107 protein-coding genes and 1 other RNA gene (1 of these 108 running past the window's edge) are annotated in these 115,343 nt (G+C 52.8%); 42 read left to right on the top strand and 66 right to left on the bottom strand.

From position 1 onward, the window contains the following. Positions 1-16: 16 nt before the first annotated feature. Positions 17-1,222 (bottom strand): PDZ domain-containing protein, encoded by a 1,206-nt coding sequence (locus IPK01_01880; GenBank protein MBK7932249.1) that lies wholly within the window; start codon positions 1,220-1,222, stop codon positions 17-19. A 283-nt stretch (positions 1,223-1,505) separates the two neighbouring features. Between IPK01_01880 and IPK01_01875 the strand changes: the two genes are divergently transcribed. Continuing rightward, positions 1,506-2,477 carry an SDR family NAD(P)-dependent oxidoreductase gene (locus tag IPK01_01875; GenBank protein MBK7932248.1) on the top strand — a complete coding sequence of 324 codons (972 nt, stop codon included), beginning with the start codon at positions 1,506-1,508 and terminating at the stop codon, positions 2,475-2,477. 500 nt (positions 2,478-2,977) lie between these two features. Here IPK01_01875 and IPK01_01870 read toward each other — a convergent pair whose 3' ends face one another. Further along, positions 2,978-3,487 (bottom strand): hypothetical protein, encoded by a 510-nt coding sequence (locus IPK01_01870; protein ID MBK7932247.1) that lies wholly within the window; start codon positions 3,485-3,487, stop codon positions 2,978-2,980. A gap of 8 nt (positions 3,488-3,495) precedes the next feature. Continuing rightward, positions 3,496-3,984, bottom strand: coding sequence for a demethoxyubiquinone hydroxylase family protein (locus tag IPK01_01865; protein MBK7932246.1), 489 nt, complete (start codon positions 3,982-3,984; stop codon positions 3,496-3,498). A gap of 209 nt (positions 3,985-4,193) precedes the next feature. Here IPK01_01865 and IPK01_01860 point away from each other — a divergent pair, with 209 nt between their 5' ends. Beyond that, entirely contained in the window at positions 4,194-4,586 is a 393-nt protein-coding gene (locus IPK01_01860) for a transcriptional repressor (protein MBK7932245.1), read from the top strand. Positions 4,587-4,645: 59 nt separating this feature from the next. Continuing rightward, the gene (gene katG / locus IPK01_01855) at positions 4,646-6,853 is read left to right on the top strand and encodes a catalase/peroxidase HPI (protein MBK7932244.1); all 2,208 of its coding nucleotides are present in this window, start codon (positions 4,646-4,648) and stop codon (positions 6,851-6,853) included. Positions 6,854-6,908: 55 nt separating this feature from the next. On the opposite strand, the gene IPK01_01850 is transcribed toward katG, so the two are convergent. The 14 genes from IPK01_01850 to IPK01_01785 all read right to left on the bottom strand — a co-directional run bounded on the left by IPK01_01850 (position 6,909) and on the right by IPK01_01785 (position 15,002). Then, positions 6,909-7,316, bottom strand: a complete 408-nt coding sequence (locus IPK01_01850; GenBank protein MBK7932243.1) for a DUF1801 domain-containing protein — start codon at positions 7,314-7,316, stop codon at positions 6,909-6,911. Positions 7,317-7,337: 21 nt separating this feature from the next. Next, complete coding sequence (locus tag IPK01_01845; protein MBK7932242.1) at positions 7,338-7,904, bottom strand: DUF4256 domain-containing protein; 567 nt, start codon at positions 7,902-7,904, stop codon at positions 7,338-7,340. Positions 7,905-7,913: 9 nt separating this feature from the next. Further along, positions 7,914-8,360 (bottom strand): SRPBCC domain-containing protein, encoded by a 447-nt coding sequence (locus IPK01_01840; GenBank protein MBK7932241.1) that lies wholly within the window; start codon positions 8,358-8,360, stop codon positions 7,914-7,916. 13 nt (positions 8,361-8,373) lie between these two features. Next, the gene (locus IPK01_01835; GenBank protein MBK7932240.1) at positions 8,374-8,745 is read right to left on the bottom strand and encodes a DoxX family protein; all 372 of its coding nucleotides are present in this window, start codon (positions 8,743-8,745) and stop codon (positions 8,374-8,376) included. 81 nt (positions 8,746-8,826) lie between these two features. Next, a complete protein-coding gene (locus IPK01_01830) occupies positions 8,827-9,657 on the bottom strand; it encodes an alpha/beta hydrolase (GenBank protein ID MBK7932239.1) in 831 nt (276 codons plus the stop codon). A gap of 174 nt (positions 9,658-9,831) precedes the next feature. Continuing rightward, positions 9,832-10,425, bottom strand: coding sequence for a dihydrofolate reductase family protein (locus IPK01_01825; protein MBK7932238.1), 594 nt, complete (start codon positions 10,423-10,425; stop codon positions 9,832-9,834). Positions 10,426-10,452: 27 nt separating this feature from the next. Next, entirely contained in the window at positions 10,453-11,517 is a 1,065-nt protein-coding gene (locus tag IPK01_01820; GenBank protein ID MBK7932237.1) for a WG repeat-containing protein, read from the bottom strand. Between the two features lie 16 nt (positions 11,518-11,533). After that, on the bottom strand, positions 11,534-11,971 hold the full coding sequence (locus IPK01_01815) for a DUF1801 domain-containing protein (protein MBK7932236.1): 438 nt from the start codon (positions 11,969-11,971) through the stop codon (positions 11,534-11,536). A gap of 88 nt (positions 11,972-12,059) precedes the next feature. Then, on the bottom strand, positions 12,060-12,548 hold the full coding sequence (locus tag IPK01_01810; protein ID MBK7932235.1) for an SRPBCC domain-containing protein: 489 nt from the start codon (positions 12,546-12,548) through the stop codon (positions 12,060-12,062). A gap of 1 nt (position 12,549) precedes the next feature. Further along, on the bottom strand, positions 12,550-13,044 hold the full coding sequence (locus IPK01_01805; GenBank protein MBK7932234.1) for an SRPBCC family protein: 495 nt from the start codon (positions 13,042-13,044) through the stop codon (positions 12,550-12,552). Continuing rightward, positions 13,041-13,376, bottom strand: coding sequence for a winged helix-turn-helix transcriptional regulator (locus IPK01_01800; protein ID MBK7932233.1), 336 nt, complete (start codon positions 13,374-13,376; stop codon positions 13,041-13,043). Before IPK01_01800 ends, IPK01_01805 begins: the two co-directional genes overlap by 4 nt. A gap of 100 nt (positions 13,377-13,476) precedes the next feature. Then, positions 13,477-13,884 carry a hypothetical protein gene (locus IPK01_01795; GenBank protein MBK7932232.1) on the bottom strand — a complete coding sequence of 136 codons (408 nt, stop codon included), beginning with the start codon at positions 13,882-13,884 and terminating at the stop codon, positions 13,477-13,479. 12 nt (positions 13,885-13,896) lie between these two features. Continuing rightward, complete coding sequence (locus IPK01_01790) at positions 13,897-14,313, bottom strand: nuclear transport factor 2 family protein (protein MBK7932231.1); 417 nt, start codon at positions 14,311-14,313, stop codon at positions 13,897-13,899. A gap of 50 nt (positions 14,314-14,363) precedes the next feature. Next, complete coding sequence (locus IPK01_01785) at positions 14,364-15,002, bottom strand: hypothetical protein (GenBank protein ID MBK7932230.1); 639 nt, start codon at positions 15,000-15,002, stop codon at positions 14,364-14,366. Positions 15,003-15,310: 308 nt separating this feature from the next. Between IPK01_01785 and IPK01_01780 the strand changes: the two genes are divergently transcribed. Continuing rightward, on the top strand, positions 15,311-16,249 hold the full coding sequence (locus IPK01_01780) for a hypothetical protein (GenBank protein MBK7932229.1): 939 nt from the start codon (positions 15,311-15,313) through the stop codon (positions 16,247-16,249). Positions 16,250-16,462: 213 nt separating this feature from the next. On the opposite strand, the gene IPK01_01775 is transcribed toward IPK01_01780, so the two are convergent. From IPK01_01775 to nth, 3 genes are read right to left on the bottom strand one after another with little or no spacing between them, the layout of a single operon-like run. Beyond that, positions 16,463-17,800 carry a tetratricopeptide repeat protein gene (locus IPK01_01775; protein MBK7932228.1) on the bottom strand — a complete coding sequence of 446 codons (1,338 nt, stop codon included), beginning with the start codon at positions 17,798-17,800 and terminating at the stop codon, positions 16,463-16,465. Positions 17,801-17,802: 2 nt separating this feature from the next. Next, positions 17,803-18,909, bottom strand: a complete 1,107-nt coding sequence (mqnE, locus tag IPK01_01770) for an aminofutalosine synthase MqnE (protein ID MBK7932227.1) — start codon at positions 18,907-18,909, stop codon at positions 17,803-17,805. Between the two features lie 25 nt (positions 18,910-18,934). Next, positions 18,935-19,576: an endonuclease III gene (gene nth / locus IPK01_01765; protein MBK7932226.1), complete on the bottom strand. Its 642-nt coding sequence runs from the start codon at positions 19,574-19,576 to the stop codon at positions 18,935-18,937. 112 nt (positions 19,577-19,688) lie between these two features. On the opposite strand from nth, the gene IPK01_01760 reads away from it, so the two are divergent. Continuing rightward, a complete protein-coding gene (locus IPK01_01760) occupies positions 19,689-20,501 on the top strand; it encodes a hypothetical protein (protein MBK7932225.1) in 813 nt (270 codons plus the stop codon). A 32-nt stretch (positions 20,502-20,533) separates the two neighbouring features. On the opposite strand, the gene IPK01_01755 is transcribed toward IPK01_01760, so the two are convergent. Then, positions 20,534-21,343, bottom strand: coding sequence for a 1-acyl-sn-glycerol-3-phosphate acyltransferase (locus IPK01_01755; protein ID MBK7932224.1), 810 nt, complete (start codon positions 21,341-21,343; stop codon positions 20,534-20,536). A gap of 88 nt (positions 21,344-21,431) precedes the next feature. On the opposite strand from IPK01_01755, the gene IPK01_01750 reads away from it, so the two are divergent. The 4 genes from IPK01_01750 to IPK01_01735 all read left to right on the top strand — a co-directional run bounded on the left by IPK01_01750 (position 21,432) and on the right by IPK01_01735 (position 30,199). Continuing rightward, positions 21,432-23,849 (top strand): hypothetical protein, encoded by a 2,418-nt coding sequence (locus IPK01_01750; protein MBK7932223.1) that lies wholly within the window; start codon positions 21,432-21,434, stop codon positions 23,847-23,849. A gap of 35 nt (positions 23,850-23,884) precedes the next feature. Beyond that, on the top strand, positions 23,885-26,212 hold the full coding sequence (locus IPK01_01745) for a SpoIID/LytB domain-containing protein (protein ID MBK7932222.1): 2,328 nt from the start codon (positions 23,885-23,887) through the stop codon (positions 26,210-26,212). A gap of 150 nt (positions 26,213-26,362) precedes the next feature. Next, positions 26,363-29,332, top strand: coding sequence for a diguanylate cyclase (locus tag IPK01_01740; GenBank protein ID MBK7932221.1), 2,970 nt, complete (start codon positions 26,363-26,365; stop codon positions 29,330-29,332). 45 nt (positions 29,333-29,377) lie between these two features. Further along, on the top strand, positions 29,378-30,199 hold the full coding sequence (locus tag IPK01_01735; GenBank protein MBK7932220.1) for a type II restriction endonuclease: 822 nt from the start codon (positions 29,378-29,380) through the stop codon (positions 30,197-30,199). An 82-nt stretch (positions 30,200-30,281) separates the two neighbouring features. Here IPK01_01735 and IPK01_01730 read toward each other — a convergent pair whose 3' ends face one another. Genes IPK01_01730 through IPK01_01715 form a run of 4 tightly spaced genes read right to left on the bottom strand, consistent with a single transcriptional unit; the run spans position 30,282 to position 34,529 of the window. Further along, on the bottom strand, positions 30,282-30,707 hold the full coding sequence (locus IPK01_01730) for an OsmC family protein (protein MBK7932219.1): 426 nt from the start codon (positions 30,705-30,707) through the stop codon (positions 30,282-30,284). Positions 30,708-30,751: 44 nt separating this feature from the next. Then, entirely contained in the window at positions 30,752-31,423 is a 672-nt protein-coding gene (locus IPK01_01725) for a hypothetical protein (protein MBK7932218.1), read from the bottom strand. A 24-nt stretch (positions 31,424-31,447) separates the two neighbouring features. Continuing rightward, positions 31,448-33,781 (bottom strand): GH92 family glycosyl hydrolase, encoded by a 2,334-nt coding sequence (locus IPK01_01720; GenBank protein ID MBK7932217.1) that lies wholly within the window; start codon positions 33,779-33,781, stop codon positions 31,448-31,450. A 55-nt stretch (positions 33,782-33,836) separates the two neighbouring features. Further along, positions 33,837-34,529, bottom strand: coding sequence for a lysoplasmalogenase (locus IPK01_01715; GenBank protein ID MBK7932216.1), 693 nt, complete (start codon positions 34,527-34,529; stop codon positions 33,837-33,839). A 70-nt stretch (positions 34,530-34,599) separates the two neighbouring features. On the opposite strand from IPK01_01715, the gene miaA reads away from it, so the two are divergent. The 5 genes from miaA to IPK01_01690 all read left to right on the top strand — a co-directional run bounded on the left by miaA (position 34,600) and on the right by IPK01_01690 (position 38,166). After that, positions 34,600-35,535 carry a tRNA (adenosine(37)-N6)-dimethylallyltransferase MiaA gene (gene miaA / locus IPK01_01710; protein MBK7932215.1) on the top strand — a complete coding sequence of 312 codons (936 nt, stop codon included), beginning with the start codon at positions 34,600-34,602 and terminating at the stop codon, positions 35,533-35,535. A 94-nt stretch (positions 35,536-35,629) separates the two neighbouring features. Further along, a complete protein-coding gene (hfq, locus tag IPK01_01705; GenBank protein ID MBK7932214.1) occupies positions 35,630-35,869 on the top strand; it encodes an RNA chaperone Hfq in 240 nt (79 codons plus the stop codon). Further along, the gene (locus tag IPK01_01700; protein ID MBK7932213.1) at positions 35,869-36,495 is read left to right on the top strand and encodes a dTMP kinase; all 627 of its coding nucleotides are present in this window, start codon (positions 35,869-35,871) and stop codon (positions 36,493-36,495) included. Before hfq ends, IPK01_01700 begins: the two co-directional genes overlap by 1 nt. Before the next feature lie 164 nt (positions 36,496-36,659). Then, positions 36,660-37,697 carry a hypothetical protein gene (locus IPK01_01695; protein ID MBK7932212.1) on the top strand — a complete coding sequence of 346 codons (1,038 nt, stop codon included), beginning with the start codon at positions 36,660-36,662 and terminating at the stop codon, positions 37,695-37,697. Positions 37,698-37,728: 31 nt separating this feature from the next. Continuing rightward, complete coding sequence (locus tag IPK01_01690; protein ID MBK7932211.1) at positions 37,729-38,166, top strand: DUF2752 domain-containing protein; 438 nt, start codon at positions 37,729-37,731, stop codon at positions 38,164-38,166. 89 nt (positions 38,167-38,255) lie between these two features. Here IPK01_01690 and ispG read toward each other — a convergent pair whose 3' ends face one another. The 10 genes from ispG to IPK01_01640 all read right to left on the bottom strand — a co-directional run bounded on the left by ispG (position 38,256) and on the right by IPK01_01640 (position 50,320). Beyond that, the gene (ispG, locus tag IPK01_01685) at positions 38,256-39,365 is read right to left on the bottom strand and encodes a flavodoxin-dependent (E)-4-hydroxy-3-methylbut-2-enyl-diphosphate synthase (GenBank protein MBK7932210.1); all 1,110 of its coding nucleotides are present in this window, start codon (positions 39,363-39,365) and stop codon (positions 38,256-38,258) included. A 4-nt stretch (positions 39,366-39,369) separates the two neighbouring features. Next, positions 39,370-40,797 (bottom strand): RIP metalloprotease RseP, encoded by a 1,428-nt coding sequence (gene rseP, locus IPK01_01680; GenBank protein ID MBK7932209.1) that lies wholly within the window; start codon positions 40,795-40,797, stop codon positions 39,370-39,372. A gap of 60 nt (positions 40,798-40,857) precedes the next feature. Beyond that, positions 40,858-42,030, bottom strand: a complete 1,173-nt coding sequence (locus IPK01_01675) for a 1-deoxy-D-xylulose-5-phosphate reductoisomerase (protein MBK7932208.1) — start codon at positions 42,028-42,030, stop codon at positions 40,858-40,860. Between the two features lie 84 nt (positions 42,031-42,114). Next, positions 42,115-42,711: a DUF1572 family protein gene (locus IPK01_01670; GenBank protein ID MBK7932207.1), complete on the bottom strand. Its 597-nt coding sequence runs from the start codon at positions 42,709-42,711 to the stop codon at positions 42,115-42,117. Further along, positions 42,708-44,390 carry a sulfate permease gene (sulP, locus tag IPK01_01665; protein ID MBK7932206.1) on the bottom strand — a complete coding sequence of 561 codons (1,683 nt, stop codon included), beginning with the start codon at positions 44,388-44,390 and terminating at the stop codon, positions 42,708-42,710. The genes IPK01_01670 and sulP overlap by 4 nt, the downstream gene beginning before the upstream one ends. A 19-nt stretch (positions 44,391-44,409) precedes the next feature. Beyond that, on the bottom strand, positions 44,410-45,756 hold the full coding sequence (gene hisS / locus IPK01_01660; GenBank protein MBK7932205.1) for a histidine--tRNA ligase: 1,347 nt from the start codon (positions 45,754-45,756) through the stop codon (positions 44,410-44,412). Positions 45,757-45,854: 98 nt separating this feature from the next. Continuing rightward, positions 45,855-46,367, bottom strand: coding sequence for a gamma carbonic anhydrase family protein (locus tag IPK01_01655; GenBank protein MBK7932204.1), 513 nt, complete (start codon positions 46,365-46,367; stop codon positions 45,855-45,857). Next, positions 46,364-48,100 carry a murein biosynthesis integral membrane protein MurJ gene (gene murJ, locus IPK01_01650; GenBank protein ID MBK7932203.1) on the bottom strand — a complete coding sequence of 579 codons (1,737 nt, stop codon included), beginning with the start codon at positions 48,098-48,100 and terminating at the stop codon, positions 46,364-46,366. Before murJ ends, IPK01_01655 begins: the two co-directional genes overlap by 4 nt. A 91-nt stretch (positions 48,101-48,191) precedes the next feature. Continuing rightward, positions 48,192-49,574 (bottom strand): D-alanyl-D-alanine carboxypeptidase, encoded by a 1,383-nt coding sequence (locus IPK01_01645; GenBank protein ID MBK7932202.1) that lies wholly within the window; start codon positions 49,572-49,574, stop codon positions 48,192-48,194. 350 nt (positions 49,575-49,924) lie between these two features. After that, the gene (locus IPK01_01640; protein MBK7932201.1) at positions 49,925-50,320 is read right to left on the bottom strand and encodes a hypothetical protein; all 396 of its coding nucleotides are present in this window, start codon (positions 50,318-50,320) and stop codon (positions 49,925-49,927) included. A 185-nt stretch (positions 50,321-50,505) separates the two neighbouring features. Between IPK01_01640 and IPK01_01635 the strand changes: the two genes are divergently transcribed. Then, positions 50,506-50,808 carry a transposase gene (locus tag IPK01_01635; GenBank protein ID MBK7932200.1) on the top strand — a complete coding sequence of 101 codons (303 nt, stop codon included), beginning with the start codon at positions 50,506-50,508 and terminating at the stop codon, positions 50,806-50,808. 505 nt (positions 50,809-51,313) lie between these two features. Here IPK01_01635 and IPK01_01630 read toward each other — a convergent pair. The 4 genes from IPK01_01630 to sppA all read right to left on the bottom strand — a co-directional run bounded on the left by IPK01_01630 (position 51,314) and on the right by sppA (position 56,387). After that, entirely contained in the window at positions 51,314-51,934 is a 621-nt protein-coding gene (locus IPK01_01630; protein MBK7932199.1) for a hypothetical protein, read from the bottom strand. Between the two features lie 73 nt (positions 51,935-52,007). Further along, the gene (locus IPK01_01625) at positions 52,008-52,463 is read right to left on the bottom strand and encodes a hypothetical protein (GenBank protein ID MBK7932198.1); all 456 of its coding nucleotides are present in this window, start codon (positions 52,461-52,463) and stop codon (positions 52,008-52,010) included. Positions 52,464-53,100: 637 nt separating this feature from the next. After that, entirely contained in the window at positions 53,101-53,943 is an 843-nt protein-coding gene (locus IPK01_01620) for a hypothetical protein (protein MBK7932197.1), read from the bottom strand. Between the two features lie 827 nt (positions 53,944-54,770). Further along, on the bottom strand, positions 54,771-56,387 hold the full coding sequence (gene sppA / locus IPK01_01615; GenBank protein ID MBK7932196.1) for a signal peptide peptidase SppA: 1,617 nt from the start codon (positions 56,385-56,387) through the stop codon (positions 54,771-54,773). Between the two features lie 338 nt (positions 56,388-56,725). Here sppA and IPK01_01610 point away from each other — a divergent pair, with 338 nt between their 5' ends. The 8 genes from IPK01_01610 (at position 56,726) to IPK01_01575 (ending at position 69,030) form a co-directional block, all read left to right on the top strand. After that, positions 56,726-58,135, top strand: a complete 1,410-nt coding sequence (locus tag IPK01_01610) for a sigma-54-dependent Fis family transcriptional regulator (protein MBK7932195.1) — start codon at positions 56,726-56,728, stop codon at positions 58,133-58,135. A gap of 256 nt (positions 58,136-58,391) precedes the next feature. Then, positions 58,392-62,330, top strand: a complete 3,939-nt coding sequence (locus tag IPK01_01605; protein MBK7932194.1) for a carboxypeptidase regulatory-like domain-containing protein — start codon at positions 58,392-58,394, stop codon at positions 62,328-62,330. 96 nt (positions 62,331-62,426) lie between these two features. Continuing rightward, positions 62,427-63,563: a hypothetical protein gene (locus IPK01_01600; GenBank protein ID MBK7932193.1), complete on the top strand. Its 1,137-nt coding sequence runs from the start codon at positions 62,427-62,429 to the stop codon at positions 63,561-63,563. Next, complete coding sequence (locus tag IPK01_01595; GenBank protein MBK7932192.1) at positions 63,560-64,645, top strand: DUF4129 domain-containing protein; 1,086 nt, start codon at positions 63,560-63,562, stop codon at positions 64,643-64,645. The genes IPK01_01600 and IPK01_01595 overlap by 4 nt, the downstream gene beginning before the upstream one ends. A gap of 13 nt (positions 64,646-64,658) precedes the next feature. Continuing rightward, complete coding sequence (locus IPK01_01590; GenBank protein MBK7932191.1) at positions 64,659-65,996, top strand: DUF4350 domain-containing protein; 1,338 nt, start codon at positions 64,659-64,661, stop codon at positions 65,994-65,996. A gap of 14 nt (positions 65,997-66,010) precedes the next feature. After that, positions 66,011-66,763: a sulfite exporter TauE/SafE family protein gene (locus IPK01_01585; protein MBK7932190.1), complete on the top strand. Its 753-nt coding sequence runs from the start codon at positions 66,011-66,013 to the stop codon at positions 66,761-66,763. A 3-nt stretch (positions 66,764-66,766) separates the two neighbouring features. Further along, positions 66,767-67,720 carry a MoxR family ATPase gene (locus tag IPK01_01580; GenBank protein ID MBK7932189.1) on the top strand — a complete coding sequence of 318 codons (954 nt, stop codon included), beginning with the start codon at positions 66,767-66,769 and terminating at the stop codon, positions 67,718-67,720. Next, on the top strand, positions 67,717-69,030 hold the full coding sequence (locus IPK01_01575; protein ID MBK7932188.1) for an ankyrin repeat domain-containing protein: 1,314 nt from the start codon (positions 67,717-67,719) through the stop codon (positions 69,028-69,030). Before IPK01_01580 ends, IPK01_01575 begins: the two co-directional genes overlap by 4 nt. On the opposite strand, the gene IPK01_01570 is transcribed toward IPK01_01575, so the two are convergent. The 18 genes from IPK01_01570 to IPK01_01485 all read right to left on the bottom strand — a co-directional run bounded on the left by IPK01_01570 (position 69,010) and on the right by IPK01_01485 (position 87,198). Continuing rightward, entirely contained in the window at positions 69,010-70,515 is a 1,506-nt protein-coding gene (locus IPK01_01570; GenBank protein ID MBK7932187.1) for a protein kinase, read from the bottom strand. The genes IPK01_01575 and IPK01_01570 overlap by 21 nt on opposite strands. Before the next feature lie 233 nt (positions 70,516-70,748). Then, complete coding sequence (locus tag IPK01_01565) at positions 70,749-71,063, bottom strand: ATP synthase F0 subunit C (GenBank protein MBK7932186.1); 315 nt, start codon at positions 71,061-71,063, stop codon at positions 70,749-70,751. 241 nt (positions 71,064-71,304) lie between these two features. Continuing rightward, positions 71,305-72,201: a F0F1 ATP synthase subunit A gene (atpB, locus tag IPK01_01560; protein MBK7932185.1), complete on the bottom strand. Its 897-nt coding sequence runs from the start codon at positions 72,199-72,201 to the stop codon at positions 71,305-71,307. Positions 72,202-72,203: 2 nt separating this feature from the next. After that, positions 72,204-72,620 carry an ATP synthase subunit I gene (locus tag IPK01_01555; GenBank protein ID MBK7932184.1) on the bottom strand — a complete coding sequence of 139 codons (417 nt, stop codon included), beginning with the start codon at positions 72,618-72,620 and terminating at the stop codon, positions 72,204-72,206. A gap of 99 nt (positions 72,621-72,719) precedes the next feature. Then, positions 72,720-73,115 (bottom strand): AtpZ/AtpI family protein, encoded by a 396-nt coding sequence (locus IPK01_01550; protein MBK7932183.1) that lies wholly within the window; start codon positions 73,113-73,115, stop codon positions 72,720-72,722. 222 nt (positions 73,116-73,337) lie between these two features. Continuing rightward, entirely contained in the window at positions 73,338-74,564 is a 1,227-nt protein-coding gene (locus IPK01_01545) for a glycosyltransferase (protein MBK7932182.1), read from the bottom strand. Continuing rightward, a complete protein-coding gene (locus IPK01_01540; GenBank protein MBK7932181.1) occupies positions 74,561-75,880 on the bottom strand; it encodes a 3-deoxy-D-manno-octulosonic acid transferase in 1,320 nt (439 codons plus the stop codon). Before IPK01_01540 ends, IPK01_01545 begins: the two co-directional genes overlap by 4 nt. 78 nt (positions 75,881-75,958) lie before the next feature. Continuing rightward, on the bottom strand, positions 75,959-76,522 hold the full coding sequence (gene efp, locus IPK01_01535) for an elongation factor P (protein MBK7932180.1): 564 nt from the start codon (positions 76,520-76,522) through the stop codon (positions 75,959-75,961). Between the two features lie 82 nt (positions 76,523-76,604). Continuing rightward, positions 76,605-77,000: a hypothetical protein gene (locus IPK01_01530; protein MBK7932179.1), complete on the bottom strand. Its 396-nt coding sequence runs from the start codon at positions 76,998-77,000 to the stop codon at positions 76,605-76,607. 651 nt (positions 77,001-77,651) lie between these two features. Next, on the bottom strand, positions 77,652-78,158 hold the full coding sequence (locus IPK01_01525; protein ID MBK7932178.1) for a tetratricopeptide repeat protein: 507 nt from the start codon (positions 78,156-78,158) through the stop codon (positions 77,652-77,654). A 75-nt stretch (positions 78,159-78,233) separates the two neighbouring features. Then, the gene (locus tag IPK01_01520) at positions 78,234-80,168 is read right to left on the bottom strand and encodes a PEP/pyruvate-binding domain-containing protein (protein ID MBK7932177.1); all 1,935 of its coding nucleotides are present in this window, start codon (positions 80,166-80,168) and stop codon (positions 78,234-78,236) included. Between the two features lie 184 nt (positions 80,169-80,352). Continuing rightward, positions 80,353-81,024, bottom strand: a complete 672-nt coding sequence (gene can / locus IPK01_01515) for a carbonate dehydratase (GenBank protein MBK7932176.1) — start codon at positions 81,022-81,024, stop codon at positions 80,353-80,355. Positions 81,025-81,046: 22 nt separating this feature from the next. Continuing rightward, a complete protein-coding gene (locus IPK01_01510; GenBank protein ID MBK7932175.1) occupies positions 81,047-82,303 on the bottom strand; it encodes a glycosyltransferase family 1 protein in 1,257 nt (418 codons plus the stop codon). Then, entirely contained in the window at positions 82,303-82,500 is a 198-nt protein-coding gene (locus IPK01_01505; GenBank protein ID MBK7932174.1) for a hypothetical protein, read from the bottom strand. Before IPK01_01505 ends, IPK01_01510 begins: the two co-directional genes overlap by 1 nt. A gap of 1 nt (position 82,501) precedes the next feature. After that, a complete protein-coding gene (locus IPK01_01500) occupies positions 82,502-83,515 on the bottom strand; it encodes a DUF4349 domain-containing protein (GenBank protein MBK7932173.1) in 1,014 nt (337 codons plus the stop codon). Positions 83,516-83,559: 44 nt separating this feature from the next. Further along, positions 83,560-84,186 carry a DUF4126 domain-containing protein gene (locus IPK01_01495; GenBank protein MBK7932172.1) on the bottom strand — a complete coding sequence of 209 codons (627 nt, stop codon included), beginning with the start codon at positions 84,184-84,186 and terminating at the stop codon, positions 83,560-83,562. A 95-nt stretch (positions 84,187-84,281) separates the two neighbouring features. Continuing rightward, positions 84,282-85,640 carry a sigma-54-dependent Fis family transcriptional regulator gene (locus IPK01_01490; GenBank protein MBK7932171.1) on the bottom strand — a complete coding sequence of 453 codons (1,359 nt, stop codon included), beginning with the start codon at positions 85,638-85,640 and terminating at the stop codon, positions 84,282-84,284. A gap of 46 nt (positions 85,641-85,686) precedes the next feature. Further along, entirely contained in the window at positions 85,687-87,198 is a 1,512-nt protein-coding gene (locus tag IPK01_01485; protein MBK7932170.1) for a HAMP domain-containing protein, read from the bottom strand. Between the two features lie 171 nt (positions 87,199-87,369). Between IPK01_01485 and IPK01_01480 the strand changes: the two genes are divergently transcribed. From IPK01_01480 to IPK01_01455, 6 genes are all read left to right on the top strand, one after another. After that, on the top strand, positions 87,370-89,049 hold the full coding sequence (locus tag IPK01_01480) for a hypothetical protein (protein MBK7932169.1): 1,680 nt from the start codon (positions 87,370-87,372) through the stop codon (positions 89,047-89,049). Positions 89,050-89,355: 306 nt separating this feature from the next. Beyond that, positions 89,356-90,693, top strand: a complete 1,338-nt coding sequence (locus IPK01_01475; GenBank protein ID MBK7932168.1) for a hypothetical protein — start codon at positions 89,356-89,358, stop codon at positions 90,691-90,693. Positions 90,694-90,783: 90 nt separating this feature from the next. Further along, positions 90,784-91,515: a ribonuclease III gene (rnc, locus tag IPK01_01470; protein ID MBK7932167.1), complete on the top strand. Its 732-nt coding sequence runs from the start codon at positions 90,784-90,786 to the stop codon at positions 91,513-91,515. Positions 91,516-91,539: 24 nt separating this feature from the next. Beyond that, complete coding sequence (lepB, locus tag IPK01_01465; protein MBK7932166.1) at positions 91,540-92,373, top strand: signal peptidase I; 834 nt, start codon at positions 91,540-91,542, stop codon at positions 92,371-92,373. Between the two features lie 132 nt (positions 92,374-92,505). Then, entirely contained in the window at positions 92,506-93,414 is a 909-nt protein-coding gene (locus tag IPK01_01460) for a pseudouridine-5'-phosphate glycosidase (protein MBK7932165.1), read from the top strand. After that, positions 93,398-93,853, top strand: a complete 456-nt coding sequence (locus tag IPK01_01455; GenBank protein MBK7932164.1) for a GNAT family N-acetyltransferase — start codon at positions 93,398-93,400, stop codon at positions 93,851-93,853. The genes IPK01_01460 and IPK01_01455 overlap by 17 nt, the downstream gene beginning before the upstream one ends. Positions 93,854-93,857: 4 nt before the next feature. On the opposite strand, the gene IPK01_01450 is transcribed toward IPK01_01455, so the two are convergent. Both IPK01_01450 and ruvC read right to left on the bottom strand, forming a co-directional pair. Further along, positions 93,858-94,628 carry a hypothetical protein gene (locus tag IPK01_01450; GenBank protein MBK7932163.1) on the bottom strand — a complete coding sequence of 257 codons (771 nt, stop codon included), beginning with the start codon at positions 94,626-94,628 and terminating at the stop codon, positions 93,858-93,860. Between the two features lie 25 nt (positions 94,629-94,653). Then, on the bottom strand, positions 94,654-95,163 hold the full coding sequence (gene ruvC, locus IPK01_01445; protein ID MBK7932162.1) for a crossover junction endodeoxyribonuclease RuvC: 510 nt from the start codon (positions 95,161-95,163) through the stop codon (positions 94,654-94,656). 288 nt (positions 95,164-95,451) lie between these two features. On the opposite strand from ruvC, the gene IPK01_01440 reads away from it, so the two are divergent. The 13 genes from IPK01_01440 to trmB all read left to right on the top strand — a co-directional run bounded on the left by IPK01_01440 (position 95,452) and on the right by trmB (position 109,129). Beyond that, positions 95,452-96,369: a hypothetical protein gene (locus IPK01_01440; GenBank protein ID MBK7932161.1), complete on the top strand. Its 918-nt coding sequence runs from the start codon at positions 95,452-95,454 to the stop codon at positions 96,367-96,369. Between the two features lie 79 nt (positions 96,370-96,448). After that, on the top strand, positions 96,449-97,777 hold the full coding sequence (gene fahA, locus IPK01_01435; GenBank protein MBK7932160.1) for a fumarylacetoacetase: 1,329 nt from the start codon (positions 96,449-96,451) through the stop codon (positions 97,775-97,777). A gap of 101 nt (positions 97,778-97,878) precedes the next feature. Beyond that, a complete protein-coding gene (fdhD, locus tag IPK01_01430; GenBank protein MBK7932159.1) occupies positions 97,879-98,748 on the top strand; it encodes a formate dehydrogenase accessory sulfurtransferase FdhD in 870 nt (289 codons plus the stop codon). A gap of 27 nt (positions 98,749-98,775) precedes the next feature. After that, positions 98,776-101,055 (top strand): FdhF/YdeP family oxidoreductase, encoded by a 2,280-nt coding sequence (locus tag IPK01_01425; GenBank protein ID MBK7932158.1) that lies wholly within the window; start codon positions 98,776-98,778, stop codon positions 101,053-101,055. Between the two features lie 107 nt (positions 101,056-101,162). After that, positions 101,163-102,548 (top strand): amidophosphoribosyltransferase, encoded by a 1,386-nt coding sequence (locus tag IPK01_01420; GenBank protein ID MBK7932157.1) that lies wholly within the window; start codon positions 101,163-101,165, stop codon positions 102,546-102,548. A 158-nt stretch (positions 102,549-102,706) separates the two neighbouring features. Next, complete coding sequence (locus IPK01_01415) at positions 102,707-103,432, top strand: lipid-binding SYLF domain-containing protein (protein MBK7932156.1); 726 nt, start codon at positions 102,707-102,709, stop codon at positions 103,430-103,432. A gap of 135 nt (positions 103,433-103,567) precedes the next feature. Beyond that, positions 103,568-103,941, top strand: a transfer-messenger RNA (tmRNA) gene (gene ssrA, locus IPK01_01410). An 83-nt stretch (positions 103,942-104,024) separates the two neighbouring features. Further along, complete coding sequence (locus IPK01_01405) at positions 104,025-105,215, top strand: hypothetical protein (protein MBK7932155.1); 1,191 nt, start codon at positions 104,025-104,027, stop codon at positions 105,213-105,215. 79 nt (positions 105,216-105,294) lie between these two features. Continuing rightward, positions 105,295-106,191 carry a glutamate racemase gene (locus tag IPK01_01400; protein ID MBK7932154.1) on the top strand — a complete coding sequence of 299 codons (897 nt, stop codon included), beginning with the start codon at positions 105,295-105,297 and terminating at the stop codon, positions 106,189-106,191. Between the two features lie 77 nt (positions 106,192-106,268). Continuing rightward, complete coding sequence (gene rph, locus IPK01_01395; GenBank protein MBK7932153.1) at positions 106,269-106,991, top strand: ribonuclease PH; 723 nt, start codon at positions 106,269-106,271, stop codon at positions 106,989-106,991. Positions 106,992-106,994: 3 nt separating this feature from the next. Further along, complete coding sequence (gene fabG, locus IPK01_01390; GenBank protein ID MBK7932152.1) at positions 106,995-107,750, top strand: 3-oxoacyl-[acyl-carrier-protein] reductase; 756 nt, start codon at positions 106,995-106,997, stop codon at positions 107,748-107,750. Positions 107,751-107,755: 5 nt separating this feature from the next. Further along, complete coding sequence (locus tag IPK01_01385; GenBank protein MBK7932151.1) at positions 107,756-108,496, top strand: rhomboid family intramembrane serine protease; 741 nt, start codon at positions 107,756-107,758, stop codon at positions 108,494-108,496. A gap of 3 nt (positions 108,497-108,499) precedes the next feature. Further along, on the top strand, positions 108,500-109,129 hold the full coding sequence (gene trmB, locus IPK01_01380; protein ID MBK7932150.1) for a tRNA (guanosine(46)-N7)-methyltransferase TrmB: 630 nt from the start codon (positions 108,500-108,502) through the stop codon (positions 109,127-109,129). 72 nt (positions 109,130-109,201) lie between these two features. On the opposite strand, the gene def is transcribed toward trmB, so the two are convergent. The 7 genes in view from def to IPK01_01345 are tightly spaced (at most 58 nt apart) and all read right to left on the bottom strand, a layout consistent with a single transcriptional unit that may run on beyond the window. After that, on the bottom strand, positions 109,202-109,693 hold the full coding sequence (gene def / locus IPK01_01375) for a peptide deformylase (GenBank protein MBK7932149.1): 492 nt from the start codon (positions 109,691-109,693) through the stop codon (positions 109,202-109,204). A 2-nt stretch (positions 109,694-109,695) separates the two neighbouring features. Then, positions 109,696-109,893, bottom strand: a complete 198-nt coding sequence (locus IPK01_01370) for a hypothetical protein (GenBank protein ID MBK7932148.1) — start codon at positions 109,891-109,893, stop codon at positions 109,696-109,698. Positions 109,894-109,901: 8 nt separating this feature from the next. Further along, positions 109,902-111,419 (bottom strand): glycosyltransferase family 39 protein, encoded by a 1,518-nt coding sequence (locus IPK01_01365; protein ID MBK7932147.1) that lies wholly within the window; start codon positions 111,417-111,419, stop codon positions 109,902-109,904. 16 nt (positions 111,420-111,435) lie between these two features. Continuing rightward, positions 111,436-112,752: an FAD-dependent oxidoreductase gene (locus IPK01_01360; protein ID MBK7932146.1), complete on the bottom strand. Its 1,317-nt coding sequence runs from the start codon at positions 112,750-112,752 to the stop codon at positions 111,436-111,438. A gap of 4 nt (positions 112,753-112,756) precedes the next feature. Beyond that, positions 112,757-113,707, bottom strand: coding sequence for a class I SAM-dependent methyltransferase (locus IPK01_01355; GenBank protein MBK7932145.1), 951 nt, complete (start codon positions 113,705-113,707; stop codon positions 112,757-112,759). Then, positions 113,688-114,656 carry a polysaccharide deacetylase family protein gene (locus IPK01_01350; GenBank protein ID MBK7932144.1) on the bottom strand — a complete coding sequence of 323 codons (969 nt, stop codon included), beginning with the start codon at positions 114,654-114,656 and terminating at the stop codon, positions 113,688-113,690. The genes IPK01_01355 and IPK01_01350 overlap by 20 nt, the downstream gene beginning before the upstream one ends. A gap of 58 nt (positions 114,657-114,714) precedes the next feature. Next, a protein-coding gene (locus IPK01_01345; protein MBK7932143.1) for an NAD(P)/FAD-dependent oxidoreductase crosses the window boundary here: on the bottom strand, positions 114,715-115,343 show its 3' portion. The gene runs 850 nt beyond the window's last position; the window shows 629 of its 1,479 coding nt (coding positions 851-1,479); the start codon falls outside the window, past its right edge; its stop codon occupies positions 114,715-114,717.

The raw sequence follows: 115,343 nt of genomic DNA, 5'->3' as shown, positions 1-115,343 counted from the left end.
CTCGGTGGGTAAGAGCTTACTTTTTGACCATTCGCACTTTTTCGTCCTTCCATTCGTAAACAAATAGTTTTCCGGCATCCTCAGGTGAGATCGAACCACCTAACATCTGGATTGCTCTAGCTAGTACAGGATCATGGCCGTTTGCAAGATCCTCAGCGGTTGGAATAACCCTCTCATCGGGAATGACACCAACTTTTTCGAGGCTTTTCCCGTCTGACATGATCACATCCGCGTTCGTGATGCTCGCTCCGTAAGCTATAGAATCATTCGACATGGTGCCTGTGAAATCAACTGACTGCATCACAGAGCCGGCGGAAACGTCTCCGACTACCTTTCCGCGACCTTCGAGTTGAACGAGCCGCGCGAAGATCTCTGATGCAGAGGCTGAGTCAGCATCGGTTAAAACGACAAGTCGCCCCGTAAAAGTGGAGCCTGATGGCTTACTCTTTTGAGGGTCCATCTTCTTCCGTCCCTTCAATTCAGCAATTGTCAGTTCCTTGTCGAACATAAAGCCCGCAAGTCGTTCAAGGGCTAAAACGTAACCTCCACCATTTCCTCTAAGATCGAGTATTACGCTAGTCGAGGATTTGACTCTGTCCATCAGTGAGTCGATCGAATTGGGATTTAATCCAAATGAGGGCATCTTCCATATCGTGACGCTCCCGATATTCGCGAACAGGTTCAAGTCAAATTCAGTGCCCGAGGAGTAGTACAGTTCAGATAATTGCCCGCCGGCTCGAGCCCCACGGTTTGTGAATAATTTTGACTCGATCTGCAGGTCCCGCGGCTGAGTCCCGCCGGGGCTTAAGACTGATAATCTCAATGCTTTTTGTTTATTTAGCGTGTTGTAGTAATAATTCATCTTCCACAGATCAGTCCGATTTACCGGGTGGCCCTCGATAGTGAGTATCTGATCGCCAACCTTCAGACCCTTTTTCTCGGCATCGCTCTTCGGCTTAACCGTCAGAACAAAGCACTTGTCACCGATCATTCGATCACGCCAGCCATAATCAACATCCAAATTTGTCAGAGGAGGTTGAAAAAAAAGATGAGAATCATTAAAGTCAAGCAATACCTGTGCGATTACGGCGAACCCTTGTCCTAGCGTCTGCACCTGCTTCAATCGCTCTTTTGCGAGACCAAATCTAACGTCAAGATCGATACCGTGGAATGCTGGATCGTAATAATCCCTTTTTATGGCTCCCTGCAAGGTCTGAAGCATCGTAACTAGACGCTCGCGCTCGATAGAGGCTATTTTTTGCTGACCAATTGCATTCGATGAAAAAAGGGTAATCGAGAGACCAAAAACTAAGCAGATCGAACCGCGAACGGCCAAATAGTGAAGAATATTCATCGCAACTCCTAATACAGATCTGGAAGAACGAGTAGTGGCGACATAGTGGCTATACGTGGATAACCGTTTTGCTAGTCGTCTTCGAAAGTGCTATTTTCCATTTTATCACACAATTTAACGACCAAAAGGCTTACCAAGCTTGGCGAACTTAATGTCAAACCAATCAGTACTCATCACCGGCGGTGCCGGATTTATCGGGTCGCATCTTGTTGACCGGCTGATCGCGGAAGGGGCGCGGCAAATCACGGTCATCGACGATCTCAACGATTTCTATTCGCCCGAGATAAAGCGGGCTAACATAGCGATGCATTTGGGCAGCGAGGTCTACCGATTTGTTGAGGCTGATATTCGCGACGTTTCCGCACTCGAAACAGTTTTCAATGAAAGCGAATTTGACTGCATCGTTCACCTTGCCGCACGGGCAGGCGTCAGGCCGAGTCTGAGCCAGCCGCGATTGTATTACGAGACAAACGTCACCGGAACGCTGAATCTGCTCGAGATGGCACGGGTTCATGGCGTCAAACAATTCGTCAACGCCTCATCCTCGAGCGTTTACGGCATCAACAGCCACATGCCGTTTTCCGAAGAAGACCGCATCCAGCAGCCGATCTCACCATATGCGGCGACCAAGGCTGCGGGTGAGCTGCTCTGCCATACATACTCGCACCTGCACGACATTCGCACGGTCTGCTTACGCTTCTTCACCGTTTACGGTGCCCGCCAACGGCCCGATCTGGCGATACATAAATTCACAAAGATGATCTCCGAAGGCATGCCCATTCCCGTCTTTGGCGACGGCACGACGCGGCGTGATTATACGTACATCGACGACATAATACAGGGCGTTCGTGCCTCGATCGATTACGACGCATCGATGCACGAAGTGTTCAACCTCGGCGAATCGCAGACCGTCGAACTCAGGGAATTGATCGCCCTGCTCGAACAATGTCTCGACATGAGCGCTGTCATCGACCGCCAGCCGATGCAGCCTGGCGATGTGCCCATTACCTACGCCGATATCTCAAAGGCCCGCAAGCTGCTCAATTACAATCCGGCCACAACGATCGTCGACGGAATACCGAAGTTCGTCGAGTGGTATAGATCATCCGGAATGACGGTTTGAGTCCTGCCGTGGAAAGCGGGACAAGGTTTCCGGCATGTCACGGCTAAACTTTAGAATACATGAGACTTAAGGCAAAATGCATCCGTTTCGTGTCCCGCCCTGTCCCGCTGTTGTCCCGCTCATTTGCCGTGGTTAGCGGGACAAATAACTATATGTATTTGCAACAATTACAGCAATCCGCGGCCGCTGTCCCGCACTTTTTTGAAAAAAACATACGACAATGTCTTACAGCGAGGCGTTAAGCAGAAACACTGAGCTCGTTGAGTGCGTGGCTGCGTCAAAACTTATCTTGCCTGTTCTCTATTTCGAATTTCAAAGAACTTACGGCTATCGCCCGATTTTATTTCCGATCTTATCATAAAAGTGCAGTGATGTAAACAGATTGCATATGTGCAACACGGGAACGGGTACACGGTGATCGTGGATGTGCCCAGACCAAATCAGGGATAAGCACGATCGGTAACAGCATTATCTGCCGCGAATTCGCGGCGTCACGCCTCTTACTTTATCCATTGTGCAGTACGGGCCGCCTCGTCGATCTTCTTTGCGAGTTCGCTGAGGCCGGGCGGATAGGGTTTGTGGTCGCCTTTCGTCGAACATCCCAAATTGTGGACAACAGTTTTGGTCTGGCCATTCTGTCTGAGCGAGATCGCGATCGTGCTCATATCGGTGGCAAATGACGGACAATTGTTTTGATCGTAATTGTCGTTCAGCTCAAGAAATCCGACTGCGTTGAATTCCGTGATCAAACGGTCGATCTCGTTTCCGCTGATCTTTCCGGCTGCCTTCCCGAGGGTTTTGGTATGCTTTCGGCCATCGAATGTGACGTTACCGTCGGCGTCGATCGTCAGCTCATAGACCGGACATGTGCCGTAACAGGCATTTCGCACGAGCGTGATGGCAAGGTCGTCGCCTCGAACCGCGGTCCGCTTTTTCAGTCCGGGGATAGTTCCGGAGCAGCCCGACAGACCGATGACCAACAACAAGATCGTTATTGCGGTAATCTTCATGGATCAACTCAACTCCATCTAAAGACCCGTTTCATGACCGGCAGCAGCCGATGGCCGGCGACGGTTTCGCGGAAGAATTCTTCGTGTTCGACCTCAACGCGAGCCATGTCCAACAGGTCTTCGACGCAATCGTCCATGCCGAGTTCAGTCGCAAATTTAGCTGCGTCCTCGTACTCGACCGAATTTTGACTCTCTAGCCGCCCGGCGAAATACATCGGCATGAACCAGCCCGAGAGAAAACAGGTCGCCCCAAGCGCGCGGCCGATCGTCCAGAATAACTTCTCTCGAAAGGCTCTAGGCCCGGCATCGAGCTTTGCCAGCCACTCGCCGACACGCCGGCGGTGGTCCCATTCCTCAGCTTCGATCTCTTTGATTCGTTCTTTTTCGGGAGAATCCTTAAGCGATCTCCAGTGGCCGCGATAGGCATAGGCGGCCGCGACCTCGCCGGCGTGGGCGTTTTGGAGGATGCGGACGAGGTTGTGACGGGCGGTACTCATTTCTATGAATTGTAACCGAATATAGGAAAAAGAGGCACTTTGCGAGTCCGGATGGCGAGCCTTTTGCCCTGGCGGTCGTGAACGTTAAACCGGTGATAACGTCGACCTTTTAGCTGCTTGCAAATATAACTCTTCGAGGCCGTGTCTCCGCTTGACAAGTTTTATAATTAGAATCATTCTAATAGCGAATAAAGTCATACGAGTAAAAAATGAACGAGATCGAGAGTTTAGGATTGACCAAACAGCGCCTGGCGGTCCTTCAGGTAATACGCGATTCGTATTCGCACCTGACGGCCAATGAGGTGTTTGAAGACGCTCGGCGTCTGCTTCCGGGTATTTCGTTTGCTATGGTTTACAATTCACTTCGCTATCTCAAGGACGAGGGGCTTATTGGTGAGGTCCGATTCGGTACTGACGCCGCTCGATATGACAGAAACCTCTCACGGCACGACCATGCGAGCTGCAATAAATGTGGAAAGCTCGTTGATCTCGATCTGCGCATTCCGAACGCGTTGATCAAGAAGGCCGCTGAGCTTTCGAGGTTCAGTACCGGTTCAATAGAACTTACGCTGCACGGTTTGTGTCCCGATTGTGCTGAATAGAATGTTAAAACGTTAGTTTTTGGAAATAATATAAAAGAAAAATAGGGGAGACCATCAAAATGGAAAATACAGAAGACCAAAATAGTGGCGAAGCATTAGAAATCAACGATTCGAGCCGATGCCCTTTCACGGGCGGAGCGATCAATTTTACGACCAGCACCAAGCGGTCTAACCGCGATTGGTGGCCGAATGCATTGGATCTCAAGATCCTGCGTCAAAATTCCGAGCTTGCGGACCCGATGGGCGATGGATTTAATTACGCTGAAGAGTTCAAGTCGCTTGACCTCAATGCCGTGATGGATGACCTTAAGGCACTGATGACCGATTCGCAGGATTGGTGGCCGGCCGATTACGGACACTATGGGCCTTTCATGATCCGTATGGCATGGCATGCTGCCGGTACGTATCGTGTATCTGACGGCCGCGGAGGAGCCGGACAGGGCGAACAGCGTTTTGCACCGACCAATAGCTGGCCCGACAACGGAAACCTCGACAAAGCGCGACGTTTGCTCTGGCCGATCAAACAAAAGTACGGCCGCAAACTCTCGTGGGCAGATCTTTTCGTCCTAGCAGGTAATGCGGCTCTTGAGTCGATGGGCTTCAAAACATTCGGCTTTGGCGGAGGACGTGCTGACGTCTGGCAGCCGCAGGAAGATGTCTATTGGGGTTCTGAAGGCGAATGGCTCGGCAACAAGCGTTACAGCGGCGAACGCGACCTCGAGAATCCGCTCGCTGCGGTTCAGATGGGACTGATCTACGTCAATCCCGAAGGCCCTGACGGCAATCCTGACCCGCTTCTCTCTGCACGCGACATACGTGAAACATTTGCCCGTATGGCAATGGACGACGAAGAGACAGTTGCCCTGACGGCCGGCGGTCATACGTTTGGTAAGGCTCACGGTGCAGGTGATGCTGCTAACGTCGGAATCGAACCGGAAGGCGGTGCTATCGAAGCTCAAGGCTTTGGCTGGTTGAGTACGTACGGTTCGGGCAAAGGCGCCGACACGATCACGAGCGGCATCGAAGGCGCCTGGACGCCGACGCCGATCACGTGGGACAACAGCTATTGGGAAACGCTTTTCGGCAACGAGTGGGAACTGACCAAGAGCCCTGCCGGTGCTAATCAGTGGCGACCGGTCGGTGTCGAACCGAACGTTCCCGACGCCGCAGACCCGAACAAAAAGCACCTGCCGATGATGACGACCGCCGACATGGCGATGCGTATGGACCCGGCGTATGAAAAGATCTCACGTAGATTTATGGAAAATCCGCAGGAATTCGCGGATGCATTTGCACGAGCGTGGTTCAAGCTGACGCACCGCGATATGGGCCCAAAGGCGCGCTATCTCGGACCGCTCGTTCCCGCCGAAGATCTGATCTGGCAGGATCCTGTTCCAGCCGGCACGCGTATCGACGCCGGAGACGAAGCCGCTCTCAAGGCGAAGATACTGGCATCCGGATTGACGGTCTCGCAGCTCGTCTCGACCGCTTGGGCGTCGGCATCGACGTTCCGCGGCAGCGACAATCGCGGCGGAGCAAACGGTGCACGTATTCGCCTGTCGCCGCAGAAGTTCTGGGAAGTGAACAATCCGGTACAGCTCGACCATGTGCTTGGCGTGTTGGGCGGCATTCAGGCTGAGTTCAACGCGAGCGGTAAAACGGTCTCGATGGCCGATCTGATCGTTCTCGGCGGATGTGCTGCGGTCGAAAAAGCGGCCAAGGACGCCGGACACGACATTTCGGTGCCGTTCACATCAGGACGCGGCGATGCGACGCAAGAGCAGACCGAGGTCGACTCGTTCAAATACCTCGAACCGCAAGCTGACGGTTTCCGCAATTACAAGAAGGGCCTCCACAAGACGCCCGCAGAGGAATTGCTGGTCGACAAGGCACAGCTTCTCGGCCTGACGGCTCCTGAAATGACCGTACTTCTTGGCGGCCTCCGCGTTCTTGGTGCAAATTGGGACGGCTCGAACCACGGTGTATTCACATCGCGTCCGGGCACATTGACGAACGATTTCTTCACCAATCTGCTCGACATGAGTACTAAGTGGGAACCGTCCGGCGAAGCCTACGAAGGACGCGACCGCAAGAACGGCGATCTGAAATGGACCGGTACCCGCGTCGATCTCGTCTTCGGCTCGAACTCAGAACTGCGTGCCCTGGCTGAGGTCTATGCTTGTGCCGACGGCGGCGACAAATTTGTCAAAGATTTTGTCGCGGCGTGGAACAAGGTGATGAACGCCGATCGCTTCGATCTGGCGTAAACTCGATGAGTATCGATCGCAAAGGCGGCCCGGAAACGAGCCGCCTTTTTTCGCTTCAGGAACCGGCTTTGACGGACGATTCGATCATACCTTTAAGAACATCGATATCAATATCCGCGAGCTTATTGATATAGAGGCAGCCGACGCCCGTCTTGTGTTTGCCTAGTTTTTCGAGTGCGGCAGCATGTTCTTTGATGCCGACACTGATGTAAAGAGAAAGATTTGCTTTACGCGGAGAGAAACCGATCCGAAGCCAGTCGACCTCGCGGCCGGTCTTGGGACTCTTATATCGTTTAATTCCAAAACCGACGATCGAACTGCTCCATAAAACAGGATCTTCGCCCGATGCCTGTTTCATCATTTCCATGATCACGAAGCTGTCTTTGCGCTTTTGTTCGTCGGGAATTGCATTGAGAAAATCCTCGACGCTCGCCGTCGTCGGTTTTGTCTTTATTTCAGCCAGTTTGCCTTTCTTTTCAGCCATTTACACCCTCAGTGAGCCGCGAAATCCGCGTGCCGCGTAATAAGATTCAGCGCCGTTATGATAGATGAAAACGCGTCCGTAACGCCAGTCGCCGAAGATCGCTCCGCCGAGCTCGCGGATGTCCGATGGCGTTTCGATCCAACTGGAGGTTTTGGTATCGAAACGTCCCAGCTTTTGCAGCTCTATGTATTCTTTTTCGTTTAAGAGCTTAATGCCCATTTCGGCGGCCCTTTCGAGTGAGCTGCTTTCGGGTTTATGTTCTTTGCGCGATTCCCAGGCGGCGCGATCGTAACACAGACTCCGGCGGCCTTTGGGGCTTTCCGGTGAGCAATCGCAGAAGATAAACTCGCCCGTTGCTTTGTCATAACCGACTACGTCCGGTTCGCCGCCGGTCCGTTCCATCTCACTTAGCGACCATAGTTTTGCGGTGTCGGATTCCAACTTCGCCTGCACTTTTGCCCATTCAAGGCCTTTGTGGCGGTCCATGTTTTTTTCGAAGCGCGTTTTTAGTTCGCTGAGCAGCTCTTCGCGGTCGGCGGGTAACAGCTCGTTTCTATTGGTCTTCATATTAAAGAATTAACCTTCGCTCGCGAGGACGGCCTCGAGCCGGTCGAGATTTTCAATGTTGGCATTTTCGAGAAAAGAACGCATACTCGTTACGAACGCGGCGTTCTCAAATTCCTGTCGCCAGTCTAGTCGAGTTCCGCCGTCATGCTCGGTGAGCGTGATCGTCAGGTTGTATCGCGGCAATACAACGTGCTCGATCACGATCCTTCTTTCGGGATCGATCTCGCGGAAGACGCTTTCGTTGTGGTAATCACGGCCGTCCGGGCCGTGCATCACGAAGATCCAACGCCCGTCGGGCTTGAACTCGCACAGCTCGAACGTATTGGTAAAACCGGCCGGCCCCCACCACCGGGCAAGTTTGTCGGGCTGCTCAAAAGCCGCGAAGATCGCTCGCGGACTTGCTGAAAATAAACGCTCCGTGTGAATGACACCATTCTTTTCTGATTTGGGATCCATTTTTTGTTCCACTTCACACAAGCTTTCTGCCCGCTGGCCTAAAATACCACGAAACCACGGTCAGAATCATCAACAGCACCGACGGAAAGATCTCGCCAAACGGATCGCCCATCGTGACGTGCGAAACGAGAGCTCCGGTCGTGACGAAGAAAAACCCCGCATACGCCCATTCCTTTACAAGAGGTAATTTTGGAGCAAGTATCGCTAAAACGCCCAATATCTTCCAGATGCCGAGAATCGTAAGAAGGTACGACGGATATCCCAAGCGGGCGACGTTCTCGACACCTTCGGGAATTCTCATCAACTGCACGACCGCACTCGATGTCATTCCCAACGCGAGCCAGATCGTCGCGATCCAATAGATGATCTTATGTGCTTTTGTCATTGTAGGTATTTTAATTGCGAGGACAGAAAAAGAACAATACGTAAACATCCGCATCGCCGATCTCGAAAGCGCGTATCAGGTCTATTGCTTTTCGGGTTTCGCATTGAGAAAGTCGTTGATCATTGGGACGATCGTCGTCATCCGGTCCATTAGGGTGACATGGGTTGTGTTGGGTAATATGGCGAGTCTTGATTCGGCACGCGGCCGCATGTCGCCATGGATATTGCCGCCGCCTTTGAGGCGGTACAGTTCGGCGATGTGTTCGAACCGTACGCCGTCGGCGTCGCCGTGGATGTAGAAAAACGGGGCTTTGGTCGCCTTGAGAAGGCCTGCTCCAAAGTCGTATGGTTTCGAAGCCATCGCGGCGATGCGCCCCACGAATTGCGGAAATTCGTTCGGCGTCGGGCTCAGTTTCTTGTACTCGGCCTCCATAGGCGATCCCTTGACGACTTCGGCCGTGAGTCCCGCGAGCGCATCGACGCCTTCTTTGACCCAGCCGTCGCGGCGGAACACGGCAGAAATGCTGACAACCTTGCGCACTTTTTCCGGATGGCGGATCGCACACTGAATCGCGACGCCCCCGCCCAAGCTGTAACCGATGATGTCCGCCCGCCCGATCTTGAGATGCTCGAGCAACTCGGAGACATCGTCGGATATGTTTTCGAAAGTAATGTCGCGTTTGATGTCGGCCGTGCGCCCGTGGCCCTGCATTTCGACGGCGATCACTTTCCGCGTTTTGGCGAGTTCGCCGATCCAATCATTCCAGTCACCCGAGATCGCCATGAACGCCCCATGCAGCAGCACCACAGGCTCACCGCTGCCGTGGATCTCGTAATACATCTTGAGTCCGTTAACTGGCGCGTAGCCCGTAGTTGGTTTCTGCTGCCCTAATACAACACCGGACAAAAGCATAATTATAAAGAAACCTGTTAACTTCATATTTATCTCCAATCAAAGAATTCACCACGGAGTCACAGAGGACACTGAGAATGCAATTAATAATTCATTTGGCAATATTCAACCTATTCACCAAAAAAGGCCCTTCCCACAAACTCTGTGCCCTCCGTGCCTCTGTGGTGAATCCTCTTAATCTTCCTTTATCTGGGGAGCCCCGGTTTTTACGTCGCCGTCGCGTTCGTATGTGATGCAGATGTTGCCGTTTGGCGAGATCAGGCTTTCGGTTACCTTGAAGGACGCTGGGATCGTGCCGTCCTGGAAGAGGCGTTTTCCCTCGCCGAGCGTGATCGGCATTATCATTAGCTCCAACTCATCGACCAGGTCGTTTTTGAAAAGCGTCTGAAGCAGGTCTGCACTTCCGAATACGTACAGATCGGGCCCGTCTGTTTGTTTGAGTTCGCGTACCTTTTCCGCGAGGTCGCCGCCCAAAAAGACCGTCGGCTGCCAATCGCTCGACGTGCGCGTGTTCGAGGCGACGTACTTCGTCGCGGTCATCACATGCGGCCAGAAATGCGAGTGCGTCGGCCAATACGGCTCCCACATGTCAAACGTCTTCCGCCCCAACAGCAGATCGACCTCTTTTCCCAGCCGCCTCTGTATCACGGTCCCGGCTTCCTCGTCCGTATATCCGAAAAACCACCCTTCATACTTAAACCCGTCCTCCGGGCTCGACTGTATGACACCATCGATCGTCATGAATTCTGCTGCAATTATCTTTCTCATATTCTCCTTTCAAATGCTGTCAACGTGCTATGGCTTGCTCTGCTTCTGAGGTTGCCAAATATACTTTCCGGTACGATCGATATATCCGTGCCTTCCATCGTTCGTGACGACATATGCTAGTCCACCAGCAAAGCTTTCCACGGAATGAAGACGTCGAGGCTTGATAACCATCCTTCCTTGCTTATCTATAAAACCGATTTTTCCGTTGTCCTCCACCCATGCAAGGCCTTCGGAGAAATGGTCCGTATACTTATACCTAGCAGGAATGACTAGCCTTCCTTTCTTATTGATGTAACCGAATTTTGATCCGACCCGCCAACGTGACAGACCTTCTGAAAAGCTTCCAGAAACGATGGAACAATCTCCTTTTGCGTCATTCTTGAACTTTGGAATTAAAACTGTCTTTCCAGTCTTGTCTATATAGCCGCATTTACCATTTATTTTTCCATCCGCCCACCCTTCAGAGAATGCACTTAGATCGTCGAAAATTGCTGGAATGACATATCGCCCAGTTTTGTCGATACACCCATATTTCGCATCGAGTCCGGAACTGGAACACGAAAGCCCTTCGGTGAAGTGGTAACCATAGGCAAAGAAGGGTTCAATCACCATCTTTCCCGTTTTGTCTATAAATCCTTTCTTGTAATCGATCTCAACGAGAGCCAGCCCTTCGCGAAAGCCCTCGAAATTTTCCGCAATGCCTCGCAGTTCTCCATACTGTGGTTCAATTACGAATTTGCCAGTTTTGTCGATGAATCCCCACTTACCGTAAAACCCATATTCGTCTCCGCCGACCTGAACCCGAGCTAGCCCCTCTGAAAAATCTCTCGCTTTGCTGAATTGCGGAGGAATAACCATATTTCCCTTCTCATCGACATAGCCCCACTTGTTATTGATCTCTACGCGCGCAAGACCCTCCGAAAAATCCCCGGCGACGTCAAATTGCAACGGAATCACAATTTTGCCCTGTCTATTTATGAAACCCGCCTTGCCCGGCTTGTACACTGGGAATCGGGTCGGCTGAGCTACGACGGAAAAGGATTCCAAAAGCAGAGCTAGAAAAAACATTGCTTTTATTGATAATTGAATCATCGTTTACGCTCGTGTCTCACCTCGCCTTTTTATCCCTATTCTCAAACCCAAATCGTATTGCCCTTTCGAGAACATCGGTGTTTATATCTTTTAGAGTTTTGAATCGGATGCAATACCCGGTCACGGTCGCTTTGCCTAGGTCTTTGCCGTATGTTTCGGCCAGGTATTTCTTGTCTTCGATGCCGAGGATATAGACGGAGATCCCGGTTTTGTTTGGGCTCAGGCCGATCTGATAGAACTCGCGGATCGTCCCGTCGGCGTATTTGTGGTCGCGAGACCCGTACCCGATGTCCGGATTAGAAACGACCTTGCCTTCGGCGTTCTTGCCATCGAGAAACCACAATTTACATCCCGGATCTACTCGCGAAATGAGTTGATGCAACTGCTCGATCTCACTGCGTTTTGGTTCCGGGTGACCCGCAATAAACTGTTTGATGTGTTCTTGTACGTCCATATAAAAATAAAGATCGTTTAGCCACGAATGGCACGAATGGCACGAATTTTTTTATTAGTGATATTCGTGTAATTCGTGGCTAAAACTCTTAGCTCTCCTTCAATGTTACGAGCAGTTCTTCCAGATTTTGCAGCTGCGCTTTTGTTCCTTCGACAAAGCCGAATTCGATCATGCGCTCAAGCCGTTCGAGCGATTTGTTGTAGATAGAAACGTGAACCGTCGTCTTTCCGTCTTGTTCGCTGAAATTCAGGTCCCAATCGGAGCCCGGTAATTCCACATTCTCGTCGGCGTCGGCGAATGTATTGAAGAGCTTGAAATTCGTCTTAGGCGTGATCGAAGTATATTTCTGCAAGACCCAACGCTCGACGCCTTCGGGGCTTACCATTGCGTAAAATCTCTTGCCGCCAACGGCAAAGTCCATGACCTTTGTTCGTGATGCGAAAGGTTTCGGGGCCCACCACTGGTCGAGCAGTTCCGCGTTTGTATATGCGTTCCAGACGAGCGACAGCTCGGCATTAAACTCTTTGGTTATCGTGACCGTTTTCGTTTCTTTGTTGACTATAAAATCCATTTCCATGTTAGATCTCCTCCGCCAGCACTTCGTCGAGCCGCGTGTAGCTTGTCTCCATGCCGTCTGTCATACCGGTTGCGAGGGCTGCATCGCGGTCGGCCTGTGACGCATACTTGATCGTGGTCGCGACGTTCGTGATTCCGTCGATCTCGTCGAAAGTGACGGTGATGATCGACGGTTCGCCGCCCATCGAGATGCCCATGTTGCCCGGATCGAAAGCTTGCGTATGCACGATCTTGGCGTGCGGAACTACCTCCAAAACCTCGCCGGTGAATCCGAACTCCATGCCGTCTTCGTCATTGCGCCAACGCCATTGATACTCGCCGCCGACACGCATATCCATCTCGCAGACAGGCATCGACCAATTAGGCGGACCTGTACACCAACGACGCAATAGATCCGGTTCCATGTACGCCCGCCACACTAATATGGCGGGAGCGTCGAAGCTCCGTTTGACGAGCACCTCGGTTTCTGACGGCAGGCTTGCTTCGGCTGGTTTCATATCTTTCGCTCCTGTTTCTCTTGTTGTTTCAGCTCGGCAAGCAACGTATCGAGCTGCTCGTACCGCGTTTCCCAGATCTTTCTATATTGCTCTAACCACTCGTCGATCTCTTTCATTTTGCTGATCTCCAGTTGGTAATAGATCTCCCGCCCCTCTCGCGACTGTTTGATAACCTCGCACTCCGCCAAAATGCGTAGATGTTTAGAAACTGCCTGCCGCGAGGTGTCAAAATGCTCCGCAATAGCATTCGGCGTCATCGCCTGCAACGCGATCAACGCAATGATCGCCCGCCTCGTCGGATCAGCTATGGCCTGGAAAATATCTCGTTTCATGACTTCGAAGAAGAGTATGCAACCAAACGGTTGCATATGTCAAATGCAACCGAATGGTTTCGTAAGTTTTAAGGAGGAAATTAGATGCGGAATTTACAGTTTATTGATTCGTGGTTACGAGCCGGCCGCCCACGATCGCCATCGGCAGCAGCATCGCCGTAAAGATGACGTGATACCAAATTGGAACATGCTGCCACGACATGACTGCCTTTGCGATGCCCATGAGTAAAAGCAGAATGCCGACGAACAGCGGAGCTCGTGAGTTTTCACCGGCGATCAGTGCAGCGAGAGATCCGGCCATTACCGAGACTATTGAACCGGTCACGATATGCGTGAGCAGCATGGTCGTGTCGGCTGTGAACTGCCCACCATTCTTGATCGCCTCTTCGAACGCCTTTTGATGAACGCCGAACGCCGGCCAGATCGCCGAAAGCCCTTTTTCGCTGACGAACCATACCATGATCCAGGAAATAAATCCACCAATAACTCCGAAAACAATTCGTAACATAGAGGCCTCCTTCTAATCCCCGACTCCGGCCCATTCCAGAGCCTGTTGTTCATCGAAGAACGTGCGAAACTCGATGACCTTTCCGTAGCGGAATGTGAATACGTCGCCGGTGCGGCCTTCGAGCCAGTCGGTTTGGTCTTTGAGTCTTACGTGAACGTGGGCCGAGACTACGATCTTGTCGCCCAAGACGGTGAACTGTGCGGGTTCGCAGGTGCCTTCGGCCCAAGTCGAGCGGCCAGCGGTGACGTGCTCCTTTACCGCTTCGATACCGTGAAATTCTCCAGCCATCGGTGACCCCTCAAATTCGATACGCACGATCTGCGGGTCAAAATCCTTGACGAACCCGTCGGTGTCGTTCCGGTTGAGCGCGGCGTAGGCTTGTTTTAGAACGTCGATCTCGGCTGCACGCTGCGGTGTAAGATCGTTCATACGCAGTTGATAGATTCCTGTGTCACTCACGGGTTTACCGGAATCGAGATCTATCGGTACGCCGATGCCGGCGGGGTTCCGCAGTATTCCTTTTCGGTGGTGCCGAGGAGTTTGTGATTTACGTCGAAAGAATAGCGGCGGACCGAACTTAGTTTTCCGCCATTCCTGCAAATGCGCGTTTCGTTGGTTGCCGCACCGATATCAAGAAACCAAACGCGGGCAGTCGCGAGTTGCTTGGCATCGCTCGTATACTTGCCGCCGGCAAGTGCGTATGAGTAAACCATTCCGGTTTTCTCGTTGATGACCAGACGCAGCTTGTCAGCTTTGAGTGCAGCTTTGTATGGTGCATGTTTTGACTCAATATCGCCGGTCAGCTTTTTCTGGCCGACGTCACACCAATTCTCCTTGATCTCTTTTATGGTTCCTTTCCAGTGGATCCTGGGAAAGCCATATGTGGCCTCCATGACGTACTCCTGAACCTGAGTATCAGGCGAGATGCCGCTTGCGATCATCTTATCGTAATATTCGATACAGCGGTCAAACATCACCGGCAACGGGTTCGGTTCCTGAGTATTGATCGCCCAGCCCTTGAATCTACTGTAATTTACGTCATCCTCAATAGATTGGGCGCGAGCGGTGGAGGTCAAAGAAACGATCGCCAGTGCGAAGCAAAGAATAATGATCCTCATCGTAGATCTCCTTTCCGTCGAAAATTTGTTTCGCAAGTATATCTCTGCCCCGCAACGGAATCAATAACTTTTTGCGTCAGAGGATGGAGCTGAAGCAGGTTAAATTGATGCGATTTGAGAATAATACACCATTTTTACCGTTTCGCAGGCCCCTTTATGCGCTTCGTGAGGCACTTTGAGGGCTTCGTGAGCGAGTTGCAGTACTTCGCGTTAGTCTTTCCGGGTCGCGCAAGCGATCGATAACCAACGGCGAGCTTTGAAGCCTAATCAATGAGCCTTTCATCGAGATGCCGTGGTAATATCGGGCCATGAAGATATTACTCCTAATAGCCTTTCTTTGTATTACGTGTTGCGGCCAAACCCGCAAGTCTCCCGACCAAACACAAGGAGCGACAGTTAACTACGAAAAGGTCGAGCTCTGTCAGCTGCAAGACGATCCGGGAGCCTACAATCAAAGGCTTATCGAGATCACAGCTTTTGCCTCTCACGGGTTTGAGGATTCATCGATCTATGATCCGGCATGCCCGCGTCCGTTGGGCATTTGGATGGAGTTCGGCGGCGTCAACCGTACGGGCACAATGTATTGCTGCGGGGAAAGTGATGTGCGCAAGGCGCCTGAATCACTGACGGTTGAGGGAATCGAAACCTCACTGAAAGAAGACAAAGAGTTTAAGAAATTTGACGAGTTACTTCACGTCGGCGGCGGCAGGAACGTACACGCCACACTTCGTGGAAGGTTCTTTTCGGGAACGAAAGAAAAGTTTCCAGGCGGTGAGCATTGGGTTGGGTATGGCCATTTCGGAATGTTCAGCCTATTCGTGATCCAAGAAGTCGTTTCTGTCGATCCGCATGACCTTGCCGAACTTGACTATGCGTCGAGCGTCGAGAGTCCAGACCTCGACAAAGAGGGTTGTGGAAGCATGGGCTACCTTGATACCGATAAAGCCCCTCGTCTGATCGAACTACAGACGCAGGCAGATAGAGGAAGCGATACATGGCGCTACGACCAGCCCGAGCGCGTTGCAGTCGAGTCCTTGGCGAAATCTGCGAATGTTTCGTTGGGCGGAATTCGTCTGAAAGAAATCAAAAAGACAGCGTACAGAGCAATTTATTACTGGCAGCCAAAGGGTAAGCGGGGCGTGCGTTACATGGTTGTCGTGAATCGCCCGTATTGGCTATCGTTCCGCGCAAAGGAGCGCGCACGAACGATCTGGGCTGCGGCTCAGATATACAGTATTTGCTCGTAACTAAGGGTCCGCGGTGCGGTTGCCGGAACTTCGCACCCACACTTCACTAAACTCAAAACTGGACGACAAACTTACACTGCGGCGACACGGTTGTAGACGGTATTTCGTTCGACGGCTTCGAAGCCCGCTCGTTCGATCATTTCGATGATCTCTTGTTTGGTCATCTTTACTTCGCCGCCGGATTCGACCGAGTAACGGTGGCTTTGCCGAATATCAATTGGCCTTGACTCCCAGGCCTTGGAGTTGAGCTTGTGCCTGCTTGTTGTTTGGGTCGAGCTTTAGTACCTTGCGAAATTCGGCGATCGCCTCGACCTTCTTGCCTAGCTCGACGAACATCATTCCGCGAACGAAATAGAGAGCGGCCTCGGTCGGGTTGAGTTTGACCCCGGCCTGGTGATCGGAGTTCGACGCCTTCATGTCGCCTTTCATCCCGTGAGCGTAACCACGAAATGCGTAACAGGGTGCGGCATCGGCTTTCAACCGCAGGCACTCTTTCAGGGTCTTGATCGCGCCATCGTAGTCCTTTTGAGAAAGCTGTCGTCTGCCCTCGGCGGCGAACGATTCTGCAGTCGGCTGCTCGGACCGAGGTGTTGTCGGTTGAGTGGCCACCGCGGCCGGGGCAAGCTTGGCAAGCTTTGTCTTTGCGGTGTAGTTATTGGGTTCAAGCGTGAGCGCCGCTCGGTAATCGGCGACAGCTTTTGCCCGCTCGCCTTTCTCTTCAAAGAGCCCGGCTCGACTTGTGTAAGTATAGGCGCTTGGTTCGAGCGTAATTACCTTTGTGTAGTCCGCGATGGCCGCTTCGACATCGCGCCTTGGATTGAAGAATGGTGATGCATGAACGGTCGCCCTAAGCGCGTATGCTCCGACATGTTCGGGGTTGAGCTTTATTGCAGAAGTGAAGTCAGCGATGGCCCGATCGTTCATTTGTTCGAGCGAATAGGTGTTGCCACGTTGGTAATAGGCCTCAGCCAACTCTCGGGTATTTCCGTTTTTCGACAGGATCTCGATAGCACGGTCATATTCAGGCCTGAGCGACGCGTAACCGCTGCCCATGAAAGATCGCCGCAAGGTCGTTTTCGCCACCAGAGCCTCGCCTTTTTTGGGATCGAGCTCAAGGGCCTTATCAAAGTCTGTAAAGGCAGCCTCGCTCGCTTCTTTCCGTATGGTCTTGGCGGCTGCTTCATCCTTGAGATATGTGTTTCTCGCCTTTTTGTCGTAGATCAATCCGCGCCGGTAAAAAACGTCACCGCTGCGGGGCGAACTCGCGACGGCCTTGTTCGCATCGGCGATCGCCAGATCAAAATCGCCTTTGCTCGCATAGACACCGGCACGAATGGTGAGTGCTTCCACAGACTTAGGATTCTTGCGAAGGCATTCCTCCGCTTTCGCAAGAGCCTGCGAATAGTCTTTAGACTTTACGGCCGCCGCCGTTGCCCGCTCAACCTCGACTACACATTGGAGCTTGCTCTGCGCGGTTACTAAACCAGCAACAAATAAAACAACCGAAAACAGAACAACCAGCCTGATTGCATTCACCTTAAAAAGCCTCATATCTACGCTCCAACCTTCTCTACTCGATTGTAAACGGTGTCTCTTTCCACGGCTTCGAAGCCCGCTCGTTCGATCATGTCGATGATCTCTTGCTTGGTCATTTTTACTTCGCCGCCGGACTCGACCGAGTAGGCGTGGGTTAGTTCGCCGCCGTCGGTGATGGTGCCGTCGAGGTCGTTGGCGCCGAAGTGGAGGGCGGTCTGGGCGGTGGCTTTGCCGAGCATGACCCAGTAGGCCTTGATGTGGTCGAAGTTGTCGAGCATCAGGCGTGAGACGGCGATGGTCTTGAGATTGTCGATCGCGTCGGGGCCGGGAAGCGTGTCGAGGGCCGATCCCGGCGGGTAGAATGCGAGCGGGATAAAGCATTGGAATCCGCCGGTTTTGTCCTGCTGCTCGCGGAGGCGGACAAGGTGGTCGATTCGGTCTTCGATGGTCTCGATGTGGCCATAGAGCATCGTGGCGTTGGTCTTGAGGCCGGCGGCGTGGACCTTGCCGGCGAGTTCGAGCCAGCGGTCGGCGTCGCATTTGTGATCGCAGATCCTGCTGCGCGTCGGTTCGGCGAAGATCTCTGCTCCTCCGCCGGGGCACGAATCCATTCCGGCCGCGTGGAGTTTGTTGATCACGTCTTCGTCCGACATTTTGTAAAACCGCGCAAAGAAATCGAGCTCGACCATCGTCAGGGCCTTGAGATGAAGCTTTGGGAACTCGCGTTTGAGCGATGAGAAAAGATCGGTGTAGTACTCGAAGGGGAGCTTGCTGTTCAGGCCGCCGACGATGTGCAGCTCGGTGGCACCTTCGTTGACCGCCTCGCGGGCGATCTCGATACCTTCTTCGATCGAATGAGTATAGGCGTCGTCCTGCCGTGCACGGCGATAAAACCCGCAAAATTTGCAATCGGCGACGCAGATATTCGTATGGTTGAAATGGCGGTTGACGTTGTAATACGTCGTCAGGCCGTGCTTTTTCCGCCGCACGGTGTCCGCAAGTTTGCCGAGAGCGTTGAGGTCGGTCGTGCTGTAGAGAGCCATTCCTTCGTCAAACGTCAGCCGTTCGCCGTCCTCGACCTTGAACGCGATGTCTATTAAATTTTTATCAAATGAGAACTGCATAATGTTTTTGATATTCTAACAGATTCTATTCGTCTTTCCGCGACGGACAGATGTCGGCGAGGACACATTCAGTGCATTTTGGTTTTTTGGCGTTGCAAACGCGGCGGCCGTGCCAGGTGATCCATTGGCCGAATTGGATCCAGTCTTTTTTGGGGACGAGTTCTATAAGTTCACGCTCGATCTTGTCCGCGGTTTTCTGCTCTGAAATGCCAAGCAGTCCCGACAGGCGAATGTTGTGCGTATCGACGACGATGCCGGCCGCGATGCCGAGCGCGTCGCCAAGGACGACGTTTGCGGTCTTGCGTCCAATGCCGGGCAAAGTGAGCAGTTCTTCCATTGTTTCGGGCACTTTTCCGCCGAAATCCTCGATCAGCTTTTGGCTCACGGCCCGAATGCTCTTCGCTTTTTGCCGGAAAAATCCCGACGCGTAAATATCCTTTTCGAGTTCCTCGACCGGAACGGCCAGATAATCCGCCGGCCCGCGGTATTTACGAAACAGCTCGGGCGTGATCTTGTTGACATTCACATCAGTATTCTGTGCGGCGAGGATAGACGCGATCATCAGCTCGAACGGCGTACCGTAATCAAGTTCGACATGGACGTCAGGATAGAGTTTCTTAAGCCGCTTCGCGATCTCAGCGACGCGGCCTTTTTTGTCGTCGATCATCCGGTTATTATACGACAATCCGCGCCGCCGATTTCGACCTAGGCTGGTCATGGTTGTCAACTTTTTTCACGCGGCCTGCATCTATTGGTTAGCAATTGTGGATAATGGGGAAATGATGAAAAGAACTGCGGTCATTGGTTTGCTGGTTTTGTGTATGTCTTGGGCGGCGTTCGGCCAAGTTCCGGTCGGGATCGTGAAAAAAGATCTGCCGCAGGCGGAGATCGACCGGATAATCAAGAAATTCACTACCAACGAAGGGCTGTTTCGTCGAGCTCTGAACATTTACGCATTCAAGCGATTTGCGACGATACAGACGATCGGCATGGGCGGGCAGATCACCGGCACCTACAAACGCGATTCGTATCTGACCTTTAGCGAAGCCGGCGACCGATTCGAAAAGATCCTGTTCTTTCCGATGTCCTCTCTCAAGGAGATAAGCGTTTCCAAGGAAGATATCGACAATCTAGGCGGCATCGATCCGTTCGCGATCGAGCCGAGGCTTGTCGATCAATACAAATTCGATTACCTCGGCAAAGAACGTATCGACGAACTCGACCTGTATGTTTTTGATGTCGGGCCAAAAGTCATGCCGGATGCCAAAAAGGGTGTCGCTAAGTTTTTCCAGGGCCGCGTTTGGGTCGATGACGAAGGGCTGATGATCGTCAAAACACAGGGAAAGGCCGTGCCCGAGGGCAAACAGCGGTTTCCGATCATCGAGACGATCCGCGAAAATGTCGACGACAGATTTTATTTCCCGACGTATTCGAGTTCGGACGATACGCTCGTTTTTCCAAATGGACAGGTCGTCAAGATGAAGGTCCGCGTCCGCTATTCGGACTACACCATCGGAAAGACCGATGTCATTATCCTCGACGACGACGATCCGCGGGCCAAACCGCAGCCGACTCCGAGCCCGAAACCGTAAACCATAGACAGGAGACTAGAGAATTCAGATCGCTAGTCTCTTGTATCTTGTCTCCCATAGTCATTCGACAGTTCGGATGCGATCGCCTCTCGCGTCTGCAGCAATACATCCATAAGATCTGCGTCAGGGTCGAGGCCGGCGGTCTCGATCGGAGGGAGCAGGACCATTTCGATCTCGCCTGCGTACGCAACGCCCGTGCGTTTGCCCATCATCCAATCGGTATTCTTTATCGCGACCGGAATGATCGGCGAACCGGTCTGAAAGGCGAGGTGGAAGGCTCCTTTCTTGAACGGCAGCAGTTCGCCCGGCATAGCTCGCGTACCTTCGACAAACACGCCGAACGAATAGCCGTCGTCCATCACCTGGCGTGCCTTTTCCATCGAACGAATAGCCCGTTCCGGATTCGAACGGTCGACTGCGATGATATTCACAAAGCTCATTCCTTGGCCAAAGATCGGGACCTTTAGCAGTTCCTTCTTCGCAACCAAACCCATCTTCGGGCCGGCATAAAAGAACAGCGTCGCAGTATCGAGATAGGATCGGTGATTTGACGCGAAAACGTATGAACGGTTCGGGTCGACATTTTCGACGCCTTTAACAGTCACCGTTGCCCCGCAGGTTCTCAGCCAAGTGCGAGCACCCCATTTGCACAGTGGGAAAAGCCACATTCTGCGGTCTATCAATGACAAAAAGATCATTGCCGGCATCGCTATCAGCAAGATCATCGATCCGGCGACCAGCCAGCTCCACCAATACCTAATTTTTCCGCTAAGGCGCGATTTGTTATGCTCTTTGACAGGAAAGGTCAGTTTTATGTTTTCGTGGCTGGCTGATTCTGCCATAGATAATTTGGCCGCTAAGACGCGGAGTCGCAGAGTCCGGAACACTAAGATTATGAGCAATTTACTTCGGATTAGAAAATCAAATCTTATGAAAATCTCATTTGTTTTTTATGCGTCTCTGCGTATCTGCGGTTTATTGCTCATTAGCGGAATTGCGATCGCGGCTCAGGTGCCGTCGCCGCGGTCAGTGCTCGGGTTCAATCCGACCGACGACAAGACGATCGCCGATTGGGGACAGATCACGGATTATTTTGCGAAGCTCGACAAGGCGAGCAAGAATGTCACCGTCAAGGAGATCGGCAAGTCGACGAACGGCAAGCCGCTGATCGTGGCGTTCATCTCGTCGGCGAAGAACATCAAGGATCTGGAAAAATACCGTCAGATCTCTGCAAAACTTGCCGATCCGCGAACCGTTTCGAGCGACGCCGAACTTGCCGATCTCGTCAAAAACGGCAAGACGATCGTGTCGATCTCGTGTTCGATCCACTCGACCGAGATCGTTGCCTCGCAGATGTCGATGAACCTCGCATACGAACTCGCGACCGGAACGGACGTTGAGACCAAAGAGATCCTCGACAACACGATACTGCTCCTCATTCCTTCGTCGAACCCTGACGGTATCGACATCGTCGCCAATTGGTATCGCAAGACGCTCGGGACCAAGAGCGAAGGTACATCGCCGCCCAAGCTTTATCATCATTACGCAGGACACGATAACAACCGCGACTGGTTCATGCTCAACCTCGTCGAGACGCAGGCGATAACAAAACTGTATTGGCGCGAGTGGTTTCCGCAGTTTGTCTATGACGTTCATCAGCAGGGCCAAAACTCATCGCGGTTCACGATACCTCCGTTCTTTGATCCGCCGAATCCGCGCATTTCGCCGTCTATTCTCCGGGAAGTCGGTCTCGTCGGATATAAAATGGCGGCTGATCTGCAGGCGAAAGGTGTGGCGGGCGTGGCGACAAATTCGGCATACGATACGTGGTGGCACGGCGGTTTCCGGTCAGCGCCGTATTTTCACAATTCGATCGGTATCCTGTCCGAGGCCGCAAGTGCGGGACTGATGTCGCCGGTGACGATCAAAAAAGAAGATCTGGCTCGCAGCCGAAATACCCGCGGGCTCCCCAATTTGCTTGAGACGGCGACCAATTATCCCGACGCGTGGGAAGGCGGGCTGTGGCGGCCTGCTGATATCGCGAATATCGAGATGACGGCGTCGCGGAGCTTATTGTCGCTCGCGGCGAAGTTCCGTCCGCGATATCTGCGCAATTTCTACGAATACGGCAAGGCCAATTTGGTAAAACAGGCGGACGAGCCGCAGGCATTCATTGTCGGTGCCGGCCAGCCCAATCACGAGGCTGTCGCCCGCTTTATCGAGATCCTGATGGCGCAGGGCGTCGAGGTCCATCAGATGACCCAGGAACTGTGGGTCAAAATGGAGCCAAAGGCCGAATTCCACGAAATGCCGCTCGGCGGCTATGTCGTATTTGTAAATCAGCCGCAAAAGAACAACATCCTCAGCCTGTTTGAGCGACAGGTATATCCGCATCGTCTGCTGCCGAATGGCGACGCCGAACCGCCGTATGATGTCGCCGGTTGGACGCTGCCGCTGCAGATGGGCGTCGAGACGGACGCCGCGTGGGACATCCGCGATCTTGAAAAGGACAAAGCAACGCTCAAGCGTGTAGAAACTGCCAATTTCGTAAGGGCACACTTGGGCATTGATCAGTCCGCTACGCCTTTCAAAGGCGCCAAATATCCGCTTCGATCAGTTCCAAAGATCGCACTTTACCGAGGGTCTACCAGTTCAATGGACGAGGGCTGGACGAGGCTTGTTTTCGATACATTCCGCATTGGCTACCGTAGGTTGTCGGATACTGATTTGCGCTCAGGAAATTTCGTTTGCGAACGCAACGTCACGCCGGGTCCCGGAATCGATTGTGACGCCGTGGTATTGCCTGCCGACAGCGAAAATACGATCGTCAAAGGCCTTAGTGCCGACAGATATCCGGCCGAATTTGCCGGCGGTATCGGCGAAGAGGGCGTCGAGAATCTCAAAAAATACGTCGCAAACGGCGGCAAGCTGATCTGTTTTGACGATTCGTGCGAGATGGTGATCAAGCGGTTCGGCCTGCCGATCCGCAACGTTCTTGCGGGCCTCAAACGCAGCGACTTTTACAACCCCGGCTCGATCGTCGCTCTCGATGTCGACACGCGCCAGGATCTCGCAAAAGGGCTGAAAAAGATGACGCCGGCATATTTTAATTCGAGTTCGGCATTCGACATCGCCGCCGATGCACGGGTAAAGGTGATCGCCCGCTACGCCGCTAAAGACGCTCTTCTCTCCGGCTGGATGCTCGGCGAAAAATTCCTGAGCGGCAAAGCCGCCCTCGTCGAAACCAACTACGGCAAAGGCAAGATCATATTGTTTGGATTCCGACCGCAGCATCGCGGCCAAAGCTGGGCGACCTTCCCATTCATCTTCAACGCTCTCGAAAAATGATCGGCGAACATCATCATTTCTGTTATTATTGAAAAATGAAAATACGTCGTTTTATCTTCATACTTTCCGCATTTATCCTTACAGTTCCGCAAACATTCGCAGAGACCGAGCCCGAATATTACCGTCTTCCGGCTGAACCGCTGATCCGTATCGGCCTGTCGACCAACGCGGGGTCGGTGTCAATCACGACGACGGATTCGTCGCTCGTTTCGGTGAGCCCGGATGAACAGATCAAGCTGCTGGCGACGAATAAGGTGACGGTTTCGGCGAGAGCCTATCGGGCGCCGGAGATCGAGAATTACCGCATCGAATTTCAGGATCTGCCGACGCAGAACGAAGCGGCAACGCTTGCCAGAGAGATCCGCGATGCGACCGGCGAGACGGCGTTTGCGAGTATCGACACCGCGACAAATACATGGAAAGTGTGGGTCGGTTCGATCAAAGATTCGATCATCGAGGCCGACGAATTGAAGGCGAGATTAGCCGAAAAGGGCTTTGACGATGCGGTGACGGTAACTGAGAAGAAGGCCGTTGTTTCGCAGGATGCGATCGCTTTGACGCAGCAGTTAAGGTCGGGCGGGCCGTCCGAGGTGCGGAGCCTGACCCAAAAAACAGGATCATCGAACCCAACAGCTACTGGTTATGTCGACCCGAATCTTCGCGAAGTGATCGTCAATGGCCCGAGCGAAATGGCGAAATATTCATCGCTCAAATCGGTCGCTTTCGGCTCACTGAACGAACGAGCCAATCCCGTGCGGCTGAACGGCAAGGCATATCGCGGCAAGATCGAAGTTTTTGTGAACGCCCGCGGCTCGCTAACGGTCGTCAACGTCGTTCCGCTCGAGGATTATCTGCTCGGCGTTGTCCCGGCAGAACTTGGATTACCGCAGCTCGAAGCGCAAAAGGCACAGGCCGTCGCTGCACGAACATACGCAGTCGCAAATATCGGCACATTCGGCAAGCAGGGGTTTGATATGGTCCCGACAGTCTCATCGCAGGTCTACAAAGGCGTTTCGATCGAGAACCGAATGGGAACAATGGCCGTCCAGCAGACACGCGGAATGGTAGCGACGTATAACGGCAAACCGATCATGGCCTACTATACATCGACCTGCGGCGGACGAACGGAGAGCAGCGAGAATATCTTCGATCACGCCGAGCCTTATCTTGTCGGCGTCGAATGCTCGCTCGAGGGGCGGCGGCATTTTGAGCCGTTCCTGATCAAAACCTCACGCATGCCGGCAAAACTCCGCGACGAGGGCAATCTCGAACTCGTTCGCCTGATGTCGTTGTTTGCATCAAATGGTTTTCAGCTTTCGACCGGACAGATGACCGACGAATGGTTTGAGGACGTGCCGACCGAGAGTGAAATGTCCAATTGGCTCAACAACCTCGCCGGTAAATTCGGCAGGCCGTATCCAAATGTAAGTCGTGAAACGGCCAAGCCATTCGAACTGGCACGTGTCCTGGCGGGCTTTATTTACTCGCCGGGCTATACGGATACGATGATGAGCGAATCGGACATCGCATATCAGCTCGCATTTGACGATGCCGCCGAGATCCCCCGAGAACGCCGGGCCGACATGGCGATATTGCTCCGTGATGGTTATTTTTCGATCCATCCCGACCTAACGTTAAAGCCGAACCGGCCGTTTACCCGGGCGAAAATGCTGCGGCTTATACGCCAGATCTATACCAAGAAAAAGTGGATGCCCGAGATGATGATCGGTACGACCAAACCGGCCGCCGACGGCAAACTCGTTCTAAGGTCCGGAAAAGGTGAAAAGCCGTTTGCGATCCGCCCCGACGTTTTCCTGTTTCGCGAGTTCGGGTCTGAGATGTATCCTGTGCGTGAGACAGCGCTCGTCGGCGGCGAAGAGGTCAAATATCAGCTGGACGCCCTTGGGCTTGTAAAATACCTCGAGATCAAACCAAGCATTACTCCGACGACCGCCGAGAATATGTCTCCGTTCGTTTTTTGGAATAAATCTGCGTCGGCAGGCGAGGTTCAGTCGCGACTGTCGCGATATGTTCGGGGCATCGGCACACTCTACGATGTCAACGTGAAAAAGGTCGGCTATTCGCGCCGACCGATCGAGCTGGAGATCATCGGTTCGAACGGCACAAAAACGCTCAAAGGCGGAAGGATCCGCTCGGCTTTGCGTTTACCGGAACAGCTCTTCGTTATGAACAAGCGATATTCAGGCAGCACAGTCGCCGGCTATACATTCACCGGCCGCGGTTGGGGACACGGCGTCGGCATGTGCCAATACGGAGCCTTCGGCCTCGCCAAAATGGGCGTCCAATACGACGAGATCATCAAACACTATTATTCAGGTGTTGACCTGACGAAAGCGTATTAAGGTCGGCAAATTCCCTTTAATTTCTATAAGATAATGATTGACTATCTGCGTTAATCATTGTTTAATATTAAGAGCGTTTCTATAACGCAGCCGCTCGATTTCCTTTCACCTTCGTAGCAATCGATCCGTCTCTTTGATCTTCGCCCGCCAATGAAACTCCTAATAGGACTTTGCCTGCTAATTTGCCTTGCCGCGAGTATGGCTGTCGGACAGTATCGTTTTGATACGTGGACGACGGACAACGGCTTGCCGCAGAACGGTGTACGGCAGGTTGCTCAGACGCCGGAAGGGTATCTGTGGTTTACGACGTTCGACGGGCTGGTTCGTTTTGACGGTGTTAAATTTACGACATTCAACAAGAGCAACACCAAAGGGATCATTAATAATCGATTCACGGGTATGTTTGTCGATGATGACGGCACGATCTACGCCACGACCATGGACGATGGTGTTCTGTCGGTCTTTCGCAATGGCGAATTCACGTCTTACGATTCGGACATGGTTCCGGGCCGCTATGTCGATTGGTTCGAAAAGGACAGCGACGGGAACGTAAAATTCCTTAGCGAAGACGACGACCGCAAAGGGCGATCCTGGTACCGGCTGGTCGATGGGAAGTTCGAATATCTCGGAAAGCTAGAGGCGGCAAATAGCGGCCGTGTGATACAGGGTAAATTGGGGACGGTCTGGACGGTGAATCAAAACGGCGTGACCGAGAGCCGAGACGGCCGCGAGAGTTTTGTTCCGCTTGATCTCAAGACCCTAACTGCTCACATCAACGCATTCGAGGACAGCACCGGAGCACTATGGCTCAGCGAACAGCGTGTATATCGCATCAAAGACGGAAAGTTGCGCGTGTTTAGCGACGGCGATGGCCTTACATCCGCGTCCTATTATCACTCATTTTGGGAAGAAAATGACGGAAGCGTTTGGTTCGCAAGCGGCGGCAATTCCGCGATCAGTATCGGGCTCGTTCAGGTCAGGGACGAAACGGTAACGATCTGGGGAGCCGAACATGGCCTGACGAGTACGATGATCAGTAATGCGTTCGTCGATCGAGAAGGAACGCCTTGGCTCGCGACCGACCGCGGGTTGGCACGTCGACGCAGGCAGATCATACAGGGATATTCAAAAGCAGACGGGATCGATCATCACGAGATCTATCCGATGCTCCGGGCAAAAGACGGAACCATCTGGATCGGTTCGGTAAACGGTCTGACGACCTACCGGGACGGAAAGTTCGAAGCGCAGACCTTGCGATCGGCGGCAGGGGCGGACAAGAACTCGCAATGGCCGAGTGGTCGTGCATTTGTCCAGTCACTCTGGGAAGCGCCAAACGGAAAATTGTGGGTCGGATTGAGCGGCGGCCTTTTTCTTGTCGAAAACGGCGTGGCGACCAAACTCCAGGGCGACGCGTATTTTATGGCGATCCAGAACGATCGAGAGGGAAATGTCTGGGTGGCAACGACACGCGGACTTTTCCGATACGTAGATGAAAAGCTTGTAGAAAAGTTCTCGACGGACAACGGCCTGCCTAACGAAAGCATGACGACCGTCTTTCAGGATTCGAAAGGGAATCTGTGGTTCGGTTGCTACGGCGGACTAAGCCGCTATGAGAACGGCAAGTTCATCAATTATTCGACAAAGGAAGGGCTTGCCGGCAACTACGTTCGAACCATTTACGAGGATAACGACGGCACGTTGTGGATCGGCACCTATGATCAGGGAATGAGCCGTTTCAAGGACGGCAGCTTCTTTAATTACGGTGAGCACAACGGGCTTTACAACAGCGGCGTATTTGCCATTCGCGAAGACGAGGCGAACAATTTTTGGATAAGTTCGAACCGCGGCATCTATCGTGTCAGCCGCCGCGAGCTGAACGACCTTGCCGATGGGCGGATCGGCAAGATCAACAGCATTGGCTACGGAAAAGAGGACGGTATGCTATCGACCGAATGCAACGGCGGCCGCCAGCCGGCAAGCCTCGTAGACGAGAAAGGCCGATTCTGGTTTCCGACGCAGGATGGCGTTGCGATCGTCGACCCGAAAGCCGAGACGAGCAATCCGCATCCGCCGACCGTCGTAATCGAAAATATCGTTGCTGACCACCAAAAGATCGATCTTAAAGATGGTGCATCGATCGAGCTCGGCCTTAAGGATCTCGAGATACAATACACCGGGATCAGCTTGATAAAGTCCAGTCAGATCAAGTTCCAGTACAAGCTGGAAGGACACGATGAGGAGTGGATCGATGCGGGGACACGCCGAACGGCTTATTATTCATATCTGCCGCCGGGCAGCTACACCTTTCGGGTCAAGGCTGCCAATAGCGATGGCGTCTGGAACGACGCCGGAGCCACCGTCAAAATCGAGCTCAAACCGTTCTTTTACCAAACGTGGTTCTTTGTGATGCTGTGCATTCTCGGGTTTTCGATCGTATTGCTCATCATCTGGAAAGTTAGCGTCCATCAATTGGAACAGCGAGAAAAGCGGCTGACGCGTCTCGTCGCCGAGCGAACGCGCGAACTTGCTGAGGCGAATGAGAATCTGCACGCTCTCGCAAATTCGGACGGGCTGACCAAGATCGGCAACCGCCGCCGGTTTGAAACTTTCCTGGCGGATGAGTGGCATCGAGCGGTTCGATTCAAGACCGAGATCTCGCTGATCATGATCGATATTGACCATTTCAAACGGTTCAATGACCTTTACGGCCACCAGGCAGGCGACGATTGCCTGCAAAAGGTAGCCGAGGCATTTGCCGAAACGATCAAGCGGCCGACCGACCTCGTTGCGAGGTTCGGCGGCGAAGAGTTTGCCTTGGTGTTGGGCGGCACCAGTTCTGCCGGAGCCAGGCTGATCGCCGAACAGGTCGCCGAGAATGTACGGCAGATGAAGATCGTTCACAACGGATCGGACACGAGTCCGTTCCTTACGGTCAGCATCGGCATCGCGACTGCATTTCCGGATCTGGACATGTCCGAGATCGACCTCGTCCGTAATGCCGACCGAGCACTTTATAAAGCCAAAGCAAATGGCAGAAACTGTATCTTTTTCCACGACCACATGACTCACGGCCCGTTGAATGCGGACGTGCTCTCGCAAGATCATTTCTTGATCGATTGAACCGCCGCTATTGCGCCGAAGATTTCCGTCGTATAATCGCATTTAATGTGGTCCCGACGTCTGTTATATCTTGTTCTGCTTTGCGCGGCATTGGCTGCGGGTTTGCCGGCACTCGCGCAAAAAACGCAAGCTGACAAGGTCGAGCTTGGATCCAACACCGCTAAGAACGGATTCAAGAACGAAGACGAGATCCGCGACAAGTTCAATAACTGGAAAACAGACGACGAGGCAAAGATCTGGCTCGGAGCGATGAATTACAAGCTTGCCGAGATCGAATCGGTGACGGCGACCAAACCGCATGGCGAAAAGGCAGATGTCGAGGTCCTGATAAAAACCAAAGCGGGCGAAAAGCGAGAGGGAATCTCAATAAAACTTGTCAGCAGTCCGCAAGGGTTCAATCAGATCGACAAACGCTGGCTCTCGCACTACGTAAAGATGTGGAGGATCCCGGCAGATGTTGAAGCAGCTCTCAAATTATTCGTCGGCGAGACGCCGCCGGATCGTCCATCGAAAGACCCTAAGCGGATGTATCTCAATGAACTCGATGCGGCGACGCAAAAGGCCGTGACCGATTTTTTCACCGCCAACAAAGAAATGATCGTTTCGGATCTTTTCTCCGGCGAAGGTATTCATTCCGCCGGCTGGATGATGGTTGCCCTGAAATCGTCGGCAACGCCGCGTTGGGTACTCAGACGCGACGACTATGTTACTAAGTTCTTTGGAGACGGCAAGGTCGAGCTCACACGCAACGGCAACCTCAAGATCGGCCGCATTACCGTCCAACGCAAAGGCGGCGACGGCGGCCGTGAATCGGCGAAAATGCTGCAGTTCAAAATAAATCCGGCGTTGCTGTTCGAGGGAAAATGAGATTTTCAAAAAGCCAGATCACCGGAGCGTGTTTCGTGCTCGCGATGATCCTGGCTCTTGTTCTGTTGCGTTTGTACGATTTCTAGCTTTCTAGCTTGGCGTCCATTGTTATCTCTGCGTTAAAGAGCTTTGAGATCGGACAGCCGGCCTTGGCATTTGCCGCCGCCGTCTGAAATGCGTCGTTGTCGGCACCTGGGATCTTGGCTGTTACTTCAAGATGGATCTTAGTGATCGCAAATCCCGAATCGAGTTTCTCGAGACGCACGGCCGCAGTCGTATTTATGCTGTCAGCAGTCAATCCGGCCGCACCTAATTGCCCTGACAATGCCATCGAGAAACAGCCTGCATGAGCCGCCGCGATCAGCTCCTCAGGATTTGTCCCGATACCGTCCTCAAACCTCGTGCTGAACGAATACTGCGTATCTTTCAACACACCGCTCTCCGTCGAGATTGTCCCGCCGCCTTCCTTGATGCTGCCATTCCACTCTGCCGATGCTTTTCTTAACATAGTTCTCTCCTTGAATTCGATTGGTTTTACTGAGTCTACCACGACTACGGCTTTGTTGGATCAACGATCGTAACAGTAAGATCCGAAAAGGCGATCGTCACCGCATCGCCGGAATAGAGGCCCACAACACCGTTCTTGAACGCGAATGTATTCTTCACCGAATCGACTAGATTGTCATTGATGTACAGTTCAGTGACAGGTCCCTTGTCCCTGATCTCAAGAGTATTCTGTGCCTTTCCTGTTTTGATGAACGGGGATACCTTCCACGGAACCAAGGTCTTCTCGTCACCGGGAATGTGATGAACGACCCGATATTTTTGGGTGACCGTATTGATCACAAAGGCATAGCCTTGCTGCAGCGGCGTTATGTCGCTGTGAAATACGATGCCGTAGCCAAGCGATGAGCGTGCGGCCTGAAGATTTCGAAGAGTAACACGAGCCTTTCCTCCAATTGTGATGTATCCCTCGGGCGCCGCGAGTACATAGTAGTATCCTTTTCGTTTCGAACCCATAAAAAGTTCGCCGTTAACAAATTTGGTATTTCCTATCTGGGAATTCGGAAAAACCAATTCCGACAGCTCTATCTTTTCGATGGTCTCTTTCGGCGGCACAGGTTTTCCGATAATGACTACGTTTCGCGGCGTCGGCCTTGGCTCAGGATCCTGAGCTGATAACGAGGTCGTCTCAAAAGCAATTGCGACACAGATCAACAGCAAAATTCTAGATCTAAATTTTCATATTCAATGCTTATCCTCCATTTGGAACACCAATATCCCGCCGGCGGCGATCTCATTGTAGGTGATGTAGCGACGGTCTATCGGTTTGCCGTTCAGTGTGACGCTCTTGACGTAGACATTTTTGTCAGATTGATTGCGGGCGACGATAGTTAGTTTCTTTCCGTTTTCCAGACTGATGACCGCAGTTTTAACTACCGGACTTCCGAGCGAATATTGTCCCGAGCCGGGAGCGACGGGATAAAATCCGAGCGCCGAGAACAGATACCACGCCGACATTTGCCCACAGTCGTCGTTGCCGCCGAGGCCGTCGGGTTGGGGCTTATACTGGTGTTTGAGGATCATCCGGACGCGTTCCTGAGTCTTCCAAGGGGCGTCGGTCCATTTGTAAAGATAGGCGGCGTGATGAGCGGGTTCGTTGCCGTGGACATAGTTGCCGATGATGCCTTCGCGGGTGATGTCTTCGGTGTCGGCGAAGAACTCGTCAGGCAGGTGCATCGTGAAAAGCTCGTCGAGATGTTCGGTGAACTTCTGCTTGCCGCCGCGCATATCGATCATCGACGCTGGATCGTGCGGCACATAAAGGCTGTAATTCCAAGCATTTCCCTCGATAAATCCCTGATCGTGTGTCGAAAGCACGTCAAATTTCTCGCGAAACTTGCCATCACTCAGCCGCGGCCGCATAAAGCCGCTCGATCTGTCATAGACATTGCGCCAATTCTCGCTGCGTTTGATGAATTCGTTGTAGATCACGGTCTTGCCGAGCTTTTTCGCCGCCTGAGCGATCGCCCAATCGTCGTACGCGTATTCGAGCGTTTTCGAAACTGACGAAGAGTTTTTGTCTTCAGGCACATATCCGAGCTTCATGTAGTATTCGAGGCCATCGTAGTATTTTGTCTTGGCGGTCTGCACGGACGCATCCAATGCTTTGTTCGCCTCGACGCCGGTCAGATTGCCGGTTACGATCGCATCGGCGACGACCGAAACGCTGTGATAGCCGATCATGCACCAATTCTCGTTTGCATAATGCGACCAAACAGGCAGCATTTTGTGCACGCTCTGATCATAATGAGCCTGCATCGACCGGACCATGTCGCGATTGCGGGCCGGCTGGATGATATTGAGCAGCGGATGCAACGCGCGATAGGTATCCCAAAGCGAAAACGTCGTGTAGTTGGTAAAATCTGCTTGGAGGTTCGATCGTTTCGCCCTCGCCGATGATCGAACCTGTGCCTGATGAATGTTTTGGTCGAGTCCTTTGTACTGCCCGTCCGCGTCCATATAAACAGTCGGCGAAAGCAAAGCATGATACAGAGCCGTATAGAAATTCACCATCTCGCCGCGATCGAGTGTTGTCACTTCGACCTTTGAGAGTTCCTTGTTCCAAGCGGCCTGAGCCTCGCGTTTTGTTCGCACGAAATCCCAATGCGGGACCTCGACCTTCATATTCTCGACCGCACCTTCCGTCGAAACTGGCGAGATCGCAAATTTGACCTGTATCTTCTCGCCCGCTTTCGCGTCAAAATCGAAATGGGCACGCAATTGCTTGCCGGCCATTTCAGGAAAGTTTTTCGTTTGGTCGAATTTGCGCCAAAATCCTTTGTAGTCCTGCTTGTCAAACTCTTTGAATCCGTATGATTTGAACGGTTTCGAAAACTCCATCGCGAAATAAACGGTTCGCGTCCGTGCCCAGCCGTTGGTCTGACGATAGCCGACGATGGTGTGATCGTTCTCGACGCGGGCAAACGTCCACACATTCTTGTCCGCGTAATCATAGATCCCGTGCATCATATCGAGGATGATGTGAGCATCGTCGGACGCGTTTGGGAATGTGTATTGATGCATCCCGACACGCGTCGTCGCGGTCATTTCGGCGAGGATGTTGTCGTCCTCGAGCAGCACCTTGTAATAGCCGGCCTCGGCTGTCTCGTTGGCGTGCGAGAACGCCGATCGAAAGCCGCTCTCCGGATCGCCTTTGGTTCCGGGTTCTAATTGCAGCGGCCCGTCGGTTGGCATCACAAGAAAATCACCGAGGTCCGAGTGTCCCGTTCCGCTAAAATGCGTGTGCGAAAATCCGACGATCTCACGGTCGTCGTATTGATAGCCCGCACAGTATTTGTATGTGTCTTTGTTGTATTTCCCGCCGACATTATGCGGCTGCTGGTCGGTATCAGGCGACAATTGTACCGACCCAAACGGCACCGTCGCTCCGGGATATGTGTGCCCCATCTTCTGCGTGCCGATCAGTGGATTGACATATTGGAAATAGTCGTTCGCACGCTGCGCCGGAACGACAAGATACAAAAAAGTGGTGATTACGACAAGCGAAAATGCTTTCATTTGCAATGCTCCGGAACAACGAGAACTAGGGTTCGATCGAAATAACGATACAGCATTATCCATGCGAGAGCACGGAAATCGCAAGCATGATCTGAGCGGCATAATAGAGAGGCAGCCCCCACGCTTTGTTGACGATGCCTCGCTCGACGAATCGATCGCGGGCAACCGAAATGTCAGATGCGGCAAAAGTGACAGCTCCGATTGCAGGCAGCCAAAAACTATCGCCCGACTTTGCTCCAATTGCCGGCAGCCACGTACTGTCGCCGGAACTTGCCCCGATCGCAAGAGATGTCATCATAACGATCGCCGCGAGATATGCAGGCACAGCAAATCTGTAAAACGACTCAAGATGCGGCCACAACCAACTGAGCAGGATGGCAGCAACTACCGTCATAAATAGCAGCCCGATCACTAACCGTAAACCGTCGATCGGCAGCAATACAAACGCCGCCCCAAATGCTAGGTGAGCGAGAAAGAAGGCGCCGATCCCGCCGAGCAGCATCGAACTTTGCAATGAAAGGAGCATTATGTCGCCGGCCCAGCTCAGGATAAGCGCTATCAGTATCAGGCGTCCGTAGTTCGACTCGAACGCACCGTTGACCGCTGCGATCGTAACAAATGCAGAGCTCGCCGCTATCTTTGAGGCAATTCTAAGTACCTGATGTCTCCGCCATTCGGCAAAAACGCACGTGAGGGCACCCAATATACAAAAAGCACCGAGAAAGATGTTGAGGTTGTTACCGATCATTTTCGAGCTGTGTTCCCAGAGCGATCGGAAACACAAAGGTGAAGCCAATGATATTATATTTAGTTCTGATATGAGAGCTTCGGCTAACAGATCGATCTATTGTATCGCCGGGCCGACGGCGTCGGGCAAGACCGCGCTTGGGGTTGAGCTGGCACTAAAGGTCGGCGGCGAGGTCATCAATTGCGATTCGGTGCAGATCTACAAGGGAATTCAGATCGCGACTGCCAAGCCGAGCGAAGTGGAAAAACGCGGTGTACCGCATCATCTGATCGATTATGTCGATCCGAATATAAACTACACGGCCGCCGATTGGGCGTCCGATGCGGCGGCGAAAATTGAGGAGATCGAGGCACGCGGGAACATGCCGATCCTCGTCGGCGGAACCGGCTTTTATCTGCGCACATTGCGCCAGCCGTTGTTTGACAGCCCGAAAACTGACCATACGCTGCGAAAGCGTTTGCAGGCCATCAGCTCGACGAAGGGCGCCGAATATCTGCACAAAATGCTGACGCGGCTTGATCCCGAGGCTGCGGCGAAGATAACCGTCCGCGATTATGTTCGATCGACACGCGCACTCGAAGTTTTTTTCCAAACGGGAACTCGTATTTCCGAAATCCAACCAAACCGAGCCGAACCGCCGGAATTTGCGTCGCGAATTCGGTTATTTGTACTTGATCCTCCGCGTGATGTTCTCTACGAAAAGATAAACGCCCGCACCGAAGAGCATTTTGCCGCCGGACTCGTTGACGAAGTGAAACAATTACGGGCGGCACACGTTAAAGACGATACGAACGCACTCGGCGCACACGCATATCGACGAGTTTGTCAGTACCTTCGAGGCGAGCGAACGCTTGAATCGGCGATCGAAAAGTCGAAACAGGATGTTCGCAATTACGCCAAGAGGCAGCTCACCTGGTTCCGCCGCGAGCCTGACGCAGTATGGCTCGATGGTTTTGGCGGCGATGACGACGTATTTCAGGCGTTGGTTGAAGCGATCAGTGCCTGAAAACTGAAATACTTGTCGATACAGGGAAATTTGATATAATCGAGCCCACTTGTGCAATTCTCCCGTTTGTTTGTAATTGAGAAGAGGAAACGAAATGGAAAAGCAGGCTGCCCAAAATATTCAGGACGCGTTTTTGAATTCGGCTCGTCGCGAGAGAGTTTCGGTCGTTATTCACCTACTGCACGGATCGACACTTTCCGGCAGGATCAAAAGTTTCGATAAGTTTTCGGTGCTTCTCGATGTCGGCGGCCCCGACGTTTTGATATTCAAACACGGCATTTCGTCGATCTCACAGGAGCGGCGGCCAAGTGCGCCAGAGCATCACGCATCTTGATCGGTAAATTCATTACGTTTGAGGGCATTGACGGCAGCGGCAAATCAACGCAATTGCGATTACTTGCCGATGATTTGCGCGCCCGCGGCCTCGATGCAATAACCACCCGCGAGCCCGGCGGAACCGAACTCGGACGACAACTTCGGGCAGCATTTCTTGAAACGCACGAAAAGGTCGCACCGATGGCCGAGCTGCTTGCATTCGCCGCCGACCGTGCACAACACGTTGAGTTTTTGATCAAACCGGCTCTCGCCGAAGGCAAGATCGTAATTTCGGACCGCTATGCGGACGCGACATTTGCCTATCAAGGTGCGGGCCGTGGTTTTCCGCAGGACAAGGTCGATCAGGTCATCGAACTCGCGACCGGCGGCCTTAAGCCCGACCTGACGCTTTTCTTTGATATTCCGGTTGCAATTGCGGTTGAGAGAATGAGCAACCGCGACGAATCAGAGGCGAAAGCAAATCGGATGGATGCGGAAACGGCAGAGTTTTACACGCGTGTCCGCGAGGCATATCTAACCATCGCATCGGCCGAACCTGAGAGATTTATCGTTGTCGATGCGAGCGGGTCGATCGAGGAAATCCAAGCGAATGTGGCGAGTGTAGTTTCCAAACTTCTTATATGAATTACCACTAGCTTTAGCTAACGGAAGAGATTCGACCGTTTTTGGGCTTTAGCCAAATGGATAAATTGAAGACTTCTTTAGTGCTTCGGCTAAAAGAAATTTGGCTAAAGCCCGAATCCGTCTGCGAGAAAACCTCCAGCTAAAGCTGGAGGCAACTTATTTCAATGTTCAAAAAGCTGATCGGAAACAATCAGGTCAAGGATATTCTGCGGCGGTTCGTGGCCCACGGCCGCGTGCCGAATTCGCTGATGTTCGCTGGCGACGAGGGCGTCGGCAAGCGTCAATTCGCACTCGAACTAGCCAAAGCACTTGTCTGCACCGACCCGCCTGACGGCCAGGCTTGCGAGGTTTGCCCGGCTTGTCTCCGAGCCGATAATTTCAAATTCCCCAAATCCGATGATAAGGACGCTCACAAACGGGTCATCTGGAGCGATCATCCCGATATCGGCACCATAATCGCGTACAACCGCAATATCCTGGTCGATGCGATCCGGTATATCGAATCTGAAGCGAATTTCCAGCCGTACGAAGCGAGATCGCGGTTCTTTATCATCGACGACGCCGACAAAATGAACGACGCGGCTTCGAACGCACTGCTCAAAACTCTCGAAGAACCGCCGGCAACATCGCATATATTTTTGATCACGTCACGTCCGGACAGTTTGCTGCCGACGATCCGTTCGCGGTGTCAGACGCTTCGCTTTGCACCAGTGGCCACGGACGAGATCGAACATTATTTGATCGACGAACGAGCATTCACACATGACGAGGCCAAGCTCTCGGCCCGCCTTGCTCGCGGCAGTATCGGCCGGGCGGTAACGATCGATGTCGAGAAATTCAAGGCTCGTCGTGAAAAGATGCTCTCGGTCGTCCTCAATGTCATCGAAACCGGCGATGTTGCCGCTCTGCTCCGAATCTCTGAGGAGATGAACGACGCCAAGAACAAAGAGAATTTTGAAGAAAATCTCGACATTCTCCAATCGCTCGTTCACGACATCTGGACGATCAAGGTCAGCGGCGATGCCGCTCGGATCGTAAACACCGACCTCGCCGCCGAACTAACGAATCTCGCCGCCGAGAGCGGACGTAATGATCTGCCGTCATGGCTCACGTCGATCGAAACGATACGGCAAAACTTCATCGTTAATATCAACCGCAAAGTTGCGACCGACGCCCTGTTTGTTTCGATGGCCGGCGTTTGAAATTTTCGGCCGCCGTTCTACAATTGTCTTTATGCAAGTCGAATCGCAAATTCCGCAGGTTAACTTACCAAGCTCATTGCGTCTGACTGCGGCGGCGGGCGTTGCTGCACTTGCGGCGGGTTCTGCATTTGTTGCTTATTTCGACCCATCGAAAGCCAATTTTCTGCCGGTATGTCCGTTGTTTGCGTTGACTGGTTTGGCTTGTCCCGGCTGCGGATTGACCAGGTCGTTTCACGCATTATTCCACGGCGACATAATTACGGCGGTCGACTTTAACATGCTGACGCCATTTTGGGCACTGATATTTGCCTACACAGCAGTAGCTCTCACAATGATGGCCGTTCGCGGAAAGGGATTGCCGATGTGGCCAACAAATCCGCGATTTATCACAATATTCGGAGTTGTCCTGCTAACGTTCGGCGTCTTGCGCAATATTCCCGCTTACCCATTCACGATACTATTTCCATAAGTTTAATCTGCCGCAATAATGCACAAAGGCCGCAAAATAAGAAGGGGTTTCCTATTTGCGGCTTTTGTGCCTTTTTGAGGCAACTATTCTTAGGTGATTTGGACGAACGGATTTGCTTCGGCAATGGATTTGGCGGTCGAGCCTTCTTTGCGGAGCTGCTCGACCTCTTTGACAAATTCTTCAACGATATCTGCTCCCGCGACGCGGCGCATCGGGACGCCGTCTTTGAAGATCATGCCGACGTTGCGGCCAAATGTGATGCCGAGCTGGCTGTCGTGAGCTTCGCCGGGTCCGTTGACGGCGCAGCCCATTATTGAGAGGTGTAGCGGTTCCTCGACGTGTGCGAGCCGGCGTTCGACCTCGGTGACGATCTCGACGAAATTATCTATATCTAGCCGTCCGCAGGTAGGGCACGCAACGACAGTGACGCCGCGTTTTCTCAGTTCCAGCGACTTCAAGATCTCCCAGCCGACGCGAACCTCTTCGTGCGGTTCAGCGGCAAGGCTGACGCGGATAGTGTCGCCGATCCCTTCGTGCAGCAGAATCCCGAGCCCGATCGCCGATTTGATCGTTCCGCCAAACGGCGTTCCGGCCTCGGTCACGCCGAGATGCAGCGGATAATCGACCTTCGCGGCCATCAGACGATATGCCTCGACCATGCGGTTAACGTCGGACGCTTTGAGCGAGATGATCGTGTTTGAAAAGCCAAGATCTTCGAGAATGCGAACGTGCCGCATGCCCGATTCGACCATTGCTTCCGGCGTTGCCGAACCGTATTTTTTGAGCAGGTCCTTTTCGAGCGAACCGCCGTTGACGCCGATGCGGATCGGCACCTTTTGAACCTCGGCAGCACGAACGACCTCGCGGACGCGGTCGATATGTCCGATGTTGCCCGGATTGATCCGCAACTTGTCGATGCCGGCATCGAGCGCTTTGAGTGCGAGCTTATAGTGAAAATGGATGTCCGCGACGATCGGCACATTGGTGCGTTTGCGGATCTCATACATCGCCGCCGCCGCGTCGTCGTCAGGTACGGCGATACGGACGATCTCGCAGCCGGCCGTCACCATTTCTTCGATCTGCCGGATCGTTGCGTCAACGTCCGTCGTATCGGTCTTGGTCATCGACTGTACGACCACCGGCGCACCGCCGCCGATCTGAACGTCTCTGACCATCACTGGTCTTGTAATTCTGGCCATAAAACTACTTGGTCTGTTCGACCGCCGGCTTGTCAGTTGATCCGCCAAACCTCGCTGCTATACGCGAGAAATCAAGGAAAAAGACAAACACCATCAACAATAAAATAACGGCAAGTCCCGTCAATTGGATGCGTTCACGTGCGACCATCGACAGCGTGCGGCCGAACCACGACATGATCTTGTCGATGCCGAGCACCATGATCTGTCCGCCGTCGAGCATCGGCACAGGCAGCAAGTTAAAGATGCCGAGGCTAAGGCTGATCGCCGTCAGAATGAGGAAAAAGCCCTCTATGCCCATCAGCCGCGTCGCTTCGGCCGACTGCTGGATGATCCCGACAGGGCCGCCGATGCCCGAGTCTTTGACCGACCGGTTGCCCGAAAATACCTGTCCGAGAACGGCTCCGGTCGCCTTTAGATTCTCCCAGTTTGAGGTGTACGCAAATTCGATGGCTGAGCCGATCGACGCTTTTTCGAGCGGAAGGTCAGGCCGCTGAAATCCGAAACCGAGCCGCTCGGTGCCGTCATCGAGCTTTCGCACTTGAGTGTTGAGCGTCAGATATTGTCCGCCGCGTTCGACTACCAACTGGATCGGAAGCGCCTTGTTCTTATCGACCGTCGTTTTGGTTTGCTGAATGTTCTTTGCCTGTTCGCCGTTGACCGACACGATGCGGTCGCCCAATTGCAGTCCTGCCTCGGCTGCGGGCGTGTTCGGGGCGACTTCGCCGACCATTACCGGTACGACGCCCTGATCCGCCTCGGCGTCGATCAAGCCTGCGTTTTGTCCGGCAAAGACCTCTTCCTTGCGCGGCGTGATCTGCAGCGGCACACGCTGGCTATTGCGTTCCACGACCATATCGAGCGTGCGGTCGGGATTGATGCCGGCCTCGACCGTGATGTTTCGCCAAGTCGGATTCTCGACGCCGTTAAATGAAACGATTCGGTCGCCGACCTGCAATCCTGCCTTGGCACCTGCACCATCGGCCCTGACGGACGCGATGACCGGAGCCGGCACTGCCGGAATTCCCTGTATCATCGCCATCCCGAACGGGATCGACAACGCCAGCACAATATTCATGAACGGCCCGCCGAGCATCACGAAAAACTTCTGCCAACGCGGACGCAGCTCATAAAGCTCAGATTCCGGCACCTTTTCGATCGTCTCGTCGTCTTTGCCTTCGAGCGGCCCGGTCGCATCGTCGCCGTAGAGTTTTACAAATGCTCCGAGAGGGATCGCACTGATGCGATAGTCCGTATGACCGACCTTAAATCCCCAGACCCTCGGCCCGAGGCCAAAGAACGAGAACGCCTCGACACGCATTCCAAACATCTTGGCAATAATAAAATGGCCAAATTCGTGAATATTGATCGCGATGCCCAAGACGAGCAAGGGAATGATGACGTAGTAAAATGCTGTCGATAAAATACTTTCCATAGATCAATGCAGTTGGATTCGTGCCCCGATGCGGGCGTTGTAATTAAAGTAAGCGGCTGGTCAAACAGCCGACGCCGTCCTGCTTAGTTTCATTATAGCGCGTGAACGTGCCCATTTGTCAGTTTCGAGAACGTTGTCGATGCTCTCGACCGGCACCGCCGTGTGGACGTTCATTACGCTGCGGTTTATCTCGGCGATCTCGCTAAGGCTTATTTTGCCGTCGAGAAATGCCTGGACGGAAACTTCATTTGCTGCATTCAAAACCGCCGGCATCGTGCCGCCGGTCCGTAATGCATCGTAAGCGAGCTGCAGGCACGGAAAGCGATCGAGGTCAGGTTCCTCAAAATCCAGCCTCCGCAGTTCCGCAAGGTTGAGGAGCGGTGTCGAATTTTCCATTCGCTCAGGATATGTCAACGCGTATTGAATGGCGTGCCGCATGTCGGTAACGCCCATCTGAGCGATCATCGAGCCATCGACCATCTCGACCATCGAATGAACGATCGATTGAGGATGCACGATCACTGATATCTGATCTGCCTCAAAGCCAAACAGCCATTTCGCCTCGATCACCTCAAGGCCTTTGTTCATCAGCGTCGCCGAATCGATCGAGATCTTATCGCCCATTTTCCAGTTTGGATGGTTTAAGGCCTCTTCGCGAGTGGCATTCTCGATCTCGGCTTTTGATTTTGTTCGGAACGGGCCGCCCGATGCCGTCAAAATCAGCCGCCGAACCTCACTGTTGGTTTCGCCGCGAAGACATTGATGGATCGCGTTGTGTTCGCTGTCTACGGGCAATATCTCGGCACCGGACTTTGTCGCAGCCGCGGTCATCAGTTCTCCCGCCATAACGAGTGTTTCTTTATTGGCGAGTGCGACCCGCTTTCCGGCCTCGATGGCACGCAATGTCGGGACAAAACCGACCGCACCGACGGTTGCGGACACGACCGTGTCAGCCTCTGGGTGCGTCGCGACGGCGGTCAAACCAGCGGAATTAAGCTCGATCCTTGGTGTTTTTGCTCCCAGCGAGTGGAGTTCGCGTTCGAGCGTCTCGGCGCAGGACTGGTCGTCACACGAGACCAACTCAGGCCGAACCTCAGCGATCTGACGTGCGAATCTCGCCATATTTCGCCCCGCGGCCATCGCCACGACGCGGATGTCGCCGAGATGTTCGATCACTTTTAGTGTGTTACAGCCGATCGAGCCGGTCGAGCCAAGAATGGAGATCGATTTCATAAGAAGAGCCAGCCACAGATTATAGCAGATAAACGCGGAACGGAATGAACCGATCCGGAGAGCATCTTGTAATTCGCGACGAGACTACTGATTGGATTCGGAAAATTCGAACGGGGCTTCCAGTCGGTCAGTTTTGGCCTCGCCGGCGGCTTGTTTATTGGCGAGAAACCGATTGAAATCGGCCGAGCGGTTTTTCGGTACGCTCAACGTTTTCCAATCGGCCGATCGAAAATGCTTGGCGAGCAAGACGATCTGTCCGACGTGATATGCGTAATGCGTGAGTTGGCGGTTGATGGCCTCGACGACTGTGTGCGGTTCGCCGCGTATCGTGACCGTGCGGGAAAAGTCTTCTGCCGTGAGCGGCTCGATACTATTAAAAAGGACCTGCCAGCCATTTTCCCAAAACTGCATCAACGATTCACGCGTGTCGCCGATCAATTCGAACTCGGTATCGCGCTTGCGAAAATCCTTTTCGCCGTCGGTCGTAAGAAAATCTGTCCAACGAGAACGCAGATTTCCGGCGACGTGCTTGACGATCAATGCGATCGAATTCGCCTCGACATCGATCAACGCAAAAAACTCTTCGTCCGAGACCTGTTCTACGGCGCGCTCGGCCATTTTCTTATAGTTACGAAACGAAGAAAGAGCGTCGGTGTGATAATTTTCAATTATTTCTCTCATCGTGTTCTATCAATATCAGTCGAATCCAAATGTGCTTTGGCGAGGTCGAGTGCGGCGAAAATATCGGCTGCAAAGTGCTTCCTTCCTACCTTGTCGACAAATCCGCTCTTTCGCATAACTCGAAAAACGCTGCGAGAAACTGCCGAGAAAATGAGGATCTGGCCGTTTTCGTGAGCTTCGCTGACAAGCTCCTCGAGAACGTGAACGCCGCTGGCGTCTATCGTTGGGACCTGCCGCATCCTGAGTATCAGCACTTTTGGTTTGGTGGCGACCACGCGGATCGACTCTTTGAACTGCCGCACCGCGCCAAAGAACAGCGAACCATAGATCTCAAATACCTCGACGCCTGGCGGTATCTCGATGCCGGTCATGTCGCGGGTCTGAAATTCTTCATCTTCTTTCAGATTATCCGTTATCACGTCGACGTGTGTTTCGGTGGACATTTTCTGCAGGAACAGGAATGCCGCGAGCAAAATTCCGACCTGTATCGCGACCGTTAGTTCGATAAAGACCGTCAACAGAAACGTTGCGAGCAGCACCGCCACATCGCCGCGAGGGCTCTTGAGCAGGTGCGAGAATTCGCGCCATTCGCTCATGTTATATGCAACGACGATCAGGATCGCCGCGAGCGTCGCCATCGGTATCATCGCCGCCCATTTGCCGATAAACAGCAGCACCAGCAGCAAAAATACGCAGTGAATGATCGCCGAGAACGGCGTCGTGCCGCCGCTTTTAATGTTGGTCGCGGTACGGGCGATCGCCCCGGTCGCAGGAATGCCGCCAAACATAACTGACACGATATTGCCCGTTCCCTGGGCTATCAATTCCATATTCGAGCGGTGCCGCGTTCCGGTCATGCCGTCAGCCACGACGGCCGCGAGCAGCGATTCGAGACCCGCAAGTATCGCGATCGTGATCGCCGGCGAGAACATCTGCTGCACCAGCGGCCACGTGACGACTGGGAACTGCGGCGAGGGCAAGGTGTTCGGCACTTCGCCAAAACGTGACGCGATCGTATCGACCGGTATCTGAAAATATTGAACGGCAAACGTGGCCGCTAATATCGCGACCAGCGGCCCGGGTATCTTATGCGTCAACTTGGGCCACGCGACGATTATCAGCAGCGAGGCCGCACCGACCGCGAGCGTGTACGGATCGATCGATCCGAGATGTCTAACGTATTCGATCCATTTCTCGGTGAAATCCGCCGGCACCTTTTCGAGCCTGAGGCCGAGAAAGTCGCTGACCTGCGACGAAAAGATGATCAGCGCGATGCCCGATGTAAATCCGATGACGACCGGATACGGAACGAATTTGAGAAAGGCGCCCATTCGGGCGAGCCCCATTATTATGAGCAGGATTCCGGCGATCAGCGTCGCGACGACAAGTCCGTCGTAGCCGTACTTCTGGACGATGCCGTACACGATGACGATGAACGCGCCGGTCGGGCCGCTGATCTGTGCACGCGAGCCGCCCAGTACTGCGATCACAAAGCCCGCAAATATCGCCGTATAAAGCCCTTGTTCGGGTTTCACGCCCGATGCTATCGCCAGTGCGATCGACAGCGGCAATGCGACGACGCCGACCGTCAATCCGCCCAACAGGTCACCCCGAAACTGCTTTAGTGTATAGCCCTCGCGAAGGACGGTCAGCAGTTTGGGTTCGAGTTTGCGGTGCATTTTCTATTGTTGTTGGCAGCTATTCAGTGAAGGAACTGCGGATGGCGTTGCCGATCTCCTTGATCGGCAGCTTCGTTTCGTCGCCCGAGGTCATGTTCTTGAGCTTCACATTTCCGCTCGACTTTTCTTCGTCGCCTAAAACACATACGAACGGCACGTCGATCGAATCTGCGTATTTGAACTGCTTGCCGAGCTTGTCGGCCTCAGGATAGACCGTTACCCGCAGGCCCTGTTTTCTAAGGTCGGCGGCGAGTTTGAGCGAATCGGCAATCGACTCTTCATTCCAGATCGTGACCATCACGTCCGCCGATCTTGACGCGGCGATCTCGGGCGGGAACATATTCTTTTCGTCCATCACGACCAAGATCCGCTCAAGCCCGAGGGAAAATCCGCACGCCGGTATCTGCTCTTTGCCGAACATGCCGATCAGCCCGTCATAACGCCCGCCGCCGCCTAGGCTTCCGGCGAGGTCCGGCACCGTGATCTCCATGATCGCTCCGGTGTAATACGAAAGGCCGCGAGCGAGGCTCGGGTCGATGAGGATCGGTGCTTTGTCAGCAAATTTCAGAATTTGGCCGAGTTCGGACAAAGTTTCGTTGCTGACGATATTGATCAGATTGGCGACTATCGTGCGGTTGATGTCTTTTTCCTGATTCAATATCTCCTGCGTTTTTGCAAAGATCTGCATCAGCATCGCTGCCGAATCTTCGGCGATGCCGCGGGTCGCAAGCTCTGCCGCTACGCCTTCGGCGCCGATCTTGTCCATTTTGTCGATGGCAACAAGCGCGTCGGTGTGGAGTTCGTCGGGCACTCCGGCGGTGTCGAGAATGTCGGTCAAGACCTGACGGTGATTGAGCCGGATCGTAAAATCCGTAAAGCCGAGCCGCCGCAATATTTCGCTGACCGCCGACAAGACCTCGGCCTCGACCACCATCGACTCAGAACCGATCGCGTCCACATCACATTGGTAAAACTCACGAAAGCGCCCGCGTGCAGGCCTATCTGCCCGCCAAACCGGCTGTATCTGATAGCGTTTGAAGAATTTGGGCAGCTCGTTCTTGTTGTTCGCGACGACGCGAGCCAATGGAACTGTCAGATCGTATCTCAAAGCCAGGTCGGCGAGCCCTGATTCTCCGCCGCTGACATCAAGCTTTTCGCCGCGTTTCAAAATGCGAAATACGAGCTGATTGCCTTCGTCGCCGTATTTGCCCATCAGTGTTTCGAGGTTTTCGAACGCCGGCGTTTCGAGCGGCTCAAAGCCGTAGCTCGCGTACACCTCTTTGATCACGCCGATCACATAGTCGCGTTTACGGACATCGGCGGGCAAAAAATCGCGTGTGCCGCGGGCTGGTTTAGTACTTGCCATAAGAAATTAAACAGGATGGCCAGGATAAGCAGGATAAAAGATCGACTGATCCTGTCCATCCTGTATATCCTGTTTTAATTTTACCTGAAATTCAAATTCTACGTTGTCGTGACGTAATGCTGCTTTAGTTCGACGTAGTTTCGCCAGGACGTGTCGAGATATGCGATCTCGGCCTCGGTCAGGTCGCGTTTGACGCGGGCCGGCGAACCGATCGCGAGCACTCGCGGCGGAATTATCGTTCCCGGCGAGACGAGCGAACCTGCACCGATGATCGACTGCTCGCCGATGCGGGCATGGTCCATAATGGTCGCGCTCATGCCGATCAGGCATTGGCGTTCGACGTGGCAGCCGTGCAGCGTCACGCGATGGCCCACGGTCACCTCGTCTTCGACAATGGTCGGGCCAAAATCGGAGCTGACGTGGATCATCGTCATATCTTGAATATTGGTCCTCGCACCGATGCGAATGTAGCTGACATCGCCGCGGACCACGCTACCGTACCAAATACTCGCGTCCGCACCGATCTCGACATCGCCGATGATCACGGCATCCTCGGCGACAAATACGGACTCGTGAACCTTTGGTTCGATCGAATTGAATGTCCTGATCATCTCCCTAATTTCCTCCGCAGCATTCCAAACGCCTGCTCGAGTTCGGTCACCCGCAGCAATTTGGCGACTATCACAAACGCGATCCCGCCGAGCCCGATCGGTACAAAAGCCTCGGCCAGACGCAGCGGCAATCCGGCGACGCCAAATTGCCCGACCATAAAGTGGTAGCTAAAATAACAGACCACCGACAACACGGCCGACGCCGCCGTGATCTTCGCGAACGAGAAAAAGATATCGCGGCCGTTGAGCCGTTTGATGCGCCTACGCAATATCAATGCGAGCGCCAGAAAATTGACGATCGCGACGATCGACGTTGCCAGTGCAACACCGACGTGGCCGTAGCCGTGCGGCGTTTCGGGCGTCACGCCGTAGTGCGACAGCCATTCCCGAAGCCCGTAGCTGCCGATGAAATTGACGGCGATCGAGCCCAATGCAATGAGCATCGGCGTTTTGGCGTCATCAAGCGCGTAGAACGCGGGCGATAAGATCTTGATCGCGGCATAGCCTGTCAGGCCGATCGAATAGCCGGCAAGAGCCGCGGCGGTCATGGTCGTCGCGGTCTCGTCAAATTTGCCGCGTTCGTAGATCAGCCGGATTATCGGTTCGCCGAGCACGATCAGGCCGCAGGCGGACGGCAGCGTCATTAGGAAAACGAGGTTCATCGACGACGAGATCGTATCTCGCAGATCTTTGATCTTGCCTTCGCTCGCGAGGCGTGACATTACCGGAATCGCTGCGGTTCCGACCGCGACGCCGAATACACCGATCGGCAACTGCATCAGCCGGAATCCGAAATTGAGCCACCCTTGCGCGCCTTCGATATTTGAGACAAAGTACGTGTTTATCAGTACGTTGACCTGTACCGCCGAGGTTCCGATTATCGCCGGTGCCATCAGTGCCGCAACCTTTTTAATGCCCGGATCGATCAAGCTCAGCACCGGCGAAAAACGGAAACCGACCTTGAACAGCGACGGTATCTGCATAAAGAACTGCGCACCGCCTCCGATAAGTGTGCCGATCGACATACCGATAATTGCCCATTGTGCTGAGGATTCGGGAATAGCATTCTCATCGCCCGCATTCAGCCAGCCGCCGCCGCTCAGCCAGTATGCGAGCCCCAAACCAAAAGCGATCGAAACGATATTGAACACAGTTGATGCCGACGCCGGAATGCCGAAAACGCCCTTGGTATTGAGCACGCCCATCGCCACCGCCGCGAGTGCGACAAGCAGGATGAACGGGAACATTATCTGCGTCAGCGTCGTCGCAAGTGCTGCTTTTTCGGGTGAAAAGCCATCCGCAACAAGATCGACGAACTGCCGCGAAAAGATGATCCCAACGATGCACACCACGCTCAATATCACGGCCAGCAGGTTGAGTACCAGGCTTGCCAAACGCCACGCCTCTTTCTCGCCTTTGTTTACCTGATAATCCGTGAAAACTTTGACGAACGCGACCGACAAGGCGCCTTCGGCAAACAGATCGCGGAGTACATTCGGTATTCGAAACGCCACCACATAAGCGTCCATCAAAAAGCCCGCACCGAAATAACGCGCAAATATCATTTCGCGCACCAACCCCAAAACGCGCGAGAACATGACCGCAATTGAAACGATCCCCGCCGAACGTGCGACGCTCGTTTGCTTGGTCACAGGCTCAGCGATCGCCTCGGGCTCGGCCAGCATTTCCGGCGATTCCTCGGGCTCAATTTGTTCGGTCTCGTTTGTCGCCATTTAAGATACGGATTATCGCATGCACCATTGAATAAAAAAAGGGAGCAAATTCCATGCTCCCTTTTTGAAATGATTGGATTCGCTCTGACCGTTAATACGACTGGCCGCGAGGATTTACGATTCGCGTTCTGGCGAGCAGTACGTCGAGCGAAGTCGGCTGGTAGCCGATCGATTGGGCCCCGCCGAACTGCCCTTGGACGAGCGATACGAAACTGTTCTGGAACGCCCGGAATCTCGGTACGCTGCCGCGTTGGTTGAATATCACGAACAGCAGTTTGCCGTTACGCGTGTTGATCTCGCCCGACAGGGCACTGACGCCGGCGTCGGTGTTGGGGAGTGTGCCGGTCTTGCCGACGACGCTGCCCGGAGCAAAATCAGAATCGAACCGTCCGGCGAGCGTGCCGTTGTCGATGCCGGCGACCGGCATGACGTCGACAAACGTCATCTTGTATCGGCTGAGGTCGTTTCTGAGAGCACGAAGCAGCTTCATCATTGCGTTCGGCGTCACTCTGTTAAAGCCGAGGCCGCTCGAGGTCGCCAGCGAAAATTCGTTCGGAGCAATGCCGGCATTTTGCTGTACGACACGCGAGACCGCAAAAGGCCCGCCCAGCATTTCGCCGAGGCGTTCGCTCAGAAAATTGTTCGAGTAGCACATCATCGCTTTGATGATCTCGCGCAGCGGTGCCGACTCATGCGTGAACAGCAGCTGCAGATTGCTCGGTATCGGCTGGACGTAGGTCGCTCCGGAAAAATAAACGCTCGGAACGCCGCTAACCTGGCCGTATTTGCCTGAATACGAAAGATAGTTGAGCCAGACCCGCGTCGCTCCCGCACTGCGTTTCGACGCATCAAGCGTGCCCGATAATAATTTTGCCGAATTTAGCGACGAACCGCTGTAATTCATGGCGAAATTGTCCGTCACGATCAGGTCGCCCATTACGGTGCGGATGCCCAGCCGGTTCAGCTCGTTGGCAACTGCGACGGCGTGCTCAAATCCGAAGATCGGATCCTTGCCCGATACGTAAACGTTGCCGTTCAGCGTGCCGGTATTTCGGTCGATCGCACCGTCGGTATAGACCATTGTCTGAAAACGGAACTCGGGGCCGAATGTCTTAAGAACCGCGTACGTCGTCGCCACCTTTACGTTCGATGCCGGATTGAACAAAAGTCCCGAGTTAGTTTCGAGTACGATCTTGCCGTCGAGAGTCTCGACGATAACGCCGGAGTAACCCGGAATTTCGACAGCCGCAAGGGCCGGGAACATCGTCCGGACGGCATTGGACGAGGGAACGCCTGCCATCGTCGAACCGCCGGTCTTTTTTACAAGCGGTGTCGAGCTCGGGTACGGCGTCGGCGTCGTATTGCGGACCTTGATGTCCTGTAGGAACGGTGCCGGCTGGGCGATTCCGGCGGCGGCCGTTACTAAGACGGCGATGCATAACCCAATGGCTTTTGTTGTGATAGATCTGAACATTGATGATTTCTTTGTTGAAAGGCAGGCTTTCGCGGCACATGAAAGCGAAGCTGACGCTAGTATAGCACAATTTGCCCGAGATCTATCAATTTTTAGTTGTGCGTTGTTCATAGGGCCAAAAACTGCAGGTCGCAAACATTGGATGGCTGGTTTCGGTCAAGAGATGCAAGCATTATTACAGCTTATGCCATCTATCCGAATTAGTTATACGATAATTGTGAGGAAAAGGGAAGAGTTTTTTTCGCAAGATCGCGTGCGGAAACGCGAGTGTGAACGAGCGTGCCAACACGGTCGTTGATCAAAGACCGCTCGGCGGAATCTCAAGATAATTTCTGACCACTGACCACTGTTCATCGTGCTCCGCGCCCGATCACAGTTGTCGAATCGAGATCGAGGACGAGCCGGCCTTTGTCATCCAGATCGGGGTTGTTAAATACAATGGTCTCGCGCGGTTTGATCCGCAGGTGGCGGCAAAATGTCGAAGCACATATGCGTCTGTAACTTCCGGCCTTGCCGTGTGTGACGATCTTAAAGGCGTTCGTCTTTTGCGGGTCGGTCGGTATCAGCCCGACGATACGCCCACTGTCGTCATTCTGCATCTCGACCGCCGCCGGCGACCCAAGCACCTCATATGCCACGCCGTTCAGATAAAATGTCCCCTTCGGCCCCAACGTCACCCGCGGCTCGCGGCTCGACCGATACGGCTGCTGCCGCCCCTCGAACGTCTCCCATTTGATCTTCCTCACAACGTAAACTCCCTCCAACATGAATTACACATCATAAAGTGTATCAACGATGCAACGCAATGTCAAGAAAGATCTAAGATCGCCGACACGGAATTGGTAAGTTTTTGAATAAATGTTTAGAATCTTCTCGCCGAGCGGAAAAGCTGTGCTTTTCCGCTCGGTGAATAAGAAAAGGCATGATATCTATGTTCCGGATATCCCGAACAATACCTGCATATTATTTCACTTCGATAGCCCATCACCGCTTGCCGATCTTTCGTACTGACAAAGTAAAACAGATACTGTGCGATGCATTCAGCGAAGTTCGAACGAAGCATGGCATACTAATTCTCGCGTATGTGATCATGCTCGATCACGTTCACTTGCTCGTTTATTCACAGAAAGAGATGAGCGATGCCCTTCGCACTCGCTTGAGATATTTGGCGAAGACACGTTTCACCAAAAGGTCGAGTATATTCACCAGAATCCTGTTCGTGCAGGATTTGTAGACGATCCGTTAAAATATAGATTTTCGAGTGCGAGACTGTGGGCAGGGTCCAAGGCTGATGAGCCTTTGCTGACTGACCATTTGAAAATAGACTGGAGATAGCTTTCCTGGTGGAGAAGCTAAGCTTTTATTCACCGAACGGAAAACATTTGCTTTGAGCTCTAATTCGCCGAGCGGAAAACATTTGCTTTGAGCTCCGCTTCGCCGGGCGGAAAACCTGTGCTTTGAGCTCTGATTCGCCGAGCGGAAAAGCTATGCTTTTCCGACCGACCACCCCGCTATGCCCCACAGCACAAGGCCTCCGAAAGACGCTTTCCGCTCGGCGAGTAAGGCAAGCCTGTGAGATCTATCGCAGACCGGCGATGCCAGACGACGCCGACAACATAACTGCAGCCCACGGTGCAAACCGTGGGGATAACCGCCCACATCCCCGAACCGTCGAAGACGGTGATATACCCGTTATGCAGTCGTTTTTTTTATGTCAACAACGTGGTCGAAATTGTTTATTAGCAGAACTTCCACCACGGTTTTGCCTTTGCTTCAACGTGGAGGTCCGAATAGTCTGTCCGGTCGGCGACGGCGATCGCGACGGCGGTTGCCGGAACGAGAAGCTGATCGAGTTTGGAAAGGCCAAATGCCTGCATCAATTGCTCGGTCTCATTCATGTAATAGTGTTGAATGTCTATGCCTGCCTCTTGGGTCAGAGCTTCGCCGGCCAGTTCCGCTTCTCCGTCGACGCTCTGGATCGACCGCTTCATTTCGCCCGATTCGTAGTTCCAAAAGAATGCGCATCCGCTCGTGGTCTGTGCGACGAAAGAGAGGGCCGAGCCGAACCGCTCACTAAGCTGAGCAAGAGCCTTCTCATCGGTCGCGAGCACGTAGCTAAAGTCCATCAGCACCGCCCATTGTCCGTCCTGACAGATTACGTATACCTCTTGGCCGGGATCGGCTTTGGTCCAGTCCGCAGCCGACACAAAGCGCTCGTTTGCATCCTTCCAAGCCCAGATCTCGTCTTCATTTGCAAAGCCGTCTTTCGTCGCGACGATCTCAAACTTCGGCCAAACCTCCGCAAAGGCGTCGATAAACTCCGAAACCGAACCCCGCACAGCAACAAGTCCGATATGCATTCCCATCCTTTTCCCTCTCTTCGATCTTACCTACTCACTGTTTACTGTTCACTATTACCGAAGTCCTCTCAAGTTATTTGCTCAAAGTGCGGTCAATTTCGTACATCACTGACGCCGTTTGAAATACAACTCGGCTGCCATCGTCCCATATTAAATCCTCACCTTCTTTTTGCCCCCCGTGTTCTTGTCGCTGAACTAGGTCACTGACCGTTCCCCAGTAGCGGATAAGTGCATCCAGATGGGCCGCTTTTGCTTCCCCGAGTCTGCCACGGAAAAGAGCGATTACGGTTCGAAGTCTACTGACAGAATGAGCCTTGTCGTTGTCAACTTCCGGTGGTTTATGCTCGTCAACAAGAGCGGTTGTAAATTCCTGAAGAGCCTCGCGACATAAATGACCAATAGTTGTTAGTTGAAGCTCAGAATCACTTTGCCATAAAAGATCGTCGGCGCTTTTCAGCTTTTGGTGCGCCGCTGGATATTTTGTTCGCAGCCGATCTCCGTCAAGGAATTTCTTGACGTTTGACTCCACTACTTCAACCGGTCCGCCGGACCGCTCCTTCAAAGCTTTGTACTAAGCGAAACCAGTTGGAAGGATGTCAAACTGCCATGCGCCGCGAGGAGAGATTACATCAACGTTGATAAAATTCACCCGTCGTAAAACATCAAAATCTCCGGGATAAAGAGAGCAGCGACCTCCCTGAAGCCCTGGGTGTTGAACGATTAAATTAACTTCCTCATCCACATGAAGGGCAAGGAAGGGTACTCGCTTGTTGCTGGGCATGTTTCGAGCAGCTTCCACTAAGATTGCGAGAGCTTCCTCTTGTTCTGGGTCAAGGTGCATAGTTCAATGAACGCGCGGCGTGATGAACACGCCGTCCTGTTGGTTATGCCTTATGGCGTTGGTAGCGCTTCGACTTGGGCTGCAGAGTTCCACGTGGCGATGGCTTTGCAACGTAAAATTGAAAATGGAAAATGTAAAATCTCAGAGCCGGAACGGTCCCGTTTGACGAATGACGCTTCGAAAATACGGTTGGGCGAGTCGAAACGTTTGTGAGGTACGTCAAACATTGGGAAGTCTCCTTCGAGGTTGTGCTTTTGACTCAAAATGCGAGTTTGCCGTCTATCATACACCCGATCTTGCATCTGTCAACGGCGGGGATTAGACACTAATTTGTAGTGATAGTCATCGTCGTAGGTTTCGTCGGGGCTTTGGGGGTTGATCTCAGGTTCTTAGGTACTGTGATCGGACTGAATTTCGCGCCTAGATTCCATGCGTTGGTTAACCTTGTCTTGATCTGCTTCGATTGGACGTTCCCCATTGTGTGGATCGTCGAAATAAATAGTCCGTCAGCATCTATCAAGGCGATCTCTTCGTCGAATTCCGCGCCTTTGCCATCCCCTCCGTAAACCTCAAATTTGCGGTACTCCTTAACCTTTTTACCCGCGACCGTTTTTTCCGTAAGGCTGTATTCTACCGATATTGGGGTTCGCGGGCGGTATATGCGTATCGACCTTGGGCATTCATATTTCTGCGGCCCTGTCCATACCTTACCGTCGGTACTGCAGTAAACATTGTCGCCAAATCCGGTTCGGAGTTGGTACGATCTCGTCGTCTTTCCATTTTCAGTGTTGGTGAAGGTCTGTCGCTCGAGTCCCTCCCCTTGGCGTTCAGTAACGTGGGTCGAACTCGCGATCATTTTTTCGTTCTCAAAGATCTCCGAGGTGAATGTGTGGACAAAAGGAAAACGGCCATTGGTCTCGGATAGGGCATACCGATGGGCACTTTCGTAATCTTCCTGCGAAATTGACTTCGACTGTGCAGCCGCAAAAACCGAAAACCATGAAATAGCGATGATAATGTAGATCGGATTCATAAATAATGCCTCGATGATCCTGACCTTTGGGGTGATGAGGGTTTTGGGAATCAGGGCGTAGAAGTTGGCCATGATCTCTTCAACTTTGGGGCGGCGGCCGGTTAGGTCGAAGCGTCTGTGAGGTACGTCAAACATTGGGAAATCTCCTTCGAGGTTGTGTTTTTGACTCAAAATGCGAGTTTGCCCATTATCATACACCCGATCTCGCATCTGTCAATGACGGAGTACGGACACTCTTGTCCGAAAGGCTGCGGATTCCTTATCAACACGTGGAACTCCGGACGACAGTGCGGCATATGAGCGGATACCAGTGATCACAATGCGTAGCGGGCGATGAAGAGAAACCGCGGATATTGCGGACGATGTTGGGTAGAAAATGTTGAAGACGACGGTGATTAATATTGAGACGTCCGGCGTTCGGATCGGGCGAAAAAGCGATTGTTGCCAGGTGCTTTTTTGGTGTTGCTGGACCGGCTTTTGGGTGTTGCCAAAGGCCAATTTTGTGATGCCCGGAGTGTTTTGGTGCCGAAATCGGCACCAAAAGGTGTGCTAAGTCGTGCGTTTGCAGCGAGTTAGTTGGCTGCAATCAGCATCAAATGCGGCAGATCGATGTGTCGTTGCGATAATGCACGTGAAACAACGGTTTTATCTCACCGTCGCCATCTTCGCCGTGGTTTTAGAGCGCAGAATTGGCCGCGGATCTTGCGGATCAGGCGGATCGAACGGATAAGAAATTTTCTTGATCCGCGATGATCCGCTCGATCCGCTTCATCCGCGGCCAATTCCGGTTCTTACTTGATCTCGAGCTCGAACGGCAGCATCGCGAGGGCTTGGCCGTTTTGCATTTGATCGAATAGGGCAGCGTAGCGGAACAGGCGTCGAATGTCGGCCGGCAGGGCTGATATTACGGCCTCTTGAGCTTCGCGTTCCTTGATGTCAGCAGATGTGTCGTTGTCGAAAAACTACTCGAAGAACGGACGCGGCTCGGGGAAAACGACGCGGCGGACGTCCTTTTCAGCCGGCAGCTCGGCAAGCTGTTTGGCGATATCGATCGCCTTTTCGAGGCCGCCGAATTCGTCGATCAGCCCGTTCGCCTTGGCTTGAGTGCCGGTCCAGACACGGCCCTGGCCGAGCGTATTGGCCTCTTCCGTGGTCTTGTTGCGGCCCTTGGCGACCTTCGGTATGAAATTGTCGTAATAGACGGCGTTGGCCTGTTCGACCATCTTTTCGCGTTCCTCGGGCGTCCATTTTTCGGTCTCGCGAAAGATGCCCGCGTTCTTGCCGCGCATCGTGTATTGGTTTGTGACGCCGAGCCAGGTGTACAGGCCCTTGATCACCGGTTTGCCCATGAACATGCCGATCGAGCCCGTGACGGTCGAGGGTTCGGCGACGATCTTGTTGGCGTTGCAGGCGATGTAATAGCCGCCCGACGCAGCGACATCGGACATCGAGACGACGACCGGCTTTTTGGCCTTGGCGTTCTCTAGCGCGTACCACATCAGGTCCGAAGCGAGTGCCGAGCCGCCCGGCGAATCGACACGAAGCACGATCGCCTTGATCGATCGGTCGGCCGCGGCATCGTTGACGGCAGCGACGATCGTGTCCGATCCGACCATCTGGCCGTTGATCACGCCGTTGCTCGAACGGCCCGAATTTATTGCTCCCGAAGCGTAAATGACGGCGACCTTTTCGCCTTTGTTGAGGCCGAGCGAATCCGACGGTATCTCGCGATATTTGCCGCCGCTGATCGTTCGCAGCTTTGTATCTTCCTTGTAGCCGAGCCGGGCCTTGAGCTCGGTATCGACCTGTTCTCGGTAGATCGCGTCATCGATCAGGCCCTGTGATTTCGCCTGTACGGCCGTGAACGGCGCCGAATCGACCATCGCTTTGACGTCCTCGACCGCTTTGTTGCGTGAGGTCGCGATGGCGTTTGTAAAGCGGCCGTAATACTCGTCGAGGATGGCATTGACGACCTCCTTTTGTCCCTCGCCCATCTCGGTCTTGGTGTATTGATCAGGTGCGTTCTTGTATTTCGGGCCGATCTGGATGACGTCGGTCTCGACGCCGAGCTTGTCGAGCGAGCCTTTGAAGAACATCGCTTCGGCCGCGAAACCATTGACATACAGGCTGCCCGAGGGCGGCACGAAGATCTTTTCGGCGGCGGACGCGATGTAATATTCGCGGTTCATGCCGAGCTCCATGTAGGCGTAAACGGGCTTGCCCGAGGTGCGGAGATCGGCGATCGCATCGCGGAGTTCGTCGGCCTTGCCCCAGCCGATGCCCGGGAAATTGATATCCAACAATACAGCACCGATGCGGTTGTCGACCTTCGCTTTGCGGATCTGCGTCAAAAGGCTCGTGAACGATTGCGTCTGGCTGACGCCGAATGCCTTGGCGAGCGGCTCTTCGGGCACGTAATCAGGCAGATCGCCGGAAACATTGAGCACGAGCACGCTGTTCTCCGGAACACTCGGCCGCCCAAGCGAATCCGCGAACAACGCGATCGCGATGATCCCGACCATCACGCAAACGATAACGACACCGCCAATTATAAGTAAGGTTTTCGAGGTTTTCGACATTCTTTTCTAACTAACTCATCAGCACACAAATCGCTGATCCCATTGAATTTATTTACGCAAAATTACCTGCAAAGGTTTACTTTTTATCGATCCGACAGGCGCTTCATATTTTAACGGACTGACCGATCGAAAGCCAACGCATTCGCCATCGGCTGACATCTACGCTTTAGAGCGTGTGGCCCAATAGGGCTTGGTACTTACCTGGGCCGGCGGGTCGCCAGAGCATGGGGTGTTTATCCAAACACGGCGTGCCTGCACCGGGTATCTGCTCCTAAACAACGCTAGTGCCCTGGATCGGTTTTGGCGTCTCGGCCGTAAGTACGATATATTCAAAGTTTATGGCTAAGAAGGGTTCGATACTCATCTGCGACGACGAAGAGATAATGCGAGACGTACTTGAGACGATCCTCTCGGGTGCGGGCTACAAGGTGGATCTTGCTAAGACCGGCGAAGAAGCGATCGAGGTCTACTCGCAGAGAGTGTATGACCTCGTGCTGATGGATGTGTCGATGCCGGGCATCGGCGGCCTTACCGCGCTTGAGGAATTGATCAAGATCGATCCAGAAGCGATGGTCCTAATGGTGACAGCATACGCAACATTCGACACGGCTATTTCCGCGTGGGAGAAAGGTGCGGCAGGTGTTATCCGAAAGCCATTCCAAAACGAGCAAATTCTCGCGTTTGTGGCACGGGGCATCCGAAATCGGAAGAAGGAAGAAGAGCGCCGTACTCTCCGTCAGGCAATGGCCAAATCCGTAAAGCGAGATGGATTCATCGGCCGCTCAGAGATCATGGAGGACGTGTTTCGACTGGTGGAGCGTGTCGCTCCGGCCCGATCAACGGTGCTGATCACCGGCGAAAGTGGAACCGGAAAGGAACTCGTCGCGAAAGCGATCCACGAGGCAAGCCCACGGGCGGACAATCCGTTCGTCGTCGTAAATTGTTCGAATATTCCGTCGGAATTGTTGGAGTCTGAACTTTTTGGCCACACTAAGGGCGCATTTACCGGAGCTGTCGCTTCAAAAAAAGGATTGTTCGAAGTCGCGGATACAGGTTCGATCTTTCTGGATGAGATCGGTGATCTTCGTCCTGAACTGCAGGTGAGATTGCTTAGAGTAATTCAGGAGCGAGAATTTACGCCGCTTGGAGATACTACGCCTGCGAAGGTCGATGTCCGTATAATCGCTGCAACTAACGTTGATCTGAAAGAGGCTGTTCGAAGCGGACAGTTCCGCGAGGATCTGTATTATCGTTTGTCCGTCGTACCTCTCGAATTGCCGGCTTTGCGAAACCGCCGGGAAGATATCTTGCCTCTGACGCAGCATTTCATTAAGAAGTATAACGAAGAGAATGGTCGTGATATATCCGAAAATGTTTCGCCCGATGTTTTGTCGCTGCTCGAGAATTACAACTATCCGGGTAACGTCCGCGAACTCGAGAACATTATCGAACGTGCAGTTGTGATCGCTCAGACGGATGAGATCACAGTTGAATGTCTCCGCCCGGAAGTGCGGGATCCGAACCTTGCGTTCAACATGATGAAAAGCACGGAAGGATCATCGAGTGAACTCGACATCGCCCGCGGCGTCAACTTTTACGACGAGGTCAAAAAGTATGAGATCGATCTGATCCGCCGTGCATTGGAACAGACCGGCGGACATCAATCTCGTGCTGCCCGACTACTTGGCCTTAATGCGACCACGTTGAATTCGAAAATAAAGACACATAATATCCCCACTCGAAATTGATCAACTTCGCGATCTTTCCTGAGCAAGCCCGCCATTATCGCGTGACTGACCAATTGCGCAAAATATTCAAATTTTTGCACAAATCTCCGATAACGCAGTCGGAAATCAATTTACTAAATATATAAGCTACCAGTTTATAAGGGCTTGTTTATCGTTGTTTCGTGGCATAATTTTTGCCTTTTAACATCTGTGTTCACATACAATTTGTATCCACCCGGATTTGAATCGAACTACAATTAGACTTAGGAGGAGCAGAATGAGGAAATTTTTGGTTGTAGCTCTTGCTACTTTTTTTGCCGCATTTTCCGCATATGGCCAAACGGCTACGGGCGGAATTTCGGGAACCATCACAAGTCCCGACGGCGGCGTAATTCAGGGAGCCACGGTCGAGGCTAAGTTTAACCAGACCGGAAAGTCATATTCCGCCGTTACCGGAAGTGACGGGGCTTTCAATTTTAACCAGCTGGAACCCGGCATGTACACCGTTACAGTCACTTCCAGCGGGTTTAAGGTATCGAGCTCGACGGATGTCAAAGTCGATATCGGGCGCGAATATACGTTCAACAGGACACTTGAGGTCGGTGCCGTAACCGAAACGGTAACAGTGACCGCGGGTGCGGACGTTATCACGTCCAACAGTGCTCAGGTCACGAGTGTTGTCAGTCCGCAGCAGATCCTTTCGCTTCCGCTGTTGGCCCGTAACCCTCTCAACTTGACGACGCTGCAAGCGGGTGTTCAAAGCAACCCGTTCCAAGGTACGTCGATCAATGGTCAGAGGACTACACTCACGAATATCACCCGTGACGGCATAAGTATAAATGACCAGTTCATTCGTGCAAACGCGACCGACTTTGCTCCCGGCCGGCCGTCCGTCGACGATACCGGTGAATTTACGATCTCAACATCTAATCAGGAAGCCGATACCGGCTCGGGTGGTGCTCAGATCATACTTGTGACGCCTCGCGGCACGAGCGAGTTTCACGGAGCTCTGTTCGCTTATAATCGCAACTCGAGATTTGCGGCGAATAACTTTTTCAACAACCGCACACCTGACATAAATGGTGTTCAGCAGGAGATTGCTAAGAAGCCGCCTTTCCGCAACCGTAACCAATATGGCGGAAAGATCAGCGGGCCTTTTCCAACTCCGATGTTTGGCGAAGGAACTCCGTATTTCAGAAAGAACAAGGGATTTTTCTTCTTTGCGTATGAAGGGATCAAGGATCCTCTTGCCCAGCGTTATACACGTACGATCTTGACCCCGGCAGCTCGTGCCGGAACGTTTACGTTCTTGCGTGCCGCACCGCCGGCAGGTTCGACGGCCAATCCGATCAATAGCGGCGGCATTTCGTGTCCCTCGACAGCCACGGGAAGCGTTTGTACGGTAACTAACATTCTTGCGTTTGCTCAAAGCCAGGGCATCTTAGGTATCCCGAACGCGATCAATCCGATCATCCAGGATCTGGTTCTTGGACCTATGCCAACGGCTGGCAATACAACCGGCGGCGATGGCCTGAACACAACGGGCTACGGTTTTAACCGTAGATTTGACACTACCCGCGAAACTTATACTACAAGGATAGATGTAGACATCACGAAGCGTGACACGTTGTCGGGCGTTTATTCCTGGAACAAAGAGAACGTGCTTCGTCCGGATGTGGACACAGCCAACTATACCGAAAGTCCGGATGTCACACAGTATTCACTGAATAAGACGCTTTCGTTGACTTACCGCCGTGTTCTTTCGAACACAATGGTGAATGAACTTCGTTACGGGATATTTACCAGTGAGGTTCCTTTTGCGCGAGTCAGCCAATATCCTGCTTTCTTCCTTGGAGGACAGGGAACCACTAGCGGAACGCTTGCCGGATTGGTCAATCAACCTAATATTTTTCTCGATCAGGGCCGTAACAATAAGCTGTTTACCTGGGCCGATAACATGAACTGGATCGTTGGCAAACATTCATTGAAGTTTGGCGGCCAGACCCAGCTTTATAAGGTCAACTCGTATAATGACGTATTGATCGTTCCGAACTACAACATTGGCCCTTCGTCAGTGGTGGCTCCCGGTGTAAACAACACAAACCTTACGACCGGTAACTTCCCGAATAACTGTACGCCTGCTTGTGCGACCAGCGTTATCAGCACTGCACAGGCCGGCACGGCCAGTAATTTACTTGCGCTGCTCGCAGGTATCGTCAATCAGCGAGTTCAGGGTTTCAACACAGCCACGCCTACTTCGGGTTACGCTCCGGTCAGAAACCTGTCACCGTTCCGCAATTCGAATCATGCCCTGTATTTTTCGGATAGATGGTCGGCGGCTCGTGGGTTGACCATTTCCGGCGGCGTGCGTTGGGAAATGTACCCGGCGATGAAGATCAACAACGGATTGTCGCTTGAACCGGTCATTGCAGATCCAAATAACCCGGCGGCAAGTTTGGTGACGGGTAATGGAACATTTAACGTGGTCGGCACGAATGCCGGACAAGAGTATTTGTATTACAAGACCGACTGGAATAACTTTGCCCCTTCGTTGGGTATTGCGTGGACGCCGAATGTAGGCGGATTTCTTGGCCGTTTCTTCTTTGGAAACGAGGGTCAGACCGTTATCCGCGGCGGCTATAGCCAAGCGTATGGTAATGACTCGATCATCACTTCATTAAACAACACGCTTAGTGGGAATGTCGGCCTCGGCCGTGCATCCTCTTCAGCGATCGGCCCGACCGGAACAACCGCTGTTAATGACAGATTGGGCGGCAATAACACGCCGATCCTTCCTCCGGTATTCATCCCTCCGCCGAGGTCGTTCCTACAGAACAACACGGCGACCCAGGGTTTCTTCGGCGTGGCAAATGCGGTTGACCCGAAACTGCAGATCCCGCGAACGGATCAGTACAGTATCGGAATTCAGCGTGAATTGCCCGGCAACATCGTGTTCGAGGCCCGTTATGTCGGGACGAGAAGCGATAACCTGGCCCGCGGTATCGACCTTAACGAGATCGACGTTGTGAACAACGGATTCCTCGGGGATTTCGTTCGTGCTCAGCAGAATCTCGCTATCTCGATCGCGGCGAATGGTGGAAACATCAACAATGCTACACCGTTCTGCAACAATGCCGGATGCGTACCGCTCACTATCTTCCAGAACGGCGGAGCAGGTGCTCCGGGCCGCCTGGTGGTTGGAACAGGGGTAACGTTGGCTGTCCTTCGAGCACAGCTTCAGGCAGGAACTGTGGCAGATCTGGCACAGTTGTTTATTTCAAACAATTTGAACAATCACCCGACCGTTGCAAACCCCGCCTTGGTCCCTCGGATCGGTTTTTACCAGAACCCTAACATCGGGCAGATCGAGTTGTTCACAAATGCCGGATCATTCCATTACAATTCGATCCAATTGGAAGGCAGGCGTAGGTTCTCGCAAGGGCTCTACTTCCAGGTGAATTACACCTGGTCGAAGAACATTACCGATACGGTCGGTACTTCGCAGGCATTGTTTGAGCCGTATTTGCAAAACAACAATCGGGACCTTGACCGGCAGCGTGCCGATTTTGACCAGACCCATACGTTCAATTTTAATGGAATCTACCAATTGCCATTCGGCAAGGGTAAGAAGTTCATGAATATGGGCGGAGGCTGGGATAAACTCTTTGGAGGTTGGGAAGTGTCGGGGCTCATGCAGTGGAGCAGCGGCGCACCGATCAGTTTTGTGGATTCTCGCGGAACTCTAAACCGAGGTGTCCGTTCCGGACGCCAGACGCCGTTCAGCACGTTAACGGATGATCAGATCCGTGCGTTGTCCGGCATCTACGAGAGCAACGGACGGATCTATTGGATCAATCCGTCGATAATCAACACCGCCGGCCAGGCAGCAACGGGCTATATCTATCCCGGACTCAGCACTAACGCTGCGTTTGACGGACAGGTATTCTTTAACGTTGCACCCGGACAGACAGGTAATATTGGACGCACGCAGCTAAATGGTCCAAAATCCCTTAATGTGAACATGGCGTTGTTGAAGAACATCCGCTTTACCGAATCAATGCGTGTTCAGTTGAGAGCTGAGGCATTTAACGTGCTTAACAACGTCAACTTGCGAAACAATACGCAGCTAGCGAATATCAACGCCACGAGCTTCGGCCAGATCACTTCAGCGGGTGATGCTCGTATCTTCCAGTTTGCAGCTCGATTCGAATTCTAGTTTAGGCCTCTTGGCTTATTTTGTACTGCCGCTCTTTTTGAGAGCGGCAGTTTTTTTGTCTCGACAGTTCAGTTCGCGGCCATCAAGCCGTTATACTTGACTGATCCTAAAATGGGAAATGACGGTGTAAATAATGCAGATATCTCGTTGACACCGCTCGGTGCGGGCGATCTGATCGATCGCGCCGTAAGATTTTACCGAAGGAACTTTCTGACCTTTGTGATGATCGCAGCTCCGCCCGTCGTAGCAGGCACTTTCATTTCGGTCGTTTGGACGATGCTCGGGCGACAGTTATTCACGGTCGATCTAGATCCGCGGTCGGCAGACACGACGCTGTATAGCCTATTTGTCTGGTTCGGAAACGCTGTGATCTGGTTGACCGAGATGATAGCTACATTAGTAGTGATGGGCGGGGCGTCGCGAAATTTCGTCAGGCATTTGCTCTTCGGCGAGCGAATTTCCTTTCGGGACACTTATGACAATACGCGAAAGCGGATCTTCGGCCTGATCGGGGCGTCGGCACTTATAACGATCTTGTTATCTGTCATCGGAATTATTTTCTTCTATTTTGGGATGATAATAACGGGGCTGGTGATCGTTCTCATTGTCGGGATATTTAGTTCGATACCGTTGGTCGCGACGATCCTTTCGATCATCGCCGGAATTCTCGGTGTTGGAGCGACAATTTGGTTGTTTTTCCTGATCGCTTCGCGTTTCGCATACGTGCCTCAGGTCATGCTGGTCGAAGGTCAGGGCGTTGCTTCGGCGGTAGGCCGCAGTGCGAGTCTGGCAAGTGGAAATGTTAGGCGTTTGATCGCTCTGTTTTCGTTCACTTTGGTCGCAACATATTCAGCCTTGGCGATCCTGTACGTACCGTTGGCATGGTATGCGTGGGGTGCAGGTGTCGAGGTAATGTCGTTTAGTACGGACCTTATTCCAGCGTGGTACGAAATTGCTTATAATCTAATCTGGCAGATCAGTTTGATATTGCTCTCGCCTGTCTGGATGATCGGGCTTTGTTTGCTCTATGTTGACGAGCGGGTCCGATCAGAGGGTTATGACTTGGAGTTAATGGCAGCTCGCAGGCTAGGTGAAATACCAACAGTACCGATGACGTACATCAATCCACTGCAGCCTGCGATCAGTCTCGCACCTCGTGCGGAGGCGACAACTACGAACAATGCTCCAGTGGAAGGCAGATCTCATTCGACCTTGGGTCTGGATCGACAATGAAACCGCTAAAACGCAAAAAAGGCAATGAACGGATCCGACTGCTCGTCATGCAGCTATTGGTGTCATTCATGTTCGTAACCCAGGCTTTTGGAATTGGGCTGGCCGATTACCTTTCAAAATTAGAAGCGGCACGATCTGACGTGGACGTTCTCATTGCCGATGTTGAAAATACAAGGACGGGCAAACGGAACCTGGTTCGAAGTGAAGCCGTGATACTAAGGATTCGTGAAACGCTGCCTCCGGGGCTAAAGATCGACGTGCCTGGCGGAATTATCGAGAGCGATACGCAGTGGCTTATTGCCGAACTGGACGATCTCGAGAGCCGCGTAAACCTATCAGAAAAGACTGCAGTTCTAGTTGGGATCAAAGAACGGCTCGATTCGATCGCCGACCGATTGGACGAACTAAATCAAGCCGCCGCCTCCGAGAGATCAAAGGACGAGGACAAACAGAAACTTGCCGAGATCTTAAGGCGCGAAGAGTATCAAATGCCCGAACCGCCAAAAGAGAGCCTGATAGAACGATGGCTACGCGAGCTAATGGAATGGCTAAGGAATGCATTCCCAAGTCCGGATATCTCTCCGACAAGCGGCTCCGGCGGTTCGTCAATTTCTTTTGTCTTGCAGATCTTGCTATACGGAGGATTGGCGGTTGCGATCGGTTTTCTTATCTACCGGTTCGTGCCGTTTCTTGCCAACCGACGCGGCAGAAGATCCAAAAATAAGAAAGCTGACCGAGTGATACTCGGGGAACGAATTGCTGCCAATGCATCGGCTCACGACCTCTTTACGGAGGCCGATGATCTCGCCAGGACGGGTGAACTTCGGCTCGCTATCCGAAAAGGTTATATTGCTCTTCTTTGCGAACTGAGCGACCGCAAACTGATAGGTCTTGCCAGACACAAGACAAATCGCGATTATCTTCGGGACGTCCGAAGGCGGCCGAGGCTGTTTGAAAATATGGCCGGCATGACAAGGACTTATGAGCAGCATTGGTACGGCTTAAAGCAAATTGAAGCGAACGAGTGGGAGGACTTCCGGGCCACGTATCAACGTGCCGTGAACGACACCGGAAAGCAATGATCTTTTGATCAAAGTGAAACAAAGGCTATTTATTATTCTTGGCGTTTTCATACTTGGTGCGATCCTGATCGGGCTGAATGCGGCCTCGTACACTCAAAAGCCAAAAGTAGTCGATAACGAACTGCAGCCAAATCGATCGACTTTCAATTCGGGGCCAACAGGTACGCAGGCGTTTTACTCGCTGCTTTCGGAGACAGGCCGCAAGGTCGTTCGCTGGCAGGAATCGACCGAAGCGCTGTTAACTGCCCGAGATCGCAAGCCAGATGTGTTCGTAATAATAGGACGCATTCGGCGGGATATCACTGACGCGGAGTCAAAGTACTTGCTGAAGTGGGTTTCCGGCGGCGGCCGACTCGTTTTGATCGATCGGGCACCGCCAACTGAGTTATTAACAACGAGTGCCGATTGGACGATCGAGTTGTCGATTCCCAACTATGGCAAACTGCTTAGCGTTGACGCGACTGACTCGACGGCGTTGATCAAAGACGTCGCGGCGGCACGGCCGGGACAGCCGACGCTACTGACTGCAAAAGTAAATTCGATCCAGCCATCGATATTTACTTCGGATGTCACATTTCGGCGGATGACCGAACAAGAATCAAAAGATAGAGGCACGCCCAACGATGATGACGTCGCGACTCCGGATAATGGTGAAAATCGAGAGGTCGGCGAGGCGCCCGTCTCACATTTTGTTTCGGGAAACAAAAATATTGTGGTCGATGTGCCTTACGGCTCGGGGAGGATCGTCTTTGTCTCAGATCCTTTTATTGTGTCGAACGCCGGGATTTCTCTGGTAGATAATGCACAATTGGCGATCAATCTTGTGGCGACTCGAGACGGAATTGTTGCGTTCGACGAATTTCATCATGGCTTTGGGTCGAATAATAATCGGTTTGTCGAGTACTTTGCCGGAACACCCGTTGTCGCGATATTTTTCCAATGTCTCGTACTCGTTGGGTTCATTTTCTACTCCAAAAGCAGACGATTTGGGCGTTCTGTTCCTGAATTCGAGGCAGACAGGCTTTCAAAACTCGAATATGTTTCGGCAATGGCCGAAATGCAGCGGCGGACGCGATCATTTGATCTCGCGATCGAAAACATCTATCGTGATTTTCGCCGTCGAGCATCGCGGCTTCTCGGTCTTGATAACCATGCGGTTACGACAAATGCCCTATCGATAGCAATCGCAGAACGAACTGGGATCGACCAACATATTGTTGAAAAGACGCTCGACGATTGCGAACAAATCATTTTCGGCGAACCGACGAACAAGAGCGAGGTGCTTGTTCTTGCAAAGCATATTCGCGAATTTGAGGACGCTTTGGGGATGCGTCGGCGCATAAAGGGCTAGATGCGAGGAAAGTCATGCCGACGTACGAGCTTATTTTACTGATATTAGTGTTCCTCGCGACAAGCTTTGTCGGGGTGGTAACAGGCAGCAATTCGCTGATCGCAGTTCCCGTGATGTTTCAGGTTGGCGTTGACCCAAAAGTCGCCGTCGCGACAAATATGTTCGGCCTCGTTTTCATGTCGATCGGGGGGACGATACCGTTTTTAAGAAAGGGATCGATCGATATGCGAAAGATCTCACCGCTGCTGGTGTTGACGCTGATCAGTTCGGCGATCGGTGCCGCCCTCGTGGGTCTTATATCGAATACGAGCATCAAGCTGATAGTATCGATCGCCATGATACTTGTCGCGGTGTTTATACTGCTCAAACGCGATTCCGGTGTCGATCAACTGGAACCGATATCGCGGCGTTCGTTGGTTGTAACATTCATATTGACCTTTTTGCTTGGTATATATGGCGGAATATTCAGCGGCGGTTATGTGACTATCTTGACTGCTGTATTGGTCGCGTTTTTCGGGATGCAATTTACCGAGGCGGTTGCATCGACCAAACTAATAAATGTCGTCTCCTCAGCGATTGCCACTGCCGTTTTCATGTGGCAAGGTTTAGTGGATTATTCGCTCGGTATTGTCCTCGGCGTGACGATGTTTGCCGGAGCTTATCTCGGGGCACATTACGCGACCAAACTTAATGATATGTGGTTAAAGAGAATATTTTTGACAACCGTTTTTGTGTTAGCGATAAAGACAATTTACGATTTCATTTAACAGATGCTAAATTCCACACCCTCAACAGTTGCACATATCCGGAACGAGCTTTCCAAAACGATAGTCGGGCAGGACGATGCGATCGAGCAAATACTTGTGGCTTTGCTCGCCGAAGGGCACGCGTTGATCGAAGGCGTTCCCGGGACGGCGAAGACGCTGATCATAAAAACGATCGCCAAGATAATCGGTGCCGGGTTCTCACGTATACAGTTTACGCCCGACCTGATGCCCTCGGATATCACCGGCACGAATGTCTTCAATATGCAGACGTCCGAATTCAGCTTGCGGCAGGGGCCGATCTTTACCGACATTCTGCTCGCCGACGAGATCAACCGGACGCCGCCAAAAACGCAGGCCGCTCTGCTCGAGGCGATGGAAGAACGTCAAACGACAATTGACGGAGAACGCTATCCGCTTTCGCCGATCTTTACGGTCCTGGCGACCGAAAACCCGATTGAATACGAGGGGACATATCCGCTGCCCGAGGCCCAGCTCGATCGATTCTTGCTCAAGATCCTTATTGATTATCCGGAGGAAACCGAAGAGCAGGAGATCGTCGCACGATGGGATGCCGGATTTAACTCACGACATCTCGAACAGGTCGAGTTGACCCCGATCTCGGACCCAACCGCAATACACATTTGTCGAAACGAGGTCCGCACGATGAGAATGGAGCCGGGCGTACAAAAGTATATTGTCGACATAGTCAGAAAGACGCGTTCACATCCGTCGATACTGTACGGAGCAAGTCCGCGAGCGTCGGTCGCACTGCTTCTTTGCTCAAAGGCCCTTGCGGCGATTCGAGGCCGTGATTTTCCTACGCCGGATGACATTCGTGATGTGTCGCTGCCGGTTCTTCGTCATCGACTCGCATTGCGTGCAGAGGCCGAACTCGATGGAGCGACAACTGACGCAGTCATCTCTGATATCATCCAGACAGTTGAAGTGCCCAGATGAACTCCAATCCTTTTAGATATTTGCTATTTGCCGCGATCCTTATCATCGCCGGATCGGCGTATTCGCAAAATGCAAGGATCCCTGAATGGATCAAGAAAGAGAAGTTTCTTCGCGCCTGCGAAACGGCGGATATCGAGGCAGTCAAGAATTATCTCAAACAGGGCATCTCGCCCGACACGCGTGACATATTCGGCCAGCCGGCGATCCTCAGAGCGGTTCGCGGGTTTGACGTATTTCGTAATACACCTGAGGTGATCAGGTTGCTCCTGGCTGCGGGTGCAGATATCAATGCGACAAATGAGTTTGGCTCGACCGCTTTATTTGGGACCGTACGGATGCCAGACACACCGATGAACCCGCAAGGTCTGCTCCTCAGATCGGGTGCTGACGTCAACAAGAAAGACAAATACGGCAAAACCTACGCTGAGCGAAAGTACTACGACGACCACGAAGCGGTCGAAGACGACGATATGGCCTGGCGGCTGCTGCTCGAGGATGACATCAACTGGTCTGCTCCGTGGGAAACTGTACAGAAAATGCCCCGTCACTCTAACTCCGCCACGGCCATGATGGCCGCGTCATATTATGGAATCGTATTTGGACGGACCCCGGATCGCTACAAGACCGAATGGCAGGTCGAGGTCGATAAGAATGGGGAAACGTACCTTTTCTATTTTGCAAGCCGCCCGCAGCTCTATACCGACGAGCTTTTTAGTCTTGATCACAGGGCGGTCAATAAGGTGAGCAAAAAGGGCGATACGGCTCTGATGCGTGCCGTCATGTTTGACAACGGATGGCTAGTAAAGAGATTGATGTCTGCGGGAGCTGAGGTCGATCGACGCGATCTTGACGCAAAGAACGCACTCGAATATGCTGCCGAATACGACTATTTCGATTCAACGCTACTGCTGTTGGGCCGGGCATTCCCAAATCTACCCAACAAAAAAGGGCGGACGGCACTGATGGTCGCTGCAGCGAACGGGAGCATCAACACGATGAGAGCTTATTCGTATGCTCTGCAATTTGCAGCAAGGGCTCCGGCCGAGGCCGCTAAACTGCCCCGCGCAGAAAGAAAGCAAATGCTGGAGCTGGCGGCCTTATTTCGCAAGATCGATCTAAATGTTAAAGATCAGGACGGTATGACAGCTTTGATGCTGGCTGCCGAAGGCGGCCATACCGAAATCGTAAAAACCTTTGTGTTGCTCAAGGCAAATGCGAAACTCACCAACATCGCCGGCAAAACAGCTCTCGACCTCGCCCGTGCCAAGGGCCACAAAGACATAGTCAAACTACTCACGGCCGGACGGTGACTCACCGGTTTCTCCGCTTTGCCCAGTTTTGGCCGCCGGAACCTTGTCCTTCGGTTTGTCAGTTGTTTTTGGAGTCTTTGGCGGCGGTGTTGCCATTGGTTTTGGTGTAGCCGTTGTTGTAGGGGCTTGTTGAACCGTGGTGTTGCCGGCAGTTGATCTTGGCGTCGGCGTCGGTTTTACATCCGGAGTAGTGTTCGCCGGAATCGGCACGAGAATAATACCACCTTCGTTCGGCATGAACTGGCTGGGGCTATTCGGGTCGATCGTCACGACCTGACCGCCCTGAGGGATCATCTGCGGTTGCGGAGCACCGATAGGCGGGGCTCCAATTGGCGGGGCCCCGCCGTTTGCCCAAGGATTGTATCCGTCACCGCCAGGAAGCGTTCCCGGAGGTATCATTTCGCTATTCGCGTTCAGCATCAGCGATGCATCCGTGTCGCCGATCATCTTCATCAAGCCGTCTTCTTGTGCACCAGTCGCCGGATTGATCGGCTGGACGGGAAGGCTGTTTGCATCGATCGTTAGAGCCGCTGTCGTAGGATCGGTCTTCTTGCCCATCGTGAAATATATCAATGTACCTCCCAACAGAGTGATCCCGGCGAGCACTAAAAATGCGGTCTGCCAAATATTCTGCCCAGAAGCCGCCGCTGCTGCCTTTTTCCCAACGAGTTCGGTCGATAGTCGATCAAGGTCTTCTGCGAGGTCCGCCATTGACTGATACCGATTTTCCGATTCGCTCGTCATTGCGCTTAAGATTATCGGCTCGATCTGCGGGTGGAGATCCTGGCGAAAGGCTGAAAGCGGCGGCGGCTGTTCCTTTTGTTTCGTGTGGATATCAGCGGCGGTCATTCCGTCGAACGGTACCTCACCTGCGAGCATCTCGTAGAGCATAACGCCGAGCGAATAGATGTCACTGCGTTCGTCAGCTACGGGGAAATTAGTGCACTGTTCAGGAGCGAGATATCGCACATCGGCGTCACGAGGTACGGACATGTTATCCGAGCCGAAGCCGAGAACCTTGACGGTTTCAACGCCGTCCATGTCGTCCACGAATACGTTTGCAGGTGCCAGGGTGCCGTGGATCGCACGATGTTCGTGAGCGAATGCTCCCGCAGCGGCTATTTGTCCGGCAATATTGACGGCACGGGTTTGTTCGAAATTGGCATCGCCAGTCAAAATGCCAGATAGCGTCACGCCCGACACGCTTTCATAGACCGCGTAGACGATGCCTTTTGAGTCGGTGCCGAAATCATTAAGCTTAAGGATGTTTTGATGGTCCAATGCCGCCGCGGCCCTGGCCTCATCCAAAAAACGTTTTGACCAGCGAGCGTCCATCGCCAATGCGGGCGTCAGGATACGCAGCATCAGCGGCTTGCCGGTAATATCGTGAACGCCGAGATAGAGGTCGCCTGAGTCGCTTTCGCGGACGAGGCTCTCGACGCGGTATTTGTCGGCTATGAGTTTTCCAATAAAGTCGTTGACCATTTGTATTTAGAACGCTCAAAACAGCGTCAGGTTGCAACTAAAAGCATAGAACTATGCGGCATTTCTTTCAAGAAGTTTCTGCTTGAATAAACTCGCTACCTATTTTGCGTAGAGGTCAAGAAAAAAGGCCGCCTGTTCGGGCGACCTTTTTGGTTTATCTTGCAAGTATCGCCCTTACTTCGTGCGGGCTTATGCAATATGAACACCCTTCCTACCGGTCGGGTTTCTGCCTATTAGAGTTTGACGAAGACGATCAGCAGAGCGAAGAGCACGAGTGATTCGATAAGTGCCAACGCGATGATCATGAGCGTCTGAACGGTTCCGGCTGCTCCGGGATTGCGTGCAGCACCTTCGGCAGCACGCGAGCCGACGAGGCCCTGTCCGATGCCGGCGAGTCCGGCTGCGAGGCCGAAGCCGATGCCGCCGCCGATAGCTTTAGCGGCGAGGACCGACGATTCGTTGTCAGCTGCTCCGCCCTGTGCGAGTGCAGGCAATGCCATAAGGGCAAGTGCCAATATTGCAAAAAATGCGTATTTCAATTTTTTCATATGTTTCTCCTGTTTTGTTAATTAACAGGCCGAGCGGAGCGGTCAATTAGAAACTTGTGTTGGTATGATTTCGCCTCACTTCCGGTATGCCGCGGATTTTATACTCCCAAAGAGTCCGCGTCTCCTGATGCGTGCGGGCATCGTGCCGGTCGCGTGACCGGCTGAGTTATTCACAAGTTTTCAATCAAACGGCCCGTTGGCCTTTTCTCAAAGTTCAAATAAAGCGTGAACCTTAAACCTTTTATGCATGTGCGACGGCAACTTCGCCGTGTGCTTCATGCTCGTGCTCATCGTGATCGTGCGGGGCGTGTGAGACCTCGCCGATGTAGATCATCGAGAGCAGCGTAAATACAAATGCCTGAACGAACGCGACGAATACCCCAAGCAGCGTCAACGCGAGCGGCAAAATAAAATGTGTGAACGGCGGTGCCAGATTTGTGATCTGTACGAACACCTGCTCGTCCGAAAACATATTGGCAAACAAACGAACGCCAAGCGTGAACGGACGAATCGAATTTGAAATGATCTCGATAAAGAAGATCAGAATTGTGATCGGGAACATTAGCAGCGGCAGTTTCGGCCCCGCAAAGTGAGCGATGTGCCCGAACAGACCGTTTTCGCTGATGCCGACGTAGTTGTAATAGACTAACGGCGAAAGACTAAGGGCAGACGTCACGTTGACCGAGGCGGTAGGCGACATGAACATCGGAAAATGCCCCATCAGATTCGATACGAGGATCAAAATTCCGAACGTCGCAACGATCGGGAAATGGCGGAATCCGTGTTCGCCGATGATACTGACGATCATGTCCTTGATCGCGAGCACGCCGGCCTCGAGTGTGAGCTGGCCGGGCTTCGGATCGTCCTGCGAAAGCTTGCCTTTCAGCAAATAAACGACAAAAACAGTTAATAGACACGCGATCACAAACATGATCGTGTACCAAGGTATCGCGTTTTCGACCGTGTACGGACCAAATGCCTTTGCGGCGGTAGTACCGAATTTCGAAAAGACGTATTTGTTCCAAAGCGGCTCGGTATATGCGACCTGAAATTCGTGTACCGGCTTGCCGACGTAATGGTTGATAAACTCGACGATCAAGGGAACATGATGACCGCCGCTTTCTGCAAATAACAACATTGTTATGATTCCTGTCCGTTAAAACTACTAAAAATTCCGATCAAGCCTTCGATCACGACCGCTAATGCAAATGCTGCGAGGCCCAAAACAACAGCCGCTATCGGCAGCACGCCGGTCGCATATATCGCCCAAACCACGAGGCCCAAAAAAACGTACCGAAGAATGTATCTGACGCTAAGCAGCATGGGCTTTTCACCATTTGCTGCTTGGGCAAATATTGCCCGCGTCGAATTCCGCTGCCAAAAATAATTGGCAAATGACATCGCTCCGCCAACCATCACGCCGGCACCGAACCTGGCAGGGCCGAATATATAACCTGCGATAGCACCGACGGCTATGATCACGGCCATTATCACGAGCACGCGGCTTAGCGATACTTGCGGCGGCAATTGGTCTTCGGTTGTCAAAGGCTCCAGCATGGTGCTCACGCGCGAATCTTAAATTTTACAAAGAAATGGGCGAAAATTCAAAAGCTCAGAGCATGAACCGCAAATTCACGAGAAATGGCACGGATCATCTCAGAGGTTCTCATCTTGTTCGTCGTCGACGTGCGACATTAGCGGACTGATCGACGGGCCATTCTTGTTCGTAGTGAAGATGCGTGAAGAGATGCGGACCACTTGAACAAATCCGATTATCGAGCCAAGGACGATCCCGCCGACGAGGCCCCACGGCTTTGTGCCGAACATCCAATCGGCGATCCAGCCAAGGAGCAGCATAAAGGCGACCGAGACGACAAACACTATGCCGATCGAATATGCGAGGCCGCTGCGGCGGACAGTTTCTTCGGTTGTTTCGGGTTCAAACGGGGCCGGAACGAAGTTTGGAACAATATCCGGTTGGAATAGCGGCGTGTCGACATTACTCTCGGAATGAAACGGCTGGGCGTCGTAGCTCGGCGCGGATTCGACCATCGGATCCGTGATTCGCTCGATCGGCGGTTCGGCATATGGATCGACGGCCGTCTCTGTAATTGCCGGTTCTGCAACAACCTCCGAGTTTAGATTCCATTCGAGATCATCGGCGTACGGATCGTCGTAAACCGGGGCGGCCGCAATTCGTGGTGCGCGGACCCGTTTCGGCTTCGGCATATCTTCGATTGGGTTCTCGTCGTCGTTCATCGCTTCTTTGCTCGTCTAATCCGCAATAATGACAGTTTCGTGGTTTGATTTCAACACGTAGGTCGTTCCGCGCCATGTCATCCGTCGGGAAAGCCAGGCGGCAAAGCAATTGTAAAAGAAAATGAGCGGAGCCAGGAGAAACAGCGTTAACTGCGAAAATGTTTGCTTTCGTAATTCCTTATCCCATTGGGTCAGAGTGAGACGGACCGCTTTGAGCCGCAGATATGCCTTTCCGATGCTGAATGCCGAGACGAGAACAAGTGTGGTGATCGCCGCGGCGACCTGCCAACCGTTCGAACGGCTGAAGATCGCGATCAGAAGCGAAGCGATCATAACGACATTGAATAGGCCCGAACCGATGAACGACATCAGCCAAAGGCTTGGTGCATAAACGCGGGTGATCTTCATCTGGCGTGTCGTAAATTCGAGCATTTGGCGAAGATCGCAGCTTTCGAGCGTTGCTGCCATCGCCTGCGGAACAAATACGATCGGCATATTCGCCTCGTCCATCGCCCGTGTAACCGCAAAATCGTCAGAGAGAGTGCCTTGCCATTTTGTACGCATATCGAGGCGTTCGAAGGTGTCGCAGCGAATCGCCATCGAGCCGCCCCAGCAGAAGTTCGAGCTTGTGTTCGGGCCGAGCGCCGAAGCGATCGAGGCGTTCCAAACACTATTCAATTCCGAGGCGAAATTTGGCTTTTTCGAGATAAACCAGCGATAGCCTGTTGTCGCTCCGACCTCGTCGTCCTGGAGCGGAGCGATCAGGTCGCGGAGCCAATTGGATGACGGACGAGCGTCAGAATCGACGAAGACATAGATCTCGGACCTGTGATCTGCGTGCAGAACGGCTTCCCTTAGGTTTTCTACTTTTTGGCTGCAGTCTTGGGCCTTGGGGGCGATGACGAGTCTCGACCTAACGTTGACACCCCGGCCGGGATGCCCGTCTGGGGACCCCGCATTGCTCTCGGTTCTGACAAGAGCAACGGCCGGATCGGATTCGTCATCGACGACGAAGATGATCTCGTATTCCGGAAAGTCCTGGCCGAACAGTGCGGCCAAATTCTCGGGCATCCCGTCATCGATACCGCGGTATGGCGCGATCACGCTGACGAACGGCGTATATTCCGAACGCGGGCGGGCGAGTTCTTTGCGGAAAAACGCCAAATAGCGAAATCCCCCGACGAGCGATCGGTAGCTCAATAGGATAAGGACCGCCGCGAAAAAATAATACACGAAGATCATGTGTGCGAAATTGGGGCGATGAGCGGCGTCAGGTATTCGATAGTGCGTTCGGCGGCACCGCGGTTGTTATTCATCACTGCGAGTGCGTTGGTGCCGAGGGTTTTGCGTTTTTCATCGAACTGGAGCAGCTCGCGGAATGCGTCCGCGAGTTTCGCCACGACGGTTGAATCATTTGTCTCATCGAGCTGCAAGAGGGCGTCCTTGTCCAAAAACTCGGTCACGGCGTCGGCAAAATTTGCTGTGTTGTGCCCTGTAATTATCGCTCTGCCGCTCGCAGCAGGCTCAAAAATACTCTGGCCGCCGTGCGGGATCAGGCTGCCGCCGACAAGGACGATCTCGGCAAGCGGATAGGCGGACCGCAGTTCGCCTATGCTGTCCAGCAAGATGATCTCGGCGGTCTTGTCACGCGACGATTCGGCCTCGGTACGGCAGGCCCAATCGAAACCGGAATTTTTGATCAGAGCCCTGACCTCGGCAAAACGCTCGGGATGCCGCGGAGCGATCATCAGACGGGGCAGTCGTTCGCCGGCATTCTTCCAAACTTCCTTAAAGGCATCGAGTATCCATTTTTCCTCAGGCTGGTGAGTGCTGGCGGCAATTATCAGCGGAGCGTCCGGCGAGATGGAAAACCTTGAGCGAAATGCTTCGGTCAGTTCATTTTCCGTCGATTCGACATTGTGGTCAAATTTGAGATTGCCGCTGACGCGGACCTTGCTGGCACGAATGCCGAGTTCCATCAGGCGTTTTGCATCTGCATTTGTCTGCATCAAGGCCAGATCGAGATAGCCGAGGATGCGGCGCATTGAGGTTTTGAAACGGGCGTATCGCGTGTACGAACGCTCGGACAGACGGCCGTTGACGATGCAGATGCGGGACTTTGCGTGGTTTGTCTCGCGAATAAAATTGGGCCAGATCTCGGTCTCCATCAGCATGACGACCGACGGCCGATAATGCCTGAGAGCCTTTTTGACGCTAAATCTCCAATCAAAAGGGAAGAAAAAGACCGCGTCGGCCGAATCTGCGAAGATCTCTTTGGCGAGCTTTTGACCTGTTTTTGTGGTCGTTGAGATGACCAGGCGATTTTTCGGAAAGTTCGTTTTTATGCTCTCGACCAGCGGCCGGGCAGCGTTCGCTTCGCCAACCGAAACACAGTGGAGCCAAAGGACGGGACGCGTATCGAGCTTGAATTCAGGGAGCCAGCCTAACCGTTGGGCAAATCCGGACGCGTATTTACCGCCGGTCACAAGGTCAAAGAGAAACCTCGGCGACAGCAGTATAAATCCCAATGTGTATATGAGGCTGTAGAAAAAGAACATAGCCCAAAACCAAAGGCCCAATGTCCAAAGCCTCTTGAAATACTTTGGACCTTGGACCTGAAACCTGGGACCGTAAAATTACTTTACCCTTTCAATATACTTCGATTCGGTCGGATTTACCCGAATTTTTTCGCCTTCTTCGATGAACGGCGGAACTGAGACGGTGACGCCGTTCTCAAGCGTCGCGGGCTTGTTCGAGTTTGATGCGGTCGCGCCTTTCAGATTCGGGTCGGTGCGGGTGACCGTCAGTTCCATCGACGCCGGCAGAGCGACGCCGATGGGCGTGCCGTTGTAGAACTCGACCTCGATCACGAGGCTCGGCATCAGCCATTGGGCTGCGTCGCCGAGTTCGTCCTCGGTCAGGGCGACCTGCTCGTAGTTTTCGGAATTCATAAAATGGTGGTGCGAGCCGTCTGAGTAGAGATACTCCATTTTATGCTGCTCGAGAGTCACCTTTTCGAGCGTGTCGTTCGATCGAAAGCGGTACTCGAACGAATTGCCGGTAAGCAGATTGCGAAGACGTGCCTGGACCATCGCCCGCAGATTGCCGGGCGTGTGATGGTGAAATTCCATCACTTTTACGGGTGCTCCTTCGTGCAGGATCACCATTCCTTTTCTGATATCGTTTGCTGAAATAGCCATAAAACCTATCCGATCTCCGTTATGTTAGGTATTCTCGTGTAAACACAAAAGAGATAGTTTAGTTTTCCGAGCGTGGATTTGTCTAGCGGGCCGATATCTTGAATTTGAACGTGCCACGCCACGGGTCGGCCTTGCCGCACTCGGTAACGGTTATCTTGTAATCGCCTTTGGCGGTCGGCGTCACCTCATTTTTGTCATGACAATCGGCGGCCATGTCCTGTTCGTATGTCGATCCTGGCGGCGGTTCGATCGAGATCGTGATGTAGTTTTTGCCGACATTTTCGGTAGTGATCGTTTGGCCCTCGCCGACGCGGATCGTGTAAACGCGCTTTGACTTGTAGCCGTTGAGAGTACCGGTGACGACCGTTTCGTGCGTGCCGCGGGCGAACCGGATCGACGTCGGTTTCTGAGCAAAAACGGCTGTCGACATGATCGACAATACAAAAAAAGCGAATGTGATAAGCAGCAGTTTTTTCATATATCTAAGTAGTGTGACCGAATGCGATCCGGGAATTGAGCGGCTTGACGACAATTGTACCATTCGGGTCTAATTTCCTCGCAACCACTATCGATCAGCGCCTTTTTTGGGGTGAACCAAACGTGTATTTTTCACCTCCCATTCAAATTGTGGTACGTACCACAATTTGATCAGCAAAATTGATGAAAATGCCGTGAAAATGCGTTCTGCGACAGTTTTTAAGGGGCCTGGCGACAATGTTTTAGGGGGCTTGCGACAGTAAAAAACAGGGTCAGCGACAATAAACAAGACCCCCAGCGACAATCGTAAAAAGGGTGTGAAAAACTGTCGTCGGCCGCTGCTGCGGTCCAATTGCAACAAAGACCCATCGCTCCCCAACATTCCCATTCAAAAGCGCGATCTCCAACATCCCATCGCCGCCCCACTTCGCACCCATCGGTCCCAACCGCCCAGCCGCGGCAAGGTTTTCTGTCGAGGGGTGTGGCCAAATCACGACGTTCCGGTCTTTCGGTCAAGCTTTCAGCGGCAGAGTGGACGGTCCGGCCCGAACATCACGTTCCAATTGCGAGAGGCCCGGTGAAGTACGAATGCGGACAGGAGTGTCCGCTGTCCGGCGGACAGAGTGTCCGGACTCCGGTCAGGATCCTATTCTTACTTGGTGAACGGAAGTGCCGGCGGTTCTTCGCCTTCTTTTGGGTAGCTCTTGTTGAGGCCGTCGTAGATCATAATGATCTTTTCGATCCATTCTTTTGCCTCGGCCTTTGACGGGTCATGTTTCAAGGCTTTGCGGTAATCGCCGAGGGCTGATGCATACTGACGGGCGTCCGTCAGGGCGACGCCGCGTTTGTAATAAGCTTCGGCGAGGGCCTTTTTCAGTTTGTCGTCAGACGATTTGGCTGCCAATGCCTTTTCGGCCGAAGTGACCGCGGCATCCAACTCCTTGGTGTCGATCGGCTCGCCGCTTTGGGTCCATTTGGCCTTTTCGCCCGGAGCGGCGGGACTCGGCGTCTGGTTTTCGCTGCTGTGAGCGATGACGGTCTGCGGCGTTCCGGAAGCGGCCGTATTGGTCCGCGAAGTGTTATTCGACTGCACCGGCAAAGGGGCGTTGTTGCACGACGCTGCAAAGATGGCGCCGATAAAGATAATTGCTAATTTCATTGAATTTGTCCTCTTATCAATTCTATCAAACTATCCGCTAATAACCTGTCGCCAACAAGTGAATAAGCGGATGGCCTATTTATTATCGATGTACGGCCGCGACTGGACGACGTAGATCTTGTTGCCGAGAATCCCCCATTCGATGTCCTGTTGAGCTTTGTTGCCGAAGGCGACCTTGATCTGCATCGCCGCTTTGGCAAGGGCACGGGCCTGGATGTCGGTGAGGACGCGTTTTTTAGGCCCGGCGGCACATTTGTCTGCGGTTACCTTGAGATCGCCTTTTTCATCGAACGCGAGCGCATTTTCCTGCTGCGAGAGCGTCATGACGATGACCGAATTCGACCTCGGGTTGAACAATATCTGTTCGGGAATGCCGGTGTTATCGACGACCTTTGAATTGTGCCCGCAAACGGCGCTGATGTAGACGGAATTTATGTTGCGGTCGTCGAACGGATCCTTGGTGATCATTACGCCGCCTTTTTCCATATCTACGCCGACCTGGATCAGTGCGGACATGTAGACATCGGTCTGGCTGACATAATTGCGGACGCGTGCCTCGTACGCCTCAAACTTCCAGAGCGACGCCCATACCTTTTTGACGGCCTCGATCAATTTTTCTTCTTCGATGACATTCGGCACGCTCGAATAAAGGCCCGCACCCGAGAAATTGGGCAGGTCCTCGCTGTTCGAAGAGCTGCGGACAAAGACCGGTTTTCCGCCGAGCTGTGTTTTCCAACGGGCGATGATGTCCCTTTTTAACTTCTCGTCAAATTTTCCTTTCTGGATCGTGGCACGAAATTCTTCGAGCTTTTGCCGGCGGAATTTGGGGTTGTGGACAAAATCGTTCTCGTCCATCAGGTTGATAATGATCTCATCGAAACCATTTTCCTTCATGAATTTGTCGTACCAATAGAACGGGACGGTAAACCCGTCGGGCACGGTGAAACCGGGGATCTTTTTGAACAGCATCTCGCCGAGATTGGCCGATTTTGAGCCGTATTTGATGCTGTCCTTCTTTCGCATCGAGCCGAGCGGGCCGAGTATCGTGGTGTTCAGGTCAGCGGGCGGTATCTGCTCGTCTGGCGGCCGCGGGATGTCGGCCGCCTGCGTCACACGTTCGAGGCTAAAATCGGTCAGAGAAGCGTCGAGCTTCATCCAATAGGTGTTGTATTCCTTGAACAGCTTGTCGGCGTTCTTGATGTAGATATTCGGGATGTTCCAGCCCTTCGCAAGAATATTTATATGCGACAGCGGGCTCGAGGGCTTTGCGACTATAATTCCGCGAACCGGCGGAAGCGTAAGCGGCAATTCCTTGAGGACAAGGATCTCGTTCTCACCGATCTCAACGGTGTCGTCGAGTTTGTCAATTATGTGAAGGCGGCCGGTCGCCTTGCCTGTGTTCAATGCAAGATATGCCTGATTACGGTTCAGCTCGTCCTGCAGGATGCGGTCGATGCCGATGTTCACTGACACATCTTCCTGACGGATCGAGTTTGGTTTGTAAAACGCCTTTTGAAAGAACGCTTTGTTTACAGCAGTGTTGGCGGTTTTGATCAGCTCTGCCGAAGCCATGTCGCCTTCCCAGAGTTCCCAGGTGTATTTTTCGACCGGCTGCTGCCACGCGAGCGTGCCGACAATAAAGCGGCGGTCGAGATCCTGATAGACGGCCTTAAAGATCTCGGTGCCGCGAGGGATCATATAGGTCGCGAGCAGGAAATCTTTGTGAAAGCGGAATTTCTGCGAATTCACGAAATAGATCTTGTCCTTGTCGCGGCGGTCGATGACGAACATCACGTGCGGCATCGCGTACGGAGTCCCCTTGTGATAAACGCGGGCGATCGAGTCAAAAGCGTTTCGGGATTCGAGCTTTGGCAGCGAATTGCGGTTCGAATCGGGCTTTTTGCTCATTGCCCCCGCGGGTTCGCGGGTCGGCGTCGGTTTGCGCGACATCTGAGCTTGACCTGCGGTGGAGAGCAAAAAGAGGGAAATGACAGTGGCTAAAAGACGCATATATATTTTTGTGAAAAGTCAGGGTCTCACAATTGTAGGTATTTTTTGAACGCGGATCGGGCGGATCAAGCGGATCTTACAGATCTTTTAAATTCACTTTTGATCAGCCAAATCCGCTCGATCCGCGTTCTAAATAATTTTAGTTGTTTTCGACACTCACCTTTTTAGACATCCTCTAATGACCTCAATTCGATGCAGGGTCGGCACTTCGGCGTTTGTCGTTAAAAAGAAAAGCCCTTCGCAAGCCCTTTAATGAGGCTTCGCTGCTGATCGATATCTCAAGATCGCGGACCTTGCCGTCCTTGAGGCCGTAGATCCAGCCGTGAATCTCGAGCTGCTGGCCGCGTTCCCATGCGTCCTGAACGATCGTTGTCTCGCCGACGTTCTGCACCTGTTCGACAACGTTGAGTTGGCAGAGCAGATTGAGGCGTTCGTTGGGGTCGGCGATAGACTCAAGCACAGTGGCATGGAGGTTGGCGGTATCGCGGATGTGCCGCAGCCAATTGTCGATCAGGCCGTGCCGTTCGTCATCCACCGCAGCCATAACGCCGCCGCAGCCGTAATGGCCGCAAACTATGATGTGATCGACCTGCAAGACCTCGACGGCGAACTGGATCACCGAGAGGCAGTTCATGTCAGTATGATTGACGAGATTTGCGACATTTCGATGGACAAATATCTCGCCCGGCAAGAGGCCGACGATGGTGTTTGCCGAAACGCGGCTGTCGCTGCATCCGATCCAAAGGTAATCAGGATTTTGCTGGTCGGCGAGATTCGCGAAAAAGCTCGGATTCTCGCGTGTAACGTTTTCGGACCAATTCCGGTTGTTTTCTAAAAGTTCTTGGATGTTTCCCACAGCTATATCTTATCTATATTGGTCATTTACGCAAAATATCTTCGATCGCGTCGCATGCGGTAGCGGTGCCGTGCTCGGCATCGACGATGCGTTTTAGGGCGGCGGCGTTCTCGCGGTATTTGGGATCGGTGAGGATCGGCGTGAGTGCTTTGGCGGCAGAATTTGCGGTGTAATGGTCGCGGCCGATGATCTCGGCAACACCCGCACGGCGGCAGCGGGCGGCATTATCCGGCTGATCGTGGCTGTACGGCATGATGAGATGCGGAACGCCGGCACGCAGTACCTGAGCCGTCGTACCAACGCCGGCCTGATGGACGACACATGCTGCCCGCGAGAAGACCTGTGAATACGGAGCGTATTGAAACGCGGCGACATTCTCATCGAGGTGCTTCGGCGGTTCGTTTTCGCGGCCGTAAAGCAGAAGTGCACGTTTGCCGAGCATTTTTGCGGCTTTTGCACTTTCTTCAAAGAAATCGCGGGCATCCAGAACCGCGGCGGATCCGAGTGTGAAAACGATCGGCGGTTCGCCTGCGTCGAGAAACGCGGCGATGTTCGGGTCAAGCTCACCGGATTCACTCTCGTCGAAGAAGCAAAAACCGGTCTGCAGCGTCGGCGAGTGCCAATCCGTCTGCGGGCGGCCGATCGCTTTTGAGAATAACGCGAGATTGAGCAGTTTTGAAAATTTGTCGTCAAAGATCGGCTCGTGATCTTCGCTCAAACCGATGCTGCGGCGAAATGCTTTGTACGGTTCGTACCAGCTATTCAGGCTCAAGCGCATTACGTTGAACAGGGCACGATGCAGAAATGCGGGCATCGGCCGCACGTATTCGAGCCATTCGGCGGTCGGGTAAATGTTCGGGTCCTCGCATGAGAACATCGAGAGCGGAGCCAGGGTTGTTGATATCCACTTAATGCCCGTTTTCTCGACGAGCGAGGCCGTCGCATAGACGATCTCGCCATTGATCAGCAGGTCGGCACCTTCGCACGCGGCCGCGAGATCCTCGTACATATCGCCGAGATTGGGGAAGATCAACTCCTTGATGACCATCTCCGGGCCGGTCTTGGCGTCCATGGTCTTGCGAAGCAGTTCGCGGTCGGTCGGGTCGACATTTGGGCGGAGCGGCATGAACTCAAGACCGAGACCCTCGACCTTTTCGCGGTAGCCTTCCCACGTATTGACCACGGGCGTGTGGCCGCGTTTTTTGAGTTCGATGGCGAGGGCGAGCATCGGATGCAGATCGCCGAGGCTGCCCATTGTCGCTAAAACTACTCGTGACATTATTTGATCTCTTTGTCGTTTGGTGTGGTTTCAGCGGCGGCGTTCAAACGCTTTTTGATCGCGAATCTCATGCTCAGAAAGAACGCACAAACACCGACGACAGCGGCCGCGAAAGTATAGTCCGATTGCCCGATATTGTAAAAATAAACGGCGGCCCCGATCAGGACCGCCGCAAGGATCTTTAGTCCGATTTCCATCTTAATTGGGTTTCTCTTCGGTCGAATTCTCGATCACGGTGACCGTATTTGAGCGATTCAGTTTTCTTATCAAGTATCGGATCAGGAAAAATCCCGGAAGGCCGATAAACAATAAGAAGGGAAGAAGCGACACGACCAAGGTCACCATTCCCAAAATAAAGCTTAACGCAAAATCGAGGCCGGTACTAAACGATTCGGTAAGCCGAGTGAAAAAACCGCTGGAATTCGCGGCGAATGCCGCTTTCGTTTGAATGCGAACCTTTATTGTCGAAAGGCTTGATTGATTCTCAAGGAAGCGTTTGCGGCCCTCGATCTTCTCGATCTCGCTGCGTACCTCGCCTAGTTGACGCTGGACATTCAGCGCGTCTTCGACTGAATTTGCCCGCTTCATGATCTCCATGAACTGCTGTTCGAGCGCTTTTTTTGCCTTGAGGCGAGCCTCGACATCGATGAACTCTTCGGTAACGTCATCGCCTTTTATGGTCTCGACGATGACACGGCTCGCGGTCTTTCTGATCTCGTCGACTGCCTCGGCAAATTTCGCGGCGGGAACACGGACGGTCATCGTGACGGTGTCGCGGGTCGTGCCTTTCTTGTCGCTGCTACTCTGCTGCGATTCGACAACAAAGCCGCCCTTGCTCTCGGCGATTGACGTGATACTTTTTTGCGATTCTTCGGGAGATTCTGCTTCGAGATTGAGATCAGCGTTTCGGACGATCTTGCGGTCGGTCGGAGCTGTGTCGATCTGCGATGTTTGAGATTGGGCGAGCGTGGCGTCTGGAGCACCGGCCACTGCAGCGATCTGAGTTTCACGGCCACCACCGCCCCCGCCACCATTACCGCTACCGCTGCCCGTCCTGGTCGCGGGTTGATCACTCTGGGCGGGAGCCGCAGTTGACGGCTGCGAAGTGCCGGAAGATTTATATGCATTTGCATTAGTGGCGGCTTGTTCGCCACTGCCGCATGAGATCGATAGAGCGAAAAGAAAAAGGGCGAATGACGGGATGATTTTCATATAGCCTCCAGCGTCGAAATTCTACAACCGAAGAACGATCTTGTTTAGCCTGCCTTGCGGGCTACTTCGCGAAAACTCTCGCCTCGAAAAAACGCAGCGACGGCCCGCATCATTCGCATTAGGGCCCGGATGATCTTTGGGAAAAACCAGATGAATGCGACCACGAATATTCCGAGGATCGACATGATGATGATCGGTGCGAAGACGGCCAGAAGTGCCCCGACGAATGCGATGACGTCTTCGACAATTGAGAGTGCCCAATTTGAAACAGGCTCGGGCGAGAGATTGGCACCGACGCGGAGTGCGGCCTTTGTCCCGTGCGAGCCAAATGCCAAACCGCCGCCGACGAGAGCGGCCGGAATGTAGATGCTCGGGTCGAGCTGATCGGTCGCCGCGTACGCGACGATCGCTCCGGCCGGAATGCGGATGAAGGTGTGTACCACATCCCAGACACTGTCGACATACGGTATTTTGTCGGCGAAAAACTCGACCAGGTAAAGTCCGATCGCAAAGCCTATGATCCACCAGTTGTCCAGCACATCAAGCCCGCCCGGCAGCTTGGTAGCTCCAAATTTTTGGAGCAAACCAAGAACCGAAACCGTCGCGTAGAGATTGATCCCCGACGTCCAGGCGGAGCCAAGTGCGAGACTTAAAGTTGAAAACCATTCCATCGCGATCTACCTCCGACACGAACACTCAAACAGGATAGACAGGATGCACATTATTGTCTACTAAAATATCCTGTTCGAGATCAAGCATGGTCAGATTACGATTCGTCAGCCTCTTCGGTTCCATCTCCGTCTTTCTTAAATCCAAATTTTTCGAGGCGGTATTGGAGCGTGCGGAAGGTTAGGCCGAGCAGTTTGGCCGACTTGGTGATGTTGTTGTCGGTGCGGTCCATAGCCTGCATTATTAGGCTGCGTTCGACCTCTTCGAAATTGACGCCTTCGGCGGGGAGTTTGAAGAGGTCGTTGGAACTCACGCCGCTTGTGCCCCGTGCGCCGGTCATCTCGGGCGGGAGATCGTCGATGGTGATGGTGTCGTTTTCGCAGAGCAGGATCGCGCGTTCGATGGCTGATTCGAGCTGGCGGACGTTGCCGGGATAGGCGTATTCCTCGAGCAGGCGTCGGGCGGGAGTTTCGAATGTGATCTTGCGGTTTGTACCGCGGGTATGTTTTTTGACGAAATAATCGATCAGGACCGGAACGTCGGTGCGGCGTTCGCGAAGGGCGGGAAGTTCGATCGAGAGGACGTTCAAACGGTAATAAAGATCCTCGCGAAATCGTTTTTCCTCGACCATGTGGAGCAGGTCGCGGTTGGTGGCGGCGACGACGCGGACATCGACGTCGATATCGCGGATCCCGCCGACGCGGCGTATCTGTTTTTCCTGCAAAGCTCTCAATATTTTTGCTTGCAGCGAGATGTCGAGTTCGCCGATCTCGTCTAAGAACAACGTGCCGTTGTGGGCGATCTCGAACAAACCTTTTTTGTCGGCGACGGCACCGGTGAATGAGCCTTTTTCGTGGCCGAAGAGTTCGGATTCGAGCAGATTTTCGTTGATCGCGGCACAGTTTACTGCCTGAAATGTCTCGCTCGAACGCAAGCTGTTAGTGTGGATCGATCTCGCGATCAGCTCTTTGCCGGTGCCGCTTTCGCCGCGGATTAGGACGGTCGAATTAGATTTGGCGATCTTGACGATCAGTTTTTTGACCTTGTCCATCTCGGGCGAGACCGAAATGATCTCGGCGTCCAGCGTTGTCAGTTTCTTTAACGCGCGCGAGACGGTCGAGAGCAGATTTTCGCTGTCATAGGGCTTTTGCAGATACTCGAACGCTCCCAAACGCATCGCGTCCACCGCCGAGTCGACCGAGCCGTGAGCCGTCAGCAAAATGACGATGATAGATTTGTCAAAATCCGTGAGCTGCTTGAGCAGATCAAGCCCGCTCATGCCGGTCATCTTGAGATCGGTCAAAACAAGGTCAAAATGCCGGTCCGCGACAAACTTCATCGCCGCCTCGCCCGACGAAGCGGTCGTCACGTCGTAGCCCTCGCCCGAAAGGATCGTTTCTAAAATTTCGCGTTGATTTTTCTCGTCGTCCACGACGAGTATTGATTTTCTTGCCATAATTATTTTCACCACATAGGTACATAGGCAGAGGCCATTTTGCTTTCTATGTTTCTACGTTTCTATGTGGTAAATCTACTTCCGCTTTCGGTAATTTTACCGTAAATTTCGTTCCCTCGCCCTCGGTTGATTCGACCTCGATCGTGCCGTTGTGGATGTCGACTATTTTGTGGACGATCGCGAGGCCGAGGCCGGTGCCGGTTTCTTTGGTTGAGAAATACGGTTCGAATATCTTTGAGAGGTTTTCGGCCGGGATGCCGTTGCCTGTGTCTGTGATCTCGAAACGGACAAAGCCGTTGTCCGGCGATATTTTGACGCTCAGATGTCCTCCTTCGGTGCCCATCGACTGGACGGCGTTGATGAAAAGGTTGTTAAATACGCTTCGCAAGAATTCAGGGTCGCCCAGTATCTGCGGTACGTTTTCGTGTTCGACGACGCCGATCTTGATGTTGTTCTCGGCCGCCTGTGCCTCGACGATGCGGAGCGAATCTTCGACTATCTGACGAGCCACCACTGCACGCAGGTTGGCGTTCGCGGGTCGTGAGTAGTTAAGAAAATCGGATATCTGCGAATTGATGCGGCCGACCTCATCCTTTAACTGCGAGGTGAGCTTGTCAAATTTCTCACGTTTTTCCGCTTCTTCGGGGGCATATTTCGAACGCAGATGGTCGAGCGTCAGGTTGATGTAATTGAGCGGATTGCGGATCTCGTGGGCGATGGCGGAACCTAGACGGCCCACGACGGCGCTTTTTTCGGCTTGTTGGAGTTGGGCTTCGAGATCACGTTTTTTCTCGAGTTCGGCGGTCATTTCATTGAAATTGCCGCCGAGCCGGCCTAGCTCATCGCTATGGTTCTGCGGTACACGAACAGTGAGGTCGCCATCGGCAACGTGCTTGGCCGCGACCGAAAGGTCGGCGATGGGACGCGAAAATCGCCACACGAGTAAAAATGTGATGAGCGACGAAACCATCAGCACTCCGAGCGTGTAAACAAGCGGCTGTGCGGCGCGCCAGGCGGCCTTGCTCTTGTCATTTTTGAGCAGCACCATCACATACCAGCGGCCTTTGCTCGTCTCGATCGGAATGGCGTGTGCCTCGTCATCTTCACTGACGCCTGTACCCGTATTATTTGGAAACTGTTTCAGATCCTCGCCGAGGCGGCTCGCCTCCATCAGTCTTGGCAGATCGGTCAGGTCTGATAGCTTTCTATAGACAGCATTGCCATTTTCGTCGACCTTCGGCTCAAGTGCGGGATTAAGGCTGTCCGCGATCCGCCATTCGTTATCGACGATTATTACGTCCTTAATGCGTTCGGTCGCGGTGTCGTCAAAGAAGGTCTGATCCTCGCGTTTGACGAGGTCCTGCATGTATTCGCTCGACGTGATTCCGTTCGAGCCAATGGCGATCCCGGCAACAAGGGCACGGGTTTGGGCTTCGCGCAGATCGTTGTTCTGCCGCTGCGTGAGCAGGTTGAGATAATACTGGACGCCGAGCGTCGTGATCAGCAAAAATGCGAGTATCAGCAGCAGCCGTCCGCGAAATGTGTTTAGAAACGTCATGGATCTGAAAAACCGCTGCCCTAATACCGCTTGCCACGTGCGTCGGTTGAATGTTATAGTTTTGGTTAGTTTGAACGCAAATTCCTGATCTACGAATTTCAGGGTTATCAGGTCTAGAATTTACGCTCTTTCCTCAAACTCTTCTCCAATCCAATTAGCACGAGGTAAAGCATGAAATTTATGTTCCCCGAAAAATTCCGTTTAGTTTCGCTGGTTGCGATCCTTGCGGTCATTTTCACTGTTTCGTTCGATTCGACTGCCCAAACGCGAAAGCCAGCCGACAAAAAGGCCGCCGCCAAGAAAGCCGCTGATAATAAGAAGGCGACTGCAAAGGCAAAGGATGCCAAGAAAGACAAACGGAAAGAAAAGGAACAAGCAAAGAACAGTAAGAATTCTCGTGCAAAGGACGACAAAGCAAAACGCGTAGCCGACGCCAAGGCTAAGGACGCAAAGACCAAAAAAGCAGACAAGCGTTCTACTGAATCGAAAAAAGAGTCAGCTGAACGCCGCCGCAAAGAAGAGGAACGCCGCCAGGCCGCCCTTGCGGAACAACGCCGCCGCGAGCAGGCCCGCCGTGAAGCGATCGCCCGACAACAGGCATATATCCGCGGCCTGCGAACTGAGACCGAAACGAATATCGCAAACGACCGGATCGACGGCGAGGACCTCGCCATCCGTAATGCCGCGATAAATGCTCTTGGCGGAAACGCCGGTTCGGTCGTTGTGATGGAAGCTCAGACGGGCAAGGTTTTGACTATTGTTAATCAGAATTGGGCCGTTCGCAGCACGATCAGGCCTTGTTCGACGATCAAACTTGTGACTGCCGCCGCCGGTTTGAACGAAGGCGTCATCAGCAAAGAGAACGGCAGTGTCCGCAATGCCTCGACACGGCGAAATCTAGATGACGCGTTAGCATTCTCGGACAATCCGTATTTCCAGCGTGCTGGTGCTAGCATTGGCAACCAAAAGTTGGTCGAATACGGCCGTCAACTCGGCCTCGGTGCCCCGACCGGCATCAATCTCGAAGGCGAGGCTCCCGGCCGTCTGCCGTACAACAATAATAACGCACGCATCTACTCACACGGCGACGACACTGAGGTTTCGACGCTCCAGCTAGCCGTTATGGCAGCAGCTTTGACCAATGGCGGCAACCGCGTTCTGCCGCGTGTCCCGCGAAATACGGTAGAGAAGGCAAACTTTCAGACATTCTATAAGGCCAAAGTCGAACTACCGCAGCAGAATGTTCGCCGTGTAATTCCCGGAATGATGGGTGCCGCCGCATACGGCACTGCCCGCCGCAATATGGACCAGAATCTCGGCGTTGCCGGAAAGACCGGCTCGTGCATCGACAAAGGCTCGTGGGTTGGCCTGTTTACATCTGTCGCACCGATCGAGCAGCCCAAATATGCGATCGCTGTCATTACCCGCGGCCCCAATGCACGAGGACGTGTCGCCGCAGCTGTCGCCGCTAAGATCTATTCCGCACTTTCGCCCCAGATCGTCCGAACCGACCGCAACCTCGCGCAGACCGAGTTTCATATTCAGCCTAAAACTGCGATCACTGCAGCATCGACTGTTGCTGCAGCGAATGAGGATGATGATGACGAGGCCGACGATGCTGACCTCGCAAAGGGCGACATCGCTGACGCAAACGGCAATCGGAATGACGGCCGTAATGTAATAGTCGTGCCGAATGCACCGCGAACCGAGAAAAAACTCGTCCAGAAAACGGGCAGTTCGCAGCCGACATTTCCCCCGGTCGTGATCACCTATTCAAAGGATGGCAAAACAACGACCATTATCAACGATCAACAAAATAAGAAGCGTGAACGTCTAGCAAAGCCGCAATAGCTGAAACTGCCCAAAAGATAAGGGTTTTTGTGTTCGGATCAAAACCTTTTAGGACAAAAACGCGTATTGATGCTTTTTGTTTCGTATCGTTTCGATGTCCGCTTGACACAACTGCAAAAACTACGGGATTATTTACTTTTCCTAAAGTTGGGTGATTGTTTCGCTATTTGCCGCCGAGTGTAGATATTCGATACGAAGTATTGCAACTAATTTATTTTGCTAATCATCTGATTTCACGCGAAACCGTTAATTCGGTTGCCGCGGAATAAATAGTACGCCGACATTATTTGGCGGAGGACGAACTAAATGAAAACGATCTACAGACAATTATTTTTTGCGGCGATCTTGACGGTTTTGCTTGGTGCCGGTTCGCATAGCGTCATGGCTCAAGATGCCTGTGACGCCGCGACTGCCGCCTATGCGGAATGGACCGCACTTTTTGAGAAGAAAGATCTTGCGAGCCGAAAACTTGCAGTTGAGAAAGGCAAAGAATTTGTCACCAAATATGGCAGCTGTGAACCGACAAAGGACGGCGGTATCTTCATCAAGGACAGCCTTCCGGGTATGGAAGCTGTGATCAAACGGATCGAAGAGAGAAATTACGAGAATGCGTTGTTGAAGAGGTTCGACGACGGCATGAAGGCGAAGAACTGGGATGACGTCTATGCCTCCGGAAAGGAAGTTGTTTCAAAGTACGTCGATATCGACGTCAACTCGGCAGCAGATACGCCTGAAGTGCAAAAGCAGAAAAAGGACCGGGCAGATAAATATCGTGCCGCAAAGCTCGTTCTCGGCTCCATTGGCCTCGATGAGACCGGAAAGTCGCCGAGCGTGACAAAATGGAACGAGGATACTATCAGATACGCGAAGTCGTCGATCGCTGACATCGAAGCCGGCAAGACATTTGCGGCGTGGGGCGTAGCACCGTTCGTATACAAAGGTAAGGACGATGCCCTCGGCTGGATGAACTACACGATCGGATACATTCTTTTCAATGACCGAAAAGACAAGAAGGGTGCTGCCGATTATATGTACAAGGCATCGCAGATCGCGTCTGACACGAAGACCAATCCGGTCGTCTACAGCTCGATCGCATCGTTCTATGTCCTTGATCTGAATAAGAATATCGAGGAGCTCAAAGCCCTTCCGGCACCTGTCGACGCGGATACTCCTGAGGTCAAACAGCAGAAAGTTGATGCTATCAAAGACAAGACCGGCATGGTCAACGGAGCCGCCGAGCGAGTAATGGATGCTTACGCACGAGCTTTCAAATTCGCTCCAATGACACCGGCGAGCAAAGCGTACCGTGACAGTTTGAAGGCCAGCTTTAAGCAGATATATGATATTCGCTTCCAAAAGCCCGATGCGACCACGCCGACCGTTGATACATGGATCGACATGGCTGCTGCGAAACCGATAGTAAATCCGTCAACACCGATCACGCCGGTGCTCGATGCTGAAAAGGCATCGACGACGACCGCAACTCCGGGACCCGGAACGCCTGTGACCGTTAAACCGTCGACGCCCAGCGGAACTGCACCGGTCAAGCCGGCAGGACCAGCAGCAAAACCAACACCTGCCGGTGCAAAGCCTGCCGGAGCAAAGCCTGCCGTCGCGGCTGTGAAGAAAAAAGCTGCACGTTAATAGATCGAATTGTCTAAAGATCGGGCCGGACGCTTTATTTATAGGCGTCCGGCTTTCTTTTTCGAATCATTCTCAATAGAATTAGGGACAATGACCTCGAAATTGGCAACGCTCGAAAATCTGACGGGCCACAAATTTTCGGACCTGACGATACTGGAACGCGCCGTCACGCATCGCTCGTGGGCGTTCGAAAATATGCCGGCAGCGTCGGACGAAGAGATCAGGGCAGTGGAAAATGAATCGCTCGAATTTGTGGGTGATTCGGTGCTCGGCTTAGCGATAGCAGAGCAGGTATTTCGCAATAATCCACGGCTCAGCGAAGGCGATCTAACGCTGATGAAGCACCATCTTGTCAGCACCGTGACACTTGCAAAGATCGCTGCCGAAATTGAGATCGGACAATATATTCGCGTCGGCCGCGGCGAAGAAAAGACCGGCGGACGGAAAAAGCAAGCACTGCTGGCAAATACGCTCGAGGCGATCATTGGGGCGATATTTTTCGACGGCGGCTACATCAAGGCCCGGGCGTTTGTCGGCAAAATATTTGCGGATGAAATAAAGTCCGCCACTCCCAAAAGCTCGCTTGATTATAAAACGATGCTGCAAGAGAGGCTCCAGGCTGAAAAACTCGTCGCGCCAAGTTACAATGTAATTCGCGTTGACGGCCCGCCACATCAGCGAAAGTTCTATGTTGAGGCTGTTTGGTCGGGCGGTAAGGCAATGGGCGAAGGGCGATCGATAAAGGCCGCAGAAATGATGGCGGCAAACGAGGCATTGGCTGAGCTTTCCGGTGGAGGGAAGCATACGAAACACGCTAATTGAGACAGACACATTTTTGTTCAGATTATGAGCACAGAAGAGAAAGAGAATACTGAGGCTTCCGGATCAAAACCTACCGGCCCTCCCAAATCGACGTTTCGTGAGTATTTCGAATCGTTTGCCGTTACACTTGTGATGGCGATATTCGGCATGACGTTCATCTTGCAGGCGGTAACAGTTCCGACGGGCTCGATGCAGAATACGATCCTCGTCGGTGATTACCTGCTCGTAAACAAATTCATTTTCACGCCCGGAGGCAGCAGCAGTTTACCTTTTCTGCCTCAGCGTGAGATCGAACGCGGCGACATAATCGTGTTCAAATATCCGGGTGATGCCGTGAATCCCGCGTCGGACCGCGAACGCGGCCTCGTTAAATATCAGATCAATTACGTCAAACGGGTGATCGGATTGCCCGGCGAGACGGTTCAATTCAAGAATAATCAGGTCTTTATTAACGGCGAACTATTGGCTGAACACCGAGTGTTGGGCGATGCGGCCGATGACATCTCCGCCCTGACGACCAAAGAATTCGAAGAACGAAAGCCGGACGAAAAATGGGACGTCTATTATGCGGAAAAGCGGATGAATCTCGTTCAATCGGGCAGGGATCTTTCGGTCAGCGATTGGGATTTCGGGGTCCAGGGAAAACCGATGAGGGTTCCAGATAACCATTTCTTTGTGATGGGCGACAGCCGTGACCGGAGCGATGACAGTCGAGGATGGGGATTTGTGCCGCGCGACCTGATCATTGGGCGGGCGATGTTCGTTTATTGGTCTTGTGATCGAGGTGCCTCGAACGGAAGTGTCTTTGGCTGCCTAACGCACCCGCGCCTTAGCCGGATCGGAAAGTTTGTGAAATAGAGTTGTATTGCCGTTGCTTTTAGGCAACGGTTAGAATTGGATCCTCAACACGGGCTTTAGCCCAACTTTTGCGTTGGGCTAAAGCCCGTTTTCATTTGAGCACGACATCCGTTCGCTAAAGCGAACGGCAATATGAAGTTAAGTATCTCAGAAGAAGTATCAAGTGCTATTAAGCAGCGACAACCCGTCGTCGCGCTTGAGTCGACCGTTATCGCCCACGGCCTGCCTTATCCGCAAAACCTCGAAACGGCGATAAAACTTGAGCAGATCGTCCGTGACAGCGGAGCGGTCCCGGCAACGATAGCGGTGTTTGGAGGCGAATTTTACGTCGGGCTCGTCGAGGAACAGATCGAACAGCTTGCGACTCGAAAGGACATTCGCAAGATATCACGCCGCGACCTGCCGATCGCTGTCGCTAACAAATTGGATTGCGCGACGACGGTCGCGACGACCGCCTTTGTCGCACATCGGGCCGGTATCAAGATCTTCGCGACGGGCGGCATCGGCGGCGTACATCGCGGGTTTGACGCCGATATTTCTGCCGACCTGCCGGAACTCGCACAAACGCCGATCATGGTCGTTTGTTCCGGAGCTAAGATCGTCCTCGACCTGCCGCGAACGCGTGAATGGCTCGAGACGAACGGCATCACCGTGCTCGGATGGCAATGCGGCGAACTGCCGGCGTTCTATTCGCGGGCAAGCGGGTTGGCGATCGACGAACGCGTTGAGTCGGCAGAAGATGTGGCGAAGGTCGCAAGTGCCCGCGATGAGCTGGGGTTAAAAAACTCGATCCTACTGACCGTGCCGATCCCAACGGAATTTGAGATCGACCGCGGCGAACTCGAAGCGATCCTCGCCGATGCCCTGAAGCTCGCCGATGACCGAGGCGTGCTAGGTAAAGAGATCACGCCGTTCCTGCTCTCGCAGATGTCCGAGCGAAGCGGCGGACGAACGCTCACAGCAAATATCGCTTTGCTTGAAAACAATGCCCGAGTCGCCGCATTGGTCGCGGCAGCCATAGCAAATGGAAATCAGAGTTGACGGTCTGACCGATCCACGGATACACGGACTGCTTAATGAGCATCTTGAGAACATGAGGGCGATCTCGCCGCCTGAAAGTGTTCACGCGTTAGATCTCGACAAACTCCGTGCGCCCGATATCACTTTTTGGACAGCTTGGGAAGGCGATGAATTACTCGGCTGCGGTGCGTTAAAAGAACTCGATGACACGCACGCCGAGGTAAAATCGATGCGGACGGCATCAGGACATCTGAGAAAAGGCGTCGCGAGGCAAATATTGGCTCATATCATCAGCGAGTCGGTTCGACGCGGTTACGGCCGCGTCAGTCTCGAAACCGGTTCGATGGAAGAGTTCGAACCGGCACGAAGGCTCTATGCAAGTTGTGGATTTGAATTTTGCGGCCCTTTTGCCGAATACCTCGACGATCCGAACAGCGTTTTTATGACCAAGGAAGTTTGACCGTTTATTTTGTCGGACGCTTTTCCATCTTTGCTTTCAAAGAATCCATCCGCTTTTGTGCCTCGACGGCTTCGGGAGTTCCGGCGTGTTTCTTGATTATCTCAGCCCAACTTCCGCCGTTGTAATGGTATTGTTTTGTCGCCGAATTGAACAGAAAGACAACGCCGAGTTTGCGATACCGGTCGAGCATATTGAAGTTCAGATAATAGCTATGCATAGGCGCATTAGACGCTGCCATTTCGCTGCGATTCAAGCGGCTTGATGCGTCCTTGGATAGCTTAGCAGCGATCAGTTCGAGAATGTCGCCATACAGCAGCAGGATCGCAGGGCGGAATTTCGATTCGGGAAAGAGTGCAAAATACTCGCCTGCCGCTTCGACGTGATCAAAACCGTCCAGGGCCTGCACGAGCCTTGCAAGGCGTTCGTCATCGGACGTGCGAAACCTGCCGAACACCGCATCTGCCTGTACCCAACCAAAACTGCTCGGCGGTGCGGCGATCTTGAAGAATTTAACACCATCAGCCTCGGCAACGCTGACGATCTGGACATTTCGACCGCGCTGTATACGATGGATCGGGCGGGCATACAGGCTCGGTTCCTCGCGAACGACGGAAAGGGTCTCATCCACAACGACAGCCGTTTTTCCAACCTCGGCCGCTTTTGCGGCTGAAGGCCGGGGCTTTGTTTGTACAGTAGGCTTTTTGGGCTGTGCGTTCACTGTGCCGCTGATCGCGGCGATCGTGAGAAGGAGTGTTGCAAGTAAAGGGAGTTTCATCACGTTCCCGATCGTAGCGTTGAGATCATTTTTGCCGCTTATCGGCTTTCCTGATCTTGTCCTGCATGCCGGCATGATGAAAATGACAGATCGCGATCGCGAGGGCGTCGGCCGCGTCGTGCGGCGTCGGTATCGTTTTCATCTTGAGCAGGATCTTGACCATCTGCTGTACTTGGTGCTTTTCTGCGTTGCCGTGGCCGACGACGGTTTGCTTTATCAATCGCGGGGCATATTCGGCAATCGCCATTCCTCGCTGCTCGGCGAGCAGAAGCATGAGGCCGCGAACCTGCCCGAGTTTCAAAGCGACACCAACATTCACCGCGTAAAACGTGTCTTCAACCGACAACACATCCGGCGAATGTATCGCCATCAGGTCAGCGACGGCATCATAAATATTGTGCAGCCGCTTGGAGAAAGCATCGCGCGTACTCGACCTGACGGTGCCGAAATCCACCAGCGTGTATTTGGTTCCGGTGCCGTCGACCACACCCCAACCGAGCGTTTCGCTGCCCGGATCGATTCCTAAAACACGCATTTTATCGATTTACCGCTTATTCAATTTAGACAAGATACTTCAAAATTTTATCGAAACGCAAGTAAAGAGCAAAGAAAGGAAATTAACCGCAGATGGACGCAGATGGACAAAGATATAGACCGTTAGACCAGGATCGATAATTACTTGTATAAATACGCGTCTATCTGCGTTTATCTGCGGTAAAAATTATCTCGGTCATTCGCTCAAGATCGCCTGCCATTCGACGGTTGTAAAAATCCTGCAATATTCTTATTATCAGTACTTACGCCGCTCACGCGAAATACGCAAATGGAGAATCAACCTCAGGATTCGAGTGTCTCGGAATCAGTCAGAATTTTGCTCGCAGGTGCGATCGACTATGCCGGATTGTTTCCGCCGTCGGCCGTGTCAATGCCCGAGGCGGTGATCAACTACGCCACCTACCGCAACAGCAATTACAACTGGATGCTTGGCAGATTTGTCGTTGGTGTCGGGCGGCTGCAGGAATTTTACGCGTGTGCGTCCGATTTTATTTCTCGGGACGCGGCAAGTACCTGGCGAGTCGCGGTCGTCGCGGGCGACGATCTGTCTGAAACTGTAAAAACGGTTGCAGAATTTAACGCTGTGCATGGTCCCGGCGTCGTTTGCGACATGATCGAGATGAAGGCCGTGACCGAATATCAGATCGAGGCCGTTTCGGTGTCGCTGCCGGAGGGCGTTAAGGCATATTTTGAGATCGATCCGAATGTTAATTTCCCCGAGCTGCTTTCAGCTATCTCACTCGCCGGCCAACGGGCTAAGATCCGAACCGGCGGCGTTACTCCCGATGCGTTTCCGCGTTCGGCTGATATTGTGCGGTTTGTAAAGGCGTGCGTCGGGGCGAATGTGCCGTTCAAGGCGACTGCGGGGCTGCATCATCCGATCCGCTGTTTCCGGCCGCTGACGTACGAAGAGAACGCCAAAAAAGGCACGATGCATGGCTTTCTCAACCTGTTTCTCATGACCGGCTTTGCCGTCGAAGGCTATCGCCGCAGTTTTCTCGAAGACGTGATGGAAGAGGAATTTGATGAGGTATTCGAGTTCGACGCGAGCGGCGTTAAATGGCGTCGCGAATTCGAACTGAGCAACCACCAGATCGAACGGCTTCGCAAACTCGGCATCCAGTCCTTCGGCTCATGCTCATTCGACGAACCGATCGCGGATCTGCAGCAATTAGGAATTCTATAGCCGCGAGAAGGCGCAAAAAGCGCAAAATAAATTCTTTCCTTTTTGCGCCATCTGTGCCATTTTGTGGCTAAATTGTTTTATGACCTACGAAATAAACGAAACACACGACCCTTCCTTGAAAAGCTGGGTCGAATCCGCCAACGATCCGAATACAGATTTTCCGATACAGAATTTACCGTTTTGTATGTTCTGGCGGTCACGCGACAGCGAATCGCCGCGACTCGGAATGGCCATCGGCGATCAGATCTTCGATCTTTACGCAGCGATCGGGTCCGGACTATTTGGTTCTGACTTCGAGGAGATCGCTCAGGAAATGGAATTGTGCGACCTCTCGTTCCTGACCGAGGTATACGGGCCCGAGGTCCTTGCCGATATCAGGAATGCGGCCTTCGAGATCCTGCGTGAGGGTGCTCCCGCAGACGTTGTTCGAGATGCTAGAGCTTGTTTAGTTCCGGCAAAGAGCATTGACCCCGAACTGCCGTTTGAGATCGGCGACTACACCGATTTCTACTGCTCGATCTATCATGCGACGAATGTTGGGTCGATGTTTCGCCCCGAAAATCCTCTGCTGCCGAATTATAAATATGTGCCGATCGGGTATCACGGGCGGGCTTCGAGCATTGTGGTGTCGGGGACGGACATCAAGCGGCCGCACGGGCAAAACCGGAGCGACGCGGAGGCTCCGCCGGTGTTTATTCCGTGTAAGAGTCTAGATTATGAGATGGAGGTCGGGTTCTTCGTCGGCGGTGGAAACGAGTTGGGAAAGTCGATCCCGATCGGCGAAGCCGAACAGCATATCTTCGGGCTGTGCCTCGTCAACGACTGGTCCGCCCGCGACATACAGGCGTGGGAATACCAGCCGCTCGGGCCGTTTCTCGCAAAGAATTTCGCCACGACCATCTCGCCTTTCGTCGTCACGATGGAAGCTCTCGCACCGTTCCGCACACCCGCGCTCGAACGCGAAGAAGGCGATCCAGCACCGCTCGATTACCTTGCGGATGAGCAAAACGAAAAGTTCGGCGGCATCGACATCACTCTCGAGGTCTTTATCCAAACCGAGAAGATGCGTGCGGAAAACATCGAACCTTTCTTATTAAGCCGCTCGAACATGAAAGACCTCTACTGGACGATCGGCCAAATGCTCACGCACCACGCATCCGGCGGCTGCAACCTTCAAACCGGCGACCTCATCGCCACCGGCACCATCTCCGGCAAAGAAAAGTCCGAACGCGGCTCAATGCTCGAACTCTCGTGGCGAGGCACCGAACCCATCGAACTCCCATCCGGCGAACAACGCCGATTCCTCGAAGACGGCGACGAGATCATCATGAAAGGCTACTGCGAACGCGAAGGCTTTCGCCGAATCGGCTTCGGCGAATGCCGTGGTCGTATTCTGCCGGCGGATTAGAATCCTTTACCACATAGGAACATAGAGCACATAGTTTTTTTCTTTTCTATGTGAACTATGTTCCTATGTGGTTTATCTAACCGCTCTGTTAAAATTCAAGAGTGAAAACAGCACCAGCCTATTCGGAATTTGCGGTTCGTCGTGTCGCATCGGGCGAGCCGTGCGTCGATCTTGACGACGTCCTGGCGATCGAGGAACCGCTCGAGATACGGCTTGGGTTTCCGAAAAATGGCAAGATCGAACACCGTGCGATCTCGATCACAATGCGGACGCCGGGCGATGACGAGGATCTTTCGGCCGGATTTTTGTTTACGGAAGGAATTCTAGAGCATCGAAGCCAGATCGCAACAATTCGCCGTTGCGGCATTCCAGCCAAGGGCAAGGATCTACAAAATACCGTCGTCGTCGAACTCACCGAGGGCGTCGATGTCGATCTCGAACGCCTGACGCGCAATTTCTATACGACTTCAAGCTGCGGTGTTTGCGGTAAATCTTCGTTCGAGGCATTGCATACCGGAGTTCGAAAACTCGATATCAGCAACATACAGGTTTCGTCCGAAGTGGTTCATGGTTTGAATGCGACGCTTCTCGCCGCTCAGGCAACGTTCGAAAAGACCGGCGGATTGCATGCGTCCGTCATTTTCGATCTCGACGGCACCGTCGACACGATCGCCGAAGACGTTGGCCGCCATAACGCTCTCGACAAGGTCATCGGCCGAAAATTCATGTCGGGCGAGACACCGATGTCGAACAAGATCCTGATGGTGAGCGGCCGTGCGAGTTTCGAACTGGTGCAAAAGGCCCTGTGGGCAGGAATACCAATACTTGCCGCGGTCGGTGCACCGTCGAGTCTCGCGGTCGAGTTGGCTCGTGAGTATGGGATGACTTTGATTGGATTTGTTCGTGATGAGCGTTTCAATATCTATTGCGGCCGTCATCGGATCGACGCTCCAATAACGATGGTCAATTAATAATTACTAATTATTAATTTGGAGGAAATGAAAGACGACGCTTCAAAACTAATCGTCACGCCGCCGCCGGAAACTTCGGCGGGAGTTCATGCCGTGACGAATGCTCTCAAACATCTTTATGGAAAGATGGGGCCCGTTCATGCCACGCGTGGAATGCTCGCGCTAAATCAGAAGGGCGGCATCGATTGTCAGTCGTGTGCGTGGCCCGATCCGGAACATCGGACGATCAACGAATTTTGCGAGAACGGTGCCAAGGCTCTTGCTGATGAAGGCACGAAGAAGAAGATCGGTGCCGAGTTTTTTGCCGAGCACAGTGTGGCAGAACTCGCCGCATGCGAAGATTTTTGGCTCAACAACCAAGGCCGTATCGCAGAGCCGCTGATACTTCGCGAGGGCGGAACGCATTACGAGCCGATCTCGTGGGATAACGCCATCGGCCTGATAGCAGAAAAACTCAATTCACTCGCATCGCCCGACGAAGCCATATTTTACACATCAGGCCGAACGTCAAATGAAGCAGCGTTTCTCTACCAGCTTTTCGTTCGCCAATTCGGTACCAATAATCTGCCCGATTGCTCAAACATGTGTCACGAATCGACGAGTGTTGCTTTGAACGAGTCGATCGGGCTGGGGAAAGCGACGATACGGCTCGAGGATTTTGAAGAGACCGATCTCGTGATCGTAATTGGGCAAAACCCCGGGACTAATTCGCCGCGAATGCTCTCATCGCTTGCTGCCGCCAAGGCTGCGGGAGCAAGTATGATCGCGATCAATCCGCTTAAAGAGGCCGGGCTGACCAGCTTTGTCGATCCGAACCCGCAGCATGGCAATTTGTTTGGCGTACTTGGCCTCAGTCCTGCGAAACTCGCCGATCTGCATCTGCCGGTCCGCATTGGGGGCGATATGGCAGTACTCAAAGGGCTGATGAAGATACTGCTCGAACACGAACGGGAATCACCGGGAACAGTTTTCGATCTAGGTTTCATAACTGACAAAACTTCGGGCTATGACGAAGTGATCGCGTCGATCGATAACGTTGAATGGGCGGACATCGTCGCGGCGTCGGGGTTGACTCGCGAACAGATCACCGAGGCCGCCGAGATGATCCTCGGCGCGAAAAAAATGATCACATGCTGGGCGATGGGTGTCACGCAGCACACTGACGCGGTCGCGACCATTCAGGACATCGTCAATCTGCATCTGGTTCGCGGCTCGATCGGCAAGCCCGGAACCGGTCTTTGTCCGGTTCGCGGGCATTCGAACGTCCAGGGCGACCGTACGATGGGGATCTGGGAACGGATGACGCCGGTCTTTCGCGAGAATCTGGAGAGGGAATTCGGATTCGCTGCACCCGCCGTCGATGGCCTGAACACTGTAGAATCTATCGCAGCAATGGCAGACGGGCGAGCAAAGGTCTTTTTCGCCATGGGCGGTAATTTCGCGGCCGCGTCGCCTGATACAGCGGCTGTTACCTTGGCGTTGGCGAATTGCGATCTGACGGCTCAGGTCATAACGAAACTTAATCGCACCGCGCTGACGCCCGGAAAGACATCGCTCATCCTGCCGTGTCTCGGCCGTTCGGAGATCGATACGCAGGCTGGCGGCGAGCAATTTGTTTCAACCGAGAGCACGATGCTAAACGTTCAGATGTCGAGAGGTATCTTTGAGCCGATCTCCGAGCATTTGCGGAGCGAAACAGGTATCGTATGCGATCTCGCGAAAGCTACTCTCGGCAGCCGGTCGAGCGTCGATTGGGACGCGATGGCGGCGGATTACGATCTGATCCGTGATGCGATATCGCGTGTTGTGCCGGGCTGTGAGAATTACAACGAGCGCATCCGAGCTGACGGCGGATTTTATATGCCAAATCCGCCGGGCCGCGGTGAATTTCCGACGCCGATGGGAAAGGCACTGTTTCGGCCGAGCAAACTTGAATATACTAAACTCGAATCCGGCAAGTTGTTTTTAACGACGATCCGTTCCCACGATCAATTTAATACGACGATCTACGGACTCGATGACCGCTATCGCGGAATCGATGGTGATCGCCGCGTGATCTTTATGAATGAGGCCGACATCGCTGCCCGCGGACTCAGGCCAGGGCAGTTGGTTGACATTACGAGTCATTTTGAGGATGTCGAAAGGTGTGTCTCGGGGTTCGCTGTGGTGCCTTACGAAATACCGGTCGATTGTGCGGCGGCGTATTTTCCTGAGGCAAATCCGCTGATCCCGCTGAAAAGTGTCGCGAAACGCAGCTTCACACCGACTTCGAAGTGTGTTGTTATCTCAGTTCGGGCGTCAAAATAGGGCTTTTGCCGCGAATTACACGAAGTTGACGAATAAAATCCAAAAATATCATTCGTTGTAGTAGTGTAATTCGTGGCTAAATTCTTTTTGTGGCAAAATGAATATAAATGGAACTCGTTCTCGATAAATTGCACGAGGAGTGCGGAATATTCGGCATCTTCGGTCACGCAGAAGCCTCGACGCTGACGCAGCTCGGGCTTTTTGCCTTGCAGCATCGGGGGCAGGAAGCGTGCGGAATCGTAACGGCCGATGGCGGTGAATTGCTGCAGCATCGCTCGATCGGCTTGGTCGCGGATGTTTTGAATCCTGATGTTCTTTCGACACTCAAAGGTACAAGTGCGATCGGGCACACGCGATATTCGACCTCCGGCAAGAATACGATCGACGAGGTCCAGCCGTTTTCGGTCACGTGCCAGCACGGAAAGATCGCTGTTTGCCATAACGGGAACCTCCCGTTCGCTGCTCAAAAACGTGAGGAACTCGAAAAGGCCGGAGCTATTTTCTCATCGACATCTGATACAGAGACCATACTCCACGGTATTGCCCGAACACCCGCGAAAGACGCGGTCGATGCGATCAAAACGGTGTTGTACGATACGGACGGGGCTTTTTCGCTCTTGTTTTTGACACCGAAGCAGTTGATCGCGGTTCGAGATCCCCGCGGCTTCCGGCCGCTTGTTCTCGGCAAAGTTCAGGATTCGTGGTGCGTCGCCAGCGAAACATGCGCATTTGATCTGATCGATGCGGAATACGTTCGTGAGATCGAGCCGGGCGAGATGTTGATCGTCGATGCTGACGGATTGCATTCGTCGAAACCGCTCGAACAGCGGCCGGTTTCGGTCTGTACTTTCGAACATGTCTATTTTTCGCGGCCTGATTCGACCATATTTGGACGTTCGGTCAATGAATCGCGGCATAAGATGGGCAAACAGCTCGCGATAGAACATCCGGTCGAAGCGGATCTTGTAGTTCCCGTTCCCGACTCAGGTGTGGCGGCTGCGATCGGGTATGCTCGCGAATCGGGCATCAATTTTCGTCAGGCGATAATTCGCAATCATTATGTCGGACGTACATTTATCGAACCAACCCAATCGATCCGTTCGTTCGGTGTTCGGTTAAAGCTCAATCCGATCAAAGACCTGATCAACGGCCGACGTATCATTTTGGTCGATGATTCGATCGTCCGCGGTACAACATCAAAAAAGATCGTCGAGATGGTCCGCGACGCAGGGGCTGAGGAGGTACATATGCGTATCTCTTGTCCGCCGACGGCTCATTCGTGCTATTACGGCGTCGATACGCCCCGCCGAAAGGACCTGATCGCATCGCGTATGACGGTCGAGGAAACGTGTCAATACATCGGTGCCGACAGTCTCGGCTACCTCTCGCTCAACGGTATGCTCGAATCGGTCGGCCTCGAAACAAGCTCGACCTGTTCAGCGTGCTGGACCGGTAAATATCCGACACTCATCGCGAATGGCAAAGCTGCCTGATATAAACACTAAAAGTGACTCAAATAATTGACCATTGACACCTCCCGACAATAGGAATACGCTCAAATTGGGACGTTGAAATTTCAACATCTAATACTTGGCAGAGTTGTTCTCGGCCGGATGTTTCATCAATGCAGTTACCTTTCAAGGAGGATATAATGAGAATACGATTTAGGACATTTCTATTTTTACTCGGACTGATATCTCTGATGATCATGACAAGCCAAACCGCAGTGGCTCAAATGAGCGATAAGGAAAAGGCGAAACAGATAAAGAAAGCTGGCGAAACGGCCAAAAAAGCTTCGAAAACGCTCGATGAACTGATGCGTATTCAGGCAAAGTCAATACCTGAAGCCCTCTTAAAAGACGCAAAGGCAATCGCAGTGTTTCCGGGCGTATTAAAGGCGGCATTCGGAATAGGCGGCAGCGGCGGACAAGGACTGATCTCGCGTCGGCTGAAGAGCGGCTGGAGTGCACCGACGGCGTTCAAGATCGCGAGCGGCAGCGTTGGTTTTCAGATCGGCGGGTCTTCGACCGATTATGTGCTGCTCTTTATGACCGAGAACAGTCTCAAGAATTTACTTGAGGACCAATTTGAGATCGGAGGTGAGGCCTCAGCAGCCGCAGGGCCGGTTGGCCGTACCGCAAAAGCGTCGACTGACGCACAACTTCAGGCGCAAATTCTCTCCTATTCCCGAAGCAAAGGGCTATTCGCGGGAGTTTCGCTGACAGGAGCTGTGATTAGCTCGGATAACGACCGCAATCAAGCACTTTACGGCTTTAATGCAAAGGAACTGTTGACCGGCGATAATAAAGTTTCGCTCGTATCGATCCCGGCAGCGACCAAGGGCTTTCAAGAAACGATAGCGCGTTACGCTAAGTAGGGCTGTTTGCCATAGCCGTCGGTATGCGGCTGCGAAAAGCGGCGAACCGGCGACTTTCTAATTGCATCTGATTGTCGTACACTTGCTATTCTCCGAATCGGTCCGTTAGGTCGGATCGTTTCGAAGAGAATGGGGGGGGGCGACAGGCTTCGACAGGGGCTTGTTTAGATCTTTGAATGCACGTCGGGCTTGTGTGGTTAGCTCGTTAAAAAAACTATACAAAAAACAAATGCTAATCAAGAATTAGCTCTTGCTGCTTAGTTAACTCTAAACCAGAAGTGTCTTATCGGAAGTCCGCCTGATGCGACCGAATAAGGCATAACTCATTTCAGGCTCGGAAGCGTTCTCCACCTGCGAACGTATCTTAAAGTTAGTCGGGTTAGCTTGTTGAGAGGTCTTGTCGGTTCATCTGCTCTCGAAATGCGAAATATCAAGTGAACACGACTAAGCGTGTAGATTTCACTGGTCGCAACCTTTGGATGCGGGTTCGATTCCCGCCGCCTCCACCATCATTTTTCCTATTTGCCCGGTCGCGTCGGCCGGGCATTTTCATGTGAAAATAAAATCCGTATAATTAGCCGACGGCTTTCATATGAAACGAATCGGTTTGAACTCACGTGTTTTGATCACGCTCCTCTTTGTTGGAGCTTTTGCGATAGGTTTACAGGCGCAGACGCCGAATGACCGTATTCGCGAGGTCCTAATCGAAAAGGCGACGTTTCAGCCATCCGATCTGAAGGAATTGGACGAAGGAAAGATCGTGGTCAAAGCGATCCCGACCAACGACAAACAAATCGTTTCGGTTTTTGGCGCGGTGCGTTTAAAGGACATTTCTGCCGTGCCGATGGAAGAGTTTCGAGCTAGTTTGACGCAGCGAAGTAATAGGGCGATGAAAGGCGGCGGCAGATTCAGCGTGCCGCCGGCCGCAGATGATCTCCAGGGCCTCGAACTTGAAGATAAGGACTATAAGGTCTTAAAGAAATGCTCGGTCGGCGATTGCGACATGAATATGTCGGCAGAGATGATCAGGAGGCTGGGTGCCGAAGTTGACTGGAATGCTGCTGATCACAAGGAGCGGGCAACGGTGTTGTTTCGCGAAATGTTGCTGCAATACGTTCGCGGCTATACTTCAAACGGTGATGGAACTCTGGGGCAATATGCCAACCGAAGAGAGATCGTTGACCTCGCTGACGCGCATAGGTCGCTGCTCGCAAGTTCACTTATGATCAAGGATATTTCACCGGAGATCTATGGCTACTTTGGGGAATTTCCCAAAAAACAAGTGGCCAGAGCCGAAAGTGAGATGCACTGGTCAACGGTCGATTTCGGCCTGAAACCGGCGATAACGATCACGCACACTGTTGCGTTCGATGTTTCGCAGAATGGCCTGTCGCGGTTTATTGTTGCAAACAAACAGATTTATGCGAGCCGGTATCTGGACGCATCGCTTTCGTTCACAATGTTGATCAGTTCAGGTGTGAACGATCCGGGCGGATATCTGATATTTACCGATCGTTCACGATCTGACGCACTCGACGGTATGATGAGCGGCATCGCTCGAAGCGTTGTTGAAAAGGAAGCGGTCGAAAAGGTGAGAGGGATGCTGCAGAATGCCGAGCTCCGGATGTTGGCGGCAGGCCGGCCCAAGTCCGACCAACCAAATGCCGAAATCAGCGGATACTCCAGGATCAACGAAATAATGAGTGATCCGATCTTTATCACGGCAGTCGTTGGTGTCCTCGGAATTGCAGTCTTACTAATATTGCGTCAGCGAAAAGCGTAATGTCCGACATAATTTTGATCTCTTATCTTGGATTCACTCGATCGAAAAGTTATCCTCATTGCTTGTGCCCCCTTGTTCGATGAACGACGAAAAACAAAATAATAGTGCAGCAAATAAGACAATGCCGATCGGCATCTTCGATTCAGGCGTCGGTGGACTGACGGTCTATCGGGCATTGCACAATTTACTGCCGAACGAGCATTTCATATACCTCGGCGACACTGCCCGAGTACCGTATGGAACCAAATCTATGGCAACGGTCGAGCGGTATGCGATCGAGAATTCACAGTTTCTCGCTTCACGCGGTATCAAGATGCTTGTCGTTGCCTGCAACACGGCATCCGCTCTCGCCTTGCCGAAAATTCGAGAATCGATCGGGCTCGAGGTCGTCGGAGTGATCGGCCCGGGCGGTCGAAAGGCTGTTGAACTGACGAAGGAAAAAGCAAATGCGCGTATCGGCGTTATCGCGACCGAAGCCACGGTCGCTAGCAACGCTTACCTTGAGGCGATCCGTCGTGCTTCTGACACGGCCGAGGTCTATCAGGCGGGCTGTCCGTTATTCGTGCCGTTGGCCGAAGAGAATTGGACGAGCGAGCCGGAGACGTTTTCGATCGCAGCGAAATATTTAGCAAAGATGAACGAATTCAAGCCGGACGCCCTCGTTCTCGGATGCACCCATTATCCGATCCTTCGAGATGTCATCCAGCAAACAGTAGGCGAAAATGTTAAACTTGTGGATTCGGGTGAGGCGACCGCGGAAGAGGTAGCGGCACTTTTGTTGGAGAAAGATCTTGCGAATCCGAATGAAGTTGTCGGGAAACGTCAGCTTTGCGACGACCTCGACCATTTCTACGTTACCGATGCCGCTGACCGTTTCGGCCGGGTCGCCGAGCGATTTTTGGGAATAAAACCGTCGAAGCTCGAAGCTATCGAAGTTTACGGGGTGGATGAATTAAGGCAGGAGCACGACCGGTAGGAAGTGTGCCGCTCGGCAATGGAGCGGCTTTAAGCAGTTGGAACACCTTTACTACCGTGCGGGATTCCGCCAAGAATATGACATACCAAAGACCAGACAAACGAGACCTCGACCAGATACGCAATACCAAGGTCACGCCGAATATTTCGCCGTATGCCGAAGGGTCGGCATTGATCGAAGTTGGCGGGACGAAAGTGATCTGCACGGCATCGGTCGAGGACCGGGTTCCAATGTTTATGCGGAACAAGGGTATCGGTTGGGTAACGGCTGAGTATTCGATGCTGCCGCGAGCGACCAATACGCGAACGCAGCGTGAAACGAAAAACGGGCCGTCGGGACGCACTCAGGAAATTCAACGCCTGATCGGACGAAGTTTGCGTGCGGTCGTCGATCCGAAATTGCTGGGTGAGCGTCAGATCTATCTAGATTGCGACGTCATTCAGGCTGACGGCGGAACCCGCTGTGCGTCGATCACCGGTGCATATGTTGCTCTCGCGTTGGCTTGCCGAAAGCTGGTCAAACAAGGAATTATCCGTACAAGTCCGATACTCAGCGAGGTCGCAGCGGTCAGCGTAGGAATTATCGAAGGGACATCCATCCTAGATCTCGCCTATGCCGAAGATTCGACCGCTGACGTCGATATGAACGTTGTCTGTACCGGCAGCGGCAAATTTATCGAATTACAGGGAACAGCTGAAAAGGAGCCATTCTCACGCGACCAGATGGACGAAATGCTCGTTTTAGCGGAGATCGGCGTTAACAGACTATTTGAGATCCAGCGGATCGCGTTGGCGGCATAAGTTATGAACGAAGGGCAATTTGAAGGAAGATCGGCGATCGTTACGGGCGGGACCCGTGGGATCGGAAAGGCAATTGTAATGGAATTGGCACGTCGCGGTGCGAATGTGGCGTTCAACTTTTCCAAGAGCGCTGATGAGGCCGAAAAGCTGAAGGCAGAGGTCGAAGTTCTGGGCGTAAAGGTATTTTGTGCTCAATGCGATGTTGCGAGTACGGTCGCTGCTGCAGAGTTCGCCAATCAGGTCAACGACCATTTTGGCGGCATTGATTATCTCGTTAATAATGCCGGAATCACCCGCGATCAATTGGTTTTGCGTATGAAGGAAGAAGATTGGGATGCCGTCATTGACACTAATCTTAAAGGCGCGTGGAACTTTTCAAAAGCGGTACTTCGGCCGTTAATGCGAAACGAGCGGGGCGGTTCGATCCTCAATATTTCATCGATCTCCGGAGTGATCGGCATGCTTGGGCAATCAAACTATTCGGCTTCGAAAGCCGGAATGATAGGCCTGACCAAATCGATGGCAAAGGAGATCGCCAGCCGTAAGATCACGGTCAATGCTCTTGCCCTCGGCCTGATCGAGACCGATATGGCGTCAGAAATGAACGAAGACTATCGCAACAAGATCCTTGCAATGATACCGCTCGGCCGTCTAGGCAACGTTCAGGAAGTCGCTGAGATCGCATGCTTCTTGCTTTCACCGTCTGCGGCCTATATAACCGGCCAGGTCATCCAGCCCGACGGTGGGCTTGCGATGTGATCCAAATGTCATTTACCTATCAAACCGAGGATGCAGAAAGTGAGATCTCCGAGGAACAAGATCACGAGCCGGTAGAGACGCCAACTCCGCCGTATTACACGTTAATTCTTGTCGGCGCGATCGTGGTCGTTGCTCTTGTCCAGTTCAGTACAGGACTCGAAGCCTCGATCCATGCGGCCGGTTTTGACAAACGTTCGTTCCTGGACGGGCATCAATATTGGTTGATCCTGACCGGAGCAGCAACACATGGAAGCGCGGCACATATTCTGATGAATGCATATGCATTCTACAGTTTCGGAAAGATATTTGAAATGCTGTCCAACAAGGCCCATCTCGCGGCAGTATTCTTGTTGTCAGCTGTCGGCGGCGGACTGTTAAGTTTAATATTCACACCAAACGGTGTATCGGTCGGAGCGTCAGGCGGAATTGTCGGTCTGATCGGATATCTGGCGGTATATGCCTTTCGCCGACGGCAGTTTATCACGCCTGAATTTCGAAAGAATTTGCTCTTCAATATTGGTTTTATTCTGGTGTTCGGGCTGGTGCTATACGACGTTATAGATAATTTTGGCCACATTGGCGGACTAATAACTGGGGCAATATATGCTTTGTTCCAAGTTCCAACTGACCCGCATGCAGACCCTCGAAAAGCCGGCTCGGCTGCCGAGATCGCAGGCTTTGCTTCACTTGCCGTTTATATCGCGAGCTGCGGTTTTGCGATCCTTCTCATCCTGCATATCGTGTAAGTTATGGCCCGCGTCCGCGTTCATCAGCATGTCAATCCGCTAAGTCCCTTTTATCGGCAAGAGCCAACCCCGGTCGATCTTGCAGGCGTTTTTGCCGATCCGACGCGGCCGCTTCATCTCGATATCGGATGCGCTCGCGGGCGATTCATTTTGCGGATGGCCGAGACTGAGCCAGCGTGGAATTTCCTCGGCGTCGAGATCCGCGAACCGCTGGTCGAAGAGGGGAATCGCCTTGCCGCCGAAGCGGGTCTAAAGAACCTCCAATACGCATTTTGCAACGCGATGCTTTTCCTCGGATCATTGCTTTCAGACATTCCGGACGGCATATTGCAGATGGTTACGATCCAATTTCCCGATCCCTGGTTCAAAAAGAGGCACGCGAAGCGGCGAATGGTGAACGCTGAGCTGATCGACGCGGTCGTAAGGAAACTCGCATCCGGCGGACGCCTGTTCGTTCAGACCGATATCGAATTTTTGGCCGAAGAAATGTTCGAGTTAATTCGAGCCGAATCACGATTGACCGAGACGCCAATTGATTCGAATCCGTTTCCGGTAAAGACCGAACGTGAAAGGGCTGTCGAAGACAAGGATCTGCCTGTCTATCGAGCATATTGGCAAAAGAACGTCCGGTAGGGAGCGTGCCAAGCTTCGGCGTTGAATTCGACGAGATCTAAGAACAAAGTCCCAGCGGCCGAGGTTTTTGCCCTATTTCCAATTTTTCTCTTTCTTAAATCGTTTGACTACCATATCGCGACGCATTTTCGGAAGGCGGTCGATGAAGAGTTTGCCGTCGCAGTGGTCGGTCTCGTGAAGAAATGCGCGGGCGGCGTAGCCCTCGGCTTCTCGTTCGAACCAATCGCCCTTTTCGTCCTGTGCCCTGAGACGGGCTTTCATTGGGCGGACGACGACGGCGGGGACCTTTCCGAGCGAAAGGCAGCCTTCCTGGCTGGATTGCTCGCCTTCGGTATGAACGATCTCCGGGTTCGCGGCGATCAGCTTAATACCGTCGCAGTCCATCACAAAAAGACGCAAATTTAGCCCGATCTGCGGTGCGGCGAGGCCGACGCCTTCGGCTTCGTACATGGTGTCGTACATATCGGCACACAATTCGGCGAGGTCAGCGTCAAATTGCCTTACCGGCTGTCCGAGCTTCCCTAGTACTTCTTCGGGATATTCTGTGATCTTTCTGACGGCCATTGCTATCTGGGTATCACGCCGCGGCGCGACATACGAGCAAAACCTCGTATAGCATTAAAACCTTTCTCTTCACGAGCAAGGCATTCCCAGCAGACGGCACGTTCTTCGTTCGTAGGTGAGATGAATGTATTGTAATGGCCGACCTCGCGGTCGCACTCAGAGCAGCGTGTTAGCGGCTTATCTTCTGTTTTCGGGTCCATTGAGGCGATCATTGTTTCTTTCTCAAAAGGCGAACCTTTTCGCGATAAAAATCTTGTTCCTGCAAAACAGTGTAATTCGCATCAACAAATTTTTCCAATGGAGAACAAGCTTCGATGTCCAAACAACTGTCGCCGGTCAGGAGCCAGAACTCTTTCGCATCGGCCGGAATTTGCGAGATCAGGAACGGTATCTCTCGAGCGTGTCTAGATGATGTCCCTGTCGGCCCGTCCGCAGTGAACGAGAATATCCTGTCATTGGGCAAAACCTGATTCGCCCCGTTGTAGTAAGCACGCATTCCGACAGTCTCGAAAACGGGGAACACCATGATCGGCTGACCAGGCGATTCGTTTGCCGAAACAAATGCCGCGACGTTCGCCCAATCGCCCTGTTTTACGCTGTTTGGATAAAGTGTGAGCAGTGCGTAACCATAAAACATCACCAACACCATGATCGCGAAGATGCGATAACTCATCGGCACTACCTTGAACATCAGGCCGATAACCAGTGCGAAAATAGCTACGAAATAGATCGCTGCATGTCGTATCTCAATGTGGTTCGCGCCGAGTTGGAAATATACAAAGACCAGAAATATGGCCGAAACTACGACAATGGCCGCGAAGAAAACGACAGATTTGTCGATGTCTCGACCTTTGTTTTTTATCAGAACGATGAGCGAGCCGACAATTGTCAATCTCACGATCCACAGTCGGACCAGTGACCATGTAGTCTGATCTTCCGGAGCATAGATCTCGCTGGGAAGAGCAAATGTTAGGAAGTGATTCCAGACCATTCGCAGGCCTTCGGTAAGAGATTTCTCATCTTGAAAATTCGCAATTCGATCCGCAAACTGCAAGTTCACTATATACAACAACGGCAAGATCGAAACGCCAACGGCACTCATCCAAAGGAAGTATTTCTTTGCATCTCGCCAACGTCGCAGCAAGAGCAACGCAGCAAATCCGCCGACGATCGGAAAGCCCAAGTAGTAATTTGTGTAGAGTGAAAGCGATGCCGTTACAGCATAAAGAACCTGAGCGGTCGTTTGTTTGCGTGAACTTGTCTCATCGTTTTCATCACTCAAAAATCCATCGACAAAGAAATTCAGCAGCAGACACGTAAGTAAAATGACCAATGAATAGAGCCTGATCTCAAGGCTCGCCCAAAAAAGATACGGGTGAAATGCGAATAGGGCCGAGGCCGTAAGAGCATCGTGCCGTTCCCATATCTTGTTTGCCAAGCGGAAAAATACAATGATCGAAAGCAGGCTGCAGATCACCGAAAACAGCCTGGCGAAAAATATCGAGCTGTCGATCGAGCTCCATATACTGAGCAACAGGAAGTAGAGCGGAGCCTGTTTTTCGTTGGTGAAAAGATTAGAGAAGGTGGCAACGATGCCATTCGAAGTCGTATAGAGCGTAGAGGCTTCGTCAACCCATACGTTGAGCAAATACGCGAGCGGCAGCACGATAAGCGCGTGAAGTATCACGAGCATGACAAGCATCCATTTTCCGGTCGGTCTCGACATTATCGTAAGCCTCGGATCACAACGAATCTACCAGAGCTCCGACCTTTTTTCGCGTCCGCCAATACACATCTTCCATAAAGATATGAGAGAATTCGCCGTTTCGGCCGATCGACAAGAGGTTATCAATATTGGTCGATCGTTCAAACGCCTTACGTGCCGTTTCGTATTCGTTAAGGTAAACCGGATAGGCGATCGGCGTTTTCAGTATCTTGGCTCCGAGGAACTTTCCTCGAGCCTCGGGAACCACGCGGGAAAGATTCTCGAGACACATCTCGATCATTTTTTCCTCGGGCATTTCCCAAAACTCATCGCACTTTTCGCAGCCAATATCGACAGTGATCATGGTCTTTCCTTCCGGAGCGAGCCAGGGCATTGAAAGCGTTGCCTCGGTAAGGCGGAAAAATGGAAACTCCTTTTCAGGGAACCACAAAACGGTGTCCGGCAATAGGCCACGGCCTTCGAACTTCATATTCACGAAGATCATCGGCCGATATCGAAATGACCTGAAGTCATCAAGGGCGTTCGTTCCGGTCACAAGCTTGGCCAGAATATTGGCGGGAGCCGTACTGACCACAGCTGAGACATCGTATCGTTCGCCCCCGGCCATTAGAGCGACAACCCTTTCGTTTTCGACGATGATCTCCTCGACTGGTGTATCGAGCCTTATGTGGTCCGTGAGTCCGTCAGCAAGCTTCTCGCAGAGTGTCGAGACGCCTTTCTCGGGATAGACGTGGTAAACGGCAGCAGATTCCGGCTTTTCCCGATTGTAACCGCAGGCAACGGCACGGCCGGTTACTTTGCTGGCGGCTTTCAGGTAGAGCGTTTTCGCGATACTTCCCGGCAGGCTTTCGCCGACGGCGGCTGAAAGATCGTCTGCCTTTGCCCCCGACCATGCCTCGATAAGCGGCAGAGCGACCTCGTCAGCCAAGGCAGGGCCGTAGTTCTTTCTGAACCATTCTGCGGCGGATGATGGCTTGTGGCCGTTTCCGGACAATTTTGTCTTGATCGCACTCATAGTCATACGAGGCACCCTGACGAGGCCGAACGGATATGAATACAATTTGCCCCCAAGATAAACAACCTCGCCATAGTGTTTAACGGTCAAACATTCATCGCCAACGCCGATCGCGTCAGCCAAACGGTTCGTGACAAAATGTGCACCGAAATCATAACTGAACCCTTCGTCGTCCTTAAAACTTGCGGCGAGGCCTGCGATCTTTTGTCCGGCTTCGAACAAGATGAATGGAACACCTCGGTCGTGTAGGTACCTCGCGGCGGTCAATCCGGCGAGGCCGGCTCCGATAATGGCAATTGGTCGTGTGTCTTCGTTCATGATCTTAATTTGCTTGCGGTTTCTGCAGATTCGCAAGGAGCAGTGCCCCGCGTTTTGCCTTTTGCAAAGCAATATCGAGAAGGGTAAATGCCGAAAGCGAGACGACCGATCGAAGCGTAAAGCGGTCGATCAGAAATTTCGGAGCCCGCTTATCGACGAGTGCATTATGGATCGAATAGACCCAGTTAACAGGGCTTACGAGCGTGGTAAGACTCGCGACCCTAAAACCGGCGTTCTCTCCGAGTCTTGTGAGCGAGACTTTGTTGAATAGACATAAATGCCGCGGGAAATGATAGCCGCCCCAATAGCTGCTTTTAAAAAGGCCAAAATCGATGGAATCGGTATTGTCGGTAACGATCACCAAACGGCCGCCCGTTTTGAGCAGGCGAAAGATCGCAGACATGATCTCATCTGGACGCTCCACGTGCTCGATCGTTTGGATCATGAAGATGAGATCGTAACTGCCGTTATCGAGATCTAGCGATTCGACACTACCGAAATGGACTTTCAACCCTGAACTTTCGGCCGCCTCGATCGCGCGTCGATCGAGATCGATGCCTTCAAGTTCCCATGTCTTGTTCCCAAATTCGCGGAGCAGCCGCAAGTGAAAACCGTCGCCACAGCCTACATCTAGGATCCGGGCTCCGTCCGGCAAAGGCCCGCAATAATCCAACAACCGGCGTGCCTCGAGCCGCGAACGGATCTTGTGTACCAGGCCGTAATCCTCCTTGGAAAAATCGCATGCATGATATTCGGCCGGGTAGATCGTCTCCATATCGGCCAGCGTCGGCCTCGGATCTAGGTAAACTAACGAACACTTTCGGCATTGAACGGCGGAAAAACGGTCGTCAGTCGTTTTGTATTCATAGTCAAAACCGACGCCGATCGCTTCGGCGTCGTCCGCACCGCAGAGACAGCAAATTGCCGGAGTAAGTTCAAGCCGGTTGTTTTCCATAATCCAGAGCCTTTATCGGCTGGTTTGCGAGACTTTGGGCATGTTCACGCATCGTGGTGATCGAGAATCTGGCGGCAAATTCGTCAATGAATTCGGCCATCAGCGAGAGCTTTTGTTCGATCTGCATGCCCATCGCAGGGAAGAACTTCAATTCCGGTACATCGTCACCAGTCAGGAAGTCGAGCGGATGAAGCAATATCGACGGCTGAACATCCGTCATTCGGCACATCGCAAGAGCCGATTTCCAATAAAACCGAGCGGCCGTCTTCGAAAACGTCGAGAGATATAAAAGATAGCTTGCGTGGATCGGTGTCTTGAATATCGGGAGCGTCGTGACCGGGATCTCGATCATCGAGCCGGAACCGACTTGCCATGAATAGGGTTTTAGACTACGAAAGCCGTCGGAGAATTTGCCGAACAATTTCTTACGCTTCTCGCGTTCCTCGTCGGACATCTCGGGCGATTTGAAAAAGTAATATGCTCTCGCAAGCGGAGCGATATAGGTCGGCAGCGTCGAACAATCATATTCATAGCCGCGTTCTGCCATGACCTCAAGTACCGTTGGGCTGAGGCTATAACCTGGGCCGCGAAAGCCGACAGTTCGTTTGCCGGTCACGTCAAAGATCGCATTCTCGGTCCGTTCAAATTCCTCGGAAAGCTCCATTTTCGAATAAAGATGCAGCCACGGTTCGTGATTGAACGAGTGATTTCCGATTTCGTGCCCGGCAGAAGCGATCGAGGCGATCGCATCGCGATTTTTCTCTAGCGCCGCGTCTTGGCCGACGACGAAGAACGTAATATCAAGCTTTCGCTCCGCCAGGAACGCAAGAGCACGCGGCACGATCACATCGAGATACGTCGGGAACGATTCCCATTCGGCATCACCGTGCGTTTTCATGTACGACCATTTATTGTCGAGGTCGAGCGATAAGCTTGCTATCGGTTTCATAGATATGATGCAGAAGCCCGCACGGTAGTAAGGGTGCCTTCTTTCTCTGGGGACTTATTCAACGTTGATGAAGCACACTCCCTACCGGTCGTGTTTCTGCCTCTATCTCCCCACGAAAATTCTCTGCCAACGCGATCGTTTCGTTGACGTTCAGCGTGCCGTTGACGATGTGCGACGAATTGATGACATACAGGCCGTCGATCGACGTTTTTGCAGGCGGGAGCGATTCGGAATAATTTAGGACCGGCAGCGGAAACACCTGCCGAACACGCGATACCTTGAACGCCAGCACGTCCTTCCGTCGGAAATGCACGTACATTTGTTCGAGGCCGGCGAGGAATGATCTTTCGATATCCTCGTCCGACTTATCAAAAAGCTCATCGTCGGACGCGACATATTTTGGCAGATAGATAAGGGCATTGCGGCCAAATTCTTTTTTATCAACGAGTGCGGACATCTCGATCACGCCCGTGAACGGAGCTTCGTCGGTGATGTTTGTGACGTAATATTTGGATAGCGAGCATTTCATCAGTACCGATGCGCAGACGATACCCTGATATCGAATATTTTCCAGGTCCTGCTTTTCATTCACCGACAATTGCGGAACCATTTTCGCTGCGACATTTGACGGGCAAGTCAGTATCACCTTGTCGAATGTGTTTGCCTCCCCCTGCATTCGCCGAGAGG

The organism is Acidobacteriota bacterium, assembly GCA_016713675.1.
Classification (GTDB): domain Bacteria; phylum Acidobacteriota; class Blastocatellia; order Pyrinomonadales; family Pyrinomonadaceae; genus OLB17.
This window is presented reverse-complemented; position numbering and strand designations above follow the sequence as displayed.

Bases quoted from the DNA above. Each gene is read 5' to 3' on its own strand.
- ispG (MBK7932210.1), bottom strand. From the start codon at position 39,365: ATGGCCAGAATTACAAGACCAGTGATGGTCAGAGACGTTCAGATCGGC.
- lepB (MBK7932166.1), top strand. From the start codon at position 91,540: ATGAGCACAGAAGAGAAAGAGAATACTGAGGCTTCCGGATCAAAACCT.
- IPK01_01805 (MBK7932234.1), bottom strand. From the start codon at position 13,044: ATGAAACCAGCCGAAGCAAGCCTGCCGTCAGAAACCGAGGTGCTCGTC.
- IPK01_01520 (MBK7932177.1), bottom strand. From the start codon at position 80,168: ATGCGTCTTTTAGCCACTGTCATTTCCCTCTTTTTGCTCTCCACCGCA.
- IPK01_01730 (MBK7932219.1), bottom strand. From the start codon at position 30,707: ATGTTAAGAAAAGCATCGGCAGAGTGGAATGGCAGCATCAAGGAAGGC.
- IPK01_01720 (MBK7932217.1), bottom strand. From the start codon at position 33,781: ATGAAAGCATTTTCGCTTGTCGTAATCACCACTTTTTTGTATCTTGTC.
- IPK01_01810 (MBK7932235.1), bottom strand. From the start codon at position 12,548: ATGGAAATGGATTTTATAGTCAACAAAGAAACGAAAACGGTCACGATA.
- IPK01_01675 (MBK7932208.1), bottom strand. From the start codon at position 42,030: ATGAAATCGATCTCCATTCTTGGCTCGACCGGCTCGATCGGCTGTAAC.
- IPK01_01595 (MBK7932192.1), top strand. From the start codon at position 63,560: ATGAAACCGCTAAAACGCAAAAAAGGCAATGAACGGATCCGACTGCTC.
- IPK01_01480 (MBK7932169.1), top strand. From the start codon at position 87,370: ATGAAATTTATGTTCCCCGAAAAATTCCGTTTAGTTTCGCTGGTTGCG.
- sppA (MBK7932196.1), bottom strand. From the start codon at position 56,387: ATGTCGAAAACCTCGAAAACCTTACTTATAATTGGCGGTGTCGTTATC.
- IPK01_01635 (MBK7932200.1), top strand. From the start codon at position 50,506: ATGTTCCGGATATCCCGAACAATACCTGCATATTATTTCACTTCGATA.
- IPK01_01525 (MBK7932178.1), bottom strand. From the start codon at position 78,158: ATGAAATTAGCAATTATCTTTATCGGCGCCATCTTTGCAGCGTCGTGC.
- hisS (MBK7932205.1), bottom strand. From the start codon at position 45,756: ATGGCAAGTACTAAACCAGCCCGCGGCACACGCGATTTTTTGCCCGCC.
- IPK01_01585 (MBK7932190.1), top strand. From the start codon at position 66,011: ATGCCGACGTACGAGCTTATTTTACTGATATTAGTGTTCCTCGCGACA.
- IPK01_01800 (MBK7932233.1), bottom strand. From the start codon at position 13,376: ATGAAACGAGATATTTTCCAGGCCATAGCTGATCCGACGAGGCGGGCG.
- IPK01_01575 (MBK7932188.1), top strand. From the start codon at position 67,717: ATGAACTCCAATCCTTTTAGATATTTGCTATTTGCCGCGATCCTTATC.
- mqnE (MBK7932227.1), bottom strand. From the start codon at position 18,909: ATGCAGTTCTCATTTGATAAAAATTTAATAGACATCGCGTTCAAGGTC.
- atpB (MBK7932185.1), bottom strand. From the start codon at position 72,201: ATGTTGTTATTTGCAGAAAGCGGCGGTCATCATGTTCCCTTGATCGTC.
- rnc (MBK7932167.1), top strand. From the start codon at position 90,784: ATGACCTCGAAATTGGCAACGCTCGAAAATCTGACGGGCCACAAATTT.
- IPK01_01795 (MBK7932232.1), bottom strand. From the start codon at position 13,884: ATGTTACGAATTGTTTTCGGAGTTATTGGTGGATTTATTTCCTGGATC.
- miaA (MBK7932215.1), top strand. From the start codon at position 34,600: ATGAGAGCTTCGGCTAACAGATCGATCTATTGTATCGCCGGGCCGACG.
- trmB (MBK7932150.1), top strand. From the start codon at position 108,500: ATGGCCCGCGTCCGCGTTCATCAGCATGTCAATCCGCTAAGTCCCTTT.
- IPK01_01555 (MBK7932184.1), bottom strand. From the start codon at position 72,620: ATGCTGGAGCCTTTGACAACCGAAGACCAATTGCCGCCGCAAGTATCG.
- IPK01_01820 (MBK7932237.1), bottom strand. From the start codon at position 11,517: ATGATTCAATTATCAATAAAAGCAATGTTTTTTCTAGCTCTGCTTTTG.
- IPK01_01875 (MBK7932248.1), top strand. From the start codon at position 1,506: ATGTCAAACCAATCAGTACTCATCACCGGCGGTGCCGGATTTATCGGG.
- IPK01_01370 (MBK7932148.1), bottom strand. From the start codon at position 109,893: ATGGACCCGAAAACAGAAGATAAGCCGCTAACACGCTGCTCTGAGTGC.
- IPK01_01715 (MBK7932216.1), bottom strand. From the start codon at position 34,529: ATGATCGGTAACAACCTCAACATCTTTCTCGGTGCTTTTTGTATATTG.
- sulP (MBK7932206.1), bottom strand. From the start codon at position 44,390: ATGCACCGCAAACTCGAACCCAAACTGCTGACCGTCCTTCGCGAGGGC.
- IPK01_01655 (MBK7932204.1), bottom strand. From the start codon at position 46,367: ATGATCAGGACATTCAATTCGATCGAACCAAAGGTTCACGAGTCCGTA.
- IPK01_01495 (MBK7932172.1), bottom strand. From the start codon at position 84,186: ATGGAATGGTTTTCAACTTTAAGTCTCGCACTTGGCTCCGCCTGGACG.
- IPK01_01610 (MBK7932195.1), top strand. From the start codon at position 56,726: ATGGCTAAGAAGGGTTCGATACTCATCTGCGACGACGAAGAGATAATG.
- IPK01_01860 (MBK7932245.1), top strand. From the start codon at position 4,194: ATGAACGAGATCGAGAGTTTAGGATTGACCAAACAGCGCCTGGCGGTC.
- IPK01_01835 (MBK7932240.1), bottom strand. From the start codon at position 8,745: ATGACAAAAGCACATAAGATCATCTATTGGATCGCGACGATCTGGCTC.
- IPK01_01490 (MBK7932171.1), bottom strand. From the start codon at position 85,640: ATGGCAAGAAAATCAATACTCGTCGTGGACGACGAGAAAAATCAACGC.
- IPK01_01690 (MBK7932211.1), top strand. From the start codon at position 37,729: ATGCAAGTCGAATCGCAAATTCCGCAGGTTAACTTACCAAGCTCATTG.
- IPK01_01695 (MBK7932212.1), top strand. From the start codon at position 36,660: ATGTTCAAAAAGCTGATCGGAAACAATCAGGTCAAGGATATTCTGCGG.
- ruvC (MBK7932162.1), bottom strand. From the start codon at position 95,163: ATGCGTGTTTTAGGAATCGATCCGGGCAGCGAAACGCTCGGTTGGGGT.
- IPK01_01360 (MBK7932146.1), bottom strand. From the start codon at position 112,752: ATGAACGAAGACACACGACCAATTGCCATTATCGGAGCCGGCCTCGCC.
- IPK01_01815 (MBK7932236.1), bottom strand. From the start codon at position 11,971: ATGGACGTACAAGAACACATCAAACAGTTTATTGCGGGTCACCCGGAA.
- IPK01_01365 (MBK7932147.1), bottom strand. From the start codon at position 111,419: ATGTCGAGACCGACCGGAAAATGGATGCTTGTCATGCTCGTGATACTT.
- IPK01_01845 (MBK7932242.1), bottom strand. From the start codon at position 7,904: ATGAAGACCAATAGAAACGAGCTGTTACCCGCCGACCGCGAAGAGCTG.
- IPK01_01420 (MBK7932157.1), top strand. From the start codon at position 101,163: ATGGAACTCGTTCTCGATAAATTGCACGAGGAGTGCGGAATATTCGGC.
- IPK01_01825 (MBK7932238.1), bottom strand. From the start codon at position 10,425: ATGAGAAAGATAATTGCAGCAGAATTCATGACGATCGATGGTGTCATA.
- IPK01_01580 (MBK7932189.1), top strand. From the start codon at position 66,767: ATGCTAAATTCCACACCCTCAACAGTTGCACATATCCGGAACGAGCTT.
- IPK01_01510 (MBK7932175.1), bottom strand. From the start codon at position 82,303: ATGTCACGAGTAGTTTTAGCGACAATGGGCAGCCTCGGCGATCTGCAT.
- IPK01_01830 (MBK7932239.1), bottom strand. From the start codon at position 9,657: ATGCTTTTGTCCGGTGTTGTATTAGGGCAGCAGAAACCAACTACGGGC.
- IPK01_01385 (MBK7932151.1), top strand. From the start codon at position 107,756: ATGTCATTTACCTATCAAACCGAGGATGCAGAAAGTGAGATCTCCGAG.
- IPK01_01780 (MBK7932229.1), top strand. From the start codon at position 15,311: ATGAAGATATTACTCCTAATAGCCTTTCTTTGTATTACGTGTTGCGGC.
- IPK01_01760 (MBK7932225.1), top strand. From the start codon at position 19,689: ATGATGAAAAGAACTGCGGTCATTGGTTTGCTGGTTTTGTGTATGTCT.
- IPK01_01790 (MBK7932231.1), bottom strand. From the start codon at position 14,313: ATGAACGATCTTACACCGCAGCGTGCAGCCGAGATCGACGTTCTAAAA.
- IPK01_01880 (MBK7932249.1), bottom strand. From the start codon at position 1,222: ATGCTTCAGACCTTGCAGGGAGCCATAAAAAGGGATTATTACGATCCA.
- IPK01_01645 (MBK7932202.1), bottom strand. From the start codon at position 49,574: ATGTTCAGATCTATCACAACAAAAGCCATTGGGTTATGCATCGCCGTC.
- IPK01_01605 (MBK7932194.1), top strand. From the start codon at position 58,392: ATGAGGAAATTTTTGGTTGTAGCTCTTGCTACTTTTTTTGCCGCATTT.
- IPK01_01400 (MBK7932154.1), top strand. From the start codon at position 105,295: ATGAACGACGAAAAACAAAATAATAGTGCAGCAAATAAGACAATGCCG.
- def (MBK7932149.1), bottom strand. From the start codon at position 109,693: ATGGCCGTCAGAAAGATCACAGAATATCCCGAAGAAGTACTAGGGAAG.
- IPK01_01865 (MBK7932246.1), bottom strand. From the start codon at position 3,984: ATGAGTACCGCCCGTCACAACCTCGTCCGCATCCTCCAAAACGCCCAC.
- IPK01_01460 (MBK7932165.1), top strand. From the start codon at position 92,506: ATGAAGTTAAGTATCTCAGAAGAAGTATCAAGTGCTATTAAGCAGCGA.
- IPK01_01355 (MBK7932145.1), bottom strand. From the start codon at position 113,707: ATGGAAAACAACCGGCTTGAACTTACTCCGGCAATTTGCTGTCTCTGC.
- murJ (MBK7932203.1), bottom strand. From the start codon at position 48,100: ATGGCGACAAACGAGACCGAACAAATTGAGCCCGAGGAATCGCCGGAA.
- fabG (MBK7932152.1), top strand. From the start codon at position 106,995: ATGAACGAAGGGCAATTTGAAGGAAGATCGGCGATCGTTACGGGCGGG.
- IPK01_01405 (MBK7932155.1), top strand. From the start codon at position 104,025: ATGAAACGAATCGGTTTGAACTCACGTGTTTTGATCACGCTCCTCTTT.
- IPK01_01870 (MBK7932247.1), bottom strand. From the start codon at position 3,487: ATGAAGATTACCGCAATAACGATCTTGTTGTTGGTCATCGGTCTGTCG.
- IPK01_01455 (MBK7932164.1), top strand. From the start codon at position 93,398: ATGGAAATCAGAGTTGACGGTCTGACCGATCCACGGATACACGGACTG.
- IPK01_01450 (MBK7932163.1), bottom strand. From the start codon at position 94,628: ATGAAACTCCCTTTACTTGCAACACTCCTTCTCACGATCGCCGCGATC.
- IPK01_01840 (MBK7932241.1), bottom strand. From the start codon at position 8,360: ATGGATCCCAAATCAGAAAAGAATGGTGTCATTCACACGGAGCGTTTA.
- IPK01_01530 (MBK7932179.1), bottom strand. From the start codon at position 77,000: ATGAAAAAACTGCTGCTTATCACATTCGCTTTTTTTGTATTGTCGATC.
- IPK01_01630 (MBK7932199.1), bottom strand. From the start codon at position 51,934: ATGCATATCGGACTTGTTGCTGTGCGGGGTTCGGTTTCGGAGTTTATC.
- IPK01_01500 (MBK7932173.1), bottom strand. From the start codon at position 83,515: ATGAAAATCATCCCGTCATTCGCCCTTTTTCTTTTCGCTCTATCGATC.
- hfq (MBK7932214.1), top strand. From the start codon at position 35,630: ATGGAAAAGCAGGCTGCCCAAAATATTCAGGACGCGTTTTTGAATTCG.
- IPK01_01775 (MBK7932228.1), bottom strand. From the start codon at position 17,800: ATGAGGCTTTTTAAGGTGAATGCAATCAGGCTGGTTGTTCTGTTTTCG.
- IPK01_01440 (MBK7932161.1), top strand. From the start codon at position 95,452: ATGGAGAATCAACCTCAGGATTCGAGTGTCTCGGAATCAGTCAGAATT.
- IPK01_01350 (MBK7932144.1), bottom strand. From the start codon at position 114,656: ATGAAACCGATAGCAAGCTTATCGCTCGACCTCGACAATAAATGGTCG.
- IPK01_01755 (MBK7932224.1), bottom strand. From the start codon at position 21,343: ATGGCAGAATCAGCCAGCCACGAAAACATAAAACTGACCTTTCCTGTC.
- IPK01_01740 (MBK7932221.1), top strand. From the start codon at position 26,363: ATGAAACTCCTAATAGGACTTTGCCTGCTAATTTGCCTTGCCGCGAGT.
- IPK01_01485 (MBK7932170.1), bottom strand. From the start codon at position 87,198: ATGACGTTTCTAAACACATTTCGCGGACGGCTGCTGCTGATACTCGCA.
- IPK01_01415 (MBK7932156.1), top strand. From the start codon at position 102,707: ATGAGAATACGATTTAGGACATTTCTATTTTTACTCGGACTGATATCT.
- IPK01_01785 (MBK7932230.1), bottom strand. From the start codon at position 15,002: ATGAGGATCATTATTCTTTGCTTCGCACTGGCGATCGTTTCTTTGACC.
- IPK01_01570 (MBK7932187.1), bottom strand. From the start codon at position 70,515: ATGGTCAACGACTTTATTGGAAAACTCATAGCCGACAAATACCGCGTC.
- IPK01_01425 (MBK7932158.1), top strand. From the start codon at position 98,776: ATGAAAGACGACGCTTCAAAACTAATCGTCACGCCGCCGCCGGAAACT.
- katG (MBK7932244.1), top strand. From the start codon at position 4,646: ATGGAAAATACAGAAGACCAAAATAGTGGCGAAGCATTAGAAATCAAC.
- rseP (MBK7932209.1), bottom strand. From the start codon at position 40,797: ATGGAAAGTATTTTATCGACAGCATTTTACTACGTCATCATTCCCTTG.
- IPK01_01735 (MBK7932220.1), top strand. From the start codon at position 29,378: ATGTGGTCCCGACGTCTGTTATATCTTGTTCTGCTTTGCGCGGCATTG.
- fahA (MBK7932160.1), top strand. From the start codon at position 96,449: ATGACCTACGAAATAAACGAAACACACGACCCTTCCTTGAAAAGCTGG.
- IPK01_01475 (MBK7932168.1), top strand. From the start codon at position 89,356: ATGAAAACGATCTACAGACAATTATTTTTTGCGGCGATCTTGACGGTT.
- rph (MBK7932153.1), top strand. From the start codon at position 106,269: ATGACATACCAAAGACCAGACAAACGAGACCTCGACCAGATACGCAAT.
- IPK01_01505 (MBK7932174.1), bottom strand. From the start codon at position 82,500: ATGGAAATCGGACTAAAGATCCTTGCGGCGGTCCTGATCGGGGCCGCC.
- IPK01_01745 (MBK7932222.1), top strand. From the start codon at position 23,885: ATGAAAATACGTCGTTTTATCTTCATACTTTCCGCATTTATCCTTACA.
- IPK01_01670 (MBK7932207.1), bottom strand. From the start codon at position 42,711: ATGAGAGAAATAATTGAAAATTATCACACCGACGCTCTTTCTTCGTTT.
- IPK01_01620 (MBK7932197.1), bottom strand. From the start codon at position 53,943: ATGTTTGACGTACCTCACAGACGCTTCGACCTAACCGGCCGCCGCCCC.
- IPK01_01540 (MBK7932181.1), bottom strand. From the start codon at position 75,880: ATGTTCTTTTTCTACAGCCTCATATACACATTGGGATTTATACTGCTG.
- efp (MBK7932180.1), bottom strand. From the start codon at position 76,522: ATGGCTATTTCAGCAAACGATATCAGAAAAGGAATGGTGATCCTGCAC.
- IPK01_01750 (MBK7932223.1), top strand. From the start codon at position 21,432: ATGAAAATCTCATTTGTTTTTTATGCGTCTCTGCGTATCTGCGGTTTA.
- nth (MBK7932226.1), bottom strand. From the start codon at position 19,576: ATGATCGACGACAAAAAAGGCCGCGTCGCTGAGATCGCGAAGCGGCTT.
- IPK01_01550 (MBK7932183.1), bottom strand. From the start codon at position 73,115: ATGGTCGAATCCGCGCCGAGCTACGACGCCCAGCCGTTTCATTCCGAG.
- IPK01_01565 (MBK7932186.1), bottom strand. From the start codon at position 71,063: ATGAAAAAATTGAAATACGCATTTTTTGCAATATTGGCACTTGCCCTT.
- IPK01_01545 (MBK7932182.1), bottom strand. From the start codon at position 74,564: ATGATCTTCGTGTATTATTTTTTCGCGGCGGTCCTTATCCTATTGAGC.